The sequence below is a fragment of the Micromonospora sp. NPDC003197 genome, from assembly GCF_053590565.1.
Window position 1 is genome coordinate 53668 of sequence record NZ_JBSFTE010000002.1, and the last position, 111607, is coordinate 165274.

General features: G+C 69.6%; 114 protein-coding genes, 1 tRNA gene and 2 pseudogenes (2 of these 117 running past the window's edge). 64 read left to right on the top strand and 53 right to left on the bottom strand.

The window, feature by feature from the left end; translation table 11 throughout:
- The 4 genes and pseudogenes from ACWDV4_RS02450 to ACWDV4_RS02465 all read right to left on the bottom strand — a co-directional run.
- Nucleotides 1-792, bottom strand: the 5' portion of a protein-coding gene (locus ACWDV4_RS02450) for a hypothetical protein (protein ID WP_449974238.1). Its footprint begins 306 nt before the window's first position; 792 of the gene's 1098 nt are visible here — the first part of the coding sequence; the start codon lies at nucleotides 790-792; the stop codon falls past the left edge of the window.
- Nucleotides 793-902: 110 nt separating this feature from the next.
- A complete protein-coding gene (locus ACWDV4_RS02455; RefSeq protein WP_449974240.1) occupies nucleotides 903-1778 on the bottom strand; it encodes an HAD family hydrolase in 876 nt (291 codons plus the stop codon).
- A gap of 374 nt (nucleotides 1779-2152) precedes the next feature.
- Nucleotides 2153-3052 (bottom strand): annotated as a pseudogene (locus ACWDV4_RS02460) (DUF5667 domain-containing protein); the annotation flags it as partial.
- 330 nt (nucleotides 3053-3382) lie between these two features.
- Entirely contained in the window at nucleotides 3383-4351 is a 969-nt protein-coding gene (locus ACWDV4_RS02465) for an ECF subfamily RNA polymerase sigma factor, BldN family (RefSeq protein ID WP_449974656.1), read from the bottom strand.
- A gap of 763 nt (nucleotides 4352-5114) precedes the next feature.
- On the opposite strand from ACWDV4_RS02465, the gene ACWDV4_RS02470 reads away from it, so the two are divergent.
- Genes ACWDV4_RS02470 through ACWDV4_RS02480 form a run of 3 tightly spaced genes read left to right on the top strand, consistent with a single transcriptional unit; the run spans nucleotide 5115 to nucleotide 7816 of the window.
- A complete protein-coding gene (locus ACWDV4_RS02470; protein WP_449974242.1) occupies nucleotides 5115-6887 on the top strand; it encodes an AMP-binding protein in 1773 nt (590 codons plus the stop codon).
- A complete protein-coding gene (locus ACWDV4_RS02475; protein WP_449974244.1) occupies nucleotides 6880-7143 on the top strand; it encodes a glutaredoxin family protein in 264 nt (87 codons plus the stop codon). Before ACWDV4_RS02470 ends, ACWDV4_RS02475 begins: the two co-directional genes overlap by 8 nt.
- Before the next feature lies 1 nt (nucleotide 7144).
- Nucleotides 7145-7816, top strand: a complete 672-nt coding sequence (locus ACWDV4_RS02480) for an HAD family hydrolase (protein ID WP_449974245.1) — start codon at nucleotides 7145-7147, stop codon at nucleotides 7814-7816.
- 12 nt (nucleotides 7817-7828) lie between these two features.
- Here the strand turns inward: ACWDV4_RS02480 and ACWDV4_RS02485 are convergent, their stop codons facing one another.
- Together ACWDV4_RS02485 and ACWDV4_RS02490 are read right to left on the bottom strand one after the other, a co-directional pair.
- Entirely contained in the window at nucleotides 7829-8494 is a 666-nt protein-coding gene (locus tag ACWDV4_RS02485; RefSeq protein ID WP_449974246.1) for a response regulator transcription factor, read from the bottom strand.
- A gap of 116 nt (nucleotides 8495-8610) precedes the next feature.
- Nucleotides 8611-9903, bottom strand: a complete 1293-nt coding sequence (locus ACWDV4_RS02490) for a sensor histidine kinase (protein ID WP_449974248.1) — start codon at nucleotides 9901-9903, stop codon at nucleotides 8611-8613.
- 449 nt (nucleotides 9904-10352) lie between these two features.
- Between ACWDV4_RS02490 and ACWDV4_RS02495 the strand changes: the two genes are divergently transcribed.
- The 5 genes from ACWDV4_RS02495 to hemB are packed head-to-tail and all read left to right on the top strand — an operon-like array spanning nucleotide 10353 to nucleotide 16094.
- On the top strand, nucleotides 10353-11123 hold the full coding sequence (locus ACWDV4_RS02495; protein WP_449974249.1) for a redox-sensing transcriptional repressor Rex: 771 nt from the start codon (nucleotides 10353-10355) through the stop codon (nucleotides 11121-11123).
- Nucleotides 11120-12538 carry a glutamyl-tRNA reductase gene (locus tag ACWDV4_RS02500; RefSeq protein WP_449974250.1) on the top strand — a complete coding sequence of 473 codons (1419 nt, stop codon included), beginning with the start codon at nucleotides 11120-11122 and terminating at the stop codon, nucleotides 12536-12538. The genes ACWDV4_RS02495 and ACWDV4_RS02500 overlap by 4 nt, the downstream gene beginning before the upstream one ends.
- Nucleotides 12535-13500, top strand: coding sequence for a hydroxymethylbilane synthase (gene hemC, locus ACWDV4_RS02505; protein ID WP_449974252.1), 966 nt, complete (start codon nucleotides 12535-12537; stop codon nucleotides 13498-13500). The genes ACWDV4_RS02500 and hemC overlap by 4 nt, the downstream gene beginning before the upstream one ends.
- The gene (locus tag ACWDV4_RS02510) at nucleotides 13497-15080 is read left to right on the top strand and encodes a uroporphyrinogen-III synthase (protein ID WP_449974254.1); all 1584 of its coding nucleotides are present in this window, start codon (nucleotides 13497-13499) and stop codon (nucleotides 15078-15080) included. Before hemC ends, ACWDV4_RS02510 begins: the two co-directional genes overlap by 4 nt.
- A gap of 30 nt (nucleotides 15081-15110) precedes the next feature.
- A complete protein-coding gene (gene hemB, locus ACWDV4_RS02515) occupies nucleotides 15111-16094 on the top strand; it encodes a porphobilinogen synthase (RefSeq protein WP_449974256.1) in 984 nt (327 codons plus the stop codon).
- A 210-nt stretch (nucleotides 16095-16304) separates the two neighbouring features.
- On the opposite strand, the gene ACWDV4_RS02520 is transcribed toward hemB, so the two are convergent.
- The 3 genes from ACWDV4_RS02520 to ACWDV4_RS02530 all read right to left on the bottom strand — a co-directional run bounded on the left by ACWDV4_RS02520 (nucleotide 16305) and on the right by ACWDV4_RS02530 (nucleotide 22198).
- Nucleotides 16305-19634 carry a lamin tail domain-containing protein gene (locus tag ACWDV4_RS02520; protein WP_449974257.1) on the bottom strand — a complete coding sequence of 1110 codons (3330 nt, stop codon included), beginning with the start codon at nucleotides 19632-19634 and terminating at the stop codon, nucleotides 16305-16307.
- Between the two features lie 173 nt (nucleotides 19635-19807).
- Nucleotides 19808-20830, bottom strand: coding sequence for a GNAT family N-acetyltransferase (locus ACWDV4_RS02525; protein WP_449974657.1), 1023 nt, complete (start codon nucleotides 20828-20830; stop codon nucleotides 19808-19810).
- A gap of 471 nt (nucleotides 20831-21301) precedes the next feature.
- On the bottom strand, nucleotides 21302-22198 hold the full coding sequence (locus tag ACWDV4_RS02530) for a lytic transglycosylase domain-containing protein (protein WP_449974258.1): 897 nt from the start codon (nucleotides 22196-22198) through the stop codon (nucleotides 21302-21304).
- 507 nt (nucleotides 22199-22705) lie between these two features.
- Between ACWDV4_RS02530 and ACWDV4_RS02535 the strand changes: the two genes are divergently transcribed.
- Both ACWDV4_RS02535 and ACWDV4_RS02540 read left to right on the top strand, forming a co-directional pair.
- A complete protein-coding gene (locus tag ACWDV4_RS02535; protein WP_449974260.1) occupies nucleotides 22706-22921 on the top strand; it encodes an FmdB family zinc ribbon protein in 216 nt (71 codons plus the stop codon).
- Between the two features lie 185 nt (nucleotides 22922-23106).
- The gene (locus ACWDV4_RS02540) at nucleotides 23107-25959 is read left to right on the top strand and encodes an ATP-binding protein (protein WP_449974261.1); all 2853 of its coding nucleotides are present in this window, start codon (nucleotides 23107-23109) and stop codon (nucleotides 25957-25959) included.
- Between the two features lie 43 nt (nucleotides 25960-26002).
- Here the strand turns inward: ACWDV4_RS02540 and ACWDV4_RS02545 are convergent, their stop codons facing one another.
- Nucleotides 26003-27658, bottom strand: a complete 1656-nt coding sequence (locus tag ACWDV4_RS02545; RefSeq protein ID WP_449974262.1) for a glycoside hydrolase family 10 protein — start codon at nucleotides 27656-27658, stop codon at nucleotides 26003-26005.
- 274 nt (nucleotides 27659-27932) lie between these two features.
- Here ACWDV4_RS02545 and ACWDV4_RS02550 point away from each other — a divergent pair, with 274 nt between their 5' ends.
- Nucleotides 27933-28946 (top strand): potassium channel family protein, encoded by a 1014-nt coding sequence (locus tag ACWDV4_RS02550; RefSeq protein WP_449974263.1) that lies wholly within the window; start codon nucleotides 27933-27935, stop codon nucleotides 28944-28946.
- An 86-nt stretch (nucleotides 28947-29032) separates the two neighbouring features.
- Here ACWDV4_RS02550 and ACWDV4_RS02555 read toward each other — a convergent pair whose 3' ends face one another.
- Both ACWDV4_RS02555 and ACWDV4_RS02560 read right to left on the bottom strand, forming a co-directional pair.
- Nucleotides 29033-30067, bottom strand: coding sequence for a 2-oxoacid:ferredoxin oxidoreductase subunit beta (locus ACWDV4_RS02555; protein ID WP_449974265.1), 1035 nt, complete (start codon nucleotides 30065-30067; stop codon nucleotides 29033-29035).
- Nucleotides 30060-31907, bottom strand: a complete 1848-nt coding sequence (locus ACWDV4_RS02560) for a 2-oxoacid:acceptor oxidoreductase subunit alpha (RefSeq protein WP_449974267.1) — start codon at nucleotides 31905-31907, stop codon at nucleotides 30060-30062. Before ACWDV4_RS02560 ends, ACWDV4_RS02555 begins: the two co-directional genes overlap by 8 nt.
- Nucleotides 31908-32275: 368 nt before the next feature.
- Here ACWDV4_RS02560 and ndhC point away from each other — a divergent pair, with 368 nt between their 5' ends.
- Nucleotides 32276-32656 carry an NADH-quinone oxidoreductase subunit A gene (gene ndhC, locus ACWDV4_RS02565; protein ID WP_449974268.1) on the top strand — a complete coding sequence of 127 codons (381 nt, stop codon included), beginning with the start codon at nucleotides 32276-32278 and terminating at the stop codon, nucleotides 32654-32656.
- A 92-nt stretch (nucleotides 32657-32748) separates the two neighbouring features.
- Complete coding sequence (locus ACWDV4_RS02570) at nucleotides 32749-33807, top strand: hypothetical protein (RefSeq protein ID WP_449974270.1); 1059 nt, start codon at nucleotides 32749-32751, stop codon at nucleotides 33805-33807.
- Between the two features lie 70 nt (nucleotides 33808-33877).
- Here ACWDV4_RS02570 and ACWDV4_RS02575 read toward each other — a convergent pair whose 3' ends face one another.
- A complete protein-coding gene (locus ACWDV4_RS02575) occupies nucleotides 33878-34663 on the bottom strand; it encodes a S1 family peptidase (protein WP_449974272.1) in 786 nt (261 codons plus the stop codon).
- Between the two features lie 256 nt (nucleotides 34664-34919).
- Between ACWDV4_RS02575 and ACWDV4_RS02580 the strand changes: the two genes are divergently transcribed.
- Entirely contained in the window at nucleotides 34920-36266 is a 1347-nt protein-coding gene (locus tag ACWDV4_RS02580; protein WP_449974274.1) for a uracil-xanthine permease family protein, read from the top strand.
- A gap of 92 nt (nucleotides 36267-36358) precedes the next feature.
- Here the strand turns inward: ACWDV4_RS02580 and folP are convergent, their stop codons facing one another.
- A complete protein-coding gene (folP, locus tag ACWDV4_RS02585) occupies nucleotides 36359-37228 on the bottom strand; it encodes a dihydropteroate synthase (RefSeq protein WP_449974276.1) in 870 nt (289 codons plus the stop codon).
- A gap of 129 nt (nucleotides 37229-37357) precedes the next feature.
- On the opposite strand from folP, the gene ACWDV4_RS02590 reads away from it, so the two are divergent.
- The 4 genes from ACWDV4_RS02590 to ACWDV4_RS02605 all read left to right on the top strand — a co-directional run bounded on the left by ACWDV4_RS02590 (nucleotide 37358) and on the right by ACWDV4_RS02605 (nucleotide 39875).
- Nucleotides 37358-38050, top strand: a complete 693-nt coding sequence (locus ACWDV4_RS02590) for a DivIVA domain-containing protein (RefSeq protein WP_449974278.1) — start codon at nucleotides 37358-37360, stop codon at nucleotides 38048-38050.
- Nucleotides 38051-38151: 101 nt separating this feature from the next.
- Nucleotides 38152-38646, top strand: coding sequence for an SRPBCC family protein (locus ACWDV4_RS02595; RefSeq protein ID WP_449974659.1), 495 nt, complete (start codon nucleotides 38152-38154; stop codon nucleotides 38644-38646).
- A gap of 37 nt (nucleotides 38647-38683) precedes the next feature.
- Entirely contained in the window at nucleotides 38684-39274 is a 591-nt protein-coding gene (locus tag ACWDV4_RS02600; protein WP_449974280.1) for a DNA-3-methyladenine glycosylase I, read from the top strand.
- Nucleotides 39275-39278: 4 nt separating this feature from the next.
- Nucleotides 39279-39875, top strand: a complete 597-nt coding sequence (locus ACWDV4_RS02605; RefSeq protein ID WP_449974282.1) for a hypothetical protein — start codon at nucleotides 39279-39281, stop codon at nucleotides 39873-39875.
- Between the two features lie 61 nt (nucleotides 39876-39936).
- Here ACWDV4_RS02605 and ACWDV4_RS02610 read toward each other — a convergent pair whose 3' ends face one another.
- Entirely contained in the window at nucleotides 39937-40728 is a 792-nt protein-coding gene (locus tag ACWDV4_RS02610) for an enoyl-CoA hydratase/isomerase family protein (protein ID WP_449974283.1), read from the bottom strand.
- Nucleotides 40725-41549: a PaaX family transcriptional regulator gene (locus ACWDV4_RS02615; protein WP_449974285.1), complete on the bottom strand. Its 825-nt coding sequence runs from the start codon at nucleotides 41547-41549 to the stop codon at nucleotides 40725-40727. Before ACWDV4_RS02615 ends, ACWDV4_RS02610 begins: the two co-directional genes overlap by 4 nt.
- Nucleotides 41550-41739: 190 nt before the next feature.
- Between ACWDV4_RS02615 and ACWDV4_RS02620 the strand changes: the two genes are divergently transcribed.
- Nucleotides 41740-41907, top strand: a complete 168-nt coding sequence (locus ACWDV4_RS02620; RefSeq protein WP_449974287.1) for a DUF3117 domain-containing protein — start codon at nucleotides 41740-41742, stop codon at nucleotides 41905-41907.
- A gap of 155 nt (nucleotides 41908-42062) precedes the next feature.
- Entirely contained in the window at nucleotides 42063-43562 is a 1500-nt protein-coding gene (locus ACWDV4_RS02625; RefSeq protein ID WP_449974289.1) for a leucyl aminopeptidase, read from the top strand.
- A gap of 121 nt (nucleotides 43563-43683) precedes the next feature.
- On the opposite strand, the gene ACWDV4_RS02630 is transcribed toward ACWDV4_RS02625, so the two are convergent.
- A complete protein-coding gene (locus ACWDV4_RS02630) occupies nucleotides 43684-44310 on the bottom strand; it encodes an O-methyltransferase (protein ID WP_449974290.1) in 627 nt (208 codons plus the stop codon).
- A 312-nt stretch (nucleotides 44311-44622) separates the two neighbouring features.
- On the opposite strand from ACWDV4_RS02630, the gene ACWDV4_RS02635 reads away from it, so the two are divergent.
- Nucleotides 44623-45906: a S1C family serine protease gene (locus ACWDV4_RS02635; RefSeq protein ID WP_449974661.1), complete on the top strand. Its 1284-nt coding sequence runs from the start codon at nucleotides 44623-44625 to the stop codon at nucleotides 45904-45906.
- 97 nt (nucleotides 45907-46003) lie between these two features.
- On the top strand, nucleotides 46004-46441 hold the full coding sequence (locus ACWDV4_RS02640) for a preprotein translocase subunit TatB (RefSeq protein WP_449974292.1): 438 nt from the start codon (nucleotides 46004-46006) through the stop codon (nucleotides 46439-46441).
- 82 nt (nucleotides 46442-46523) lie between these two features.
- On the opposite strand, the gene ACWDV4_RS02645 is transcribed toward ACWDV4_RS02640, so the two are convergent.
- The 3 genes from ACWDV4_RS02645 to ACWDV4_RS02655 form a co-directional block, all read right to left on the bottom strand.
- Complete coding sequence (locus tag ACWDV4_RS02645) at nucleotides 46524-47672, bottom strand: Mrp/NBP35 family ATP-binding protein (RefSeq protein ID WP_449974293.1); 1149 nt, start codon at nucleotides 47670-47672, stop codon at nucleotides 46524-46526.
- 276 nt (nucleotides 47673-47948) lie between these two features.
- Nucleotides 47949-48551 (bottom strand): DUF1003 domain-containing protein, encoded by a 603-nt coding sequence (locus tag ACWDV4_RS02650; protein ID WP_449974295.1) that lies wholly within the window; start codon nucleotides 48549-48551, stop codon nucleotides 47949-47951.
- Nucleotides 48544-49857 (bottom strand): magnesium transporter MgtE N-terminal domain-containing protein, encoded by a 1314-nt coding sequence (locus ACWDV4_RS02655; protein ID WP_449974296.1) that lies wholly within the window; start codon nucleotides 49855-49857, stop codon nucleotides 48544-48546. Before ACWDV4_RS02655 ends, ACWDV4_RS02650 begins: the two co-directional genes overlap by 8 nt.
- Before the next feature lie 32 nt (nucleotides 49858-49889).
- Between ACWDV4_RS02655 and ACWDV4_RS02660 the strand changes: the two genes are divergently transcribed.
- Complete coding sequence (locus ACWDV4_RS02660; protein ID WP_449974298.1) at nucleotides 49890-50759, top strand: PhzF family phenazine biosynthesis protein; 870 nt, start codon at nucleotides 49890-49892, stop codon at nucleotides 50757-50759.
- Between the two features lie 112 nt (nucleotides 50760-50871).
- On the opposite strand, the gene ACWDV4_RS02665 is transcribed toward ACWDV4_RS02660, so the two are convergent.
- Complete coding sequence (locus tag ACWDV4_RS02665) at nucleotides 50872-51420, bottom strand: hypothetical protein (protein ID WP_449974300.1); 549 nt, start codon at nucleotides 51418-51420, stop codon at nucleotides 50872-50874.
- A 123-nt stretch (nucleotides 51421-51543) separates the two neighbouring features.
- Here ACWDV4_RS02665 and ACWDV4_RS02670 point away from each other — a divergent pair, with 123 nt between their 5' ends.
- Nucleotides 51544-52230: a MerR family transcriptional regulator gene (locus tag ACWDV4_RS02670; RefSeq protein ID WP_449974302.1), complete on the top strand. Its 687-nt coding sequence runs from the start codon at nucleotides 51544-51546 to the stop codon at nucleotides 52228-52230.
- Here ACWDV4_RS02670 and ACWDV4_RS02675 read toward each other — a convergent pair.
- Complete coding sequence (locus ACWDV4_RS02675; protein ID WP_449974303.1) at nucleotides 52212-53006, bottom strand: HAD family hydrolase; 795 nt, start codon at nucleotides 53004-53006, stop codon at nucleotides 52212-52214. The two genes, ACWDV4_RS02670 and ACWDV4_RS02675, sit on opposite strands and share 19 nt — an antisense overlap.
- A 207-nt stretch (nucleotides 53007-53213) precedes the next feature.
- Here ACWDV4_RS02675 and ACWDV4_RS02680 point away from each other — a divergent pair, with 207 nt between their 5' ends.
- Both ACWDV4_RS02680 and ACWDV4_RS02685 read left to right on the top strand, forming a co-directional pair.
- The gene (locus tag ACWDV4_RS02680) at nucleotides 53214-53870 is read left to right on the top strand and encodes a response regulator transcription factor (RefSeq protein WP_449974304.1); all 657 of its coding nucleotides are present in this window, start codon (nucleotides 53214-53216) and stop codon (nucleotides 53868-53870) included.
- An 11-nt stretch (nucleotides 53871-53881) separates the two neighbouring features.
- Complete coding sequence (locus tag ACWDV4_RS02685) at nucleotides 53882-55261, top strand: ATP-binding protein (RefSeq protein WP_449974306.1); 1380 nt, start codon at nucleotides 53882-53884, stop codon at nucleotides 55259-55261.
- A 63-nt stretch (nucleotides 55262-55324) separates the two neighbouring features.
- Here ACWDV4_RS02685 and ACWDV4_RS02690 read toward each other — a convergent pair whose 3' ends face one another.
- The 3 genes from ACWDV4_RS02690 to cutA form a co-directional block, all read right to left on the bottom strand.
- Nucleotides 55325-56227: a TAXI family TRAP transporter solute-binding subunit gene (locus tag ACWDV4_RS02690; RefSeq protein ID WP_449974663.1), complete on the bottom strand. Its 903-nt coding sequence runs from the start codon at nucleotides 56225-56227 to the stop codon at nucleotides 55325-55327.
- Nucleotides 56228-56378: 151 nt separating this feature from the next.
- Entirely contained in the window at nucleotides 56379-57074 is a 696-nt protein-coding gene (locus ACWDV4_RS02695) for a hypothetical protein (RefSeq protein ID WP_449974308.1), read from the bottom strand.
- A 157-nt stretch (nucleotides 57075-57231) separates the two neighbouring features.
- Nucleotides 57232-57555, bottom strand: a complete 324-nt coding sequence (gene cutA, locus ACWDV4_RS02700; RefSeq protein WP_449974310.1) for a divalent-cation tolerance protein CutA — start codon at nucleotides 57553-57555, stop codon at nucleotides 57232-57234.
- A 233-nt stretch (nucleotides 57556-57788) separates the two neighbouring features.
- Here cutA and ACWDV4_RS02705 point away from each other — a divergent pair, with 233 nt between their 5' ends.
- The gene (locus tag ACWDV4_RS02705) at nucleotides 57789-58742 is read left to right on the top strand and encodes an HpcH/HpaI aldolase/citrate lyase family protein (RefSeq protein ID WP_449974312.1); all 954 of its coding nucleotides are present in this window, start codon (nucleotides 57789-57791) and stop codon (nucleotides 58740-58742) included.
- A 69-nt stretch (nucleotides 58743-58811) separates the two neighbouring features.
- Here ACWDV4_RS02705 and ACWDV4_RS02710 read toward each other — a convergent pair whose 3' ends face one another.
- Nucleotides 58812-59219, bottom strand: a complete 408-nt coding sequence (locus ACWDV4_RS02710) for a DUF4190 domain-containing protein (RefSeq protein WP_449974313.1) — start codon at nucleotides 59217-59219, stop codon at nucleotides 58812-58814.
- Nucleotides 59220-59282: 63 nt separating this feature from the next.
- Complete coding sequence (locus tag ACWDV4_RS02715) at nucleotides 59283-59780, bottom strand: DUF4190 domain-containing protein (protein ID WP_449974314.1); 498 nt, start codon at nucleotides 59778-59780, stop codon at nucleotides 59283-59285.
- Nucleotides 59781-59968: 188 nt separating this feature from the next.
- Between ACWDV4_RS02715 and ACWDV4_RS02720 the strand changes: the two genes are divergently transcribed.
- The gene (locus ACWDV4_RS02720) at nucleotides 59969-60808 is read left to right on the top strand and encodes an SDR family NAD(P)-dependent oxidoreductase (RefSeq protein WP_449974664.1); all 840 of its coding nucleotides are present in this window, start codon (nucleotides 59969-59971) and stop codon (nucleotides 60806-60808) included.
- Between the two features lie 64 nt (nucleotides 60809-60872).
- Here the strand turns inward: ACWDV4_RS02720 and ACWDV4_RS02725 are convergent, their stop codons facing one another.
- Nucleotides 60873-61367, bottom strand: coding sequence for a DUF4190 domain-containing protein (locus ACWDV4_RS02725; RefSeq protein ID WP_449974315.1), 495 nt, complete (start codon nucleotides 61365-61367; stop codon nucleotides 60873-60875).
- 176 nt (nucleotides 61368-61543) lie between these two features.
- On the opposite strand from ACWDV4_RS02725, the gene ACWDV4_RS02730 reads away from it, so the two are divergent.
- A complete protein-coding gene (locus tag ACWDV4_RS02730) occupies nucleotides 61544-62743 on the top strand; it encodes an acyl-CoA dehydrogenase family protein (RefSeq protein WP_449974316.1) in 1200 nt (399 codons plus the stop codon).
- Nucleotides 62744-62753: 10 nt separating this feature from the next.
- On the top strand, nucleotides 62754-62945 hold the full coding sequence (locus ACWDV4_RS02735; protein WP_449974317.1) for a hypothetical protein: 192 nt from the start codon (nucleotides 62754-62756) through the stop codon (nucleotides 62943-62945).
- A gap of 6 nt (nucleotides 62946-62951) precedes the next feature.
- On the opposite strand, the gene ACWDV4_RS02740 is transcribed toward ACWDV4_RS02735, so the two are convergent.
- Nucleotides 62952-63359, bottom strand: a complete 408-nt coding sequence (locus tag ACWDV4_RS02740; RefSeq protein WP_449974319.1) for a CoA-binding protein — start codon at nucleotides 63357-63359, stop codon at nucleotides 62952-62954.
- A gap of 34 nt (nucleotides 63360-63393) precedes the next feature.
- Entirely contained in the window at nucleotides 63394-64497 is a 1104-nt protein-coding gene (locus ACWDV4_RS02745) for an Rv2578c family radical SAM protein (RefSeq protein ID WP_449974666.1), read from the bottom strand.
- A 103-nt stretch (nucleotides 64498-64600) separates the two neighbouring features.
- Between ACWDV4_RS02745 and ACWDV4_RS02750 the strand changes: the two genes are divergently transcribed.
- Nucleotides 64601-65002, top strand: a complete 402-nt coding sequence (locus ACWDV4_RS02750; RefSeq protein ID WP_449974320.1) for a thiol-disulfide oxidoreductase DCC family protein — start codon at nucleotides 64601-64603, stop codon at nucleotides 65000-65002.
- Here the strand turns inward: ACWDV4_RS02750 and ACWDV4_RS02755 are convergent.
- The 3 genes from ACWDV4_RS02755 to trxA all read right to left on the bottom strand — a co-directional run bounded on the left by ACWDV4_RS02755 (nucleotide 64981) and on the right by trxA (nucleotide 66740).
- Nucleotides 64981-65781 (bottom strand): HTTM domain-containing protein, encoded by an 801-nt coding sequence (locus ACWDV4_RS02755; RefSeq protein WP_449974322.1) that lies wholly within the window; start codon nucleotides 65779-65781, stop codon nucleotides 64981-64983. The genes ACWDV4_RS02750 and ACWDV4_RS02755 overlap by 22 nt on opposite strands.
- Before the next feature lie 156 nt (nucleotides 65782-65937).
- Complete coding sequence (locus ACWDV4_RS02760) at nucleotides 65938-66252, bottom strand: hypothetical protein (protein WP_449974323.1); 315 nt, start codon at nucleotides 66250-66252, stop codon at nucleotides 65938-65940.
- A 128-nt stretch (nucleotides 66253-66380) separates the two neighbouring features.
- On the bottom strand, nucleotides 66381-66740 hold the full coding sequence (gene trxA, locus ACWDV4_RS02765; protein ID WP_449974325.1) for a thioredoxin: 360 nt from the start codon (nucleotides 66738-66740) through the stop codon (nucleotides 66381-66383).
- A 671-nt stretch (nucleotides 66741-67411) separates the two neighbouring features.
- Here trxA and ACWDV4_RS02770 point away from each other — a divergent pair.
- The 11 genes from ACWDV4_RS02770 (at nucleotide 67412) to ACWDV4_RS02820 (ending at nucleotide 76133) form a co-directional block, all read left to right on the top strand.
- Nucleotides 67412-67927 (top strand): MaoC family dehydratase, encoded by a 516-nt coding sequence (locus ACWDV4_RS02770; protein WP_449974326.1) that lies wholly within the window; start codon nucleotides 67412-67414, stop codon nucleotides 67925-67927.
- Between the two features lie 95 nt (nucleotides 67928-68022).
- A complete protein-coding gene (locus ACWDV4_RS02775; protein WP_449974328.1) occupies nucleotides 68023-68583 on the top strand; it encodes a hypothetical protein in 561 nt (186 codons plus the stop codon).
- 47 nt (nucleotides 68584-68630) lie between these two features.
- Entirely contained in the window at nucleotides 68631-69278 is a 648-nt protein-coding gene (locus ACWDV4_RS02780) for a TrmH family RNA methyltransferase (RefSeq protein ID WP_449974667.1), read from the top strand.
- Nucleotides 69279-69449: 171 nt separating this feature from the next.
- Entirely contained in the window at nucleotides 69450-70193 is a 744-nt protein-coding gene (locus ACWDV4_RS02785; RefSeq protein WP_449974329.1) for a DUF6758 family protein, read from the top strand.
- Nucleotides 70194-70311: 118 nt separating this feature from the next.
- Nucleotides 70312-70470, top strand: a complete 159-nt coding sequence (locus ACWDV4_RS02790; RefSeq protein WP_184535679.1) for a hypothetical protein — start codon at nucleotides 70312-70314, stop codon at nucleotides 70468-70470.
- A gap of 6 nt (nucleotides 70471-70476) precedes the next feature.
- Nucleotides 70477-71358, top strand: a complete 882-nt coding sequence (locus ACWDV4_RS02795) for a PH domain-containing protein (protein ID WP_449974331.1) — start codon at nucleotides 70477-70479, stop codon at nucleotides 71356-71358.
- 63 nt (nucleotides 71359-71421) lie between these two features.
- On the top strand, nucleotides 71422-72210 hold the full coding sequence (locus tag ACWDV4_RS02800; RefSeq protein ID WP_449974333.1) for a SigE family RNA polymerase sigma factor: 789 nt from the start codon (nucleotides 71422-71424) through the stop codon (nucleotides 72208-72210).
- Nucleotides 72211-72254: 44 nt separating this feature from the next.
- Complete coding sequence (locus ACWDV4_RS02805) at nucleotides 72255-73520, top strand: hypothetical protein (RefSeq protein ID WP_449974334.1); 1266 nt, start codon at nucleotides 72255-72257, stop codon at nucleotides 73518-73520.
- A 41-nt stretch (nucleotides 73521-73561) separates the two neighbouring features.
- Nucleotides 73562-74419 carry a PHP domain-containing protein gene (locus ACWDV4_RS02810; RefSeq protein WP_449974336.1) on the top strand — a complete coding sequence of 286 codons (858 nt, stop codon included), beginning with the start codon at nucleotides 73562-73564 and terminating at the stop codon, nucleotides 74417-74419.
- 25 nt (nucleotides 74420-74444) lie between these two features.
- Complete coding sequence (locus ACWDV4_RS02815; protein ID WP_449974338.1) at nucleotides 74445-75059, top strand: MarC family protein; 615 nt, start codon at nucleotides 74445-74447, stop codon at nucleotides 75057-75059.
- A 201-nt stretch (nucleotides 75060-75260) separates the two neighbouring features.
- Nucleotides 75261-76133, top strand: coding sequence for a RecB family exonuclease (locus ACWDV4_RS02820; protein WP_449974668.1), 873 nt, complete (start codon nucleotides 75261-75263; stop codon nucleotides 76131-76133).
- Between the two features lie 48 nt (nucleotides 76134-76181).
- Here ACWDV4_RS02820 and ACWDV4_RS02825 read toward each other — a convergent pair whose 3' ends face one another.
- Together ACWDV4_RS02825 and ACWDV4_RS02830 are read right to left on the bottom strand one after the other, a co-directional pair.
- On the bottom strand, nucleotides 76182-77060 hold the full coding sequence (locus ACWDV4_RS02825) for an oxygenase MpaB family protein (RefSeq protein WP_449974339.1): 879 nt from the start codon (nucleotides 77058-77060) through the stop codon (nucleotides 76182-76184).
- Nucleotides 77061-77214: 154 nt separating this feature from the next.
- The gene (locus tag ACWDV4_RS02830; RefSeq protein WP_449974341.1) at nucleotides 77215-77643 is read right to left on the bottom strand and encodes a Fur family transcriptional regulator; all 429 of its coding nucleotides are present in this window, start codon (nucleotides 77641-77643) and stop codon (nucleotides 77215-77217) included.
- A 237-nt stretch (nucleotides 77644-77880) separates the two neighbouring features.
- On the opposite strand from ACWDV4_RS02830, the gene ACWDV4_RS02835 reads away from it, so the two are divergent.
- The gene (locus tag ACWDV4_RS02835; protein ID WP_449974343.1) at nucleotides 77881-78363 is read left to right on the top strand and encodes a DUF2231 domain-containing protein; all 483 of its coding nucleotides are present in this window, start codon (nucleotides 77881-77883) and stop codon (nucleotides 78361-78363) included.
- 58 nt (nucleotides 78364-78421) lie between these two features.
- On the opposite strand, the gene ACWDV4_RS02840 is transcribed toward ACWDV4_RS02835, so the two are convergent.
- Entirely contained in the window at nucleotides 78422-78745 is a 324-nt protein-coding gene (locus ACWDV4_RS02840; RefSeq protein ID WP_449974344.1) for a translation initiation factor 2, read from the bottom strand.
- 81 nt (nucleotides 78746-78826) lie between these two features.
- Between ACWDV4_RS02840 and ACWDV4_RS02845 the strand changes: the two genes are divergently transcribed.
- Nucleotides 78827-79018, top strand: coding sequence for a hypothetical protein (locus ACWDV4_RS02845; RefSeq protein WP_449974345.1), 192 nt, complete (start codon nucleotides 78827-78829; stop codon nucleotides 79016-79018).
- Nucleotides 79019-79132: 114 nt separating this feature from the next.
- Here ACWDV4_RS02845 and ACWDV4_RS02850 read toward each other — a convergent pair whose 3' ends face one another.
- Nucleotides 79133-79726 (bottom strand): flagellar biosynthesis protein FlgA, encoded by a 594-nt coding sequence (locus tag ACWDV4_RS02850; protein ID WP_449974347.1) that lies wholly within the window; start codon nucleotides 79724-79726, stop codon nucleotides 79133-79135.
- 274 nt (nucleotides 79727-80000) lie between these two features.
- On the opposite strand from ACWDV4_RS02850, the gene ACWDV4_RS02855 reads away from it, so the two are divergent.
- Nucleotides 80001-80165 (top strand): hypothetical protein, encoded by a 165-nt coding sequence (locus ACWDV4_RS02855; RefSeq protein WP_449974692.1) that lies wholly within the window; start codon nucleotides 80001-80003, stop codon nucleotides 80163-80165.
- Nucleotides 80166-80227: 62 nt separating this feature from the next.
- On the opposite strand, the pseudogene ACWDV4_RS02860 reads toward ACWDV4_RS02855, so the two are convergent.
- Nucleotides 80228-80395: pseudogene (locus ACWDV4_RS02860) on the bottom strand (FmdB family zinc ribbon protein); the annotation flags it as partial.
- Nucleotides 80396-80425: 30 nt separating this feature from the next.
- Nucleotides 80426-81046, bottom strand: a complete 621-nt coding sequence (locus ACWDV4_RS02865; protein WP_449974348.1) for a 5-formyltetrahydrofolate cyclo-ligase — start codon at nucleotides 81044-81046, stop codon at nucleotides 80426-80428.
- Between the two features lie 84 nt (nucleotides 81047-81130).
- Between ACWDV4_RS02865 and ACWDV4_RS02870 the strand changes: the two genes are divergently transcribed.
- The 8 genes from ACWDV4_RS02870 (at nucleotide 81131) to ACWDV4_RS02905 (ending at nucleotide 89237) form a co-directional block, all read left to right on the top strand.
- The gene (locus ACWDV4_RS02870) at nucleotides 81131-83434 is read left to right on the top strand and encodes a diguanylate cyclase (protein WP_449974350.1); all 2304 of its coding nucleotides are present in this window, start codon (nucleotides 81131-81133) and stop codon (nucleotides 83432-83434) included.
- A 9-nt stretch (nucleotides 83435-83443) separates the two neighbouring features.
- Nucleotides 83444-84394: a UTP--glucose-1-phosphate uridylyltransferase gene (locus tag ACWDV4_RS02875; protein WP_449974352.1), complete on the top strand. Its 951-nt coding sequence runs from the start codon at nucleotides 83444-83446 to the stop codon at nucleotides 84392-84394.
- A 123-nt stretch (nucleotides 84395-84517) separates the two neighbouring features.
- Nucleotides 84518-85840, top strand: a complete 1323-nt coding sequence (locus ACWDV4_RS02880) for a molybdopterin molybdotransferase MoeA (protein WP_449974353.1) — start codon at nucleotides 84518-84520, stop codon at nucleotides 85838-85840.
- A 100-nt stretch (nucleotides 85841-85940) separates the two neighbouring features.
- The gene (locus ACWDV4_RS02885) at nucleotides 85941-86582 is read left to right on the top strand and encodes a GNAT family N-acetyltransferase (RefSeq protein WP_449974355.1); all 642 of its coding nucleotides are present in this window, start codon (nucleotides 85941-85943) and stop codon (nucleotides 86580-86582) included.
- Nucleotides 86583-86761: 179 nt separating this feature from the next.
- Complete coding sequence (sepX, locus tag ACWDV4_RS02890; protein ID WP_449974357.1) at nucleotides 86762-87667, top strand: divisome protein SepX/GlpR; 906 nt, start codon at nucleotides 86762-86764, stop codon at nucleotides 87665-87667.
- A gap of 202 nt (nucleotides 87668-87869) precedes the next feature.
- Nucleotides 87870-87946, top strand: a tRNA-Ala gene (locus ACWDV4_RS02895).
- Between the two features lie 195 nt (nucleotides 87947-88141).
- Nucleotides 88142-88576: a VOC family protein gene (locus ACWDV4_RS02900; protein ID WP_449974358.1), complete on the top strand. Its 435-nt coding sequence runs from the start codon at nucleotides 88142-88144 to the stop codon at nucleotides 88574-88576.
- 163 nt (nucleotides 88577-88739) lie between these two features.
- Nucleotides 88740-89237, top strand: a complete 498-nt coding sequence (locus ACWDV4_RS02905) for a DinB family protein (protein ID WP_449974360.1) — start codon at nucleotides 88740-88742, stop codon at nucleotides 89235-89237.
- A gap of 13 nt (nucleotides 89238-89250) precedes the next feature.
- Here ACWDV4_RS02905 and ACWDV4_RS02910 read toward each other — a convergent pair whose 3' ends face one another.
- From ACWDV4_RS02910 to ACWDV4_RS02935, 6 genes are all read right to left on the bottom strand, one after another.
- A complete protein-coding gene (locus ACWDV4_RS02910; protein WP_449974361.1) occupies nucleotides 89251-89472 on the bottom strand; it encodes a DUF2945 domain-containing protein in 222 nt (73 codons plus the stop codon).
- A 284-nt stretch (nucleotides 89473-89756) separates the two neighbouring features.
- A complete protein-coding gene (locus ACWDV4_RS02915) occupies nucleotides 89757-90797 on the bottom strand; it encodes a DUF4034 domain-containing protein (RefSeq protein ID WP_449974362.1) in 1041 nt (346 codons plus the stop codon).
- A gap of 178 nt (nucleotides 90798-90975) precedes the next feature.
- Entirely contained in the window at nucleotides 90976-92766 is a 1791-nt protein-coding gene (locus ACWDV4_RS02920; protein ID WP_449974364.1) for an FtsX-like permease family protein, read from the bottom strand.
- Nucleotide 92767: 1 nt separating this feature from the next.
- Nucleotides 92768-93496, bottom strand: a complete 729-nt coding sequence (locus tag ACWDV4_RS02925) for an ABC transporter ATP-binding protein (protein ID WP_449974365.1) — start codon at nucleotides 93494-93496, stop codon at nucleotides 92768-92770.
- Nucleotides 93493-94032 carry a PadR family transcriptional regulator gene (locus ACWDV4_RS02930; protein ID WP_449974367.1) on the bottom strand — a complete coding sequence of 180 codons (540 nt, stop codon included), beginning with the start codon at nucleotides 94030-94032 and terminating at the stop codon, nucleotides 93493-93495. Before ACWDV4_RS02930 ends, ACWDV4_RS02925 begins: the two co-directional genes overlap by 4 nt.
- 164 nt (nucleotides 94033-94196) lie before the next feature.
- Nucleotides 94197-94808 (bottom strand): cadmium resistance transporter, encoded by a 612-nt coding sequence (locus tag ACWDV4_RS02935; RefSeq protein ID WP_449974369.1) that lies wholly within the window; start codon nucleotides 94806-94808, stop codon nucleotides 94197-94199.
- 120 nt (nucleotides 94809-94928) lie between these two features.
- On the opposite strand from ACWDV4_RS02935, the gene ACWDV4_RS02940 reads away from it, so the two are divergent.
- Nucleotides 94929-95093: a hypothetical protein gene (locus ACWDV4_RS02940; RefSeq protein ID WP_449974370.1), complete on the top strand. Its 165-nt coding sequence runs from the start codon at nucleotides 94929-94931 to the stop codon at nucleotides 95091-95093.
- A gap of 84 nt (nucleotides 95094-95177) precedes the next feature.
- Nucleotides 95178-96215: an NAD-dependent epimerase/dehydratase family protein gene (locus tag ACWDV4_RS02945; RefSeq protein ID WP_449974372.1), complete on the top strand. Its 1038-nt coding sequence runs from the start codon at nucleotides 95178-95180 to the stop codon at nucleotides 96213-96215.
- A 235-nt stretch (nucleotides 96216-96450) separates the two neighbouring features.
- On the opposite strand, the gene ACWDV4_RS02950 is transcribed toward ACWDV4_RS02945, so the two are convergent.
- Entirely contained in the window at nucleotides 96451-97158 is a 708-nt protein-coding gene (locus ACWDV4_RS02950; protein ID WP_449974374.1) for a hypothetical protein, read from the bottom strand.
- A gap of 125 nt (nucleotides 97159-97283) precedes the next feature.
- Here ACWDV4_RS02950 and ACWDV4_RS02955 point away from each other — a divergent pair, with 125 nt between their 5' ends.
- The 7 genes from ACWDV4_RS02955 (at nucleotide 97284) to ACWDV4_RS02985 (ending at nucleotide 104696) form a co-directional block, all read left to right on the top strand.
- The gene (locus ACWDV4_RS02955; protein WP_449974375.1) at nucleotides 97284-98459 is read left to right on the top strand and encodes a sensor histidine kinase; all 1176 of its coding nucleotides are present in this window, start codon (nucleotides 97284-97286) and stop codon (nucleotides 98457-98459) included.
- Nucleotides 98456-99127, top strand: coding sequence for a response regulator (locus ACWDV4_RS02960; protein ID WP_449974377.1), 672 nt, complete (start codon nucleotides 98456-98458; stop codon nucleotides 99125-99127). Before ACWDV4_RS02955 ends, ACWDV4_RS02960 begins: the two co-directional genes overlap by 4 nt.
- A gap of 191 nt (nucleotides 99128-99318) precedes the next feature.
- The gene (locus ACWDV4_RS02965) at nucleotides 99319-99480 is read left to right on the top strand and encodes a hypothetical protein (protein ID WP_449974378.1); all 162 of its coding nucleotides are present in this window, start codon (nucleotides 99319-99321) and stop codon (nucleotides 99478-99480) included.
- Nucleotides 99477-100241 carry an ABC transporter ATP-binding protein gene (locus tag ACWDV4_RS02970; RefSeq protein WP_449974380.1) on the top strand — a complete coding sequence of 255 codons (765 nt, stop codon included), beginning with the start codon at nucleotides 99477-99479 and terminating at the stop codon, nucleotides 100239-100241. Before ACWDV4_RS02965 ends, ACWDV4_RS02970 begins: the two co-directional genes overlap by 4 nt.
- Before the next feature lie 3 nt (nucleotides 100242-100244).
- Entirely contained in the window at nucleotides 100245-102779 is a 2535-nt protein-coding gene (locus ACWDV4_RS02975) for an FtsX-like permease family protein (protein ID WP_449974381.1), read from the top strand.
- Between the two features lie 13 nt (nucleotides 102780-102792).
- Nucleotides 102793-104049: a sensor histidine kinase gene (locus ACWDV4_RS02980; protein ID WP_449974382.1), complete on the top strand. Its 1257-nt coding sequence runs from the start codon at nucleotides 102793-102795 to the stop codon at nucleotides 104047-104049.
- Entirely contained in the window at nucleotides 104037-104696 is a 660-nt protein-coding gene (locus tag ACWDV4_RS02985) for a response regulator (RefSeq protein ID WP_449974383.1), read from the top strand. Before ACWDV4_RS02980 ends, ACWDV4_RS02985 begins: the two co-directional genes overlap by 13 nt.
- 80 nt (nucleotides 104697-104776) lie before the next feature.
- Here ACWDV4_RS02985 and ACWDV4_RS02990 read toward each other — a convergent pair whose 3' ends face one another.
- The 4 genes from ACWDV4_RS02990 to ACWDV4_RS03005 all read right to left on the bottom strand — a co-directional run bounded on the left by ACWDV4_RS02990 (nucleotide 104777) and on the right by ACWDV4_RS03005 (nucleotide 108646).
- Nucleotides 104777-107062 (bottom strand): heavy metal translocating P-type ATPase, encoded by a 2286-nt coding sequence (locus ACWDV4_RS02990; RefSeq protein WP_449974384.1) that lies wholly within the window; start codon nucleotides 107060-107062, stop codon nucleotides 104777-104779.
- A gap of 15 nt (nucleotides 107063-107077) precedes the next feature.
- Nucleotides 107078-108046 (bottom strand): hypothetical protein, encoded by a 969-nt coding sequence (locus tag ACWDV4_RS02995; protein WP_449974385.1) that lies wholly within the window; start codon nucleotides 108044-108046, stop codon nucleotides 107078-107080.
- A 37-nt stretch (nucleotides 108047-108083) separates the two neighbouring features.
- A complete protein-coding gene (locus ACWDV4_RS03000) occupies nucleotides 108084-108293 on the bottom strand; it encodes a copper ion binding protein (RefSeq protein WP_449974386.1) in 210 nt (69 codons plus the stop codon).
- 89 nt (nucleotides 108294-108382) lie between these two features.
- Nucleotides 108383-108646, bottom strand: a complete 264-nt coding sequence (locus tag ACWDV4_RS03005) for a heavy-metal-associated domain-containing protein (protein ID WP_449974388.1) — start codon at nucleotides 108644-108646, stop codon at nucleotides 108383-108385.
- 88 nt (nucleotides 108647-108734) lie between these two features.
- Between ACWDV4_RS03005 and ACWDV4_RS03010 the strand changes: the two genes are divergently transcribed.
- The gene (locus ACWDV4_RS03010; protein WP_449974389.1) at nucleotides 108735-109037 is read left to right on the top strand and encodes a metal-sensitive transcriptional regulator; all 303 of its coding nucleotides are present in this window, start codon (nucleotides 108735-108737) and stop codon (nucleotides 109035-109037) included.
- Between the two features lie 157 nt (nucleotides 109038-109194).
- Here ACWDV4_RS03010 and ACWDV4_RS03015 read toward each other — a convergent pair whose 3' ends face one another.
- Nucleotides 109195-110007, bottom strand: coding sequence for a phosphatase PAP2 family protein (locus tag ACWDV4_RS03015; RefSeq protein WP_449974391.1), 813 nt, complete (start codon nucleotides 110005-110007; stop codon nucleotides 109195-109197).
- Nucleotides 110008-110200: 193 nt separating this feature from the next.
- Here ACWDV4_RS03015 and ACWDV4_RS03020 point away from each other — a divergent pair, with 193 nt between their 5' ends.
- The gene (locus tag ACWDV4_RS03020; protein WP_449974393.1) at nucleotides 110201-110608 is read left to right on the top strand and encodes a four-helix bundle copper-binding protein; all 408 of its coding nucleotides are present in this window, start codon (nucleotides 110201-110203) and stop codon (nucleotides 110606-110608) included.
- A gap of 86 nt (nucleotides 110609-110694) precedes the next feature.
- Here the strand turns inward: ACWDV4_RS03020 and ACWDV4_RS03025 are convergent, their stop codons facing one another.
- Nucleotides 110695-111153 (bottom strand): type VII secretion system-associated protein, encoded by a 459-nt coding sequence (locus ACWDV4_RS03025; RefSeq protein WP_449974394.1) that lies wholly within the window; start codon nucleotides 111151-111153, stop codon nucleotides 110695-110697.
- A gap of 18 nt (nucleotides 111154-111171) precedes the next feature.
- On the bottom strand, nucleotides 111172-111607 hold the final stretch of the coding sequence (locus ACWDV4_RS03030; RefSeq protein ID WP_449974395.1) for a DUF6531 domain-containing protein. 4199 nt of this gene lie beyond the right edge of the window; only the last 436 of its 4635 coding nucleotides appear in the window; its start codon lies beyond the right edge, outside the window; the stop codon is at nucleotides 111172-111174.

Genomic DNA, 111607 nt, shown 5'->3' on the forward strand with positions numbered 1-111607 from the left:
CCCGTCGTCCCCGAGTACGAGCACCCGACACCAGGTGGGGCTACAACTGACCAGCTCGGCACCGGCGTCGACGTCGACCACCTCGCGGGCGTCGAGGTTGCGTAGCCGGATCGGGCCACTGGCCCCGCCGCCCGCGGTGACCAGCCACGGCCAGGCCGACATCGCCCAGGCACCCGGTTCCCGGCGTACCTGGACCGGGCCGCCGGTCAGCGCCACCGAACGCACCTCGGTCACCGGCTCCGCTCCGGCGGTCACCGCTGCCGGCGACGCCTCGGGGGGTGCCGCCGCCCAGTAGAGCCGGTCTTCGTGGATCACCATGTCGTACTGCGAGTTGAAGAACAGCACCTCACCGGTGTCGCGGGTGAGCCGCTGGGCTGGGCGGTCAGCGGCCAGGTCGACTGTCCACATCTCGGTCCGGGTCCGGCCGTCCTCGGTCGAGGTGGACTCCGCCCAGGCGAGCCGGCTGCCGGTGACGGCCAGGGCGCTGAACTGGGGCGTACCGGTGAGGGGGAGTCGGCGCAGCTCGCGCAGCGCGCCGTCGGCGGCCCGTACCACCAGGCGCAGGTGGGTGCCGCCGGGATTGGGGGCGGTGCCGACCGAGGTGCGCGCGTCGAGGAAGAGGGCCGGGCTGTACGCCGGCCCGTCCACCAGCCCCACCGGGAAGTCCGCCCGTTGGGCGTCCGGCCAGACCTCGCCGACGCTGGTCGGTTGGGTCTGCTCGGTCGATTCGGGCGTGGCCCGGGGCAGCGCGAGGAGGGCGACCGAGGCGGCCAGGGCAGCCCCGAGCGCCACCAGGCGGCCGAACCGGCGTCGCTGCTCGGGGCGGTCTGGCGCGGGTTGTCCTGGCGCGGAACGGCCTAGATCAGGGCGGCCTAGAGCAGAGCGGCCCGGCTTGCTGACCGTCACCGGATGCGTCGCCGACGACGTACCGCCAGGGCCGTGGTCACCACGCCGGCCAGCAACCCGACGGCGGCCGTCGACGGTACGGCGATTCGGGCGGCCCGCCGGCCGGTACGGAAGTCGCGCACCGCCCAGCCCCGCAGCCGGGCCTCTCGGCGCAGGGCAGCGTCCGGGTTGACCGCGACGGCCCGACCGACGGCCGACAGCATCGGCAGGTCGTTGGCGGAGTCGCTGTAGGCGGCGCAGCGGTCGAGGTCGAGCCCTTCCACCTCGGCGAGCTGGGCGACCGCATCGGCCTTGGCGGGACCGTGCATCAGGTCCCCGACCAGCCGACCGGTGTAGGCGCCGTCGCGGATCTCGGCGACCGTCCCGATCGCGCCGGTCAATCCGAGTCGTGCCGCGATGATCCGCCCGATCTCGACCGGTGCGGCGGTGACCAGCCACACCCGCTCACCCGCATCGAGGTGTGCCTGGGCCAGTGCCCGGGTGCCCGGCCAGATTCGGGGGGCCATCAGCTCGTCGAAGATCTCCGAGGTGAGTCGTTCGATGTCCTCGACCCGCCAGCCTTCCACGAAGGCGAGCGCGGCCTCCTTGGCGTGTGACATGTCGCCGACGTGTTCGGTGGCGAGCAGCCGGAAGCGCAGTTGCTGCCAGGCGAACCGGGCCAGGTCGCTGCTGGTGAAGTACTTGCGGGCGGCCAGGCCACGGGCGAACCAGTAGATGGAGGCGCCCTGCATCATCGTGTTGTCGACGTCGAAGAAGGCAGCGGCGCTGTCGTCCGGTGGTGCGGCTGGTGCGCTTGCCAGCCCGGTATCGGCCCAGCCGGCGGTGTGACCCTCCGCGTCCGTACTGACGGTCACCTTTCGGGTACGGGCCAACGCGCGGACCTCCCTCCACTCGATGAACGCGACGCGTCTCCAGCGAGGGTAGCCGGCCCTGAGGTGCGGTACGCAGGTTGCCGGAGAGCCGGTGGAGGTGAGAGTGGTGGAGGTGCGAGCGGTGGAGTCAAGACCGAGACGGTCAGACCGCTGGGCGAACCTGTTGGGCCGGTCGGTCAGTCGGCCGGCCGGCTGATGATGGGGCCGGTGAGCTTGCTCGGATCGGTCACCACCGGTGGTGGGGTGGTTCCCGGCAGGGTGCGCGACCCGCTCGGCACGTCGGTTACCTGGGAGCCAGGCTGCGGCGAGTGCTGAGTACGGCTACCGGGCCGGGATTCCTCGCTGGAGCCTGCGGGCTGCCCGTTCTGCAACCCTCTGCCGGTTGGGCAACCCGCCGGCACCGGCCCGAGGTCGTCGCTACGCATTGCGGTGACGGAGGCGCAGCGCAGCGCCGTACGCAGGTTGTCGGTCCGCTTCTCGATCGATTCGAGCAGGGTGAGCGACGTGCCGGCGCGGTGGCGCTCGGTGGCGTTCGTCGACTCGTCGAGCAACCGCGACACCTGGCTGCGCTGGCCGGTCAGGAAACTGCCGATGGCGTCGAGGGCTGCCTCGTCCCGGTGCTGAAGCGCCGAGGTGGCGAGCAGTTTGACGCCCTGTCGGGTGTGGGTGTCCATGTCGTCGAGCGCGGCGGTGAAGTCGTCGGGGTTTTTACCCCGTACCGCCTCGGCCTCGGTGAGCCTGGTCCGGGCGAAGTCGAGGAAGAGTTGTCCCCGGCTGAGGTCGGAGTTGGTCAGGGCAAGCTGGGCCCGTTCGGTGGAGCGTTTGACCGCGTAGAGCGGGTCGCCGGGAACGGCGCTGGCCGCCGCCATGCCGGACAACGCGATGGCCCCCACGGCCGCCCCGATCGTGAAGGCACCTCGGGCCCGGGACTGGCGGTTGCCCAGGGCCGGCCGGAGTAGTTCTTGGGCGGGCTGTCGGACTGGCCGGGACGGTTCGGGCGCTGCCGCTACCACCGGCTCGGTGCTGTCGGTGACACCGATCCCGTCCCGTTCGGCGGTGGCGATCAACATCGCCCGCAGCCCGGTACGGAAGTCGGGGTGCGCCTCGACCGGCGGCGCGGCGGATATCTGGTGGCTGAGCGCCACCAATCCGGCGAGTTCCTGGTCGAGGTGGGAACGGACATGGTGGCGACGGCCGCCGTTGGCTTCGTCGAGAAGTTGCGCGAAGCGCTCGGCGCGCCGGCGGTAGAAGACGGTAGTAGTCACCGCCGGCACCTCCTCTCGCTGGTCACGGCCAAGCGGCCGGCGTTTGCCGGCGGCGGATGGGCGGCTCGACCTCCGACCGCGACAGTCGTTGCCGGATGAGCTGCCCGGCTCGCCGGGCCCGGAGGGATGCCGAGGCAATCACCGGTCGCACCGAGAGAAACGGTTAAGGGGGTCAACTGGTTACGGTACGGCAGGCCGCGAAAACTTGAACCATTCGGGTCTTGCCAGACGGCCTACGAGGTTCTCCTGCTCATCCGTCCGGCTGCCGGTCAGCTGTGCCTGCTTATCCGTCTGACGACGGTCTCGCTCTACCTGCTCATCCGTCTGACGATGGTCTGGCTATGCCTTGAAGCCGTCGGGCAGCAGCCGGGCCAGGGCGCGGACAGCGCGATACTGCAGCGCCTTGATCGCGCCCTCGTTCTTGCCCATCGCCCGTGCTGTCTCCGCCACCGAGAAGCCCTGGAGGAACCGGAGCACGATGCACTCCTGTTGCTCGGCGTTCAGTTGCTTGACTGCGGTGAGCAGGGCGACGTTGGTGATGTGCTCGACGACCGCCGCCTCGGGACTGCCTTCCGGACCCCGGTCCTCACGGTCGGCGTCGAGTACGTCCCCGGTGGTGACCTCCAGCCGGTAGCGCCCGGACTTGAAGTGGTCGGCGACGAGGTTTCGGGCGATGGTGACGAGCCACGCGCCGAGGTCTCGGCCCTGCCAGGTGAAGCTACCGATCCGTTTCAGGGCCCGCAGGAAGGTGTCCGAGGTCAGGTCCTCGGCCAGTTGTCGGTTGCCGACCCGGAAGTAGACGAACCGGAAGACGGTGTCGACGTAGCGGTCGTAGATCAGCCCAAACGCTTCCGACTCGCCTGCCTGGGCTCGTTCGACCAGTGTCCACACCTCGGTTGCCGGATCCGACGGGTCGGGCCGGCTCGGGTAGCCGGTCGGCGACCGGTCGGGGCTGGGCGAACTGGGGGCGGGGGCGACCACCGGCAGGATGGCGGTCTCGGTGTTGGCGGCATCCGGCGGGTTCAGCGTGGTCGGCGGCTCGGTGGCGGCTGGCCGGCTCGCGTCGGCTGGTGGGCTCTGCCCCGGGCCAGGCTGCTGGGCCGGCATGGTGGGGCGGGCCGGCACGGCCACCCGGCCGCCGGTTGACTTGCCGTTGCCGTCGGGTGGCGCCGGCCGGGCACCCGTCTCGTTGGTGTGCGGGCGGGTACCGGTCTCGCTGGAATGCGGGTGGGCGCCGGTTTCGTTGGTGTGTGGCCGGCTGCGAGTGTGCCGGTCGCCACCCACTCCGCGTACGGCGACGCTCAGCATGTCGTCCATCGACGACCGGAGCAGCGTCAGCCCGTTCGTGAACGCGACTTGGACGTCCGGTAGGTCGCGATCGGTTGATTCGTCGTAGCCGTAAACAGTCACTGGCCCTCCCCAACCCACATCTGCGCCGGCTGGTCCGCCCCTTGGGACCCAGCGGCGGTAACGGCCCGTGAGTCCAGCCGGGCATGGCCGGCCACGGCTCGGGCGGGGTGCGCCGTTGGACGGCACACACCCTTGAGGTGCTGGTGCAGTGCGCTGACAGGCACTGGCGGCCTCCTCGGGCTGAGGGGTGTCGACTCACAGCAAAAGGGGTGAGCCGACCCGAGTGATGATAGGGCCAACGTCACCCATGCGTGGCGAGTCCATTACAGAGAGCCAAAGTATTTCCCAGATCTGCCCAACCGGGTCGCACAGGTTGTGCGCTGTCGGGGACCCGACAGTCGTTAGGTGATGGTTCTCAAGCAGGGAGAATGCCGCTGACACGCCGAAGTGCGACACGGGCTTGGCGTGTCGTCAATGAGCGTGCTATGGGGCGCTATAAATGGATCGTGTCCATGGTGGGCGTGCGGCGGTCTCAGCCGGCACCACCGGGCAAAAGGTCCTACCTTCGTCCGGACTCGACCGTGGTCCACGGTCGCGCCGAGGATGATCGTGGAAGCTGGACCGAGGCGAGCCCCACGGGGTGAGTCCCGTGCACGGTACCGTGGAAGTTGCGCGGAAGTCGAGGATTCTCGCGGATGGCGGTGCCAGCGTAGGCGGGACCATGCTCACTGTGCCAGACTCAGCGATCGTGCAGGACCACACCAGCACCCCCACCCCCGGTGCCGTCCCGCCCACTACGACCCTGGCGGATCGGGTGCGTCATGCCGCAGCTACCCGCCCCACCCAACCAGCACTGATCTGGCAGGGGCGGTCGATCACGTGGGCCGAGTTGGACGACAGAATCGCCCAGGCCGCCGCCGGCCTGCTGGAACTGGCAGGTCCGGCTGTCGCCGGTCAGTTGGACCCAGCACGTCCGGCTGTCGCCGGTCAGTTGGACCCAGCACGTCCGGCTGTCGCTGGTCAGCTGGACCCGGCACGCCCGGGCAGCGTCGACCATTCGCCCCGGATCGCCATCGCCCTGCCGAACACCCCCGACTTCGTGGTCGCGTACCTGGCGACCCTGCGGGCCGGCCTGGTCGCCGTACCGGTGGATCCGGAGTCCACGGCGCGCGAGTTGCGGCACGTGCTCGCCGATTCCGAAGCGGCGCTGCTCATCGGCACCGAACGGATTCGCGAACTGGTCGCCGGTCTCGTCGACGAGCTGCCGACACTGCTTGCCGTACCCGATGCGGTGCCGACCAGGCCCGGCGGCCGGCCGGCGCCGGACTCCCAGTCCGGTGGCGACAACCTGGCGGTGCTGCTCTACACCTCCGGCACCGAGGGACAGCCGAAGGGTGCGATGCTGTCGCATCGGGCACTACTGGCCAACCACGAACAGATCGGCCAGATCGAGCCAGCCGTGGTCGGATCGGACGACACCGTCCTGCTCGCTCTGCCGCTGTTCCACGCCTACGGCCTCAACACCGGACTGGGCTCGGTCGTCTACCACGGTGCCTGCGGCGTGCTGGTCGACCGGTTCGAGCCGGATGCGACGTTGGAGATCGTCGCTCGGCAGCGGGTCAGCGTGGTGGTCGGCGTACCCACCATGTACCTGGAGTGGTCGACCCGGCCCGAGCTCGAAGCGGCGATGGATACGGTCCGGACCGCAGTGTGTGGTGCCGCGCCACTCGATCCGGCCGTCGGCGAACGCTTCACCGCGGCGAGCCGTCGCCCACTGCACGTGGGGTACGGCCTGACCGAGACCGCGCCGGTGCTGACCGCCACCCTGGCCAGCGGTACGCCGAAGCCCGGGTCGATCGGGGTGCCGCTGCCCGGTGTCGAGGTTCGTCTGGTCAACCGCGTCGGGGAGCTTCTTTGGCAGGGCGACTGGCCGGGCGACGGCACCGCCAGCCCGGTCGAGGAGGACAACGGGGACGATCTCGACTTCGACCTCTCCCTGCCGGGCACCGACCCGGGCGAGATCGTGGTACGCGGGCCGAACCTCTTCTCCGGCTACTGGCCAGACGGGCGGGACGGGCCTGACCCGGCGGGCTGGTGGGCGACCGGCGACGTCGCCTACGCTGACCCGGACGGGGACCTCTTCCTGGTCGACCGGCTGGGCGAGCTGATCCTGGTGCACGGCTTCAACGTCTATCCGCGTGAGGTCGAACTGGTGCTCGACGCCCATCCGGGGGTGGCCGAGTCTGCGGTGCTGGGTCAGCCGCATCCGCGTACCGGCCAGGCCGTCACGGCCTACGTCGTACGGGCTCCGGGCAGCACGGTCACCGATCAGGAACTACGGGCACACTGTGCGCGTAACCTGGCCCGGTTCAAGTGTCCCAGCGTCGTGGAGTTCGTCGAGGAACTACCGCATTCGGTGCTGGGCAGGGTACGTAAGACGTTGCTCCGACCGGTATCGGAGAGCGGTTCGGGAGGAGAAGTGACCGATGGATGAGCCCCGGTTGACCCTGATCACCCGGCCGGGTTGCCACCTCTGTGAGGTCGCGAAGGAGGCCATCGACCGGGTGGTGGCGACCACCGGTGACCAGTGGGTCGAGGTGGACGTCACCGGTGACCTGGAGCTGGAACGGGACTACGGCGACCGGCTGCCGGTCGTACTGCTCGACGGCCGCGAGCATGGCTACTGGCGGGTCGAGGAGGATCGGCTGCTGCGGGACCTGGCGGCCCCCCGGCGTCCGGTGGGGTCCTGACGTGACGACCACCGAAACCCACCTGGTCTGGGACTGGAACGGCACTCTCCTCGACGATCTGAGCCTGGTGGTCGACTCGACCAACCGGGTCTTCGCCAGCGTGGGCGGGGCTGCGGTGACCTTGGCCGAGCATCGGGTTCGGTTCCGCCGGCCGGTCGCCGACTACTACGCCGACGTGTTGGGGCGTCCGGTGACCGTCGAGGAGTTCAGCCAGCTTGACCTGATCTTCCACGATGCCTATCGGCTTGGGCTGACCACCTGTCAACTGGCGGCCGACGCCAACTCCGCGATCCGCGCCTGGGTCGGCACCCAGTCGTTGCTCTCCATGTGGTTCCACGACGAGCTGGTTCCGGCCGTCGAGACGTACGGGTTGACCGGCTCGTTCAACCGGATCGACGGGTTCCGGGGCACCACCGCAGGCGACCGGAAAGCCGCCCACCTGGCCCAGCATCTGGCCGAGTTGGGCCTCGACGGCCGCTCTGTCGTACTGATCGGCGACTCGATCGACGATGCGGACGCCGCTGAGGCGGTGGGTGCCCGCTGCGTCCTCTACACCGGCGGGTTCACCGATCCGGATCGACTGCGCGCCTCCGGCCTCCCGGTGGCCGACACCCTCGCCGAGGCGGTCCGGTTGGCCGATCCGGCGGCGCACCCACTGGGCTCAGCCCTGTAGGTCTCGCTGGGCTCAGCCCTGTAGGTAGGCCAGCACGGCGAGCACCCGCCGGTGCTGCTCCTCGTCCGGGGGGAGCTGCAGCTTGGTGAAGATGTTGCGGACGTGCTTCTCCACCGCGCCGTCGCTGACCACCAGGGCGCGGGCGATGGCGGTGTTGGACCGGCCCTCGGCCATCAGGCCCAGCACCTCCCGTTCCCGGGGAGTCAGCTCGCGCAGCGGATCGTCGCGGCGTCGCCGGACGAGCAGCTGGCCAACCACCTCCGGGTCGAGCACGGTGCCGCCGTTGGCCACCCGGCGCACCGCGTCGAGGAAGTCGTCGATGGCGGCGACCCGGTCCTTGAGCAGGTAACCGATCCCGCCGCCAGCGGTGCCGCCGGAGGGCTTGACGGTGGCCAACAGGTCGTCGGCGTACGACACCTCGACGTACTGGGAGAGGACCAGGATCGGCGTACGGGGTACCAGGCGTCGGGCCTCGACCGCTGCCCGCAGCCCTTCGTCGGTGTGTGAGGGGGGCATCCGGACGTCGACGATCGACACGTCGGGTTGGTGCGCCACCACGGCCTCGACCAGGGCGGTCCCGTCGCCGACCGCGGCGACCACCTCGTGGCCGTTCTCGGTCAGCAGCCGGACGATGCCCTCACGGAGGAGAACCGCGTCGTCGGCGATCACTACGCGCATGGGTCCGGTGTCTACCACCTCGTCGGGCCACATTCCAGCGCCCGAGGGTCGCGTCGGCCGGTGTGGCCCGTCTCCCACCTGGTCGACATCCTGGCTGTCCGGGTGTGCAGGACCGATCAGCACGGCAGCTCGGCTCGGACCTCGGTGGGGCCACCGACCGGGCTGACCACGTTCAGCGTGCCGCCGTTGGCGCGTACCCGGTCGGCGAGGCCGGCCAGGCCGTGGCCCTTGGACACGTGGGCGCCACCCTCGCCGTCATCGGCCACCACGATCACGAGTCGGCCGTCGGTACGGGTGACGGTCAGCCAGCACTCGGTGGCCCGGCTGTGCTTGGCGACGTTGGTCAGCGCCTCCGCCACGACGAAGTACGCGGTGCTCTCCAGCGCCGGGTCCAGGCGGCCACCGGGGGTGCCCAACTGCGGGTCGACGGTGAGGTCGATCGGGATGAGCCCCCGTCCGGCCAGCGCGGCCAGGGCGCTGGGCAGACCTCGGTCGACCAGGATCGGCGGTGCGATTCCCCGAGACAGGGCCCGGAGTTCGGCGAGGGTGTCCCGGGTCTGGACGAGCGCCTCGTCGATGGTCTGCCGGGCCAGGTCCGGGTTGACCGCCAGCTGCTGCTGGGCCCGGCCGAGGTCCATGGCGAGTCGGACCAGTCGCTGCTGTGGGCCGTCGTGGATGTCCCGTTCGAGTTTGCGTAGCGCGGTGGCCTCGGCGGAGGCAGCCGCCCGCTTCTGCTCTTCGAGCACGATGATCCGGTTGCGCATCTCGGCGACGCCGGTGAGCAGCGTCCGGCTGAACCGGGCCCGCAACAGGGCGCAGCCGCGGACCACGATCGGCAGGGTGAGCAGGAAGAAGATGCCGATTGCGCTGTTCAGCACGATTCGAGCGCCGGCCGAGTCGCCGAGACCGAGCAGTTCGGTGAGTTCGACGTCGTTCGGGTCGTACGGGAGCAACCAGTCGTACGCCCAGTAGAGCGTTCCGGCGGCGGCACCGACCCACCAGGCGACGGTGAACACGAAGGCGATGACCGAGGTGATCAGGTTGAGTACGCCGTGGGCCAGGTCGAGCCAGGACTGGGCGTCGGTGATCGGGGTGAAGATCCGTCGCCAGGCGCCGCCCCCCGGCTCGGTGGTGCGGTAGACCGGGCGGATTCGGGGTTGGCGCAGCACCGGGGCCATCCGGAGCCGCTCGATGTCGGCCCAGAACCGGGCCAGTCGGAGCGTGCCGGCGAGGATCGGCAGGCCGATCACCGTTACCGCCAGTCCCACCCCGGCGGCGAAGCCGACGATGAGCATGACGAAGCTGGCCAGCGCCAGGGGAAAGCCGAGAAGTACGTATCCGGAGTCGGTCCCCAACTGGCGAAGGAGCCCTCGGCTGCCCACGTTGGTGGTGGCGGTTGCGGTGGTCATGGCATCGAGCCTAGGTACGTGCGGCTCTCGCTCCCATCCTGGCCGCCAGCCTGTCGGGGGTAGGGCTGTCCCCACCTCCGGATCGGTCCCGCTGTCGGGGCTGTTCCCAGCTCCGGAACGGCCCCGGCCTTGAGAGCGCCACCGCCATTGGGGGTGGTCCAAGGTCACGCCGAAAGCTTTATCGATGCTCGGCGGTTAGTCAGAGAAGTCGGAATTGAGCAATAATCGCCAGACGGTCATCTGCCGTTACGAAAGCGATCTTGTGAATGGAGTTCCTGGTGAAGCCGTGTGGCGGTCTTACAAGATCGCGATTTGTGCACGTCTTCACAAGCGCCTACTCTGATACGCAGACGAGGCCCGTTAACACAGCCGGTTATCGACGCTGTCGGCGGGATTGCCTCAACGACCCGCTTGTCCGGCTGGTCGAGGACCGCACCGCACGGAGTCACATGAGTCAGCACCGCCCGACAGGCGCGGCCGGCCGCGCCAGCGTCGTACCGGCGCTTCCGGATCTACCCGAGGCGACGGTTGCCCGGCTCCCTGAGTATCTCCGTGCCCTGCATCACCTCGCCGAGCGGGGTAACGACACCATCTCCAGCGAGGGCCTGGCCGCGGCGGCCGGCGTCAACTCCGCCAAGCTCCGCAAGGACCTCTCCCACCTTGGCTCCTACGGCACTCGGGGCGTGGGCTACGACGTCGCCCTGTTGATCGAGCAGATCGAGTTCGTGCTCGGACTCACCCAACGTCGGGCGGTTGCGCTCGTCGGCGTGGGTAACCTTGGTCACGCCCTGGCGGGATATGCCGGCTTCGCCAGTCGTGGCTTCCGCATCGTCGCCCTCCTCGACGCCGACCCCGAGCGGGTCGGCGAGGAGATCAACGGCCTGGTCGTCCAACACGTCGACGACCTGTCCCGAATCGCCGCCGAGGAACCGATCGCGATCGGTGTGATCGCCACCCCGGCCGCTGCCGCACAGAGCGTCGCCGACCAGTTGGTCACGGTCGGGGTGACGAGCATCCTCAACTTTGCCCCGTGTGTGCTCTCCGTCCCCGAGGGGGTGGACGTACGCAAGGTCGATCTCGCTATCGAGCTGCAGATTCTCTCCTTTCATGAGCATCGCAAGGCCTCCCTTACCGCCTTGCCTGCCACCCCCGGACCGGGATTGCCGTCGGTGCCGATCGGGCTTACCGGCACCGGGGTGCAGGAAGCGGTCGCCACATGAAGCTGCTCGTCGTTGGCGCCTCCTACCGCGCCACCCCGGTCGCCACGTTGGAGCGGTTGGCGGTATCCCCAGGGGATCTTCCCGACATGTTGCACCGACTGGTCGCCCAGCCGTACGTGGGCGAGGCAGTGGTGGTCTCCACCTGTAACCGGGTGGAGGTCTACGCGGCTGTCTCCGGCTTCCACGGTGGTCTCGGCGACATCTGCGCGGTGCTCGCCGGCCAGGCCGGCTGCGCTCCGGCGGTGCTGGCCAACCACCTCTACGTGCACTACGACGGGGCGGCGGTCGACCACGTCTTCCGGGTCGCCTCCGGGCTCGACTCGATGGTGGTCGGCGAGGCGCAGATCCTCGGTCAACTTCGGGACGCCTACCACGTTGCTACCGCCGCCGACTCGGCCGGTCGTCTGCTGCACGAACTCATGCAACAGGCGCTACGGGTGGGAAAGCGGGCCCATACCGAGACCGACATCGACCGGGCCGGCCAGAGCGTCGTCACCGCCGCGCTCGACGTCGCCGCCACCCATTTCGAAGGCGGGCTCGCCGGTCGTCCGGCGCTGGTGATCGGTGCCGGGGCGATGGGCGCGTTGACCGTCGCCACCCTTTCCCGGCTCGGCGTCGGCCCGCTGACCGTCACCAACCGGGGGGCCGACCGGGCCGCTCGGCTGGCCGAGTCGTACGGGGCGACGGCGATACCGTTCACCGAACTGTCCGGCGCGCTGTCCACTGTAGACATCATAGTGGCGGCCACCGCGTCCACGGAACCGGTGCTCACCCAGGAGTTGATGGCCCAGGTAGTGGGCCGGCGTACCGCCCAGGGCGCCGCCCCGCTGGTCGTCATCGACCTCGCGCTGCCCCGCGACGTCGAGCCTGGAGTGGGCACCCTGCCCGGTATCGCCGTCGTCGACATCGACGGGCTGGCCAGCCAGCTCACCGACAGCCCGGCCACCGCCGACACCAGCGCCGTCGCCCAGATCGTCACCAATGAGGTGGAGACCTTCCTGGCCTGGCTGCGGGGTGCCGACGTCGCGCCGACCGTGGCCGCCCTGCGTAGTCGGGCCGAGGACGTGGTCAGCGCCGAGCTGCGTCGACTCCACCAGCGTCGATCGGACCTGACCGACGACCAGCGGGCCGAGGTGGCGCGCACCGTGCACCGGGTGGTGCAGCGGCTGCTGCACTCGCCGACCGTACGGGTCCGGCAACTTGCCGCCGAACCCGGTGGTGATCAGTACACCGCCCTACTGCGGGAACTGTTCGACCTTGAGGTGCCGCAGAGCGCACCGGCCGACACCGTTCCCGACCTTACGGACGGCACTGCTCCCGACCTCAAGACCGGCACTCTTTCCGACCTTACGGCCGGCACTGTTTTCGACCTTACGGCCGGTACTGCCCCAGACCCATCCGGAGGTGGACGATGAGAGCACTTCGGCTCGGTACCCGAGGCAGCGCACTGGCCCTGGCCCAGTCGCAGCGGGTCGCCGACGCGGTCCAGGCCGCCACCGGCCGGAAGGTCGAACTGGTGACCGTCCTCACTGCCGGTGACCAGTCCAGTGCCCCGGTGCACCGGCTGGGGGTCGGGGTGTTCGTCTCGGCGCTGCGCGACGCGCTGGTCGCCCAGGAGATCGACTTCGCGGTCCACTCGTACAAGGACCTGCCCACCGCCAGTCACCCCGGTCTGCACATCGCCGCCGTACCGCACCGGGAGGACCCGCGCGACGCCCTGGTCGCCCGCGACGGTCGTACCCTGGCCGAACTGCCCCCGGGGGCCACCATCGGCACCGGGGCGCTCCGCCGGATCGCCCAGCTACACGCGCTCGGGTTGCAACTGTCCGTCACCCCGATCCGAGGTAACGTCGATAGTCGGCTCGGCCGGGTCCTCGGCCCGGACGCCGACCTCGACGCGGTGGTACTGGCCCGCGCCGGTCTGACCCGGCTCGGCCGTGCCGACGTGATCACCGAAACGCTCGATCCGATGCTGATGCTGCCCGCGCCGGCCCAAGGCGCGCTCGCGGTGGAGTGCCGGATCGACGAACCAGACCTGGTCGAGCTGCTGGCCGTACTCGACCATGCACCGACCCGGGCCGCGGTCACCGCGGAGCGGGCGTTGCTGGCCACCCTGGAGGCCGGGTGCAGCGCACCGGTCGCCGCATTTGCCGAAGTCGCCGAGGGCGACGACGGTGAGGAGATCTACCTGCGCGGGGCGGTGATCAGCCCGGATGGGGCTCGTGACCTCCGGCTGTCCCGCACCGGAACGCCCGCCGACGCGGCGGAGATCGGCAAGGCACTCGCCGCCGAACTCCTCGACCTCGGCGCCGACTCGATCCTCGGCCCGCACAACGACGCCGGCGCGAGGACCCAGCAGTTTGGGAGCACAGAATGACCCGCACCACCCGTAAGCCCGCAGGCCGCATCGCGTTCGTCGGGGCTGGACCCGGCGACCCGGGCCTGCTGACCCGCCGGGCGCACGACGCTCTGGTCGAAGCGGACCAGGTGGTGTACGACCGGGGCGTACCCGACTCGCTGCTCGACGCCATCCGCGCCCAGGCCAAGGAGGACGCGCAGTTCACGCCAGCCGAGGGCGCCCCCGGTGACGTGGCGAAGGTGCTGCTCTCGGCAGCCCGCTCCGGCCTGTCGGCGGTGCACCTGGTCGCCGGTGACCCGTTCGGCCACGACGCGGTGGTCAAGGAGGTGCAGGCGGTCGCCCGTACCGCCGCACACTTCGAGGTAGTGCCGGGCGTCGGCCAGGCCGAGGGCGTCGCCACGTACGCCGGGGTGCCGCTGCCGGGCGTACGGACGGTGGCCGACGTCGACGACGTCGCCGGACTGGACTTCGAGGCGCTGGCCACGGCGGTTGGCCGGGGCTCGCTCGCCCTGGCGGTGGACGCCGGTGACCTTGCCGCGATCCGGGACGGCCTGCTGGCCGCCGGGGTCGACGGCTCGACCCCGGTCGGCGTGACCGGCGACGGCACCGGCGAGACGCAGTACACCACCACGTCGACCGTGGACAGCTTCGTGGCCGCCGCGCTCGGTTTCACCGGCCGCGTCGTACTCACCCTCGGCGAGGGCGTCACCGAGCGCGACAAGCTGAGCTGGTGGGAGAACCGCCCGCTGTACGGCTGGAAGGTGCTGGTGCCCCGCACCAAGGAGCAGGCCGGCGTGATGAGCGCCCGGCTGCGGGCGTACGGGGCGATCCCGTGCGAGGTGCCGACCATCGCGGTCGAGCCGCCCCGGACCCCGGCCCAGATGGAGCGGGCGGTCAAGGGCCTGGTCGATGGCCGGTACGCCTGGGTGGTCTTCACCTCGGTCAACGCCGTACGCGCCGTGTGGGAGAAGTTCGGCGAGCACGGTCTGGACGCCCGGCACTTCGGCGGCGTCAAGATCGCCTGTATCGGTGAGGCCACCGCCGAGGCAGTCCGCGCCTTCGGCATCCAGCCGGAGCTGATCCCCTCCGGCGAGCAGTCCTCCGAGGGGCTGCTGGCCGAGTTCTCGCCGCACGACGAGATCCTCGATCCGGTCGGCCGGGTGCTGCTGCCGCGCGCCGACATCGCGACCGAGACCCTGGCCGCCGGGCTCACCGAGCGGGGCTGGGAGGTCGATGACGTCACCGCCTACCGGACCGTACGGGCCGCCCCGCCGCCGGCCGAGATCCGCGACGCGATCAAGTCGGGCGGGTTCGACGCGGTGCTGTTCACCTCGTCCTCGACCGTGCGGAACCTGGTCGGCATCGCCGGCAAGCCGCACGCCCGTACCGTGGTCGCGGTGATCGGCCCGAAGACGGCCGAGACGGCGACGGAATTCGGTCTGCGGGTCGACGTCCAGCCGGGGCACGCGTCCGTGCCCGACCTGGTCGAGGCGCTCGCGGCGTACGCGGTGGAACTGCGGGAAAAGCTGGCAGCGATGCCGGCCAAGCAGCGCCGTGGCTCCAAGGTGCAGGGCCCCACCGCCCTGCGGTTCCGGTAGTAAGGACCGGCTACGAGGAGGCGCATCATCATGTCCTACCCGGACATCCGGCCCCGCCGGCTACGCCGTACCCCGGCGCTGCGGCGGCTGGTCGAGGAAACTCGGGTGGCACCGGCCGAGTTGGTGCTGCCGATGTTCGTCAGGGAGGGGCTGACCGACCCTCGGCCGGTCGCCTCCCTGCCCGGGGTGGTGCAACACTCCCGGGACTCGCTGCGCAAGGCGGCCGTCGAGGCGGTGCAGGCCGGCATCGGGGGCATCATGCTCTTCGGCGTACCGGAGAACCGGGACGAGACCGGTTCGGCCGGCTGTAGACCGAACGGCATCCTCAATGTGGCCATCCGGGACGTGGTTGCCGAAGTCGGCGACGCGACCGTGGTGATGAGCGACCTCTGCCTGGACGAGTTCACCTCGCACGGGCACTGCGGGCTGCTCGCCCCGGACGGCAGCGTGGACAACGACGCGACGCTGGCCGCGTACGCCGAGATGGCGGTGGCCCAGGCCGCCGCCGGGGTCCATGTGGTCGGGCCCTCCGGCATGATGGACGGCCAGGTCGGCGTGGTACGCCGGGCGCTGGACGCCGCCGGCCACCAGGACGTCTCGATCCTGGCGTACGCGGTGAAGTACGCCTCGGCGTTCTACGGACCGTTCCGGGACGCGGTCGAGTCGGCGTTGGAGGGCGACCGGCGCAGCTACCAGCAGGACCCGGCCAACCTTCGGGAGTCGCTGCGCGAGGTGCGGTTGGACGTCGCCGAGGGTGCCGACCTGGTCATGGTGAAGCCGGCGCTGCCCTACCTCGACGTGCTCGCCGCAGTGCGGGCCGAGGTGGACGTGCCGGTCGCCGCCTACCAGGTCTCCGGCGAGTACGCGATGGTCGAGGCGGCGGCCGCCAACGGCTGGATAGACCGGGAGCGGGTCATCCTGGAGACGCTGACCTCGATCAAGCGGGCCGGCGCACAGATCATCCTCACCTACTGGGCGACCGAGGCCGCCCGCCTGCTGCGCGAGCGCTCCTGACGGCTCCGGGCGTCCGATAGTCAACGAAATCCGGTCCCCGACCACACCGCCACTGCAATGGCGGGTGGCCAGGGACCGGATCTTTGTTTCACCGACCGGCGTCCGACGGGGCTTCCCCGACCGGCATCCGGCCGATGAGGGCGAGGAGTTCGCCCCCACCGGCCGCACACACCGGCTTGACCCGGCTAGTCGTCGTTCACGCTGCGCTGGCTAGTCGTCGTTGCTGATGGTGCCGATGGCGAGCGGGTCGGCCAGCCGCACCGACGGCTCACCGACGACGGTGAAGAGCAGCTTCTCGTCCGCCTCCCGCTTGCGATCGCCCTGGACCGTCACCGTGAAGGTGACCGAGGTCTGTCCAGCGGCGAGCGTGCGGCACTCGGCGAACCACTTGAAGTCACTGCCGGGCATGGCAGTCACCCCCAGCGCCGTCGCGCAGAGGCGTACCGGCTGGGACAGCGGGCGCGACACCTCGACCGTGAAGACCATCGGGGTGCTGCCCTGGTCGCCCTCGACCACCGAGACGTCGGCCACCGACACCGCCGGCCGGGAGTGGAAGCGGGCCACCTGCGGATCGTGGTCGCTGGAACCCCGGGACCCGTCAGCCTCGTGATCGGCCGGCCAGTCGGCGTTGATGTGCGCCGCCCGCATCTCGATCAGGTCGCCGTACAGGGGACCGTTGACGAACAGGTGGTCCAGCGTCTGCGCGTGCCCGTCGAAGACGTACGAGTAGGCCGAAGCCGGGGCGTCGGCGGCCAGGTCGTCCCAGAGGTTACGCAGGCCCGCGTCGTAGAGCGGGGCGAGCTGGTCGGACGGGGTCGGGTTCGCCGCGGTGGCGATGGGGTCGTCCGGGCGGGGGAAGACGTTCAGGTCCCCGCCGTACACCACCCGGGCGTGCGCGTCCGCCGCCTCGATCGCCTGCACGATCGCCGCGCCGTACGCCGCCTGCTCGCGGCGCTGCCCAACCCGACTGTCCGGCCCGGACGAGTAGTGGTTGCTCACCGCCCACAGGGTGAACCGGTCGGCCGAGCCGGGAGCGGCGGCCACCGAGAACTTGGCCACCTGGGGTGCCCGGGTGAAGACGTTGGAGCCGTCCACCCCGGTCGAGCGGTCCACATCCTCCGGCAGGACTGCGTTGAGGGTCTTCGGGTTCTGCACCTCAGCGTTGCTGGGCAGACCGGCGGACCGGTACTGCACCGTCGGCGTCGCCCCGAGCACCGGGTCGGCCGCGTCGGCCGGGGCCAGCGACAGCCGGTCGGTGCGGTAGAGGAATCCCGAGGTGATACCCCGGGCGTCGGCACCGCTGCGGTCGTACGCCGCCGCGTAGGCCGGACCGCCCGCAGCTGCTACCGCCAGCGCCAACTCCTGGAGGGTGTCCGGCGCACCGTCGGCGTCGTTGGTGTCCCCGCAGACCAGGGTCGCCCCGGAGACCGAGCAGATGTCCTGGTCCTCGGCCTCCTGCACCAGCAGCAGATCCGGCGCGTGCAGGTCCTTGACGATCTGGTCGGCGAGCGCGGCCAACTGTGCGGCGTACTCCTCGGCACTGGCCGGAACGTAGTCGAACGGCGGCCGCACCCCGGGGCATCCGCTGTTGCCGGTGAAGTCACAGCCGTCGAACGGGTCGTCGCGGTAGTCGTACAGGTTCTCCACGTTGTACGTCGCGACGGCCAGCTCACGGTTGCGGTCGGCCGGGCGCGGCGGGTGGTTGGCGGCGGGGTCGGCTCCAGCACCGAAGTTCGCCTGTTCGACCTGTACGCCGTACTTCTCGAACGAGTAGTAGAGCCCGCCCACCGCGTCGGCGGTGAGCTTGTCGAAGGTACGGGCCGACGGGAGCAGCGTCGTGTTGTCCCCGGTACGGCCCTTCACACCCATGCTGCCCAGCATGATCCGCTGACCGTTGCCGTCGTCGAAGAGGCGGCTCGGGTCGTTGTCCAGCGGATGGGTGTCCCGGAAGACCCGGGCGGCGTACGGGTCGGCCCGGTCCAGCAGCGGATCGTCCCGGTCGACCAGCCAGATCTCCGCGTCAGCGGTGGACGCGAAGACGTTCCGGCCGCTGACCGCGCCACTACCGGCGCGGACCCGGAGCCGGGCGCCCTCGTGCCGTTCCCAGAACCGTTCGGCGGCGGCCAGGTCGGCCGGCGGCACCGTATCGGTCACCTCGACCTCGGTGTCCACGTCGAGGCCGGTGGCGAGCCGGTTCACCAACGAGGCACCGGAAAGCTGGGTCATGTTGTAGTACTCGGAAACCCGGGCCCGCAGCACCACCTCGTCGCCGACGGTCGGCACGTAGCCGCCGATCAGGCTGGTGTTGGCGCCCATGAAGACGTAGATGCCGTCCGAGGTGGTCGGGTCGCCGTCCCGGTCGGAGAGCCGGCTCTGCAGGAAGAAGCCGTGCTGGTCGACCCCGGCCGAGGTGCGGGCCAGGGTGCGCTGGGTGATGACGCCCCGGACGTCGTAGCGGTCGCTGCTCGTGCCGTTACCCGAGGCGGGGGCCAGCGGGGAGCGGTCAGCCGGGCCGGACTCGGTGTCCAGGGTCTGCCCCTGCACCTCGCCGACGGTCAGCACGGTCGTGACCTGGACGGTCAGCGGACAGCTGCTGGTCGTACCGTCGGTGTCGGTCGCGGTCACGGTCACCGAGTAGGAGCCGGCGGGCAGGTCGGCGCTTGCGGTGAGCACCGCCCGCGCCGTACCGCCGACCTGGTCGGCGGGGGTGAGCGAGGTACGGGAGATCGAACCGGTGGCGGGTGCCGGGGTCACGGCGGTGATCGCCAGGTCGACGATGGTGTCGTCCGGGTCGGTCGCGGTGACCTCGCGGGTGGCCGCGGTGCCCAGTGACGTGACCAGGGCATCGCCGCAGACCAGGGTGGCCGGCTGGTCGACCGGACCACCGTCGTCGATCGTGTGTGTGCCCAGCCCGTCGAAGGTGTCAGTCGGCAGGCCGGTCCACTGCGTCGCCGGGTCGAAGGCGTCGGTCGGATCGGTGTCGCCGGTGGTGACCGTGGGCTTCCGGCGCAGCGTGTTGTCGGCGGTGCTGGTCAGCCCGCTGCCCCATTCGCTGCCCGGGTCGGTGCCGACCTGGCCGAGCGAGTCCACCAGCCGGTCGCCGGCCCGCAGTACGACCGCGTCGTCCCCGTTGAACAGGCCGGTCCCGGTGGTCTGGTCGGCTTGGGCCAGGATGGCCGCCGCCGAGGCGGAGTGTGCGAAGACGAACACGTCGCCGGCGGCGACCGTGCCGGTGAGTGGAAAGTCGGTCGGGTTGGTGGACCCGTTGAAGTAGAGCTGCAACCGGTAACCAGCGGCGGCGAGGTCGATGGCGGCACCGGTGCCGTTGTAGAGCTCGATGGCCTTGTTGTTGGAAGAGCCTTCGACGTACTCGGAGATGAACAGATCGGTCGGGGCGGCGCTGGCCGCGACCGGGCTCAGTCCCACGACGGTGAGACTGGCGGCGGTGACGGTGGCCAGCGCGGTGAGCGTTCGGCTCGGACGTCTGGATGACGTACGTCGCCCGGACGGCGACGAGTGGGTATGGCGACGCGGGCGCATACGGCCTCCACAGGGTACGGACAAAACCTAGAGCACGTTAAGGCGTGGCTTCCTGCGACGTCCATCCTGGGCAGCCCAGAAGCGCGGCCCAAGGGCCCAGGCGGACTGGAAAGCGGGCCGGAAAGCGGACTGGACGATGGCCCGGGTGGCGTCTAGGACGGTCGATCGGACCGTCAGCGGGTGGCGTCCAGGTGATGCACCAGGACCGCGACATCGGCGGCGTATTCGCACCAGTCCCGATCGGATTGGAAGCCGAGTTCGGCGTTGACCTGGAGCATCGCCTCGTTGGACTGGGCGTTCCACGTTTGTACCTCGGCCAGCTCCGGTTCGGCCGAGCGGAGTTCGAGCAGCATCCGTGCCTTGATCGCCCGGTCGATACCGTGCCCGTGGTGTTGCCGGACGACGATCGTGTCGTACTGGTCGGCACGGGTGGGATGCTGGGCGGGTACGACGACCTCGGTCAGGCCGGCCACCGCACCGCTGCTCTCCTCGATGGCGAGCACGATGTAGGGCTTCATGCCCCGGCGATGTAGGCAGTCGAGGCTGTCCCGTAACCGTTCCGGGTCGACGGAACTCGGGCGGAGGTCGAGGTCGCCGTCATCGACGTCGCGTAGTTCCGCCTTGGCCTGGGCGTACGCCTCGATCAGCGGATGGGGTGGGCCGCCGGGGTAGAACTCGACCCGGTAGCCGTCGCCGATGCCGCCAGCCATCTTCTCCAGCGCCGGCCAGTCCACCTCGGACAGCCGCAGGACGCTGCGGTTCTCCAGGAATTCCCGGTCGAAGCCGAGGGCCTCATAGAAGCCGACGGCCGGAGTGCCACCGACGACCTCCACCCCGAGCGCGGAGAATCCCTCCTGGTAGGTGCGTCGGGCAGCCTTGGTTAGCAGCTGTCGACCCACCCCCTGGCGTCTCACGTCGGGGTGCACCAGCACCTCGATGACTCCGATGTCCCCGAGCAGCAGGACATGGATGTAGCCAAGGATGCGACCCGACGTTGCCTGCGCGTCGGGTCCCTCCTCGGCGATCCAGGCGATCCGCCGGGAACCGGGCATCACCTCGACGAGGTACTCCCGTAGCGAGCTGGCCTGCCAGGGGGGATCGTCTGGTAGGTCCGCCGCCAGCGCCGCGTTGAGAGTGTGCAGCAACGACTCGATCTCGTCCGACGACGCGGTCCGAGGGTCCCACTCGCGCACCATCACCCGTACAGCTTGCCGCTAACCAGAGCCGGGCGGAAGTGCCCAGTTCTCCAAGGTGTGCGAGTCTTCACGCTACCGGTTGTGCGGGCCAGTGCTCCGTCCTTCAGCTTCAGAGCGGGGTGAAGGCCCGTGCTGGAAGGGTCGTCAAGGCCCGAACAGTGCCGTAAACCGGGCGGTTCTGCTGCTTGATGTCCTGTTTCGCGACGTTCAGCGGTGCCCCGCCCACTGAGCCTGCAAAGTACCAGCCCGCCCACAGCTTGTTGGTTCAGTGGTGGTGGCGTACGAGGTCGGGGAACTTCTGCTGCGGGTGGTGCGACGAGACGCCTTTGAGGCTGTTGACCAGCCGGGCCACGGCAACCTTGGACGGATGGTTCGTCCCGGCACCGCGCCGTGAAGCGGTAACCCACCCGGACGCCGCGTGTTCCACGCGCAGCGTGGAGGGAGTCTCCGCCGTTTAGTGCGGAGAGGATGTCAAGTGCGGCTGGTGATGCCGTACCGGTTGGCGGTGTCGAACACCGACTGTGCGTATGCCCGCACGTCGTTGTAGGAGAGGATGGCGTTCCACCAGTCCCGAGCGGTGGAGAGATCCCGGCTGCCGGCGCACAGATAGTTACCGGCCGCAAGTGCCGCATCGTTGATGTTGTGCGGGTTCTTCGCCCCGTCGTTGTCGGCGTCGGCCCCATGAATCTGCCAGGTGCTCGGGATGAACTGCATCGGACCGACCGCCCGGTCGTAGGTGGTGTCGCCGTCCAGGGCACCGCGATCGGTGTCCATGATCCGTTGAGTGCCGCCGGTGCCGGTCAGCGGCGGGCCGAAGATCTTGGGCAGGGCCTGGCCGTCGGGTTGGAGCTGCGCGTTGTTGTGCTGGCCGTGGTTGGACTCGACCGAACCGATCGCGGCCAGTGTGGTCCAGCTCAGCCGGCACGAGGGCTTGGTCTGGGCGAGGACCAGTTCGGCATACCCGTACGCCTGCATGGCGATGGGGGAGACGCTGATCCGGATGCCGGTCTGTTGGGCCCAGTTGGCGAGCATGTCGATGGTACGGCCGCTGGTCCCACCGGTGGGCAGGGCACTGGGCGATCCGGTCGGACCCACCGGCCCCGGGGACAGGTCGGGGTCCAGCGGTACCGGCCACTGGGCACCAGCGTCGGTCGCGGTGGGGCTGGCCGTGACCCGGGGTGCGGAGGCGGTAGCCGGAACGAGGACCGCACCAGCCGTGCCGGTCGCCGCGACGAGCGCGAGCAGCATGAGGGCGGGCAGGGTCAGTCGGCCGCTGGGCCGTCGGGACCAGGCACGTACCGCCCGGCCAGTGGCGACGGCGGCCTGCCGGGGTGGTGGGATCCGGCGTACGGCATGGGCGAAGGGCACCCGAACGCGGCGACGGCGGCCGCCCGTTGCTGAACCTGCGCCGGACACAGCGTCCGGATCCGATGCTGCCGCGGCTGGTTTGCCGTCGTTCGACTCAGTGCCGGCCGGCTCGGCTTCGGCCGGCTTGACTTCGGCTGGCTTTGCGTCGTCCGGCTGGCTGCTGTCCGGCTCTGTCTTGGCTTGCTTTGCGTCGTCCGGCTGGCTGCTGTCCGGCTCTGTCTTGGCTTGCTTTGCGGCGCCTGGCTCTGTTTTGGCCGGCTCTGCATCGCTCGAACTTGAATTGTCCGACTTTACGTCAGTCGGCTTGCTGGCAGCCGACTTTGGGGCCACTGGCTTGGTGTCGCGCTTGGCGGTGTCCGGACCGGAATCCGCCTCGACCGCTGTCGCATCGGCTTCCGGCGCGCCGGGACGCAGGCGCCGAATCTTCGGGGTCTCCTCGCCGTCCGCCACGCGTCGAGTATTACCTATTGCGGCGATGCCGTCAGGTCCGGTCGTACCCTTGTGGGCATGCCCCGGTACGAGTTCCGCTGCCGAGCCTGCGGCGACACCTTTGAAATCGACCGTCCGATGGCGCAGTCATCCGCGCCGGCAACCTGCCCGCAGGGGCATGCCGATACCGTCAAGCTGCTTTCGACGGTCGCCGTGACCGGTCGAGGCGGTGTCGGGCGGGAGCCGGCACCGGGCGGGGGCGGTGGCTGTTGCGGCGGAGGTTGTGGCTGCTGACAGCGCAACGCCGGCCGGTCAATGGCCGTAGCGTTCTGAACACAGTGAGTTGATTCCAATTCGCTCTGTCCGCACGTCGTCACCGGTTGGCACCTTGGGTCGGGCCCGCGCGTCCGTTCTTACGATGCGTAATCGCTTGGTCATGCGGCAGCATGAACGCGACTCCAGGGGCGGAGGTTCCACGCATGTCGGCACGGATCCACCTGCCGAGTGGGCTGGTGACTTTTATGTTCACCGACATCGAGGGCTCCACCAGGCTGGCCCAGATGCTCGGTACGGGTTATCGCCCGGTGCTCAGCGAGCATCGGCGACTGCTCCGTGACACGTTGACCGCGGCCGAGGGCACGGAGCTGCTGACCGAGGGCGACTCCTTCTTCGTTGCGTTCGACACAGCCACCGCCGCGCTCGACGCATGCCTGGCCGCACAGCGGGCACTGTCCAACCACGAGTGGCCGACACCGGAGGCGGCTCCCCGGGTCCGGATGGGGCTACACACCGGCCACGCCGAGCCACTGGCTGGCGAGTACGCCAGTGCCGAGGTGCATCGGGCCGCCCGGGTCGCCGCCGCCGCCCACGGCGGGCAGGTGCTCTGTTCCGGTGCGACCGCCCGGCACGCCACACCATTGCCGGCCGGAGCCACCCTGCTCGACCTCGGCCTGCACCGGCTACGTGGCTTCGACGACCGGGAACGGCTCTTCCAACTGGTCGCCCCCGGCCTGGAACGACAGTTTCCCCGCCCCCGTACCGCCGAATCGGTGCCACACAACCTGCCGATCCAGATCACCTCGTTCGTGGGGTGGCAGGGGGAACGAGCCGAGTTGGGGCGCCTGGTGAACGACCATCGCCTGGTCACCGTGGTCGGGGCGGGTGGGGCCGGCAAGACCCGGATGGCGGTCGAGCTGGCCAGCGGAGTCGTCGACACGTACCCGGATGGGGTCTGGTTCGTCGACATCGCGACGGTGACCGACCCGGGGCTGGTCGCCTTCGCGATCGCCGCCGTGCTCGGTCTGCGTTCGGAACCGGGTCGGCCGATGGCCGACACCCTCGTGGAATATGTAGCGTCCCGGCGGATGCTCATCCTGCTGGACACCTGCGACGCGCAGTCTGCGGCATCGGCCGAGGTTGCCGCGCGGCTGCTCACCGGTGGCAGCGGCGTACGGGTGCTGGCCACCAGCCGGGAGCCACTCGGCCTGCCCGGTGAGGTGGTGTGGCGGATTCCGCCACTGTCGGTGCACCCCGGACCGGGCGGTACGCCGAGCGACGCGATCGCATTGCTGCTGGACCGTACGGCGGCGGCCCGGGGCGGCCGCCGGGCCGGCCCGGCCGAGGCAGTCGACCTGCAACGGGTGGTGGCCCGCCTGGATGGGCTGCCGTTGGCGATCGAACTCGCCGCCGCCCGACTACGGGTGCTCTCCGCCAACCAGCTCGCCGAGCGGCTGGACGACGTGCTGGGCGTGTTGGACGCCGGACGGGAGGAGCCAGAGCCGCCACCGGTCGCCGACAGTCGATGGGTGGCGAACCAGCACGACACGGTCGAGTTGACCGCTGCGGCGTTCGGTGCGGCACCTCCGCCGGAGGCTCGGGCCGCCCATCGGACCGCCACCCAGCGGCACGTCACGATGGAGGCGACCGTCACCTGGTCGTACCGCACGCTGGGGCCGCGTGCCGCTCGGCTGCTGCGCTGGCTGGCGGTCTTCTCCGGGCCGGTCGATCTGGCGACGGTGGAGTGGCTGCTGAACGACGATCCGCTCGACCCGCTCTCGGTGCTGGTGGACAAGTCGATGCTCCAGGCCGAGCCGACCGCCGCCGGCATCACCTACCGGATGCTCGACCCGATCCGGGCCTACGCCGCCCGGCGACTGGTCGACGCCGGTGAGGAGAAGAACGCCCGGGACCGGCACGTGGCCTGGTCGTTGAACGCGGTGCAGCGGGCCTATCTCGGTCCGGACGAGCGTCCGGTGACCCTGTCGTTGTACGCCCTCGACCCGCTCGCCGACGAGTTGCGTGCCGCGTTGCGATGGACGACCACCGGGGGCAGTGCCCGGGGCGGGCTCAAGCTGGCCGGGGCGTTGGATCAGTGGTGGCGGGAACGTGGACTGGCCCGGGAGGGGCGGTTGTGGTTGTTCCGGCTCTACGGGCGGATCGCCGAAACCCGGGAACCGGTTCCCGAGGCAGAGGTGGCGATGGCGTACCACATGCATTCGATGCACGCCGGGGCCGATGGTGAGTTCGCCGAGGAGCTGCGCTTCTCGAAGCAGGCGGAGAGTGCCGCTCGGCAGGCGGATGATGCTGGCCTGCTCGCCCGGGTGCTCGCCGGCCGCGCCTCGCCGTTGATCGACATGGGGCAGCGGACCGAGGCGGAGCGGGTCTGTCGGGAGGCCATCGACTGGGCGCGGCGCAACGACGTCTCCGGTGACGCGCTCTTCGCCGTCTACAGCCTCGCCGAGCTGCTCTGGCAGCGGGGCGCACTGGACGAGGCGGCCGAGTTGCTGGGGGCGGCCCGCCCGGTGGAGGCGGTGCGGCCGGTGGAACGGGCCCGGCGCTCGGTCGACATGCTGCTCGGCATGGTGGCGCTGGCTCGGGGGGATCTGGTGGCTGCGCACGACCATCTGGTGGTCGCGTTGCGCTCCCGAATGAGCAGCGGCTTCCACGGGCGGGCCTGCGACACGATCAACGCGATCGCGGTGCGGTGTGCGGCCGGTGGTGAGCCGGTGACCGCCGCCCGGCTGTTCGGGGCGGCTGCCCGTACCCGGTCGGTGATGCATCGTAGGCCAGGGGTGTTCGGCGCCTACTGGTTGGCGGAGCAGGCCAAACTCCGTACGGAGTTGGGTGACCCCGCCTTCGACGTCGCCTACGCCGAGGGGACGGAGTTGAGCCTGGCCGAGGCGGCGGCTGTCGCGTTGGCGGTGGAACATCCCGACCTGGTCAGCGGCTCTGTCCGGTTCTCCGTGGCGGAGCCACCAGCCCCCCGGTCCCGGCCCCCATCGGATGCCCAGCCCCAGGTTGCTGACCGGCGGGAACACAAGGAACAGCGCTGAGGCCGAGCCTGGCCATGACGGTTCAGCTCGGCCTCAGCGTTGGTCAGCGGACGAAGCGCGGCAGGCTCGGCGTGCTCTCGTTGTAGAGCCGGTCGAGCGTGGTCACCTGGTAGGTGTAGCGCTTGCCCGGTTCGGCGGTGGCGTCCAGGTAGGACTGAACTCCGGTGCCGGTCGCGCGTACCGTGCCGACCAGGTGCGCGGCGTCAGCGAAGCCGCACTTGCCGGGCACGGCGGTGCCGTCGAAGCGGTAGACCGCGTACGAGGTGGCCTTGCCGAACGGTCCGAGCCCGTCGGCCGGCTGCTGCCAGCTCAACCGGACCCCGTCGGCCTGCCGCGTCGCCCCGGTGACCACCGGGAACAGCAGCGGCTTCGCCGGCAGGTGCGACATGGTCGGCACCAGCGCCGGCCGGGAGTAGTGCTCGGCGGCGTAGATGTCGGTCGCGCCCAGCTTGTTCAGCCGGATCTGGGTGGCGTTGAAGTGGACGTTGCCGGCCACCTCCGGGTAGTCCCGGTTGAGGGTCAGGTGCCGGGACATCTCGGCCGGGTCCTGCCAGGCGGCCGGCTGACCGGGCTCACCGATCTTGTAGTCGGCCTGTCCGATGTAGAGCTGGACCTTCGTGCCGCGTACGACCTCAGACCACCACGGCACCAGCTTGGCGTAGTCGGCGACGGCCAGGCCGATGTTCCAGTAGACCTGCGGCACGATGTAGTCGATCCACTCCTCCTTGACCCACTTGCGGGTGTCGGCGAAGTTGGCGTCGTAGGACTGGGTGCCGTTGGTGTCCGAGCCGAGCGGGTCGGTGCCCTTGTTGCGCCAGATGCCGAACGGGCTGACCCCGAACTTCACCCACGGCTTCGCGGCCTTGATCTTCTGGCCCATCTCCTGCACCAGCAGGTCGATGTTGTGCCGCCGCCAGTCCGCCTTGTTGGTGAAGTCGCCACCGTACTGCTCGAAGGTGGCCTGGTCGCCGAAGTCCTGCCCGGCCGCCGGGTACGGGTAGAAGTAGTCGTCGAAGTGCACGCCGTCGATGTCGTACCGGTTGACGGCGTCCATCATCGCGGTCTGCACGAACTGCCGTACCTCGGGAATGCCCGGGTTGTAGTAGAGCCGCGAGCCGGCGGCGTTGACCGGGTAGGCGACCGCCCAGTCCGGGTTCTGCCGGGCCGGGTGGCCGGGGGCGAGCTTGTCCAGGTCGGCGCCGGCACCGTCCGGCATGGAGATCCGGTACGGGTTGAACCAGGCGTGGAACTCCAGGTTGCGCTTGTGCGCCTCGTCGACCAGGTAGGCCAGCGGGTCCCAGCCCGGGTCCTGGCCGCGTACTCCGGTCAGGAACTCCGACCAGGGCTCGTGCGGCGACGGCCAGAACGCGTCGGCGGTGGGGCGGACCTGCACGACCACCGCGTTGTGGTTGAGCTGCTGGGCGAGGTCGAGCCAGCCCTGGTACTCGGCCTTCTGGGTGGCGATCCGGTCCGGTGCGGTGTAGGACGCCTTGGTCGGCCAGTCGATGTTGACTACCGAGGCGATCCACATGGCCCGGAACTGTCGCTTCGGCGTGGCCGGGTCGGGCTGGCAGGTGGTGCTGTTGCTGGTCGGGTCCGATGCCGCGGGCGCGGGGGCGGCGCTCGCGGGTGTGGCGGCGACGAGCGCGCCGAGGAGCGCTACGGCCACCCCGGCGGCTCTGAGCCGATGTGCCTTCATTCGGTGTGTCCCTTCATTGGGGCTCCCGGGTCAGGGTTCAATGCGGCTGGGCCGGCTGTGCCGGGCGGTGGCCCCGAGTCACGACTCGGTACCACCACGCCGAGTCGGCAAGATTCGCCGCTCGACCGCCGCCGCTCAGAAGGAAATTTTCATAGAGTCCCGTGGAACGCAAGCCCTCCTCGGTGTGACCCGACGGGCTGAACGCGGCTTCCGGCGCGGGTACGGACTATGGTGTGCACGTGCAGGCGCAAGCGGGGGCGGAGCGGGACGAGAAGTGATCCACTTTCCGGTCGTACGCAAGAGTCCGTTGCGTGCGTTGAGCCTGCGGCTCTTCGCGGCGCTCGCCCTCGTGTTGATCATCGTTGGGGTCGTCTATTTCGACCGGGACGGCTATCGGGACGTCAACGAAGACGGCTTGACCCTGCTCGACTGCTTCTACTACGCCGTGGTCACGCTCTCGACCACCGGGTACGGCGACATCACCCCGGTGTCGGGCAGCGCCCGATTGGTGAACGTCCTGGTGGTCACCCCCGCCCGGGTGCTCTTCCTGATCATCCTGGTCGGCACCACCCTGGAAGTCCTGACCGAGCAGTACCGCACCAGCCTGCGCACGACGCGGTGGAGGAAGAACGTGAAGGACCACGTCATCGTCTGCGGCTACGGCACCAAGGGCCGCAGCGCCATCTCCGCCCTGCTGGAGACCGGCTTCGACAAGTCGCGCATCGTCGTGGTCGAGCGCAACCCCGCCGTCGTACGCCAGGCCACCTCGGCCGGACTGGTGGCGATCGAAGGATCGGCCACCCGGTCGGCGGTGCTCGACGAGGCACACGTCCGTAACGCCAAAGCGGTGATCATCGCGGCGGACACGGACGACGCGTCCGTACTGGTGACGCTGACCGTACGGCAGCTCACCGTCGGGCAGGTCCGGATCATCGCCGCCGTACGGGAGGCGGAGAACGCGCCACTGCTCAAGCAGAGCGGGGCGCACCACGTCATCGTCTCTTCGGCGACCGCCGGCCGGCTGCTGGGACTGTCGACCTCGGCACCGCCGCTCATCGACGTCGTCGAGGACCTGCTCTCGCCCGGTCAGGGCATGGCGCTGGCCATGCGCTCGGCCAACCGGGACGAGGTCGGCCGTTCCCCCCGCGAGCTGGAGACGCTGGTCATCGCCCTGGTCCGGCGCGGCAAGGTGGTCTCCCTGGCCGATCCGGGCGGCGGAACGATCGAGACCGGCGACATGTTGGTCTACGTCCGGGACGAACGGTCACCCGCCCCGGCGGCCAGCTGACCGCCACCCTTCGCGTCGATCAAGAGGTTTGCGTCAGGTCGTAGCCAGACTCATGACGCAAACCTCTTGATCACATCGCGCTTCGGTCAGTCGATCGTCCAGGTGTCGCCGGAGTGCAGCAGCTCGGTGAGCAGTTCCTCCGGCGTACCGGTGGCCTTCGCCTTGGCGGTCTCCACCTGCTCCTGCACCACCTCGTCGTAGGTGGGACGATCCACCTGCCGGAACACGCCGATCGGAGTGTTCCGCAGGTCGAGGTCGGGCAGCCGGGACAGGGCGAATGCGTACGCCGGGTCGGCCACCGTCGCGTCGTGGGTGAGGATGTCGGCCGGGTCCACCGAGGCGGTCTCCCGGACCGCCAGGCCGAACCCGCCCGGCGGGTGCACCACGCAGAACTGGCCGTCCTTACCGAAGGTAATGGGCTGGCCGTGCTCCAGACGGATCAGGTAGTCGTCCCGGGTCGCCGGCTCCTTGAGCTGGTCGAAGGCACCGTCGTTGAAGATGTTGCAGTTCTGGTAGATCTCCACGAACGCCGAGCCCTGGTGCTCGGCCGCCGCCCGGAGCACCGACTGGAGGTGCTTACGGTCCGAGTCGATGGTCCGGGCCACGAAGGTGGCCTCCGCGCCCAGCGCCAACGACAGCGGGTTGAACGGGGCGTCCGCCGAGCCGACCGGGGTCGACTTGGTGATCTTTCCGACCTCGGAGGTGGGGGAGTACTGGCCCTTGGTCAGCCCGTAGATCCGGTTGTTGAAGAGCAGGATCTTCAGGTTGACGTTGCGGCGCAGCGCGTGGATCAGGTGGTTGCCGCCGATGGACAGCGCGTCGCCGTCACCGGTCACCACCCAGACCGACAGGTCCGGGCGGGACACCGACAGGCCGGTGGCGATGGCCGGCGCGCGGCCGTGGATCGAGTGCATCCCGTACGTGTTCATGTAGTACGGGAAGCGCGACGAGCAGCCGATCCCGGAGACGAACGTGATCCGCTCGCGCGGGATGCCCAGCTCCGGCAGGAACGACTGCACCGCGGCGAGGATCGCGTAGTCGCCGCAGCCGGGGCACCAGCGCACCTCCTGGTCGGACTTGAAGTCCTTGGTGGTGAGCTTGACAGCGACGGGCTCAGGCATTCTTCACGACCTCTTCCAGCATCGTCTCCAGCTCGGTGGCGGTGAACGGCAGACCCCGGACCTGGTTGTAGGCGATCGCGTCGACCAGGTATCGGGCCCGGATCACGTGGGCCAGCTGGCCCAGGTTCATCTCCGGGATCACCACCCGGTCGTACGACTTCAGCACCTCACCGAGGTTGGCCGGCAGCGGCGAAAGGTGCCGCAGGTGGGCCTGGGCGATCGCCAGGCCGCGCTGCCGCAGTGCCCGACAGGCCGCACCGATCGGGCCGTAGGTCGAGCCCCAGCCGAGCACCAGGACGCGGGCGTCGCCGTCCGGGTCCTCCACCTCGACGTCCGGCACCGGAATCGACTCGATTCGGGCCGCTCGGGTCCGCACCATGAAATCGTGGTTGGCCGGGTCGTACGAGATGTCGCCGGTCTTGTCCGCCTTCTCCAGGCCACCGATGCGGTGCTCCAGACCGGGGGTGCCGGGGATGGCCCACGGCCGGGCCAGGGTGGCCGGGTCGCGCAGGTACGGCAGGAACGTCTTGCCGTCCTCGCCGTTGGGCTCGGTGGCGAACTCGACCGTCAGGTCCGGCAGGGACGCCACGTCGGGCAGCAGCCACGGCTCGGAGCCGTTGGCCACGTAGTTGTCCGACAGCAGGATCACCGGCGTGCGGTAGGTCAGCGCGATCTGGGCGGCTTCCAGCGCCGCGTAGAAGCAGTCGGCCGGTGACCTCGGGGCGATGACGGCGATCGGTGCCTCACCGTGTCGGCCGAACAAGGCCATGTTGAGGTCGGCCTGCTCGGTCTTGGTGGGCATGCCGGTCGACGGTCCGGCCCGCTGCACGTCCACGATGACCAGCGGCAGTTCCAGGGCCACCGCCAGGGAGATGGTCTCGCCCTTGAGCGCGACGCCGGGGCCGCTGGTGGTGGTCACGCCGAGCGCGCCACCGTACGACGCACCCAACGCTGCGCCGATCGCGGCGATCTCGTCCTCGGCCTGGACGGTGGTGACGCCGAACCGCTTGTGCTTGCTCAGCTCGTGCAGGATGTCCGAGGCCGGGGTGATCGGGTAGGCACCGAGGAACACCGGCAGCTTCGACCGTACGCCTGCGGCGACCAGACCCAGGGAGAGGGCCGCGTTACCGGTGATGTTGCGGTAGGTGCCGGTCTGCATCCGGGCCGGCTTGACCTCGTAGCGGATCGCGAAGTCCTCGGTGGTCTCACCGAAGTTCCAGCCGGCCTTGAAGGCAGCGATGTTCGCCGCGACCAGTTCTGGCCGCTTGGCGAACTTGCGCTCCAGGAACCGGATCGTGGAGGCGTACGGCCGCGAGTACATCCAGGAGAGCAGGCCGAGGGCGAACATGTTCTTGGCCCGCTCGGCGTCCTTCTTGGAGATCGCGTGTTCGGCCAGCGCGCCCACGGTCATCGAGGTCAACGCGACCGGGTGCACCGCGTAACCGTCGAGTGAGCCGTCCTCCAGCGGGCTGACCTGGTAGCCGACCTTGGACAGGTTGCGCTTGGTGAACTCGTCGGTGTTGACGATGATGTCCGCGCCCCGAGGCAGGTCGACCAGGTTGGCCTTCAACGCCGCCGGGTTCATCGCCACCAGCACGTTGGGCGAGTCGCCCGGGGTGAGGATGTCGTAGTCGGCGAAGTGCACCTGGAAGCTCGACACCCCGGGCAGGGTGCCGGCAGGGGCCCGGATCTCCGCCGGGAAGTTCGGCAGGGTCGAGATGTCGTTGCCGAGTTGGGCGGTTTCCGAGGTGAATCGGTCCCCGGTCAGCTGCATGCCGTCACCGGAGTCGCCTGCGAACCGGATGACCACCCGATCCAATTGCCGGACCTGCTTGGTCACAGTCGCACCTCGCTCCGCTCGGCTCCGCCCCGGTGGGGGAGCCCGACGGTGACCTCGCGTTGCTCGGTCACATGACCTCCTTGAGCACTGGCGGCGGCGGGGTGACGCGCTCGCGGCCCGCTCTGCCCTTCACCCCAGAAGCCTACGTCGAATCCTTAGGTCATCCTTCCCCCAGGTCCGCCGTGTGGGAAGCGGGAATCGACGCATTTGTCCGTTATCTAGCGCTCAATGTCGCTGGTGTCGTAATTCAGATCACCACGGGACGCTGAACGATCGACCGGATACCCGTGGTTGTCGCCATGCGGCCTAGGGTGATCCGGCCCTGCGCGGCGACCCGCAGCCGGGGCCGGGCGGGTAGGCTGCCGGCCATGGATGGGTATCTGGGGTCCTACGCGACGCTCGGGATCCTCCTTCTGGTCAGCGTCGTCTTCTTCGTCGTCGCGTTCGGCGCGAATCGGTTGCTCCAGCCGGCCCGCCCCGCCGAACCACTCGGTAAGCGGGCGGCCTACGAATGCGGGCTCGACCCGGTCGGCGGCGACTGGGCGCAGATGCAGATCCGCTACTACGTCTATGCGTACCTCTATGTGCTCTTCGCCGTGGAGTCCGTTTTCCTCTTCCCCTGGGCGGTGGTCTTCGACCGGCCCGGGTTCGGCCTGGTGACCGTGGCCGAGATGGGGATCTTCGTCGCGGTGCTCGCGCTGGGCATCCTCTACGCCTGGCGCAAGAACATCCTCCGCTGGGCCGACTGACCCACAGCCGTCAAGATCGATGTAGGGTTCGATCGATATATGCGCTGGGTCGGCAAGCTGGCCAGCGCCGCGGCTGCGGATGGGAGCACCCCTTGACCTTCAAGCATCGAGTACGAACGGCCGCCCTCCTCGGGGTCGTGGCCATCACCGCCCTTCCCGCCACCTCTGTCGCAGCCCGGGAGGCGGCACCAGCGTCCCTGGCCGGCGACGCGGCAGCGGAGGTGGTGACCCCCGCTGCCGACCGGGTCCTGCGGGTCTACAACAACAACATCGAGAACCTGGTGACGAACAACTCCGACGGGACGTGCACGCGCATCTCCGGTCCGGACCACCTCACCTCGATGCTGGTGGACGACGCCGGAAAGACCGGGACCGCCGGTGTGGTGGCCCCCGACATCCTGATCGTGCAGCAGGTGCGGGGCACCGGGCAGGCCGAGGCGTACGCGGACCAACTGGCGGCCAAGTTCGGCTACCCGGCGGGCACCTACGGGGCGATCGTGGCGTGGAGCGACCCGGAGCCCTGGGGAAGTACCCACAAGTGCAGTTCCCAGGCGCTCGGTGACCTGAAGAAGAAGCAGACCAACGCGATCATCTACAACACCCGGACGCTCAGCCTGGCCGCCGGCGACATCTCGAAGTACTGGAGTGCTGGCTGGTTGAAGCCCGGGACGGCCTACGACAACGGGGCCGGGTGCACGCTCTACAAGCCGCCGAACAGCGACCCGGACAGCACCGACTACTACAAGTGGAAGCGGACCAGCGCCATCGCGGCACGCTTCACCATCAAGGCGACCGGCACCACGGTGTTCGCCGCGACCATGCACCTGCCGCAGGAAAACCGGCAGAACGCCTGCGCCGGCGACGGTTACACCGGCATCGCCAACACCGGAATCCACATCGGGGCGGACGCCACCAGCCTGATGAACGCCTCGACCATCCGGGTGGTGGGGATCGACGCGAACCGTACCGGGATCGCGGCCAGCACACTGAGCGGCTTCGGCATGACCGGCTACGGCACGGCGGCGACGAGCGGCTCAAGCAAGATCGACTACCTCTTCATCAAGGGTGACGTACAGCCGTCAAGCGTCGGACACACCGTCACCGGCACCAAGTCGAACCACCGGGCCCTGTACGGCTTCATCACCTACTGACGCCACGCCGGTGTGGTCCGGGGTCGGATCTGGACCCGGGCCACACCGGCCGGCGTCGGGGACGCTACGACTACACGGTTGCCATCACGTTCAGAATCCAGTCCCGGCTGTCCGGCACGGTGGCCCAGTAGTCACCGTTGCCCGCGCACGACGAGTCGCCCCAGGAGAGGACGCCCACCTGGTAGCGCAGGCCGTCCACGAGCTTGAACAGCGGTCCACCGGAGTCGCCGAAGCACACGTTGCCGTTCAGGCCCAGCGTGCGGATGGCTCGGCCGCCGTACGCGTCCTCGCGCCCGTTGATGTGGGTCACGTCCTGGGTCGCCCGCCGCACGATGGGGGCCGGTGTGCAGGACAGGCAGGTACGACCCCAGCCGAAGGCGTACGTGGTGGCTCCCACCGTCGTCGTCGCGGTCGGGAGCCGCACCGACTCGGCGTTCGCCGACCGGTTGAGCTTCAGCATGGCGATGTCGTGGTTGGTGCGCACCCGGGAGGTGGCGACCTGGACGACCCCGCCCCCCGTGTACCAGTGGATACTCTTGACCCGGACGCTGATGCGACTGTCGGCGATCCGGGTGCTGCCGGAGTAGAGGCAGTGCCGGGCGGTGAGAATCCAGTAGTTGCTCACAATGGAACCCGTGCACTGGTAGTCGCCATCGATCAGCACGGCGGCGAGACCGTCGGCGTCGGTCTGGTTCTCACCCCCGACGATCGGGGCGGGTGCTGCTGCTGCGGGCGCGCCCGCCAGGGGGATGGTCACCAGGAGCGCGGCGAGTACGGCCGCGAGGCGGGTGATGAGCCCACCCCCGGTACGGCCGCTTCTCGCTGATGTGTCGAATACCGTCGTCAACCAGTTCATCGACCCTCCATCGATCAAATGGATTTCGAAGATTCTCGATTGAACTGATCGTGGTGGACAACCCGGTTTCCGGTGTGATCCCAAAATGATCGATCGGCGCCGAAGGGTCCTGCCGCTACGGCCGCAGCTGATCTTCCATATGCCGGGAAGGCGGCTGACCAGGCGTGGCCGCCGCGCGCCGGAAACCAGCCCCATGCCACAATCGGCTCTCAGGGTCGATCACGCCCCCGTCCGTAGATGACGTAGAGGGCGCTCCATGACCGAGATTCCCCCCAAAACGCGTTCCCGTTGGTCTCCGTGGACCCTGCACGGCGACGGCCGATCCGTCCGCCCCGGTGACGTGGTGCATCCCGACGAGCGGCTCTCCTGGCCCCGTACCCTCGGCATCGGCGTGCAGCACGTCGTGGCGATGTTCGGTGCCACCTTCACCGTGCCGCTGATCACCGGCTTCCCGCCGGCCACCACGCTCTTCTTCTCCGGTATCGGCACCCTGCTGTTCCTGGTGATCACCGGCAACCGGCTGCCGTCGTACCTCGGCTCGTCGTTTGCCTTCATCGCCCCGGTGCTGGCCGCCAAGGCCGGCGGGGACATCGGCCCGGCGCTCGGTGGGATCGTCGTCGCCGGCATCGCGCTGGCCCTCGTCGGGTTGGTGGTGCAGCTCGCCGGGTCACGCTGGATCGACGCGTTGATGCCACCGGTGGTCACCGGCGCGATCGTCGCGCTGATCGGTCTGAACCTCGCCCCGGTGGCCTGGGACGGCGACGGCAGCGGCACCGGGGTCAAGGCCCAGCCGCTGATCGCGGTCGTGACGCTGGCCGCGATCCTGCTCACCACCGTGGTCTTCCGGGGTTTCCTGGCCCGGCTCTCCATCCTGCTCGGGGTGGTCGTCGGCTGGGCGCTCGCCGCCGCCCTCGGCGAACTGGACCCGGACGCGGTCACCGGGCTACGTGAGGCCGCCTGGATCGGGCTGCCCGAGTTCCACACCCCCGAATTCAGCGTGCGCGCCGTCATCCTGGTGATTCCGGTGATCCTGGTGCTGATCGCCGAGAACGCCGGGCACGTCAAGGCGGTGGCCGCGATGACCGGCCGCAACCTGGACCGGGACATGGGTCGGGCGTTCATGGGCGACGGCCTGGCCACCATCATCGCCGGCTCCGGTGGCGGCTCCGGCACCACCACGTACGCGGAGAACATCGGCGTGATGGCGGCGACCCGGGTCTACTCCACCGCCGCGTACTGGGTGGCCGGGTTGGCCGCCGTGCTGCTCGGGTTGAGCCCGAAGTTCGGCGCGCTGATCCTCACCGTGCCAGCCGGGGTGCTCGGCGGTGCCACCACCGCCCTGTACGGCCTGATCGCCATTCTCGGGGCGCGGATCTGGATCGAGAACCGGGTGGACTTCCACGATCCGATCAACCTGATGACCGCCGCCATCGCGGTGATCATCGGCGCGGCCAACTACACCCTCACCGCCGGGGACCTGTCGTTCAACGGCATCGCGCTGGGGACCGCTGGCGCGCTGGTCGCCTACCACGGCATGCGGCTGATCGCGCGGCTGCGCGGCACCACCCCGGTCACCCGCCAGGGGCCCGACGCCGAACTCTGAACCGTTGCCGCTGCTGTCGTTCCCGTTGCCGCTGCTGGCGTTCCCATTGCTGCTGCTGGCGCTCGCTGCCGCTGCGTCGTCGCCGGTTTCGCTCAGGCGAGGGCGCGGCGGGACAGCGCGGGAGGCCGGGCCCCCTGGATCGAGGCGACCATGTCGAGCAACCGGCGGGTCGGTCGTACCTGGTGGGCCCGGAAGACCCGCGCACCGAGCCAGGCCGAGACGGCGGTCGCGGCGAGGGTGCCCTCCAACCGTTGGTCCACCGGCAGGTCGAGGGTCTCGCCGACGAAGTCCTTGTTCGAGAGCGCGACCAGCACCGGCCAACCGGTGGCGGTCAGTTCACCCAACCGACGGGTGATCTCCAGCGAGTGCCGGGTGTTCTTGCCGAAGTCGTGCGCCGGGTCGATCAGGATCCCGTCGGGACGTACGCCGAGCGCCACCGCACGGTCGGCCAGTCCGGTGACCGTCGTGACGACGTCGGCCACGACGTCGTCGAACGCGGTCCGATGCGGTCGGGTACGGGGGGTGAGCCCACCCGCGTGCGAACAGACCAGCCCAGCGCTGGTCTCGGCGGCGACCTGGGCGAGGGTCGGGTCGGCCCCGGCCCAGGTGTCGTTGAGCAGGTCCGCCCCGGCGGCCACCGCCTCGACGGCGACTTCGGCCCGCCAGGTGTCGATGGAGATCACCACGTCCGGGAAGGCGGCCCGTACGGCGGCGATGGTGCCCACCGTCCGACGGATCTCCTCGGCCACGTCCACCTCGGCACCCGGCCCGGCCTTGACCCCGCCGATGTCGACGATGTCGGCCCCCTCGGTGACGGCCTGTTCGACCGCGCGTAACGCGGCGTCCTCGGCGAACGTCGCGCCCCGATCGAAGAACGAATCCGGCGTACGGTTCACGATTGCCATCACCGCCAGCTCACCCGGCGCGAACGTACGTCCACCGAGTCGTAGCGTCCCCGCCATTTGTGCCTCCTCGTCCCGCCGCTTCGCGAGTCGACGCTAACCCCTGCCGTACCGCCGCCTGGACCATGGGCCGGTACGGTCGCGTGGCGGGGTCGCCCGGCACCCGGCCGGCATGCCACGATCGGCCCCATGGATCAGCTACTGCTCCTCCTGGTCGTGGCGTTGACGGTCGCGGCGGTGGTCTTCGGGGTCACAGTATTGGTAACGGGCGGCGATTCGGGGCTGGTGGCGGCCGAGCCGGACGGCCGGTCGGTGCCGCTGCCCGGTGGCCGCCCACTGGTGGAGGACGACGTGTCCGATGTCCGTTTCGATACAGCCTTCCGGGGGTACCGGATGGCGCAGGTCGATCAGGCGTTGCGCCGGGCGGCCTACGACATCGGCTACAAGGACGAGCTGATCGGGGTGTTGGAGGCGGAGGTCATCGCGTTGCGTGAGGGACGTACCGCCGATGCCGACACGCTGCAGCAGGCACGGCAGGCCGCGCTCGCCCCGGCCCGGCGGGTGGACCAGGCAACCGAGTCGGCTCGGCGGGTGGACCAGCCAACCGAGTCGGCCCAGCCGGCAGTGCCCGGTCCGGTCGAGGGCGGACCGTCGGATGCGCCGACGATTACCGGTGGGCAGCCGACGGTTGGACGACTGCCGGAGGTGGGGCAAACCCCGGAGGCTAGCCAGGCTCCAGCAGCGGCGGAAGCCGCGGAGAAGCCGGACGTTGTGGAGAAGCCGGACGTTGTGGAGAAGTCGGATGCCGAGTCGCCGGTTGCGACGGGCACCGAGTCGTCGGTGGAATCGGACACTAGCTCGACCCGGTCGGAGCGGGCGTGAACCGACCAACGGACGGCGACAACCGGCCGGCGGACGACCGAGGCCGGATCGGGCCGGGCGACGAACCGGGCCGTACCGAGGCGGGCGACGATCCGGGCCGGATCGGGTCGGATGGTGCGGAGGGGCTGCGCTCGGCCGCCCAACCTGGGGCCGGTGAGGTCACCGCCACGGTCATCGTCCACGCACCGGCCGAGCGCGTGTTCGCCGCCTTCACCGCCTGGGAACGCCAGTCGGACTGGATCCCCTTCACCCAGGTACGGGTGGTGGAGGGCGACGGTGGCGAGGGCAGCTTGGTGGAGGCGGTCACCGCCGTCGGCCCAATGGCGGTACGCGACGAGATGCGGGTGGTCCGCCTGGATGTCCCGTACGAAATCCGGGTGGTCCACTGTGGAAAGCTGCTGCGCGGGCCGGGCGTACTGCGCTGCACCCAGATGGACCGGAACCGTACCCAGGTGGTGTGGCACGAGTGGTTCCATCTCCCCGGTGGCGCGGCCGGCCGGGTCGCCTGGCCGGTGCTGTGGCCCGGCTCGAAGTTCGGCCTCACCCAGGCGCTGAAGAGGTTCGCCCGACTGGTCGAGCAGGGAGCCCTGCCCTGATGACGTGCCCGTCGGCCGGCCGCCTACCGTTGGGGACGTGACTGACCTGGTGATCGGAGCCGACGGGCTGGCCCGCTGCGGCTGGGGGGCGAGCACGCCGGACTATGCGACCTACCACGACGAGGAGTGGGGCCGGCCGGTACGCGGTGATGACGCCCTCTACGAGCGGCTGACCCTGGAAGCCTTCCAGTCCGGCCTCTCCTGGCTCACCATCCTGCGGAAACGGCCGGCGTTCCGGGCGGCGTTCGACCAGTTCCACATCGCCACCGTCGCCGGGTACGGCCCGGCGGAGGTGACCCGACTCATGGACGACGCCGGTATCGTCCGGAACCGGGCCAAGATCGAGGCAGCGATCGCCAACGCTCGGGCCGCGCTGGCGCTGCCGGACGGCTTGGCCGCCCTGCTCTGGTCGTACGCGCCCGAGTCCCGGACGGCCCGCCCCGGGACCGGTGCCGACGTACCGGCCCTCACCCCCGAGTCGACCGCCCTGGCCAAGGCGCTGAAGAAGCGCGGCTTCCGGTTCGTCGGCCCGACCACCGCGTACGCGTTGATGCAGGCCACCGGCATGGTCGACGACCACCTCGCCGGTTGCCACGTGATCCGTACCGCTGAACCCGTGATGGGATAGAGGAATGACCGAGTCAATCAGCCGGATCGGCACCTGGGCCGTGCTCCTGCCGACCGGACGGTACGAGGCGGAGCGGCTCTTCCACCACGACACGCTGGAGTTGACCGGCGTCGAGGCGGAACACTGCCCGACCCCCGGAGACCAGGTGCTGGTGGTGGTCGAGGCGGAACAGCCGCTCGTGGTGGCCCTGGGACGGGTCATCCAAGCGGGGGGCGGGGCTACCGACCCGGACGATCCACAGGCTGGCGAGGTCGAGGAGACGCCGCTCGTCGTGACGTACACCCAGCGGGCCTTCGACGAGCCGGTGCCGGCCGACCAACTCGTCCTGGTCGGGCCGGTGACCCCGATCGACGCGTCGACCTACCGCGAGTTGGCGGCCCGGATCGGCCCGGCTCCCGACCGCCGGGCCTGGCTGGTCAGCCTGGACCTGCCGATCGAGGCGTCCACCCCTGCCGAGGCGGTCCGCCTGTTCTGGTCGTACGTCATGGAGCTGGGGCCGCGCGAGCTGCCCACGTTCGTCTCGCCGGTCGGTAACGAGCTGGCCATGCAGGCGTTCGTGCTGGGTGTGGAGGCCAACCAGGACCCGGAAGAGGACGACTGAGCAGTGTTAGGAAGGGCCCCTTCTTATGCAGAATGCGATAAGAAGGGGCCCTTCCTAACACTCAACGCCCCTCGAAGACCGCCTGCTGCTTGTTGACGAAGGCGATCGTGGCGGCCCGGTGGTCGGCGGTCCCGCCACAGATCGACTGGGCTCGGGCCTCGGCGGCCAGCGCCTCCGACAGCGTGCCGGCGTCGCCGATCGAGAGCTGCCGCTTGATCGCCCCGTAGGACACCGTCGGACCGGCCGCGAGCCGGGCGGCCAGCTCCTGGGCGGTCGGCAGCACCTGCTCGTCGTCGTCCACCCGCCGGGTGAACAGACCGAGCCGATCGGCCTCGTCGACGTCGACCGGCTCGGCCAGCATCAGCAACTCGACCGCCTTGGCGTGGCCGACGAGCCGGGGCAGCGACCATGAGGCGCCGGTGTCGGCGGCCAGACCAACCCGGGCGAAGGCCATCAGGAAGGTGGTCCGGGGGCCGCCCACCCGGAAGTCGGCCAGGAAGGCCAGCGATGCGCCGGCCCCGGCGGCCATGCCGCGTACCGCTGCGACCACCGGCTTGGGCAGGTTGGCCAGCCGCGCCGCGATCGGGTTGTAGTGGGCGTGCACAGTGCTGAGCGGGTCCTGGCTGCCGGATTCCAGGACCTTGACGTGTTCGCGCAGGTCCTGCCCGGCGCAGAAGTTGTTCCCGGCGCCGGTGAGCACCACCGCCCGACATGACCGGTCGGTCTCCAACTCGGCCAGGGTCTCCCGCAACGCCTCCTTGAGAGTGACGTCCAGCGCGTTCATCGCGGCAGGTCGGTTCAAGGTGAGGGTGACGACGGCGTCGGTACGGTCGACCAGTAGCGGCTCGGTCACGGTTTGCGGCCCTTCTTTCGTCCGGTTCGGTTACCGGTGTCGAGGCAACGCTCGACGTACCGGTCGGCAGCGGGGCGCAGCCGGGCGGCGTGCCGATCGAAGAACGCCGCCGCACTGGTGCCGGGCCATCGTTCGGGAAGCAGTGCCGGTGGTAACTGCGGATCCCGGAAGAGGAACGTACGCCACGCGTGTACCAGCCGGAACCGGGCGGCGTACGCCTCCATGTCCCCGCTGCGGGCGGTCACTGCGGCCAGCAGCGGCCGCTGCTGTGTCACGAAACGCTCGTAGGCATTGCCGATCTCGGCCAGGTCCCAGGCCCGTCGGACCAGCGCCATGGCACCGGGGGTGCCGGCGGCATGGGTCGCGGCGAACCGCTCGTAGCGCACCCCGGTTTCCGTGAGCAGTCCGTCGATGTCCTCGCCTGACCGGGTGGCGACCCAGGTCTGCTCGTCGAGTGTTCCGTAGCCGAGGAAAGCGAGGTGGGAGGCGAGACGCTGCCGTTCCCGACGGGCGGCGGGGGGTTGGAGAACGATCAGGTCGAACCGGCCATCCCAGCCGATGCGGGTCGTACGGTAAATCCGGGCAGCCGCTTCGTCCAATCGACGGGCGGCTTTCGGGGTGATTAGATATCCCGGTCCGGCGGCGAGCCGGAGTGGGTGCAACCAGCCTTGCCGCACCATCCGAGAAACCGCCGTACGCACCGCCGGGGGGGCGATCCCGAGGGGGGAGAGCAGTTTCACCAGGGCGGCGACCGGTGCACGGCCACCCCGGGATCGGAGGTGGTCGCCGTACAGGTCGAAGAGTGCCGACCGTGCCTGCATGACCGCACATTGTGACAGGCCAGTGCAAGATATGCTAGACGCTGTTACAGACGTGCTGGTTCGGTTTGGGTCCGGCGGTGTTTATCAGGGAAAATCGTTGGTCAGCACCGCAGGGCTTGCGCGCGGTGGTGCTGACGAAGTGGCTGTGGGGTAATCCACCGACCCTGCTATAGGTCTGAGGGGAGACAACATGGCGGCGATGAAGCCGCGGACGGGCGACGGTCCGCTGGAAGTCACCAAGGAGGGCCGGGGCATCGTCATGCGGGTTCCGCTGGAGGGTGGTGGCCGACTCGTCGTCGAGATGACTCCCGACGAGGCCAACGCGCTCGGTGACGCGTTGAAGAACGTCGCCGGCTAATTGATTCATGACGGTCCGGGCGCGAACAGCGCCCGGACCGTTTCGTCACCCCTGGGCCACGGCATCGTTGCTGGTCCGGGGCTTACGCAAGGGCTGGGCCGGCCGAATCGCTGCCGGCCCGTCGTTGCCCAACGGAACCTGGAGGTACGGTCGGCGTGCTGGCCATTCGTCTCGTGGTCGATCCGACCGGAATCGACGCGCTTGCCCTGCCGGTTCGCCCCATCGAGGGGGCGGCTACCGGTGAACCATCGGCCGAGGTCGCGTCGACCGCGCTGGCCGTTTCGGCTGATCTTCTCAGCGAGGCCGCCGCACTCCTGCCCGAGGTGGAACACACCGGCGCAGCCGGGGTGTCGCATCGGTCGATTCGGCCACTGAGTAGCCCGAGCCGGCTGCTGCTGATCGGGATCGGTGCCGGCGAGGAGGCCGACTGGCGAGCCGCCGGAGCGGCGATAGCCCGAGTTGGCGTACGTGAGAGTTCAATCACTTTAGCGATACCCGCCGATGCGCCCCCGGCTGTCGTACGGGGCGTGGCCGAAGGGCTGTGGCTGGCGTCGTACCGGTTTCGGATGCCGGACCAGCCGGCGGCGGCCGAGGACGAGGCGCCGAGCCTTGGTGAGGTGCTGCTGGCGGTAGCCGACCCGGAACGCTACGAGGCGGCACTGGCCACGGCCCGAGTCACCGCCGAGGCGACCCGGTTCGCCCGGGACCTGACCAACATGCCCTCCTCGGTGAAGAGCCCGCAGTGGTTCGCCGATCAGGTGGTCGCGGCCGCCGCCGGTCACGACGGGCTGACCGTCCAGGTCCGGGAGCCTGAGCAGCTCGCCGCCGAAGGCTTCGGCGGCATCCTCGCCGTCGGTGGCGGTTCGGGCCAGGGACCGCGCCTCGTGGAGCTCAGCTGGCAGCCGGCCGACGCCCAGACGCACGTGGTGCTGGTCGGCAAGGGCATCACCTTCGACACCGGGGGCATCTCCATCAAGCCCCGGGACGCGATGAAGCTGATGCGTAAGGACATGGGCGGGGCGGCGGCCGTCATCGCCGCCACCATCGGGGCCGCAGCCCTACGCCTGCCGGTACGGGTCACCGCGCTCGCCCCGCTCGCCGAGAACATGCCCAGCGGCTCGGCCTTCCGCCCCGGCGACGTGGTACGCCACTACGGCGGCCTGACCAGCGAGACCACCAACTCCGACGCGGAAGGTCGACTGGTCCTCGCCGACGCGATGGCGTACGCGGTGGAGCAGCTCGCGCCCGACCTGTTGATCGACCTGGCCACCCTGACCGGGGCCAACGCGGTGGCGTTGGGCAAGCGCACCGGGGCCCTCTACAGTGACAGCGACGAGCTGGCCGACGCGATGCTGGCGGCTGTCAGCGAGGCCGGTGAGTCGGCCTGGCGGATGCCGTTGCCGACCGACTACGTCGAATACCTCGGCAGCGAGTTGGCAGACTTCTACAGCACCCCCACCCAGGGGGCGGGTTCGGTGCTCGCCGCGCTCTACCTGCGGGAGTTCGCCGGCAAGCTGCGCGACCGCTGGCTGCACATCGACATGTCCGCGCCGTCCTGGGCGGAGGCCGACTCGGCCGAGCTGACCAAGGGGGCCACCGGCTGGGGCGTCCGTACGCTGCTGCGCTGGCTGGCCACCCCGCCGACGACCAACTGACGAGGGCCGGTGGCGGAGCGGGGCAGCTCGGCTGACCCCGCTCCACGCAGCTCGGCTCAGCCCCGCTTCGTGGTGGCGAGCACTAGGCCCGCTCCCGGGCGCTAGCTCTGCTTGGCGAGCGCTAGCCCCGCTTTACGGCGGCGAGCAGGCCCTCGCCGGTGGGCAGCAGCGCCGGAACCCACTCCTCCGATTCCCGTACGGCCTTGATCAGCTCCCGTACGGTGATCGTCTCCAGGTCCCGCGCCGCCGGGTCGGCGATCCGGCCGCCCACCAGCGTGCCGTTGACCGCGAGCACCCCACCGGGGCGCAGCAGCCGGAGGGCCTCGTCGACACAGGCGGTGCTCTCGGCGGCGTCGGCGTCGATGAAGACGAGGTCGTAGACCCCGTCGGCCAACCGGGGCAGCACGTCCAGCGCCCGACCGGCGATGATCCGGGTACGCCCGGAGGGGAACCCGGCCTCCAGGAAGATTCGTCGGGCGATCCGCTGGTGTTCGGCCTCCAGGTCGATCGTGGTGAGTACGCCGTCGGGGCGCATGCCGCGCAGCAGCCAGACGCCGCTCACCCCGGTGCCGGTGCCGATCTCCACCACCGCCCGGGCACTGCCGGCGGCGGCCAGTAACCGCAGGGCGGCACCGACGCCGGGGGTGACGGCATCGAGGCCCACCTCGTTGGCGAGACTTCGTGCGGTACGGAGGACCAGGTCCTCGGCGACGTACGTCTCGGTGAACTGGAGTGCCTGCGTGGTCATCGAATTGACTGACCGGGCGACCGTGGCGATGGGGCACCTCCGGGCGGCGGGAATAGGTGTGGGACGGGGTTGCGAGTATGAGCCTAAGGGCGGCGCTACGAGATCGGCAGCCTGTCGTAGGGGCATCGGTCCAAAGGCGAGGCAAGCATCGAATGCTTTCCGGGTATCCGTGTAATCCTGGAGTGGAGATCCGGCCGTCCGACCGCCGAGGGAGATGCCCCCGGCGGCGAACGGCGTCCGGTATCTGGGACGGACTGGGAGGCCATTGACGTGACCGACGGCTGGAACTGGCGCCAGCCCGACGGAACCCCGATGCCGGCGTATCCGCCGACCTCGGCTAATCCGTCGGTCGCTCCACCCGCAGCGACTCCGGGTGGTCCGGCCCCCGGGGCCTCGCCCTGGTGGTCCGACGCGCTCAGCGACCCGTGGCGTGATCCACGGACCCCGGCGGCGGTGGTGGTGACTCCGGTGAGACATGCCGGCAGCATCGACCCGGAGCCGGTCACAAACCCGGACGTCGCTCCGCGCCGGGGACTGACGCAGATCTTTTTGGTGCCGTTGATCACTGCCCTGCTGGCCGGTGCCCTGGGCGGCGCGCTGGGGTACGGTTTCTCGGTCCGAAATGGAGCCGGCGGGGGTGCCGTACTCGGCGCGCAGGGCAGTGATGCACCGGCCGCCGCGCAGCGCCGGCCCGACTCGATGGCGGGGGTCGCCGAGCGGCTGCGGCCCAGCGTCGTGACGATCCGGGTCGGGGGACGTGGCGGGTCGAGCCTCGGCTCCGGCTTCGTGGCCAGCGCCGACGGATACGTGATCACCAACGATCACGTGGTCGCCGGGGGATCCGGTTCGGCGACGGTGGTCTTCAGCGACGGTTCGACGTCCCCGGCCAAGTTGGTCGGCCAGGACCCAGAATCGGACATCGCGGTGCTCAAGACCTCCCGGACCGGACTGGCGCCGGTCGAGTTCGGTGACTCGGACGCGATCAAGGTAGGTGACCCGGTGCTGGCTTTCGGGTCACCGCTCTCACTGGCCAACACGGTCACCGCCGGCATCGTCAGTGCGTTGGACCGCACCATCCAGGCCGGGGAGCAGGGTGGGACCACCCGCTACTACGCCGCCATCCAGACCGACGCGGCGGTCAACCAGGGCAACTCGGGTGGGCCGTTGGTCGACGGAGCCGGGCGGGTGATCGGCGTCAACTCCGTGATCAAGTCACTGGCCAGCGACGAGCAGGAGGCGGGCAACATCGGCTTGGCCTTCGCCATCCCGATCAACCAGGCCAAGCGGCTGACGCAGGAGATCATCGACACCGGCAAGGCTCGGCGTACGGTGATCGGTGCTCAGGTCGCCAACGCCGGAGCTGGCACTGCTGTCGGCGTACGTCTCTCCGCCGTCGACCGGGGCGGCCCGGCGGCGGCGGCCGGACTGCGGGCCGGCGACGTGATCCTCAAGTTCGATGGCCGGCCCCTCGCGGAGCCGGGTGACCTGATTGCCCTGGTTCGCAAGTACGCACCCGGTTCGGTGGTGACCGTCGAGTATCGGCGCGGTACCGCGCAGCAGAACGTGTCGGTGACGCTCGCGGCGGATGTCAAATAGCGGTTACGTATCGGATTGGCCGGTGCGCACCCACTCCCATGATCGGCAGTAACGTGCGTACCCTTGCGCAGGGGGACGGCATGAGGAGGGTCGGCAGGTGTTCGAGAACCTGAACATGTGGGAGGTCGGCGCGCTGCTGCTCGTCGCCCTGCTGATCTTCGGTGACCGGTTGCCGAAGGTGATCGCTGACGGGCTGCGGATGCTGCGCAGTCTCCGGAACATGGCCCGGAGCGCGACCACCGACCTGAGTCGGGAGCTGGGCACCGACATCCAGCTGGAGGACCTGCACCCGAAGGCGTTCATTCGCAAGCACCTGCTCAGTGAGGATGAGGAGGAGGCGCTGCGGAAGCCGTTGCAGAGTGTCTACAAGAACGTGCGCTCCGACATCGAGGGGGTGCGGGGCGAGTTGAAGGATGTTGCCTCGGCGATGGACCTGAAGTCCTCGGAGGTTCCCTCGGCCAAGGCCGGCTCGGTGGATGGCGGCGGTACGACCGCACCCGCGCCGCGCGCCGGCTTCGACCTCGACGCCACCTGACCGCGCCTGGATGTTAGGAAGGGCCCCTTCTTATCGCTTTTTGCATAAGAAGGGGCCCTTCCTAACATCAACAGCTAACAGCTCAGCGGCCGGCGGGGCGCAGGCCGAGCGGCTTACCGAGCAGCGACTCCCGCCGCACCGCGAGGCGGTCGGCCACCTGGTTCAACGCGACGGCGGCCGGGGCGGACGGCTCGGCCAACACGATCGGCGTACCGGCGTCGCCGGCCTCGCGTACCCGGGTGTCGAGCGGGATCTGGCCCAGCAGCGGCACCTGGGCGCCAACCACCTGGGTCAGCGACTCGGCGACCGTGGCGCCGCCCCCCGAACCGAAGATTTCCATCCGGGAGCCGTCCGGCATCTCCAGCCACGACATGTTCTCCACCACGCCGACGAGACGCTGATGGGTCTGTAGGGCGATCGCACCGGCCCGCTCAGCGACCTCAGCGGCGGCGGCCTGCGGGGTGGTCACCACCAGGATCTCGGCGTTGGGCAGGAGTTGGGCCAGCGAGATGGCCACGTCACCGGTGCCCGGCGGCAGGTCGAGCAGGAGTACGTCCAGCTCGCCCCAGTAGACGTCGGCGAGGAATTGCTGCAATGCGCGGTGCAGCATCGGACCCCGCCACACGACCGCCGCGTTGCCGGCGGTGAACATGCCGATCGAGATGACCTTCACGCCGTGCGACTGCGGCGGCATGATCATGTCCTCGACCCGGGTGGGGCGGGCCTCGGTACCGAGCATGCGCGGCACCGAGTGACCGTAGATGTCCGCGTCGACCACGCCAACCGACAGTCCCCGGGCGGCCAGGGCGGCGGCCAGGTTGACCGTCACGCTCGACTTGCCGACGCCGCCCTTTCCGCTGGCCACGGCGTAGACCCGGGTCCGTGAACCGGGCTGGGCGAACGGAATGACCGGCTCATCGGTCGCGCCGCCACCGCGCAGTTTCGTCTGGAGGGACTGGCGCTGTTCCGGGCTCATCACGCCAAACTCGATCTCCACCCCGGTCACCCCGGGTACCGCGCCGACGGCGGCGGTGATGTCCGTGCGCAGCTTGTCCTTCAGGGGGCAGCCGGCCACGGTGAGTAGGAGTTCTACCCGTACCACGCCGTCGGGGCCGATCACGGCGGAGCGCACCATGCCCAGATCGGTGATGGGACGGCGGATCTCCGGGTCGTTGACGGTGGCCAGGGCGGCCTGGACCGCTTCCTCGACGGTGCTGGCAGGTGCAGACATGCCCGCAATGTTACGTCGCGGCCTTGGCCGGGCAGCTGCTCACCGGCACCTGGCGGGAGTGACGACCGCGACCCTCCCGGCCCGGCGTGGTGCCCGCCCTGTTGCCGTTGAGTAGGAGGTGGCCCTTCGTGAGTAGTCTGTCCGATCTGTGTAGGCAACTGGAGAATGTCAATTTGAGGCTGGACGCCGTACCCGGCGGGTGCGACGATTCTTCAGGATCGCCGCGCGCCTGGCCCCTTGAGGCGCGCGGCGACCTTGTCTGGGCTGTCGCCAAGGTCACATCGACGGCCGGTCGCCGTCGTCCTCGTCCCGCGGCTCGTCGATCGGATCAGCCCCGGTCTCCGTACGCCCCGGCGCCTGAGCCGCCCGTAGCTTCCGCCGGTCGAGCCGCTGCCGGCGTTGGGCCTGCTCGTCGAGTTCCTCGGCTAGCCGGGACAACTCCGAGCGGACGAAGTCGCGGGTGGCCACCTCGCCGAGCGCGATCCGCAGCGCGGCGATCTCCCGGGTCAAATACTCGGTGTCCGCCTTCTGCAGGGTCGCCCGCCGCCGGTCCTCCTCCGCCGCGACGCGGTCCCGGTCGGCCTGCCGGTTCTGCGCCAGCAGGATCAACGGTGCCGCGTAGGAGGCCTGGAGGGAGAGCATCAGGGTCAGAAAGGTAAAGGTGTACGGGTCGAAGCGCCACTGCGCCGGTGCCAACGTGTTCCACGCCAACCAGGCGAAGATCACGATGCTCATGTAGACGATGAACTTCGCGGTGCCCATGTACCGGGCGATCCCCTCCGACCAGCGGCCAAAGGCCTCCGGGTCGAAGCGGGGCAGGTTGATCCGGCGTGGCTCCCGGGGCTGGTCGAGACGTTCCGTCCGGCGCGGCTCAGCCATCACGGCCGCCCGTCGGTCTGGGGCCGGCGGCCTGCTCCTGGCTCGTCCCCGTACCCACTTGGTCGTCGTCCCCGATCCGGTCCCGCCAGTCTGGCGGCAGCGACTGGTCGAGTACGTCGTCGACGGTGACCGCGCCGACCAGCCGGTTGTTGGTGTCCACGACCGGCATCGCCACCAGGTCGTACATCGCCATCCGGCGGGTGATCTCCGGCAGCGGGGTGCTCGGCTGGAGCGGGTCGAGGTCGTTGACCACCATGCCGCCGAGCAGTTCGGCCGGGGGCTCCCGCAGCAGCCGCTGGAAGTGCACGACGCCGAGGTAGCGCCCGGTGGGGGTGGCCATCGGTGCGCGGACCACGAAGACCTGGGCCGCGACCGCCGGGGAGAGCTGCGGCTCCCGGATCCGGGCCAGCGCCTCGGCGACCGTGGCGTCCGGCGGCAGGATCACCGGTTCGGAGGTCATCACGCTGCCGGCCGTACCGGGCTTGTACTTGAGCAGTTGCCGGACCGGGTCCGCCTCGTCCGGTTGCATCAGGTCGAGCAGCACGTCCCGCTCCGGCAACGGCAGCTCGCTGAGCAGGTCGGCCGCGTCGTCCGGGTCCATCTCCTCCAGTACGTCGGCGGCCCGTTCCCGGCCCAGTGCGGTCAGGATCTCCACCTGGTCGTGTTCGGGTAGCTCGCCGAGGACGTCAGCGAGGCGGGCGTCGTCCAGGGCGGCGGCGACCTCGTTGCGGCGGGTGTCGGTCAGTTCCTGGAGTGCGTTGGCCAGGTCCGCCGGACGCATGTCCTCCAGCACCGCCAGCAGGTTTGCCGTACCCCGGGCCTCGGACACCCCGGTCAGACCGGGAGCCATCTCCCACTCCAGCTGGTGCAGTTGGCCCCGGCGGGTGAGCCGGCCGGTCTGTTCCCGTACGGCCACCCGGGTCAGGGACCATTCGCCGCTACGGCTGGACTCCATCGCCACGTCGACGACGACACCGATGCCGCCGGTCGACTCGATCCGTACCCGCCGGTCGAGTAGCTCTTCGAGGACCAGCAGTTCGTTGGGGCGCTTCTCGAAGCGGCGCAGGTTGAGCATGCCGCTGCCCAGGACCACCGCCTCGGAGTCGATCGAGGTGATCCGGTTGATGGACAGGAAGATCCGTCGACGTAGCGGCATCTCCGCGACCAGTCCGACGACCTGTGGGGATTGTGTCGCGCCGCGTAGCCGGGCCACCGCGTCACGGACCCGGCCCACCTGGTCACCGTTGGGGTCGAACACGGTGAGGCCGGCGAGCCGGGCGATGTAGACCCGGGTCGGCATGGTCACTGGTCAAGCCTAGGTGGCGTAGGTTGATCAGCATGTCGACGTTGGCTTACGAGATTGTGGACGTCTTCACCGACCGGCCGTTCGCAGGTAACCCTCTTGCGGTGGTCTTCGGCGGCGACGGGTTGGCGACCGGGCAGCTGCAGGCGTTGGCTCGGGAGTTCAACCTGTCGGAGACGGTGTTCGTCCTGCCTCCGGTGGCCAGCGGTGCGACGTACCGGGTTCGGATCTTCACACCGGAGCGGGAGCTGCCGTTCGCCGGGCATCCCAGCGTGGGAGCGGCGGTGGCCGCCAGCCGCCGGGGCTTCTTCCCGCCCGGCACGGTCGTCCAGGAGTGTGACGCGGGTCTGCTGCCCATCGAGGTCGCTGGCCAGGCGGCGACCCTGACCGGCGGTACGCCGACCGTCGGTCAGGAGTTGGACCCGGAACTCCTGCTTGCCACCGTCGGGCTGACCATCGACGATCTGGTCGGCCCGACGCCCCGGCTGGCCGGGTGCGGGCTGGAGTTTCCCTATCTGCTGGTCCGCCCGGATGCGGTCGCCCGGGCCCGGCCCGACAGTGCGGTAGCACATCGGTCGGGTGTGGCGCAGGCGAGCGTCTTCGCCTGGCAGCCTGACGAGCGGGTGGCACACGCCCGGGTGTTCGGCTTCGGACTGGGGGTACCGGAGGACCCGGCCACTGGTTCCGCCGCGCTCGGCCTCGGGGTGTGGCTGGTGGCGAGCGGGTTGCTGCCCGGAGAGGGCCGGTCGGCGTACGGCGTACGACAGGGCGTGGAGATGGGCCGCCCGTCCTGGCTGGAGTGCACGGTGACCGCGACCGGCGGGGTGGCGGTCGGGGCGACGGTGGCCGGTGGGGTGCAGCCAATCGCGCACGGCGAGATCGCCGTTCCTCCGTTCATCGGCTGACCAGTCCACGGGTTCCTACTTCCCGATGATCGACTGGCTCAACCCTGCGGGTCGCCGATGACCAGGGGTGAGTCCCGTCTCAGCGGCGCGCACCCACTGGCGGTGGCTCGCCTCAGCGGCGGCGCACCCGGTGTAGCCGGAACGGCTTGCGGGTCGGTCGGGCCGCTGGAGTCGGCCGGGGTGAGGCGGCCAGTGAGCCGTCGGGCAGTGCGTCACCGGCCACCGGCTCACCGGCCGGGGCCAGTCGGCTGAGCACACACTCGGCCGCCCACCGGGCGACCAGATCCGTGGTGCCACCCGAGGCGTTGAGTCGCTTGGCGGCGACCTGGCCGGCAACGGTCGCCCACTGCTCGCTGTCCGGTTGTACCCGGGTCACCTCGGCCGGCCAGGTGACGATCTGTCCGCCGTGGTCACCTCGTAGGGTCACGGTGGCTGTCGAGGTGTCGGCGAGCCCCGGCGCGGACTGCTCGCCGGGGCCACTGACGAAGTGGAGTGCTCCGTCGATCGGTACGCACCAGAGCGCGAGTGCCGGTCCGTCACCGACCGCCACCCAGGCCACCGCGGCCTTCTTGATCGCCTCGTCCACCAGCGGCGGCGTCACCCGCTCGGTCACGTCCTCAGTCACCTCTGCATCCTGCCGCAACCTCGATGCCGGCGACATCCCAGCGGGGCTCCCAAAGCGACTCGGATCTCCTTGCCGAAGACGATGGCCTAGATCAGATCGTTGGATCTTCGCTGTAAGCTTTGGCCGCATTTTCGGCTGTTGCTAAGGACGTACCTTCAAATGCGGTTACGGCCCATCGATCTGGCGCGCGAGCACGGCCTGTCCACGCAGGCGGTGCGCAACTACGAGGAGGCGGGAATCCTGCCGCCGGCCGAGCGCTCGCCGCACGGCTACCGCAGCTACGCACCGCGGCATGCGGCGGCGTTGCGGGCGTTCCTGGCGTTGATCCCCGCACACGGCCACGCGACGGCAGGGGCGATCATGCGGGCCGTGAACGACGGCGCGGTCCGGGACGCATTGCGGCTGATCGACGAGAGTCATGCCCAGCTGGCCGACGACCGACGCACGCTGGAGGCCGTGGAACGGGCGCTGCGCGACCTGGTGCCGCCGCGTGAGCTGGAGCCGGGGGTGACGTCCATCGGGCCGTTGGCGCGGCGGCTCGGCGTCCGGCCGGCGACGTTACGCAAATGGCAACGGGCTGGGCTGATCATGCCCCGCCGCGACCCGCGTACCGGCTATCGCGTCTATACCTCCGCCGACGTACGCGACGTGTTGCTGGCCCACCAGCTGCGCCGGGGCGGGTCCGGGCTGACGCAGATCGCGCAGGTGCTGGAGCAGGTACGGTCGGCGGGCGGACCGGAGCCGCTGCGGGCGACGCTGCGGGAGTGGCACGACCGACTGACGGTGCGAGGGCTGGCGATGCTGGCGGGCGCGGCCGCGCTCGACACCTACCTGGGAAACCCATAGTCCCCCGCCAGGCGGAGACGGCTGTAGGCAGCCAGCCCAGGCCACGGTCCTCCGATGATTCGTCGGAGGAGGGTTCCGCTCTCCGGGAACCGGGGTTGGTCAACCAGTTCGATCACCTCGCCCAGCGAGGTCAGCACCGGACCGTCCCAGCCGGTGTCGGAGTTGAAGGTCAGGTGCCCGCCGAGGTCGGGGGCGGCCAGTCGGACCGCAGCCAGCCCGGCCCGGGTCGCGCCGGTCAGCTCCTGACTGCCGCCGTCGCCGACATACAGGCACTCCCACGGGGGTACGGCCAGCCGGGCACACGCCGCCAGATAGAGAGCCGGGTCAGGTTTGCAGACGCCGAGGCGTACCGAGAGGACCTGGACGTCGAGCAGCGGGGCCACCGGAAGTTGGGGAAGGAAGACCGGCAGCTCGTGCGTACAGTCGCTGATCAGCCCGATCTGTAGGCCCCGCTGGCGGAGCGCGCGCAGCACGGGCATCGCGTCGCTCCGTAGTCGGGTGTCCGCCCGGATCGCCGCGAACCGCGCGTCGACGGCCGTACGCATCGCCGCCGCCGACGGTCGGACGCCGGCCCGTTCGGCGACCCAGCGCAGGGTGGCTTCGGTGTCGCCGATCGCCCCGGTGGCCCGCTGGTAGAAGGACTGGTCGAGTACCTCGACCAGGGTGTCCCGGGAACAGCCGAGGGCCTCGGCGACGGCGGTGTGCCGCCAGCCCCGTTGCACCGGGCAGGTGAGGGTGCCGAAGAAGTCGAACAACACAGCTCGATATCTGGGCACGGTGAACCAGGCCTCCGGAGGGTGAGGGGTGCCGAGGCGTAGATCGCATGATCGTAACGGCATGTCGATCGTCCCATGCCCCCGAGTGACAACCGGGGATCTTGTCTCTGGTTGGCCGGAGGATGGCGATGCCGACGAAGCGGATGATGCCGCCATCGGTGGGTTAACCGGCACAATGACTGCGGTGTACGGGGGAGGGGAGGGCAGGTGCGCATCCTGCTGGTCGAGGATGACACCCGGGTGGCCGCCGCGATGGTTTCCGCGTTGACCCGTCGTGGTTACGACATCGAACACGCGGCGACTGCCGCTGCCGCCCTGGCTGCCGCCCCCTGCGATCTGGTGCTGTTGGACCTGACCCTGCCCGACGGGGACGGCATGGAGGTGTGCCGGAAGCTGCGGGAACGCAGTGCCCAGCTCGGCATCATCGTGGTGACCGCCCGAGGAGAGGAACGCGAGCGCGTGCTCGGCCTGCGGATGGGCGCCGACGACTACGTGGTGAAGCCGTTCTCCATCGTCGAGTTGCAGGCTCGGATCGAAGCGGTACTGCGGCGGGCGGCCATCGCCGCACCCCAGCACACCGTTATCGACCTCGGCCGGGTACGCATCGACGTGCCGGCCCGTATGGTCGCCGTCGACGGGGAGCCGGTGACGTTGACCCGTAAGGAGTTCGACATCCTGGTCTCCCTGGCTCGGCAGCCGGGGCTGGTCGTACCTCGGGATCGGATCCTGTTGGACGTCTGGCAGACCACCTGGGCGGCCCGGCACACCGTGGAGGTGCACGTGGGCTCGCTCCGGGCCAAGCTGGGCGACCCCCGGCTGGTGGAGACCGTGCGCGGGGTCGGCTACCGGCTGCGCGGCGAGTAGCGGGATCCGCGGTGCGCCGACGCTTGGTCACCAGCTACCTGCTGCTGATGGTCCTTGTGCTGCTCGCGTTGGAGACCCCGTTGGCGATCACCCTGGCCAACCGGGAGACCGACCAGGTACGGGCCGACCGGCTCGCCGACGCGACCCGGTTCGCCTCGCTCTCCGGTCCGGCGCTGCGCAGTGGCGCGGTCGGGGCGCTCCGCGCCGAGTTGGACCGTTACGACGAGTTGTACGCCATCGGCGTCTCCGTGGTGGACCGGGAACATCGGACGGTCCTGGTCACGGCGCACTATCCGGGCACGACCGCCCCGGTCGAACCAGCGGCCCGGGCCGCCCTCGCCGGGCAGCAGTTCACCGGGTCCGCAGCGGTCTGGCCGTGGAGTCCCGGACCGCTGGTGGTGGCCGTACCGATAGCCGACGGTGGGGAGGTGCTGGGGGCGGTGATCATCTCCTCGCCGATCACCCGAGTACGCAACACGGTGCGGAACTGGTGGTTGATCCTGGTCGGCGTTGGCGTGCTGGCGGTGCTGGCCTGTGTGTCGACCGCGTTCCGGCTGGCCGGGTGGGTACTGCGGCCGGTCACCGTGCTGGACGCGGTGACCCACGAGATCGCCGGCGGTGACCGGGACGCCCGGGTGCCGCACCAGCTTGGCCCGCCGGAGCTGCGCCGGTTGGCGGCGAGCTTCAACGACATGGCGGACGCGGTCTCCGACGCGATGGAACGGCAGCGGGCCTTCGTCGCGCACGCCAGCCACCAACTGCGCAACCCGCTCACCGCGCTCCGGCTGCGGGTGGAGGAACTCGGGCCGAGCCTGACCGACGAGTACGGCCGCACCGAGCACCAGTTGGCGCTGGAGGAGACCGACCGGCTGGCCGAGGTGTTGGACGGGCTGCTCACGTTGGCCCGGGCCGAGCGGGGGCGGGACCGGTTGGTGGTGGTGGACGCCGCAGCCGTGGCCGTGTCGCGAGCCGCCGCGTGGCAGCCGCTGGCCCGCCATCGGTCCATCACGCTGGAGGTCACCGTGCCGGAGCAGGCGGTACCGGTCCGTGCCGTGCCGACGGCGGTGGACCAGACCCTGGACGCGCTGATCGACAACGCGGTGAAGTTCACCGAGCCGGGCGGTCGGGTCGCGGTGACCGTGGCGCAGGTCGACGGCGGCGTGGCGGTGACCGTACGGGACACCGGGCGGGGAATGACCGCCGACCAGCTCCACCAGGCGACTGAGCGGTTCTGGCGGGCACCGGACGCGCAGAATGTCAGCGGTGCGGGGCTTGGCCTGACCATCGTCGCGGTGCTGGTCGACGTCTCCGGCGGGCGGCTCACCATGCGTCCGGCGAAGCCGCGCGGGCTGGCCGCCACCGTGTGGTTCCAGACCCCCGAGGACGAATGATCGCCACCCGGGACGGGGCTTACCGGAGCAGTCGGGCAGGGCTTACTGAACAGGACGGCCCGGTCAGGGTTTGTTGGATCGGTAGTAGCGGGCCGCGCCGGGGTGCATCGGCAGCGGCTCGGTGGCGATCGCCGACAGTGGGCTCAACCGGGCGGCGGCCGGGTGAGCGGCGGCCAGTTCGTCCCGGCGCTGCATCAGCAGCCGGGTCAACTCGTACACCAGGTTTTCCGGCAGGGTCGGGCCGACGACGAGGAAGTTGGGGTTGGCGATGGTGGTCACCGGATCCAGCCCGTACACCGAGCGGGGGACGTCGCGGGCGACGTACACCTCCCGGTAGGCGTTGCGCAGCGGCTCGATGTACGTGTTGAGGTCGACAAGCCGGATCGGGGTGTCGGCGGCCAGTTCGTGGATGGCGTTCACCGGCAGGCCACCGGAGAAGAAGAAGGCGTCGATCTGTCCGGCGCGCAACGCGGCCACGGAGGCGTCCAGCCCCAACTTCTCGGTACGGATCACCCCGGTCAGCCCGGCGACCGCGAGGAGACGGTTGGCGGTGACCTCGGTGCCGGAACCGGAGGCACCCACCGAGACCCGGCGATCGCGAATGTCGGTCAGCTGGTGGATCGGGCTGTCTGCCCGGGTGACCAGGTGCAGCAGATCGTCGTAGACCCGGGCCATGGACGACACCTGATAGCCGCCGGTCGGCGTGATGGGCAGGACATCGGCCTGGGTGAAACCCAACTCGGCGGTGCCGTTGGCGACCATCGTGACGTTCTGTGCCGAGGCAGCGGTCACCAGCACACTGGCTCGGACGTTGGGTAGCTCCCGGTTGAGGATCGTGGCCAGTGACTGCCCGAAGGCGTAGTAGACCGCAGTGGGACTGCCGGTCGCGATGCGGATATCGATCGGGGTCGGTTCGGTCGGGCGGCAGCCAGCGGCGAGCAGCGTCGTCGCCGTCAGCAGCGCCATCGCGGCGAGCGGAGCGGCGGCGGTGCGCAGCCACGACGAGTTACGGCTCACGTACGGCACACTCCGGCGACGGTCGGGGACGGCGTCGCCAGTCTCGCCTACCCGGCCGATCGCTGCATACCGTGCGAACGGCGGAACAGTCCTCGACGGGTCAGGAGGCGGCGGCCAGTGCGGTCCGGTACGCAGTGCTCTGCATGATTCGCCGCTTGTCCAACCCGGCCGGCACGCTGACCAGGAAACAGCCGGATCGGCGGTCCAGCGAGGCGGTCGCGCCGAGCAGTTGGGCGCTGCGGACGAGCACCCCGGCGAGGTCCTGGTCGTTGACCCGTACCCCGAGGATGTGCTTGTGGATGTGCCGGCCGGCGCCGAGCAGCACCGCACTCCAGGCGGCGGCGGCCAGCCGGGGCCGCCACTGCTGGCGAACGGTTGAGGTGCCGGCGGCGACCGGGCTGTGTAGCGTCTCTCGGGCCTGCCGCCAGGCGAGGTCGATGGTGGCGGTGTACTCCGCCTGACACCGCGCTGGCACCCCAAGTCGGTGCACGGTGTAACGCCGCCGTAGTCCGGCGGTGACGATCTCCTCGTCGACCGGGATCTCCAGGCGACCCATCAGTTGCCGCATCCGCTCGGCGGCGGTCGGCTGGCTGAACTCGACCACGGTTCGGGCGCTGGTCAGCGGCCGGTGATGGGGGCGTTGGCCGTACTGCGTCATGGTCGGTCGGGTGGGCATCGACGCGCAGCGCAGGAGGCAGGCCAGTTCGAAGGCGTCGACCAACGTCGACCAGGCCAGCCGGGTGGGGGGAGTGGTGTTGCCGGGCGGCGCGGTGGCCAGGGTGAGGTGGGCCGACATCGTACGCTCCTAGGGTCGTTCGGGGGTTTCCCAAACGTTGCCGGTTGCATGCGCACGGCGGTACCGGTTCGAGCCAGACTTGAGGGAAACTTGCGGACCGGGGCGGCCCCGCCGCACAGATTACGACGCTGGCCGTGGCTGTTGGCGGCGGGTTCGGCTACCGGTGGCGAGTCTCCTGGTGTATCCAGCTCAGATAGGCCGGATTGCCGGCGGTGATCGGGGTGCAGATCACCTCTGGTACGTCGTACGGGTGGGCGGCGCGCAGGTGCTCGATCAACGCCTCGGCCCGGTCCTCGGTCGTCTTGAACAGCACCAGCCACTCCTCGGCAGCCTGCACCTCGCCGTCCCACCAGTAGGTGCTGGTGATCGGGCCGACGACCTGGCCGCAGGCGGCGAGCCGGGCCTGTACGGCGGATCGGCTGAGCTCGACCGCTGCCGGTTGGGCGTCGACGGTGGTGGAGACCTGCTGGTATCCGGCCATCGGCTGCACTCCTCCCCTGGTCTGACTCGCTCCTGCCGCCGGACGCTAGTCCGCCCCGCTCTGGGCGCAAGTCTGCCCGGTTCCAGGCGTTAGTCTGCCCGCTCCGGGCGGGCAGTGAAATCCTGCACAGGTTGGTTCTCCTGTGTCCCTCGGCACGGTTACCGTGGCGTAACAACCGCCTTTGTGATCGTTAAGTCGAGCCGGGTACGTCCGGCCGGCGAAAGGAGCCCGCGATGGCCAACCTCGGACGCCCCCGCCGGTCCTGTCTGGCCGTACCCGGGTCGAGCGTGAAGATGCTCGGCAAGGCCCAGGGACTCCCGGCCGACCAGGTCTTCCTGGACCTGGAGGACGCGGTGGCCCCGCTGGCCAAGCCGGAGGCACGTAAGAACATCGTCGCGGCGCTCAACGAGGGGGACTGGGCTGGGAAGGCACGGGTGGTACGCGTCAACGACCTGACCACGCCCTGGACCTACCAGGACGTGATCGCGGTGGTCGAGGGTGCCGGCGCCAACCTGGACTGCATCATGCTGCCGAAGGTGCAGACGGCCGCGCACATCGAGTGGCTGGACCTGACCCTCACCCAGTTGGAGAAGACGCTCGGACTGCCGGTGGGTGGGATCGGCATCGAGGCGCAGATCGAGAACGCCGCCGGCCTGGTCAACATGGATGCCATCGCCGCCGCCTCGCCCCGGGTGGAGACGATCATCTTCGGTCCGGCCGACTTCATGGCGTCGATCAACATGAAGTCGCTGGTGGTCGGAGCCCTGATTCCGGACTACCCGGGCGACCCCTACCACTACATTCTGATGCGGATCCTGATGGCCGCCCGGATGCACGACAAGCAGGCCATCGACGGGCCGTTCCTGCAGATCCGCGACGTGGACGGATTCCGGGAGGTGGCGAAGCGCTCGGCCGCCCTCGGGTTCGACGGCAAGTGGGTGCTGCACCCCGGCCAGATCGAGGCGGCGAATGAGGTCTACTCCCCGGCGCAGGACGACTACGACCACGCCGAGTTGATCCTTGACGCCTACGCGCACTACACCTCGGACGCGGGCGGTCGGTTGGGCGCGGTGATGCTCGGCGACGAGATGATCGACGAGGCGTCGCGCAAGATGGCGCTGGTCATCGCGGCCAAGGGGCGGGCCGCCGGAATGACCCGGAAGCGCACCTTCAGCGTCGAGGAATGATCTCGCTTTCGTGGCGGGGCGCGCCGGTCATCATCCCGGCTGCGCCCCGCCACATCGCAGCTGTGTCTGCTAGACAGCGGTCGTGCTGGCGATGAAGCCGCCGATGACCACGAAGTAGACGATCAGGAACAGGATCGTGATCGCGGCCAGCCCGACCCCGATCCAGCCGACGATGATTCCGGCCAGGGCCAAGCCGTCGCCCTCCTCGCCGGTGTTACGGATTTCGGCGCGGCCCCGGTTGCCGAGGTAGACGGCGAGCCCGCCGAGCAGGGTGCAGGTGAAGAGGCTGGCCAGCGCGACGACCAGCGAGGCGATCGCCATGTTGTTCGTCGGACGGCGTACGACGAACTGCGGCCAGGGATAGGGCGGTGGCGGGTACGGCGGTGGGCCAGGAGGCAGGGATGACTCGCCGGGCCCGCCCACAGCGGGTGTCCCGCCAGGTTCGTCGGAACCCTTCGCGACGTCTGGCTGCTCCACCGGACCTCCTCGATGCTGGTCGGATGAGTCCTAATTGCCGTGAGTTCTTGCTGCTGGTCCGGGTCAGTCGGTGGTGCCGTAGCCAGTGGTGCCGTGGGGGGTGGTGGAAGGATCCTGGTTGAACAACCAGACGAACAGCCCGACCCAGGCGAGCGTGGCGATCAGCGCGATGCCGGTCGCGATCCAGCCGACGATGATTCCGGCCAGGGCCATACCGTCGCCGCTTTCCCCCTTCTGCCGGATCTGCCGCCGGGAGACGTGACCGAGGATTGCGCCAATGATGCCGATGAAACCGCCGAGCCCGTAGCCGCAGAGGCCGAAAACGCCGACGATGGACACCACCAGCGCGGCGATCGACATTCCGTTGGTCGGTTGCGCGACGGCGATCATCGGGTAGCCGTACCCGGGATAAGCCCCGACGGGCGTGCCCTCTGCTTTGAACGGCTCTCCACTGACCGGGTATCCACTGACCGGGTATCCACTGGTCGGCTGGTTCGGATCCGGATAGGCGGCAGGCTGCGGGTTGCTTTGGGACGGGTCGTTCCAGTTCGGATAGCTCATTAATGATCTCCGTCTGCAAAGGGTGCGCCGCCAGGGTAGTCGCTCACCGCCAGTGACACTGCCCCCGTTTTTGGGGGGTGTGCGTTGCCCGTACCAGCGGAAGAGGGCAGGATCGCGACATGGCATTCGATGCGCGCGCCGGGGACAGGTCCAGCAGCCGTCTTCGTCGGGATGCGACTCGTCCCGGGCTGGCCCGCCGGCACCGCACCAATCCGTCCGGCGTCGACCCGATGGGGGTCGAGGTTCCGACACCCGAGACGGAGCCGGTCACCATGCGGCTCGATGGCCGGGTGGCGCTGGTCACCGGCGCCGGCAGCCCCGACGGCATCGGGTACGCGACCGCCCGCCGGTTACGTGATCTGGGAGCCAGGGTGGCGATCGTGTCGACCACCCGGCGGATCCACGAGCGGGCCACTGAGCTGGGTGCGACCGGATTCGTCGCCGACCTCACCGACGAGTCGGAGGTGGGGGCACTCGCCGATGCGATCGCCGAGCAGCTCGGCGAGGTGGAGGTGCTGGTCAACAACGCCGGGCTGGCGAGTCGGGCGAGCCCGGAGGTGCTGCGACCGGTCGCGCAGTTGACTTTCGAGGAGTGGCAGGCGGAGATCAACCGCAATCTGACCACGGCGTTCCTGTGCAGCCGGGCGTTCATCGGCGGGATGGCCGAGCGCGGCTGGGGGCGGATCGTGAACCTCGCCGCCACCGCCGGGCCGGTCAACGCGCTACCGACCGAGGCGGCGTACGCGGCGGCCAAGGCCGGGGTGGTCGGGTTGACCCGGGCGCTGGCGATGGAGATGGTCGCCGACGGCGTGACGGTCAACGCGGTGGCCCCGGGCACCATCTACACGGCGGCGTCCACCATGGCCGAGTTGAAGCAGGGCCTCGGCACTCCGGTGGGACGGCCCGGTACGCCGGACGAGGTGGCTGCGGCCATCGTCTTCCTCTGCTCGCCGGCGGCCTCCTACATCACCGGCCAGATGCTGGTGGTGGACGGCGGTAACAGCGTCCGGGAAGCCCAGTTCCGCTAGCCCGACGTCCCTGGTGGGGCCCCGACCTTCCTAGTAGCCCCACGTCCCAAGCAGCCCGACGTGTCTAGTAGGTCGTGCCGCTGTCCGAGCCGGCCCAGAAGATGAGCACTACCCAGGCGCAGCAGGCGATCAGATACAGCCCGGTGAAGATGTAGCTGAGGATCAGGCCCCAGAAGGCGAGCTGGTCGCCCTGCTCGCCGGTCTGCTTGATCTGCTTGCGGGCGATGTGTCCGAGCGCGATGCCGGCCGGAGCGAAGACGAAGGCGAAGACCAGCGACAGGATCGCCAGGACGTTCATGCCTCGGTGTTGCCCCTGGCCAGGTGGGGGATAGCCCGGCTGGCCGTACTGCCCGTACTGGCCGCCGTATTGGCCCGGCTGACCGTATTCGCCGTGCTGACCGCTGGGCTGGCCGGGATGGCCGTATTCGGCGTGCTGGCCGCCGGGCTGGCCAGGTTGCCCGTACGAGGGCTGGGAGCTACCCGACTCGGGCTGTTGCTGCCCGTACGGGTCGGGTGGCCGTTGCGGGTCCTGTGGTTCGTCCGGGTTCGGGTAAGTCATGACAATCGTCCTCCTTGTCCGGACGCTACCGGGAGCGGTGAAGCTTTTCACAGCGGATGCCGGGACACGCCGTCTTGGCTGCGCACTACCCCACGGCGATACTTATCGAGCGTTCAGTTACTCGTCGGTACGTTGTCTGTGTACCTACCGACGCCCGTGAATCCTCGGAGGCTGACATGGCCCGACTCGCCCAGACCCCCGGCCTGACCGATGTGCAACGGTCGATCCTGGAGACCGTACGGGACTTCGCCGACCGGGAGATCATTCCGAACGCGCAGCGGCTGGAACGAGCCGACGAGTATCCCGCGGAGATCGTCGACGGTATGCGGGAGATGGGGCTCTTCGGGCTCACCATCGACGAGGAGTACGGCGGCCTCGGCGAGTCGCTGCTGACCTACGCCCTGGTCGTCGAGGAACTCTCCCGGGCCTGGATGTCGATCTCCGGGATCGTCAACACCCACTTCATCGTGGCGTACCTGATCTCCCGGCACGGCTCGGCAGAGCAGAAGCGCTCGCTGCTGCCCCGGATGGCCACCGGCGAGGTACGCGGCGCGTTCTCCATGTCCGAGCCGGGCTGCGGCTCCGACGTCTCCGCCATCCGGTCCAAGGCGGTACGCGACGGCGACAACTTCGTGCTCAACGGGCAGAAGATGTGGCTGACCAACGGGGCGTACTCGTCGGTGGTGGCCACGCTGGTGCGTACCGACGTCGGTGCCGACTCGGTCTACGGCAACATGACGACCTTCCTGGTGGAGAAGGAGCCCGGCTTCGGCGAGACCGCCCCCGGGCTGACCATCCCCGGCAAGATCGAAAAGATGGGCTACAAGGGCGTCGAGACCACCGAGATGATCCTCGACGGCGTGACCGTGCCGGCATCGGCCGTACTCGGTGGAGTCGAGGCCGGCCTCGGCCGGGGCTTCTACCAGATGATGGACGGCATCGAGGTGGGCCGGGTCAACGTGGCCGCCCGGGCCTGCGGCATCTCCATCCGCGCCTTCGAACTCGCCGTTGCGTACGCCCAGCAGCGGCAGACCTTCGGCGCCCAGTTGACCAGGCACCAGGCCATCGCCTTCAAGCTCGCCGAGATGGGTACGAAGATCGAGGCCGCCCACGCGCTGATGGTCAACGCGGCCCGGCTCAAGGACTCGGGTGCCCGTAACGACGTCGAGGCCGGCATGGCCAAACTCCTCGCCTCCGAGTACTGCGCCGAGGTGGTGCAGGAGTCGTTCCGCATCCACGGCGGCTACGGCTACTCGAAGGAGTACGAGATCGAGCGGCTGATGCGCGAGGCGCCGTTCCTGCTCATCGGCGAGGGCACCTCGGAGATCCAGAAGACGATCATCTCCCGGGGCCTGCTCAAGGAGTACAAGTTCTGACCGGGCGGTGGTGGGCGACGGGCCGGGTGACGTGGAACCGATCGACGAGAAAAGCTGCCGACTACGCAGCCACACCGACACCCTGGAATGGCTGGCGTTTCGGCTGGTCATGCTCGGCTGCGAATTCGAGGTGCACGAGCCACCGGAACTAGCCGACTACCTGCGGGCGATGGGTGCCCGGGCCATCCGGGCAGCAGGCTGACCTGGGTCAGTCGAGGTGGGACAGGTTGCCGGCGGCCCGCTCGATCACCAGACACCGGTCCTCGACATAGTCGATTCCGGCCTCCGTGGCGATACGCCGCGCCTCGGGCGAGACGATGCCCAGTTGCAGCCACACCGCCGGTGCGCCGATCGCAACCGCGTCCCGGACCACCGCCACGGCGTCCGCCGCCGGCCGGAACACGTCGACCAGGTCTACCGGGTGCGGGATGTCGGCCAGCGAGCGGTAGACCTGCTCGCCGAACAGCTCGTCGGCCTCCGGGTTGACCGGAATGATCCGCCAGCCGTACCGCTGCATCTGTTGCGGCACGGTGTAGGCCGCCTTCGCTGGGTTGCGGGACGCGCCGACGACGGCGATCACCCGAGCATCGGCCAGGATCTGCTGAGGAGTACGCACCCGGCGACTGTAGCGCCGTCGGCGGACTGGTGACCTACAGCAGGGTCAGCTGCTCGCCCCCGGCCACCGGGTCAGGTCGCCGAGTTGCCCGACGCGCTGGGGTGGCCCCGAGCGCCCGGGACTCCGCTGGCGAGGTCGGGATCTGGCGGGGAGACCCCGACTCGGGGCGGTTCAGCCCGTGCCGGCGGGCGGCGATCCGGACCCGAGCGACGATCTCCCGCTGGTAGGGCTGGGGCAGGTAGCTGCCCTGCCCGAAAAGTTCCCGGTAGCGGGGCAACAGGGCGGGAAACTCGCGGCCGAGCCAGGCTGCGTACCACTGGCGGGCACCGGGTCGCAGGTGCAGCGGCAGCGGGGTCACGCGGGTCGCCCCGGCGGCGGCGATCGCCGCGACGGTGGCCTCGATCGACTCGTCGGTGTCGGTGAGTCCAGGCAGGATCGGTGCCATCAGCACACCGACCTGGAGGCCGGCGTCGGTGAGCGCGCGTACCGCGTCCAGCCGGCGACGTGGGCTGGGTGTGCCCGGCTCGACCGAGCGCCACAACGCCTCGTCGAGGAAACCGACCGAGAACGAGGCACCAACCTGGGTCACCTCGGCGGCCGTACGCAGCAGCGGCAGGTCGCGCAGGATCAGGGTGCCCTTGGTCAGGATGGAGAACGGGTTGGCGAAGTCGGTCAGCGCAGAGATGATCTCGGGCATGAGCTGGTAACGACCTTCGGCCCGCTGATAGCAGTCGACGTTGGTGCCCATCGCGATGTGATCGCCCTGCCACTTCGGTGACCCCAACTCGCGACGGAGCAACTCGCCTGCGTTGACCTTGACGACCACCTGGCTGTCGAAGTCCCGTCCGACGTCGAGGTCCAGGTAGGTGTGCGTGTTACGCGCGAAGCAGTAGACACACGCATGGCTACAGCCTCGGTAGGGGTTGATCGTCCACTGGAACGGGACTCGTGAGGTGCCCGGCACCCGGTTGATGATCGACTTTGCGCGTATTTCGTAGAAGGTCATGCCGGCGAAGCCGGGGGTGTCGAAGGTGCGGGCCACCGCGCCGGGCAGCGCCAGCGGCAAGGGTGGAGCCGCTGGCGCTGCCTCTTCGGGGACTCCCTGGTCGTGGGGAGCCGACAGGTTGTCCCAGCGCATGACAGTCATTCGAACACATGTGCTAATCCGGGGGCAAGTCGCCGCACGATCGCATGGGCACCTCACTGATATGCCCGTTCGCCTGGCAGGGGAGGATGGGGGCATGGAGCGGCCCATATTCGTCTACGACGGCGACTGCGCGTTCTGCACCTCGTGCGCCAGGTTCGCCGAGCGCTGGGTGCCGACCCGGGCACGACTGGTGCCCTGGCAGTTCACCGACCTCGACGCGTTGGGGCTCACCGCCGATCAGTGCGAGGAGGCGGTCCAGTGGGTGGGTGTCGACGGCGTACGGGCGGCCGGGCCGGATGCCATCGCCCGTCTACTCGGCGACAGCAAGCCGTGGTGGCGCCTGCTGGGCGCGGTACTCCGGCTGCCACCCGTACGCGCTCTGGCCTGGCCGGCGTACCGCTGGGTGGCCCGCAACCGGCACCGGATGCCGGGCGGTACGGCGGCCTGCTCCCTGCCCCAGGCGGCGCGTGAGGGCTACGCCCCGGCCGACGGCTGAACCGCCACGGGGCCTGGCACCTCCGCTGGTGGTTCAGCCGGCGCTGGTTCCGGTACGTCCGGCGCTGGTTCGGCCGCGTCCGTTGGCGGTTGCCGGCGGGCGATTCGGCGCAGCCAGTGGATCGGGCGGACCCGTTCCAGTGACAGGAAGCTCGCCATCGCCACCAGGTGCGGCGCGAACGAGATGGTGATGGTGGAGATGGTCACCACGTGGAACGAGTAGAAGAAGGCCACGATCGCCCGGCGCCACCGTTCGGAAACCAGGAACACCACCGGGCTCAACAGCTCGAACGCGATGATGCCGAACTGGGCGACGATCAGTAGATAGGGCACCTGCGCGAGCAGGTCGGCGAACTCGGTGCCGCGCCGGATGATCGCCCGGGCGAGCACCGAGCCGGTCATCCACTCCAGACCGCCGAAGCGGAACTTGGCCCACGCGGCGAGGAAGTAGGTGCAGATCACGGAGATCTGAGTGATCCGCAGCGCCCAGCCACCAGCCTCGGTCCGGGTCGCGTCGCCGTGCCGGGCCCGCCCGGCGGTGGGTAGCACCGCGAGCGCGACCAGCAAGGCGAACCGGTCGTGGTCCACCTTGCCGTAGCTCATGGCGATGATCATCCACTCGAAGTAGAGCAGGAAGATCGGCCAGCCCAGGGCCCGTGGTGCCCGACCACTGGCGGCCACCAGGGAGAGCGCCAGCAGTGCCCAGAAGATGCCGTAGTAGTGGGGTCGGGGTCGGCAGCGGCAGCAACCGCCCGATGAACAGTGGCTGGTACAGATCACCCGAGATGCTGCCGTGGGTGCGTATCCAGGGCGTGAAGATCACCAGGTCGGCGGCGACGAAGAGATAGACCAGGGTACGGAAGGCAGCGATCCGACCCCGAGGGACCGGCGTGGTCAACCACCGTCTGGCTGCGGTCGACCAGCGTCCTGCCACGCTCACGATGCTTGCCACGACACCACCGTCTCGTCGGTGAACTTGCCGGTCGGCCGACCGTCCGTGATGCCGTACCAGCGGATCACGATGCGCACCTCGACCAGGGCCGGCGCCCCGGGGTGGCGTTCGGCGTACGCGTCGGCCACCTGCCGTAGCAGGGCCGGGTCGGCGGCGTACCGGGCCTGTTGGCCCTCGATCTCCGCCCGTCGGATGCCGGTGCTCTGCTGATCCAGGTGGATCAGCGCACCGCTGCTGTCGACCCCCTCGACGCGGGTGTCCGGCGCCGGGGCGTTCGGTGGGTTCGAAGTGGAGTACATCCGGAACGGGCCGAACGGGAAGTGGTCGTCCTGTCCCCAGAAGGTGCCGACGAGCAGGACAGCGGTCAGATGAACCGGCCGGACCCGATGGGTCCGGCCGGGGTGGTGCGGGCAGGAGTGGAGGGCGGTCAGCTCTGGCCGGCGAGCTGCCGGCGGACGTCGTCCATGTCCAGGGCCTGGACCTGCTCGATCAGGGACTCCAGGGCGGACTCGGGCAGGGCTCCCGGCTGGGCGAAGACGATGATGCCGTCCCGGACCGCCATGATCGTCGGAATGGACCGGACGTCGAACTTGGCGGCGAGTTCCTGCTGTGCTTCGGTGTCCACCTTGCCGAAGACGATGTCCTGATGTTTCTCCGAGGAGCGTTCGTAGATCGGGGCGAACCGAACACACGGGCCGCACCAGCTTGCCCAGAAGTCGACCAGCACGATGCCGTCCTGGCCGGTTACCTCGTCGAAGTTGGCCGTGGTCAGTTCAACGGAAGCCATTGATCTCTCTCCGATCACCGGAAGTGCCTACGCCTGGGAGAACCTCTGCGTCGGTCGTGGAATTCCCGGCGATCCAGCACCGAAACGCCCAGCCTGAGCCCTTCAGCGTCATCCGACAGCGCCGATGCGCGCCGGTGATCCTGGGTGCTCCGAGGTTGCGGGCGCTGTGTCGTCTGCTCACCGTTGGTGACGAGAGCGTTCCCATGGGGTGTTGGGCGGCCAACTGGTGGCTGCCGAGAATCGCGCGGGCGACTAGGGAGAATCGCTCTAGTGACAATCGGTTACGACGAGATCAGCTCTTACCTTAAGTAACGTTACAAAGGGGTAACGCTGATGAGTTTTTGCTTGGCGACCCCTTCCTGTGTGCGCTTCTGGTCGGGCAGAATCTCTGGATATCAGAGCGTGGGCGGCGGGTGCCGGGGAGGGCCCCGCCGTTCATTGCGTCCAGGCTCGTTTCGACCTGCCGGCTCGGCTTCGGCCGCCATTCCGCCCGAGCGGTCCGAACCTCTGTGACCTGCTGTGCTGCCGAGGTGGCCGGGGTGTCGAGTGCCCTTATCTATCCTGAGTCAAGCAATGTGACAAACCTGGGTTGTGCTCGCCCTTTGTATTGCCTTAACGGCCCATAAGGCATCCTGGGTGTACTCCATCGCCATCTGTCGAAGGGCACCAGGATGCAGTTTGGGCGTTACTACGAGGAGTTCGAGGTCGGTGCGGTCTACCGGCACTGGCCGGGCAAGACGGTCACCGAGTACGACGACCACCTTTTCTGCCTGCTGACCATGAATCACCATCCGCTGCACATGGACGCCCACTACGCGGAGACGTCGAGTCACTTCAAGCGCAACGTGGTGGTCGGCAACTACATCTACTCCCTGCTGCTCGGCATGTCCGTGCCGGACGTCAGCGGCAAGGCGATCGCCAACCTGGAGGTCGAGTCGCTGCGGCACGTGGCCCCCACCTTCCACGGGGACACGATCTACGGCGAGACCACCGTGTTGGACAAGCGGGAGTCCAGCTCGAAGCCGGACCGGGGGGTGGTGTCCGTGGAGACCCGGGGCTACAAGCAGGACGGCACCCTGGTCTGCGTCTTCCGTCGCCGGGTGATGGTCCCGACCCGCGCGTACGCCGCCGACGCGGTGCCGGACGGAGTCGACCCGGAACGCCCCAGCTTCCCCAACCCGAAGTAAGGAAGGGCCCCTTCCTATCGTTTTCTGTATAGGAAGGGGCCCTTCCTAACCCCTGGGCTGCCGCTGGGCACATATGCTGGCGGCCGGGAGGTCCGATGAGCCACTCCGCCTCCGGCGAGCCGCCCACCACCGGCCACCGCCTCGGTGCACTGGACACGGCGACATTTCCGGCCACCGAATGGCGGCTGCTCACCCGACTCCCCGGTCGGGTCATCGCCGCCGCGCTTTCGACCGAGATCGACCGTCCGGGGCGTACCGTGCGGGAGGGGCTGGCCGGCCTGGAGGGCATCGCCGCCGGCCGGGCCTTCGACAGCGAACTCGTACGGGCAGTGGTGGCCGAGATCTACGCCGAATCGGACGACGATCGGGGCGGTCCCCTGGGGAGGACTGCGGGACCACCGGGTGAGCCGAGTTACCCGGGTTCGGCCACCAGCATCAGCGAACTCTTCGAGGCCTGCCGGGCGGCGGTGCGGATCCTGGCCAGACGCGCCGATCCGGCCGACTCCGCGGCGTACCGGCAGTGGGTGCAGTCCGTCGCGGCCCGGGTCTGCCAGGCGACCGGCCTCGCCAGGCCAGCGTCGCCGACCACGGATCTGGTCGACCCGGCGGATCGGCGGTTCCTCGACGATCTGGGAACGGCCCTGGGCCTGGGCTGAGTCGTCCCAGTACCGGGCCGTACGCTCTGCAGACCGTGGAGGCGTCGATGGTCCGGGACAACCCTGAAGCTGGCGAAGAGGTCGGGGTCGGGCCGTGGCCGGGCGATCCGCCGACCGACCCGCGCTACGACCCGGAACTGCTCGCCAACGGAGATCGGCGCAACGTGGTCGACCGCTACCGGTACTGGCGCCGGGAGGCGGTCGTCGACGACCTTGATCAGCGGCGGCACACGTTCCACGTGGCGATCGAGAACTGGCAGCACGATTTCAACATCGGCACCGTCGTACGCAACGCCAACGCCTTTCTCGCCGCCGAGGTGCACGTCGTCGGTCGGCGTCGGTGGAATCGGCGGGGCGCGATGGTGACCGATCGCTACCAGCACGTACGGCACCACGAAACGATCGAGGCGTTCCTGGACTGGGCGCGTACCCATGACTTGCCGATCGTGGGGATCGACAACCTGCCCGGTTCCCGCCCGCTGGAGACGGTAACCCTGCCCAGGCGGTGCGTGCTGCTCTTCGGCCAGGAGGGGCCGGGCCTGTCCGAGCCGGCCCGCGCCGCCTGTGACCAGCTCTTCTCCATCGCCCAGTACGGCTCGACTCGATCGATCAACGCCGGGGTGGCCAGCGGCATCGCGATGCACGCCTGGATCCGGGCGCACGCAGGTCCACCCCCGACCGAAGACGGGAAATAGCCCCGGAAGCAGCCACTCGGCCTGTCAAGGGCGAAAAGGCTCTGAAGGGGAAATATGTCGGATATCCGGTCAATGGCTGGGAATCCGATGTTCAGGACAATCCCGTAAAGAGGTGACCGAAAAGGCCGGTTCGCTGGACAGTGCGGCGGTAGTCCGGGAAGTCTGGTTCTCGTGGGGATCACGGCGAGTTGCCCGCAGTGCGGTGGCCCGGTACGGGCACCGGACCTGATGCACACCGACTGGCGATGCGATGCCTGCGGCTCGGTGTCGCCGTTGTACGCGCCGGATCACATCAGCCCCGAGATTATGGCGACCGCCATCGCCCGTACGAGCACCACCACCTCCCGTACGAGCACCACCACCACTCGTACAGGTAGCGCCTCGCCCGCTGCCGCACAGCGGCCGGCCGTACCGCTCTGGTGCCCCTGGCCGCTGCCGCCGGGCTGGACGACGACCGGGGTGGCCTGGGTCGGCGACGACCGTACGGGCGTACGGGCGACCGCGGTGGCCTGTAGCGGCCCGGCCCCGCTGAGCGGTGGCCCGGCCGACTTCGTTTTCGTCGCCGAGGAGCCGGGTGTCGGCCTCGGCACCCGGTACGCCGGTATCCCCGGTCCCGACCCGGGAGTGCTCCTGACCGACGTGATGACCCGTCCCATGCCTGGTCGTGGCGAGCAGCCGCCGCACGCGAAGATCCGGGTCAGCGGCCATCCCACTCCACTTTGGGCAGTAAAATCTCCGACAGATCGAAGTGCGTACGCCGGCGAGGCTCGGGGAATGTGGCTCTATGCGATAGCCTGGCCTGCGAGCGCGGGTTACCTCCTCTTGGCGGAGGTCGTCCTACACGACCTGACCGAGTGGTTGCCGCCTGAGCTCGTGTACGGCGCGCCCTCTCCGTACCTCCACGGAAAGGTCTGACCCCCGGCCCGTGACGGCAGAGAGCGCGAAGCAGTTGATTCACCAAACGACATCTGACTGATACTCTGGGTACTGCTGCGGTACGGGACCCGGCGCCGCACGGAGAGGATGGCCCGCAATGGTCAAGAAGGTCCTCACCTGGGGCGGAATCGCCTTCCTAATTTTCTTCATCGCGTTCCGGCCCAACTCCGCCGCTGACGTGTTCAAGTCGCTGGGTGGCGGCATCGTGGACATCGCGCAGGGCTTCGGCGAGTTCGTCACCAACCTCGTCGCCTAGCGTCCCATGGGTAATCCGTCAGGCGAACCCCCCGAGCCCGACGACGAAGCCGAACGCCGGCGCCGGGAACGCGATACCGAACCCATCCCACGTACCCGTCCCGATTTGGGGCCGGACTTCGACGATGGACTCTCCTACACCGACGGTCCGTCCTATGCCGGTCCCTCCTATCCGGACGACGACATCTACGGGCGTGAAGAGCGCCGCTCCGGGACCCGGGCCTGGGTCCGAGACCCGGACGACGACATCCCTCCGCAGATCTCCGAGGACGAGCTGGCTGGCCTCCGGGTGGATGCCTCGGGCATGCCGACCGGTACCCGTCGAGTGCTCCCCTTGGAGGACGAACCGACCTCCCTGGTGGCCCGCTACCTCTTCCCGACTGAACGCTACCGGGGTGAGTGGAAGCGGCACTGGGTTCACCTGACCACCCCCCTGTTGGTCGGCATTGCCGCCACCTTCGTGCTGGGCTACCTGTCCGGGTTCCTGGCCGGTACGGACGCGAGCGCCCTGACCTCGATCTCGGTGATCATCTGGTTCGGTGTGATGGGCTGGGTGGCCTGGCGGGTGGCGGACTGGTACTACGACCGGTTCATCCTCACCAACAAACGCGTGATGGTGGTCAACGGCATCATCACCCGGCGCGTCGCGATGATGCCGTTGGCCCGGGTTACCGACATGAAGTACGAACAGTCTCCCCTGGGGCGGACCCTCAACTACGGCACGTTCGTGCTGGAATCAGCCGGTCAGGAACAGGCGTTGCGGGAGATCAAGCACCTCCCGAACCCCAACGAGCTCTACCTCCGGGTCGTCGAAGAGATGTACGAGCCGCAGGCGGTCGAGGCCCGGCTGGGCAAGGAAGCCGACGAGGCCAACGACGACGGGGCGTGAGAACTCTGTCCGAACATCGGATGAGGCTCGCCACCGTTCTGGCATAGACCTTGTATCTCCACCATGACAGCCTTCCAGGGACACGGAGGGCAGGGGGAGGCGACCGGGGTGGCGGCAAGGCACGCCATGGAGGAGGAGTTCCACGACTTCGTCGTGGCCCGATCCGCTGCCCTGTTGCGTACCGCCTATCTGCTCGCGGGTGACTGGGCGACCGCCGAGGACCTGCTCCAGACCGCCCTGACCAAGACCTACCTGGCCTGGAAGCGGCTCGGTGAGATCGAGGCGGTCGAGCCGTACGCCCGGCGAGTCCTGGTCAACACGGCGACCAGTTGGTGGCGGCGGCGATGGCACGGTGAACGCCCCACCGAGAGGTTGCCCGAGTCCGCCGGCCCGGACCGGATCGAGGAACAGCTCGAACGCGACGCCCTGTGGCGACACGTCCGGGCACTGCCGGTACGGCAACGTGCTGTTCTGGTACTGCGCTTCTACGAGGATCTGTCCGAGGCGCAGACCGCCGCCATGCTCAACATCTCGGTCGGCACCGTGAAGAGCCAGACCGCGCGGGCCCTCAAGACCCTCCGGCAGCGGATCGGGGACGGTTCAACCGACGGGATCATCTCGTCTGGCGGCATCCGCCAAGCGGCCAGCGCCGATTCGTCGCCGACCAGCCGTCCGGCGTTGTCATCGACTGGCCGGGCAGCCACTCCCACACCGGCCCCGCAGCCAGCGAGTGGGGAGCGCCCGCTGACCGCCGGCGGGCGACTGCCGTCGGCCCGTACCCCGATGCGGCCGCGACCGGCGAACCCGGCACCGGCACCTGCGCTGCCCGCCGCAGGACTGGAAACCCGGTGATCAGGCCGATGGAAGACAACTTGCGACCGGGGCTCGGGCGTTCAATGACTGTGAGCCCCGACGAGCTGGAGCAGGCACTGCGGGACAGCCTGTCCCGACAGGTTGCCACGCCGCCCGGCACCACCGACCTGGCCGGTGCAGCGATCCGCCGGGCGAACCGGACCCGTCGACGTCGGTCCTTCGCGGGTGCGGCGTTGGCAATACTGGCGACGGTGGCCGGCAGCGCGGGCATGGCCCAGGTCGGCGGCGGTGGCTCGGCCGATCGGTTGGAGCCGATCGTCGTACTGGGAGATCCGCCCACGGCGACCGAGTCGGCGGTTCCGACCCGATCCACCCCTTCGACACCGGGCCCCGACGGTCGGCGAGGGACGATATCCACCGAAGCGCCGCTGGTCGACATCGTGGTCGCCACGGATCTGAGCACCGCTGGCGGTGAGGCGCTCGACCTGTCCGCGATCGGTGAGGTCGTCCGGGCCCAGCGGGTGCCGGGCGGCTGGCTGGTGGTTGGTGCCGCCTCCGGGACCGCACGGACGCTCTGGTTCGTCACTCGGTCGGGACCACCCGAGGTGATCGTTGCCGACGTCGACGCGGTGGTGCTGTCCTCGGACGGGCAGCGAATCGCCTGGCGGAAGCAGGCCCAGCTCTACGCGGCGACCGTCGCCAACGGGCAAATGATCACCTGGGTCGGGATTTCGGCACCGGACGAGGCGACACCGGTCGGGTTCGTTGGTGTCGCGGTCCTGCTGCGGCGCGACGGCGACGCCGGTGTCGCCGGATACGACCTGTGGCGGCCGACCAGCTCGGAGCCGCACCAGGCGGCGTGGAAAACCAGGATGGTTGGCTATTACGGCGTACTGCAAGACGGCCATACCGTGGTCGGGCAGGTATCGGTGGCCGGGGCTACCGAGCCCTGTCTGGGGCTGCTCGACGCTGCCCGGGACCTGGCACTGGTCCGGACGACGTGTGCCCTGCCGCTGAACCCCGATGGCCGGGGCACGATGTCACCGGATGGGCGCTGGTTGCTGGTCAACCGGAAACCCACGTCAGGCACTCAGAGCACGGCACTGGCCGTCGACCTCCGTACTGCTTTCGAGCGGACGCCGACGGTTCGGCCCGCCGGTCCGCCAGTCGCGGACGCCACGGTCTGGAGCGACGCCCAGACCGTGGTCCACTTCGGGGAGCAGGGCGAACTGGTGCGGGTGGCGCTGGACTGGGCCGCCGCCGGTCTCGACGGTGCGGTGCAACGGTTCCCCGGCCCGAGCGTGCCCTCCGGGAGTCGCCCGATCCTGGTCACCGGCCCGGTCCACTGACTAAGCGGGCCACCGGCCCGGTGGCCGGTAGCCTCGGGTCGGTGATCGATCTGCACACGCATTCGACGGCGAGCGACGGGACACTGACCCCGGCGGAACTCGTTCGGGCTGCCGCAGCCGCCGGCCTCGCCGTGGTGGCCATCACCGACCACGACACCACCGCCGGCTGGGCTCCGGCCGCCGCGGCGCTGCCACCCGGCCTCACCCTGGTACGCGGTGCTGAGCTGTCCTGTCGTTGGTACGGCACGCAGCCGTCGATTCCGCTGCACCTGCTCGCCTACCTGTTCGATCCGACGGAACCCGAACTGGTCGCCGAGTTGACCCGGATCCGTCTCGCCCGGGAACTCCGGGGTGAGCGCATCGTCGAGCGGCTCCGGGCCGACGGTATCGACGTGACCTGGACGGAGATCCGGGACAGCGCCCAGGGCGGTACGGTCGGCCGTCCGCACATCGCCCAGGCGCTGATCCGGGCCGGTCTGGTGGCGACCACCAACGAGGCATTCGCGCCCGAGTGGCTGGGCGAACGTTACCGGCTGCCCAAGGACGACATCGACGTCTTCACGGCGGTGCGGCTGGTGCGGCAGGCTGGCGGCGTACCGGTCTTCGCTCATCCTCGGGCCAGTCGACGCGGCCGGATCGTGCCGGACGAGTTGATCGTGGAGTTGGCGGCGGCGGGGTTGGTCGGCTTGGAGGCCGACCATGAGGACCACTCCCCGACGGAACGGGAACACGTCCGGCGGCTCGCCGCCGAACTGGGTCTGCTGATCACCGGCTCCTCGGATTTCCACGGCACGCACAAGACTGTCCGGTTGGGGGCGTTCACTACCTCGCGCGAGTCGTATGAGGGAATCGTGGCGGCCGCGACCGGCGTGACTCCGATCGCTTCGGAGCGTGCCTGACCAGTGGCGCGGCTACCGTGACCGAGTGGATCTAAAGCTGTTCGGGGAGGTCTTCGTAACCCTGCTGGTCATTACCGACCCGCCGGGGATGATGCCGATCTTCCTTGCCCTGACCGGGCCGCTAGCGGCCCGGGAACGTCACCGTGCCGCATGGCAGGCGGTGGCGCTCGCGCTCGGGGTGATCGTGGTGTTCGCGGTGGCCGGTCAGACCCTGCTCGACTACCTGCACGTCGACCTGCCGGCCCTTCAGGCGGCGGGTGGGCTGCTGCTGGTGCTGGTCGCGCTGGAGTTGCTGACCGGCAAGTCGGATGATCCCCAGCAGCAGACGACCTCCAACATCGCCCTTGTCCCACTGGGTACGCCGTTGCTGGCCGGACCTGGCGCGATCGTTGCCACCATGCTTTTCGTGCAGCAGGCCGACGGGATGGCTGATTACGTATCGATCGCCACCGCCATCATCGCCGTGATGGCCGCCGTCTGGATCGTGTTGCGGTTCTCCGGGGGCATCGTGAAGGTGCTCCGGCCCGGCGGCATCGAGGTGCTGACCCGGATCGCCGGGCTGCTGCTGGCGGCGATCGCGGTGCAGCTCATCGCCGACGCGGTGGCGGCGTTCGTCACGGCGTACATCCATCCGTCCTGACCCGTCCCCGGCGGTGACTGCCGGATGCCGGGATGGCGGCCGATGTCCGTCGTACCGGAGAGCAGGGTTGTCGGGGTGGCGGCCCCGGGATCGTCGTACCGGGATGGCAGGATCTGGGCCGTGCGAAGGCCGACCTCTTCCGGCAACCGGACCCCACGGTCCCGTGCCGCCAGCCAGCCAGAGCAGTTGGGGTTCGAGGGCATGCCGGAGCGGCTGTTCGTGTGTACCCCCAGCAAGCTCGGGGCCTACGCGGACTGCCCGCGCCGCTACCGCTACACCTACGTCGACCGGCCGACGCCCCCGAAGGGCCCGGCCTGGGCGCACAACTCGCTCGGCGCCAGCGTGCACACCGCACTGCGCAACTGGTACGGCATGGCCGCCGACCGTCGCCGCCCCGAGGCGCTGCCGATGCTACTCAAGGGCACCTGGGTGCGCGACGGTTACCGCGACGACGAGCAGGAACGGGCCGCCTACCGGCGGGCCCTGGACTGGCTCGAAACCTATGTGGACAGCCTGGATCCGGCCGACGAGCCGATGGGGGTGGAACGGGTCGTCGCGGCCAAGACCTCGGTGCTGGCGTTCAACGGCCGGGCCGACCGGATCGACTCCCGGCCCGGGCCGGACGGGCCGCAGCTCGTGATCGTCGACTACAAGACCGGCCGTACCGGACTGGACAGCGACGACGCCCGGGGGTCGCAGGCGCTCGCCCTCTACGCGTACGCCGCCGAGCGGGTGTTCCGCCGGCCCTGTCGCCGGGTCGAGCTGCACCATCTGCCGACCGCCACCGTGGCGGCGTACGACCACACTCCCGAGTCGATCGATCGGCAGGTGAGTCGCGCCGAGGACACCGCTCGGGACATCATCGCTGCCGAGAAGGCGGTGGCCGCCGGCGGTGACCCGGACGAGGCGTTTCCTACGACTCCGGGCACGCTCTGCGGCTGGTGCGATTTTCGGGCGTCATGTCCTGCGGGTGCGCAGACCTCGGCGAAGGAGCCCTGGGCGGCGGTCGAGCGTACGCTGCTTCCGCCTCCGGCCCTCGGTGGGCAGGGCCCGGCCTCGGGCGAGGGCCGGTAAGCGGGATGCCCGGCCGGTAACCGGGATGCCCGGGGCTGGCCGTATCGGTCAGTTGGCTGGAGCGAGCCGGGCGGCTCGGGCTTTGGCCGCCTGGTAGAGCGGGCCTTCGAGGTATCGGCGGGGGACCGTGGCCAGGGCGAGCCGCAGGGCCCGGATGCTCAACTGCGCCGACAGTGCGGTGGTCGGCAGGCCCAGGGTGCCGTACATCCGGCGAGCCCACGCGGGGAGCAGCCCGAACGCGGTGCCGGCGACACCGAAGTAGGCCAGCCGAGCGGGGCCGAGGTCGAGACTCAGTCGCACCGGCAGGCTCAGCTTCCCGGGCGCTGGCGGTGCGGTCAGGAACAGCGCCGTCTCGGCGGCGTCCCGGGTCATCCGTAGTTCACTGCGGATCTCCCGGTAGTAGTTGGCCACCTCGGCTGCCGTACCCGGAACGGTCGACGGGTCGAGGCCGACCAGGGCGGCGGCTTGCCGCTGCTCGGTGTAGTAGGTGTCGACCTCGGCGGCGGTGAGGGCCAGCCCGGCCCGCCGAGCGGTGTCGACGAACGACTCCACCTCGGTGATATGCACCCAACGCAGCAGGTCCGGTTCGTCGATTCGGAACCGTTCCCCGGTGATCGGATCGGTGGCGCTCAGCCGGGCGTGCCGCGCGGTGAGTCGGCGACCGGCCGCCTCAGCCTGCCGGGTGGTTCCGTAGATCGTGGTGGCCACGTAGGTCGCGGTACGCGCCAACCGGCCCCAGGGGTCGGTCTGGTAGTTGCTGTTCTGCGCGACACCGGCCATCGCCCGGGGATGAAGGGCCTGGAGATAGAGCGAGCGCAGGCCGGCGACGATCAGGATCGGTTCCTCGTGCACCTTCCAGGTGACCGAGTCGGGGCCGAATAGGCCGAGATCGTTATCGTTGGAGTCCATTGCCTCGTCGGAGTCCATTGCCCAAGGGTGCCACGGGCCGCAGGCCAGCCAACCACCCGTCGGCAGCCGATCACACTCTGGCAGCCGATCACACGCTGGCGTCAGCCGGTCACTAGATCGACGGCAGTGATTGGGCAGGAGTGATCACACAGCAGCGATTGGGCCGGAGTGATCACACGTCGGCGGTGCGCCGGACCTGGCAGGCCGGACACAGCCCCCAGAAAGTCACTTCGGCCTCATCGACATCGAAGCCGTGGGCGATGTTCGGGTCGAGGCAGGGGGCGCTGCCCACCGCACAGTCGATGTCGGCAATCTCGCCACAGCCACGGCAGACGACGTGGTGGTGGTTGTCCCCGACCCGGGACTCGTAGCGGGCGGGGCTGCCGGCCGGCTCGATCCGGCGGGACAACCCGGCCCGGGACAGGGCACCGAGCACGTCGTAGATCGCCTGGGTGGAGACCGAGTCGAGGCGCTGCCGGACCTGCCGGGTGATCTCGTCGACCTCCAGGTGCCCGCCACTGGCCAGGACTTCCAGCACGGCGAGGCGCGGCCGGGTGACCCGCAGGCCCCTCGACCGGAGCAGCTCCTCACCCCTGGACATGACGTAATAACAGCACGGGTCCCACCAGCCAACAAGTCGGCGACTCGATGCCGTGGCCCGGACCACAGCGACAATCTGTCCCAGGCGGGGGCGAATCATCACTGGGAAACCGGATTGAACCTTGTCGGCCGGGTCTTCGTGTAGGGGATCAGGGATCCGTGGCGATCGCGATCCTGTACCGCCCATGAGCAATGTCCGTACGCTGGCATTTGTCGCCAGCTGTGACAGGAGGTGTCGGTGTTCAAGGAGATAATGGGCATCCCCGCGCACGCCTTGCTGGTGCACGCGGCCGTGGTGTTCGTGCCGCTGCTGGTGCTGTTCGCGATCGGCTACGCGGTCCTGCCCCGGTTGCGGGCCCGGATCGGCTGGGTGGCGGCGATTCTCGCCGTGGTCGCCCCGATATCGGCGCTGGTGGCCAAGATTTCCGGCGGGGAACTGCAGCAGGCGCTCGTGGAGAAGGGCTACCCGCCGTCGATCTTGGACCAGGTGACCGAACACCAGGAGTACGGCGACCTGATGTTCTGGTACGCGTTGGGCCTTGCTGTGGCGACCGGTCTGCTGATCTTCGTTGCCAGTGGGCATTCCCGGGCTCGCGCCCTGCCGACCTGGGTGAGCCTGGTGCTGGCGGGCATCGTCGTGGTGCTTGGCGTGCTCACCGCTGTCTACGTCTACCTGACCGGGGACAGCGGGGCACAGGCGGTATGGCAGGGCGTCCTCTGACGTAAGCCGGGGACGGCGGCACACCGCCCCGTCCCCGGACCGGGAGCAGAGTCGGGGATCAGAACAGCAACCGCGAACAGAGCAGGCAGACCACCACGACCAGCGCCGCCCCGGCGATCAGGCCGACGCCGTACGTCACCGTGCGCGCGCCGCGTTCCGCCTCGTCCAGTGCCGACAGGTCCTGGGCCGGCAGTTGACGTGGTGGCGGCGGCTGGAGGTGGACCGGCGGGCGCCAGCCCGGTGGCGGCGGGGCGGCCTGAGGCGGCCCCGGATAGCTGGGCGGTGGCGGTACGGGGGCCGCTGGCGGGGGTGCCTCAGCCGCCGGGTCGGCTGGTCGGCGCCAGAGGCTGTCGTCGGGGGTCGCACCGCTGGGCGTCGTCACGCCGTCCGACGCTACCAACCAAGCTCGGCGCGGACTCCGACTGGCGCGCCCAGATCGTCGAGTCGGCTAGGCTGGTCTGCTGTGAGCAGGGTAGACAAGCCGCAGGATCAGGATGCGGGACCGGGCCGGGTTGCCGGCCGACGGGTCAGCCCTGCCGACGACAGGTTCGTGCTGCCCGAGCAGTCTCGGGACGACACCGACCAGGGTTGGGGCGAACGCCCGTACTCCAACGACGAACGGCTGCTGGCCGATCGTCCGCCGCACTGGGACTGAGGCAGCAACGACGACAGCCCCGCGCGGCCGAGGCAACGGTGGTCCTGCCGCCGCAGCGGTGATCGCCTCAGGGTTGTAGCGGTGGGCGTCGTCAGGGCTGAACGATAATGGCCGTCAGGGCCGCACGATGATCGAGAAGCGGACGCCCTCCGGCATTCCTACCACCCGGTTCGCCTGATCCGGCGGAAGTGCCAGATAGAGGGCGCTCGTCCCGTCGGCGGCCGATGCCGAGCCGATCACGCCGAGCACCAACGCCCGGGCGGCCAGCAAAGTCGGCTCGGACGATCGGGCAGCTGACCCGGTGCCGTCCGGTACGGCCAGCAGGTCCACCCGAGCCCCGGGGCGTACGACCGCGAGGGCGGCGGGCTCGGCGAGCCGAACCGGCACCCCGACCGTGCCCGTGGGCACGGCGAGCCGGTCCGGAGCCGACGTCGGGTCAAGTTCGAGGCCGGGATCGCTGTTCGTCGGGCTTACCCGGGTAGCGGAGCTGCTGGTCGACGGGGATACCTCGGGGTCGGAACCGCCCGTCGCCGGGATGGCAGCGGGACATGACTGCCGGGGCTCCTGGGTGTAGAGGATGCCGGCTGCCAGCGCGAGCAGACCCGCGACCAGCGTCGCCCGTAGGAAGGTCGCTCGGCGGGGCAGGGGCGGCCAGCGGCTCGGCCGCAGCGTCGGCTCGCGCCGTCGCGCCCTGCGCTCGATGGTCATGGCCAGCCTCCTCGCGGGCCGGCGACGCCGTGGTGGCTCGGGGCGTCGTCCGGTGCGTCGGAGGCTAGCTGGCCGAGGATCGCTGACGCAGCCGCCAGCGACCCGCCTGTGGATAACTCGGCGGCCTGTGGAAAACCAGCGGCTGGGTGCGCTGGGCTGGAAAACCAGCGGCTGGGTGCGCTGGGCCGCCTCGCTGTTACGCCGTTAGGCCGCGCTGCTGGCCGAGGAGGAAGAGGACGACGAAGACGCGGAGGAGCCCGAGCCGCTTGTGCCGGTGGATGCCTTCTCCTTCGTACCGGATCCGTTGGTGCTGCCCGTACCGCTGCTGGTCGTGGCGGCCGAGTCGGTGCTGCCCGTGGTGGACGACCCCGACTTGACCGAGTTGCTCTTCCCGCCGGTGCTGGATTCCGACCCGGAGGACCGGGAGTCGGTCCGGTAGAAGCCGGACCCCTTGAAGACGATGCCGACGGAGTTGAACACCTTCCGCAGCCGGCCCTCGCACGACGGGCACACGGTCAGCGGCTCGTCGGTGAAGGACTGCACCGCCTCCAGCTGGTGTCCGCACTCGGTGCATGCGTACTGGTACGTGGGCACGCTCTCCTCCGGATCTTGCAAGCCTGGTTGGCACTCGACGTATCCGAGTGCCAATGGTGCGTCATCGTCGCCCATTTCGTCCAGCCGGACCCGTCATCCGGGCCGTCAGTCGGCGGTCAACAGCCGCAGGCCGGCCGTCGGGGTGATCACCGCTTGTACGCGCTGGTCGTGGGGGAGGGCAGGAATCTCCTCGATCAACTCGCCGTCGTGCAACAGCGCCACGGTCAGCGTACCCACGTCGGCCCGGGCCAGCGCACGGTCGTACGAGCCCCCGCCTCGGCCCAGGCGGACGCCCCGGAGGTCCACCCCCACCGCCGGCACCACGATCAGGTCGGCGGCACCGACGGCGGTCACCCCGAGGCGTGGGCCGCTCGGCTCCCGCAGCCCGCGACCGGCCGGCACGAGCGATCCTGGCCCCGTATAGGCGGCCCAGTCCAGGTCCAGGTCGGGGCGCAGCACCGGCAACAGCAGTCGCCCGGCCGGTTCGAGCACCCCGCGGAGGGCATCCGGCAGGTCCTCCCCACCGGGCTCGGAGCCCACCGGAACGTAGCTGGCGGCCAGGCGCGGACGCAGCCGGCGTACCAGGTCGATGAGCTGAGCCTGGACGAGCCCGGCGGCCTCGGCCCGGGTTTCCGCGGGCAGCGATCGGCGGCGGGCGAGCAGTACGGCGCGAAGTTCGGTCTTGGCCACCACGACCGCTTCCGCTTCATCCGAAAAATCCGGCACGCAACACTCCTGGAACAAATCCTGGCTAATCGATGGAGCTGTGTCAGCATCGCAGCATCCGATGCGGAACCTCCGGGGGGACGAGTGACGCTGCGTGGACGGCTGACCATCGCCTTCCTCGTGGTCGTACTCGGCCCGGTCCTGCTCGGGGCCATCTTCGTCGGCGGCACCATCGCCACGGTCAGCCGCAACCGTTCCGAGGAGCAGCTCAGGCTCGCCACAGCAGCGGTCCGCACCTCGATCAGCGCACTCTGCCGACAACTACACGCCGCCGCCGACACGGTTGCGGCGGTGACCGACCCGACGACGCGGACCGGCATCGCCAACCAGGTGGTCGCCCGAGGACTGGCGACCTCCGTCTCGGTGACCGACGTCACCGGGACGATCATCCAGCAGACACTCCACGCGCCGCCCGGGCCATGGGTGGACTGTGCCAGCCCCGCCCCCGCCGACCAGCGGGTACGCGCCCTCGCCGCGCGGATCGAACTGCGCGACGCCGCCGGGGCCGGCACCGGTTCGGTGATCGCGACCCAACTCATCGACGCCGCGTTCGTGTCCCGGCTCGCGGGGGCCGTCGGGGCTGCCGTGACCCTGCTCGGCGGCCCCGACCCGGCCGACGGGGTGGATGCCAGCACCGAGACACCGGGAAACCGGGACGCCGTGGTCGCCGCCGCCCGGCGGATCCGGGGCGACCGGATCGTCGCCGCCGAGGGGGACCGGTACGTCCGGCGGGTCACCCCAGCACCGGGCCAACCCTTGTCGCTGGTGCTGTCGGTGCCGTACGACCAGCCACAGGGCCGGTACGCCGTCCTCGTCATGGCCGTCCTGCTCGCCGGCCTGCTGGCGGTGCTTGCCGCGTGGCGACTGGCCCGGAGCACCACCCGGCCACTGGCCGAACTTGCCCGCGCGGTGACCCGGGTCGCCAGCGGGGACCTGACCGTCCGGGTGCCGGTCCGGACCCAGGACGAGATCGGTCGGCTGGCCAGCACCTTCAACCGGATGACCCGGGAGACCCAGGCGTACGTGCAGGCCCTCACCACCAGTCGAGACCAGTTGCGCGGTCACCTGGCCGTGCTCGGTGACACCCTCTCCAGCACCCACGACCTGCACCGGATCCTTCAGGTGATCCTGCAGACCGCACTCGCCGCGACCGGGGCCCGGGCCGGCGTGGTGCTGTTGTTGGACCAGGCCACGGGCACCCTGATCGGTCAGTGCGCCGAAGGGCTCGAAGAACGCTGGCCGGCCCGGGTCGAGCCAGCTGGTGGTGGGGCGGCTGCTGCCGGGTCGATCACCGGCTCGCCACCCGCTGACGATGCGATCGGGTCGGCGGCCGGCGATCCGACCGCGTTGCGGATCCCGATCGGGGTCGGCCTGCTCGGGATGGTCGCCGCGACTGGCGAGCCGCAACGGGGACGGGTCGGCCGGGACAGCAGCCCACTGTCCGGATTCGAGCCCCGCTGCGAGACCTATGTGGCCGTACCCTTCTCGGCCCCGGCCGCCACCATGGCCGAGGCGGTGCCCGTACCGCAGCCCCGCTCCGGTGGCGGGCAGCCGGGGGCGGCCACCCCGATCGTCGCGCTCGGCGTCCTGGCGCTCTACGACCGACTTGGCTCCGACGAGTTCGACGACGCCGATCTGGTCACCCTCCGCACCTTCGCCGGGCACGCAGCGGTGGCGGTGGACAACGTACGGGTGCACGAGGAGGCCCAACGACTCTCGTTGACCGATCCGCTGACCGGGCTGTGGAACTACCGCTACCTGAAGGAGTCGATTCGGCGGGAGGTGGAACGGGCCAGCCGCTTCGGCCGCATGCTCAGCGTGCTCGCCCTCGACCTGGACCGGTTCAAGGAGGTCAACGACACGTACGGGCACCCGGCCGGGGACGCCGTGCTGGCCGAGTTCGCCCGTCGCGTACGCGGTGCGTTGCGCGAGGTCGACCTTGCCTTCCGGCAGGGCGGCGAGGAGTTCGTGGTGCTGCTGCCGGAAACCGATGCCCGAGGTGCCGCCACCGTTGCCGAACGCCTCGGAGCCGCCATCCGGGACAGCCCGATCGCCGTCGACCCGCATCCCGGCCCGGGCATGACCGCCGCCCGCTGTCTTATTTCGGTCACCGTCTCCATCGGTATCGCCGTCTTTCCCGACCATGCGACCACCGGGGCGCAGGTGCTCGACGCCGCCGACGACGCGTTGTACGCCGCGAAGGCGGCTGGTCGGGACACGTACCGGGTGGCGGTTGCCGCCGAACGTCCGGTGGGTGAGGAGATCCCGGTCCGGGCGGGTGCCGCCACGCCCGAGGACGGCCTGCCGTGGGCGGGCAAACCGCCAGGTGGCCCCCGGGGCGGCGCGTCTTCCGGGCCACACCCGCCACGACAGAGCCGTGGCCGATAGTCTCGCGACATGTCGGATGCCTCAACGACCCAAGCCACGTCCACCGCAGCGGCTGGACAGCGGGCGGTGAAGGCGGTCATCCCGGCCGCTGGCCTCGCCACCCGGTTCCTGCCGGCTACCAAGGCCGTGCCCAAAGAGCTGTTGCCCGTGGTCGATCGACCGGTGTTGCAGTACATCGTCGAGGAGGCCGCCGCGGCGGGCATCGGCGACGTCCTGCTCGTCACCGGCCGGGGTAAGACCTCCATGATCGACCACTTCGACCGGCAGCCCTACCTGGAAGCCAGACTGGAGGAGAAGGGCGACACCGAACGGTTGGCCGCCATCCGTCGCCCCAGCGAACTGGCCGAGATCTACACCTGTCGGCAGGGCGAGCCGCTTGGCCTCGGGCACGCGGTGTCGTACGCCGAGTCGCACGTCGGCGACGAGCCGTTCGCCGTACTGCTGGGTGACGAGTTCGTCGACCTCGCCGAGCCGTTGCTGCCGGCCATGCTCGACATCCAGGCCCGGACCGGCGGCATCGTGCTCGCCTTCCTGGAGGTCGCGCCCGAGGAAACCAAGCGGTACGGCATCGCCTCCGTCGAGCCGGCCGACGGCAACCTGTCCGACCTCGGTGAAGTGGTCAAGGTGACCGGGCTGGTGGAGAAGCCGGACCCCGCAGAATCGCCGAGCAACCTCGCCGTACTCGGCCGGTACGTCCTGCCCAGCCGCATCTTCGATGCGATCAAGCGGACCGGGCCGGGCAGCGGCGGGGAGATCCAGTTGACCGATGCGATGGGACTGCTGCTCAAGGAAGGGGTGCCGGTGCACGGCATCGTCTACCGGGGCACCCGCTACGACACCGGCATGCCGCTGGGCTACCTCCAGGCGGTCGTACAGATCGCCTGCCAGCGCGACGACCTGGGTCCGGAGTTCCGGCAGTGGCTCGGCGAGTTCGTCGGCACTTTCGGGCGGGGTACATGACCGGCCGAAGAACCGGCCCCCGGACACCGGCCGCGACAGGTACATCGATCGCGCCGGGCACACCGTCCGCGCCGGGCACACCGATCGTGCTCACCACGACACCGGATCGGGTGAGGTGACGGTGTGACCGCGACGGCCGATGCCGAGGCGGCCGCCAACGAGCTGACGCCGCTCGCCGACTACCTGGGCAGTGTGCTGCGCAGGTTACGCGCGCTGCCACCGCTCGACCTCGACCTGACCCAGGCGTACGGCAACGTGCTCGCCGAGGACATCGTCGCGCCGAACTCCTATCCGGCCTTCGACCAGGCCGCGATCGACGGGTACGCGGCCCGTTGGGAGGACATCGGCGGTGCCGGCCGGGGCGACTACGCCTCGGCCGGCGCCTACCGGCCGGTTCGGCGGGATGGCTCTCGCCCGGTCCAGCTCAACGTGGTCGGCGACCTCGGTGCGGCGAGCTGGCGGCCGGTCCGGCTGACCCAGGGCTGCTGCTTCTCGGTGGCTGCCGGGGCACCACTGCCGCTCGCCGCCGACGTGGTGGTACCAGTGGAGTGGACCGACCAGGGCATGGCAACGGTGGAGATCTTCCGTGCGCCCAAGCGCGGGTACGGCGTACGCCGGGCCGGTGAGGAACTGCCGGCGGGCACCCTGCTCGCGCGCTCCGGCACGTACGTCTCACCCGCCCTGGTCGCCGTCTTCGCCTCGACCGGGATCGGGCACGTCGTGGTCCGGCCCAGTCCTCGGGTGGTGATTGTGGCCACCGGCGACGAACTGGTCGACGTCGGGCGGGCCAGCCAGCCCGGCCAGGTGGTCGACGCGAACTCGCACGCCCTCACCGCCGCCGCCGCCGAGGTGGGGGCGGTCGCCTATCGGATCGGCATCTGCGATGACGACCCGGAGGGGCTGCGCGGGCTGCTTGAGGACCAGACCCTGCGGGCCGACCTGATCATCACCACCGGGGGCACCGGTACCGGACCCGGCGACATGGTGCGACGCATCCTGTCCCGGCGCGACGGTAACCGGGCCGGACCGGTGGCCTTCACCAAGGTCGCCCTCTACCCGGGTGCCGCGCTCGGCTTCGGTACGGTCGGCGCGGAGGAGGTGCCGGTCATCTGCCTGCCCGGTGAGCCCGGTGCCGCGTTGATCGGCTTCGAGGTGCTGGCCCGGCCGGCGATCCAGTTGCTCGCAGGTGCCGAACCGGTGTTCCGGCCCAGCGTCCGGGCACATCTACTGGAGACGGTGCCGTCCCCGGCGGGACTGCGCGAGTTTCGCCCCGCACACGTCGCCGAGCGGCGTGGCGGTGGCTACACCGTGCAGCCGCTCAGCGGTGGCCCGTACACGTTGTCCGGGCTGGCGGAGGCGAACGGGCTGCTGGTCCTCGGTGAACGGGTGACCACCGCGACAGCCGGCTCCACCGTGGACGTCCTCCTACTGGACCGTCGTCGATGAACCGGTACGGTGATCGGTCCGGCTCGACTGCCATGGGGCAGGCGGGGCCGCAGTGTATGCGGCAGCTGGTCCGGCCGGATCGATAGCTGGAGGCGGTGTCATGAGACTCAGAGCAGCGGTGGGTTGGCCGGTGATGCTCGCCGACGGGCCGGTGCTGCTGCGCCCGTACCGGCGGTCGGACGCGGCGGCCTGGTCCGAGGTCCGGCGCGCCAACCAGGCGTGGCTGGCACCCTGGGAGTCGTCGCCGGTCGGCAACTGGGCCGAGCTGAACTCCCCGGCCGCATTCCGTTACGTCTACCGTGACCAGCGCCAGTCGGCCCGCCGGGGCGAGGGCATGCCGTTCGCGGTGTGCCTGGTCGAGGAGGGCCGGGAACGGCTGGTCGGCCATCTCAACCTGGGCAACATCGTGCGGCGGGCGTTCTGTTCGGCGTACGTCGGCTACTGGGTCGACTCCCGGGTGGCCGGCCGGGGCATCATTCCGACCGCCTTGGCGCTCGTTGTCGACTACGCGTTCGGTCCGGGCGGCTTGCATCGCATCGAAGTGAACATCAGGCCAGAAAACGGACCTTCACGGCGCGTCGTGGAGAAGCTGGGCTTCCGGGAGGAGGCCTACCACCCTCGATACATGCACATCGACGGTGCCTGGCGCGATCACATTGGATACGCGATGACCAGCGAGGAGATCGTGCCCGAAGGTGGGCTGTTGGCCCGCTGGCACCGGCTCCGCGCCCTCGCTACTTGATCTTCTTCCTGCCCCGATGGTCGGCGCGGCGCACGATTTTCCTGGTCCAGGGCCCGTAACCTCAAGTAACTGGAACGTGCGGTAACCACACCGGACCTGCCGATCTGCGTGCTGAGCGAAACTGTGCGGAGGTCTGCCGAGCCGGTGGGCTACCCGATGTGGTGACGGGAGGGGTGAGGGTGCCGACCTCGGTGCTCCTCGCCGTCCTCGCCGCAGCCGGTCTGCTCGCCCTCGCGCCGGCGCTGGTTCGCCGGTACGACGCCACCGAGCGGCTGGTGGCGGAGCGGGCGCAGTCGACGGCGCGGGTGCTACAGCGCCGCCGGCGACGTCGTACTGTTCCCGGCCGGGCCCCGGTCAATCCCAGCCCGGTACGGGTGGTGACCCGCCGCGGCGATGGAACCGTGGCGGAACCCGGAGCCGCCGCCTCTGGTGCGTCTGGCGCATCGGTTGCTGGCGGGTCTGTTTCTGGCGCATCGGTTGCTGGCGCGCGAGCGGCCGGCGGGTCCGTCTCCGCCAGACCTGTCTCCGGCGCACCGACGGCCGGCCGACGTGCTGGTCGACTCCGCTCGGTGCCCCGAACCGCGTCGAGGGGGCGTCGGCGACCCAACGCGTACCGGCACACCCCGGTGGTCTACCGGCGGCGACGGGTCTTCGCCGCGCTGCTGCTGCTCAACGTGGTCGAGCTGATCGGTGTCGCGGTGGTCGGTCCCGGCTTCTGGGTCGGGTTCCTGGTCACCGGGACGCTGCTGGTCGCCTACGTCGTACACCTGCGGCGGCGGGCGATCGCCGAGCGCCGTCGGCGGCGGGCACAGGCCCGGGAGGCGGCCTGGTTGGCCGTGCGGCAGGCCGAGGTACGCCGAGAGCAGGCCCGCCGGGCGGCGGCCCGCCGGGAGGCGCAGCGGCGGCTGGCGGCTCAGCGCGAGGTGGTACGTCGGGCGGCCATGGGCCTGGACGGGGCCGGCGACCTTCCGTCGGCCGCCTCGGGTGGCGGCGGCAGACGGGCAGGCGGCTCGGTGTCGTACCGCCGCTCCGGTGGCCTGCGGGGTCGACCGTACGAGGCCGGTCGCGGCTCCCACTCCGCCTGACCCTTTCCATGGCCCCACCTTCGACCCTCCCTCGTTGATCATGAAGTTGTGACAATGGCATGCCCCTTTTGTCTACTTTAAGTCCATGATCAACGGGGAGGGATGGGGAGTCGCGGGCGGGGTGGCGGGGTGGATTCGCCCTGGCGGTCCCCGACCTGTTAGCCTTGTCGCCGGCCCGCAACGAGTTCTGGTGGCGGGTCGAGGGGCTGTGGCGCAGACCGGTAGCGCACCTCGTTCGCATCGAGGGGGTCAGGGGTTCAAATCCCCTCAGCTCCACCAGTAACACCGTTGACCAGCAAAAACGCCGGGCTTTGATCATCTGGCACAGATCCGGCACAAATCAGTGCGGATCTTGATTGTTTGCGACCTGTTGCCGCCCAGTGCACCTCGGGTCTCCCGCGTGCCGCATGCGCCATAACCCTCGCCAGGCGGACCCGTGGAGACGACGGAAGACCCCGCCTCTATGGTGGACCGATGTCATCGGTCAAGCAGATCCAAATCACCTTCGACTGCGCAGAACCTGAGCGCGTTGCTCGTTTCTGGTGTGAGGTGTTGGGGTACGTCGTACCGCCGCCACCGGAGGGGTTTGCTACTTGGGACGACTACAACGGTTCGCTGCCGCCTGAGGATCAGGGTTCGGCGTTCGTGTGCAGTGATCCCTCGGGTGTGGGCCCGCGCATGTACTTCCAGCGCGTTCCCGAAGGCAAGGTCGTCAAGAATCGGTTGCATCTTGACGTGCGGGTCGCCACCGGGCTCGTGGGTGAGGAGCGCGTGGCCGTGCTTGAGGCCGAATGCGCGCGACTGGTCGCGCTCGGCGCGGTGCGCGTGCGACTGCTGCTCGCCGATGAGGACAACGAGTCGTGCCTCGTGATGCAGGACATCGAGGGCAACGAGTTCTGCCTCGACTGAGTGACCGCGAACGTGGACTTCACGGGTCGACTGGTGTAGTTGGCTATCACGAGGGTCGCTGTCCCGTAGCTCGCCAGCGGTCCTGATCCGGAACCAACGCTTGGCGTCCGCTCGTGTCGATGTCCGCTACTTGCCCATGGCTACGGTCTGGAATGCTTCGTTCATGCCTTCCTATCCGCCTACCTTCGCCGACCAGGTCGTCGCACAGTCAGCCCACGCCCAGTTCGAGGCGTTCCTTGACGAGCACCGCGACGCGCTCAATGGCTGCTTGGGCGGGCTGACAGAGGAACAGGTGCGCCGATCGTTGGTGGCCTCCGGGACCACGCTGCTGGGTCTTGTGAAGCACGCAACTTTCGTCGAGAAGGTCTGGTTCGACGAAGCCGTCACGTGCCGGTCGCGCGCTGAGATCGGCATCCCTGCGAGGTCGGACGAGTCGTTCATCCTCGATGACGAAGACACGATCGCCACCGTCCAGCACGCACACCGCGAAGCCTGCGAAGCATCACGCCACGCGACGTCATCCCTGGGTTTGGACGACATCCTTCACGGGCACCGGCGGGGCCCGCTGCCGCTGCGGTGGGTGTATCTCCACGTGCTGCGCGAGCTTGCCCAGCACTGTGGGCACGCAGACATTCTTCGAGAGCAGCTCATCAACGAGTAGTGCGCCGCCGTCTTCACTCTTGTTCGCGGCGTAGCGCCTCCGGCCGGTGCGCGACATCCCTCCCGGAATCGTCGTTGCGGATCCGGTACTGCGGGTGCTCCAGTGACGCGTTGACTGGGTGCCCCCGGACCTTCACGCGTTCGGTAATTTCCTCCTGGACGGTCCCGTATGCCCGACCGGAGTGGCTGGCCCACGAGACGTGGTCACCCTTGCGGAATTTGTCACCCTTAGCCATGTTGCTGGGTTACCCTCGGCCCGCACCTCGAAACGAACGGTGGATGGGCTGGCCCACGATCTCCTCCGGCCGCGCCCATCCCCGGATGATGACGCCTGAAATGTCAGCCGCGCGTGTCTCGAAGTCTGTGCCTTATGCCCGGAGCATCCCCGCGACCACCGGTTTGACTGCTCCTAACCGGACAGGAATCACCGACGGTAGCGGAAGTATTGGCCAGTTCTGCCGCAGTGCACGCGTGCCGCCCCCGAAGGGTGAACTTGAAGGTAGTCAGGTGTCGTCGGCAGTCAGGCAGCGCGGCGGGCGCGGCGGCGGGCTCGGATGAAGGCTGTATCGCCACGCGTGCGGTCCCACCAGGACCACGGAACGCTGGTCATGTACCGGCCGATCGATGCGAAGACCGGCGCGGCGTCGGCGTCGCGGCCCGTGCGCGCCAGCCCGTACGCCAAGAAGTTCGCGTCGTTGAGCCAGTTGGCGTGCCGGGTGGCCGGCTGGTGGAACCACCGGGACAGCGCGTTGTCGAGATCGGACTGCATGACCGGATCCTGCCGCCACCGTTGGCTGATTTCATCGGCGGCGTTGCCTGGGGATGCGCGCTCCTGCTCCCACAGCGCCCACTCGGCGGCGGCCTGTACTGGCAGCACGTGTAGCGGCGAGCCCGCGGGCGCTGCGGCGGCAACCGACCGGGCGAAGTCGAACATCGCCTCGTGCGAGCCCCTCCACTTCCTACAGTGGTAGGTCAGCTTGAGTCCGTGCCCCTCCCGATGCCAGGAGTCCCGCCGGGTCAGCTCACGCCACGTCTCCTCGACGTCCTCCCGTGGTGCGCTCTGGTCGATCATGAGGTCCAGCTGGTTCACCCACGGCGTGGGGTCCTCAGGGGCGAGCCGCATTGCCAGGTCGTTCACCTGTCGGGCCAGGTGCAGCAGCCGGTTGAACTCGGTCCACTGTTCTGGGCGAACGGTTGCGGCCCAGCCCCCGCCGCGCACTTCCCAGGCTCGTGCCATCAGGGAACGAGCACGTACGAGCTGAGCATCCGCATTGGTGGGCGTATGCGCCGCCCAGCGATCGGTCCAGGCGGCCGCGGTGTCGACCCGGCCGGTCGTACGGTCGACTCGGGATCCCAGCCCACCAGCGGTCGACTCGGCCAGCACGCGGACGTACCGCGCCCGACGGTCGTAGTCGCCTCGGGTGGCAGCCAAAGCCTTCTGGGCCGGTCCGGTGTCGGAGCCGTACCGCGCCTGCGTACACGCCTCGCGCAGCACGGCGTCGTCCTGCGCCTGGTTCGTATCGATCTGGCGGGTGAGCAGCCGCCACACGGTCGAGATCACAGTCAGAGATGGTAAGCGCCGGCTGGGACTCACGGCGGAGCCGGCAGGTCCATCTGCGCGAACTGGGTCGCGTCGATCACGACCGTGATCTCGGTGATCCGGATGTCGACGACGGTGCACGCGAGCACCGACAGCGGAGTGCCATCCTCGCGCCAGGAGATGATCCCGGGCAGGCCGTTCAGGCCGGTGCGGCCTGGAGGGCGTCTGCGACTGGGTGGCGTGCGGCGGCCATTGCGGGGAGGGCGGTGAGCACGGCGATGGCGAGCAGGACTCCGAGTGCCATGGCGAGCAGCCAGGAGGCGGGCGCATACCGAAGATCGCCGTTGCTGAAGAGTATGAATAGTCCGATGCCTACGGGGATTCCGGCGGCGATGCCGGGTATGGCGGGTAGTAGCTGTGCTATCGCCAGGCCCGTGCCGGCCTGTCCGGGCGTGGCGCCGAGCGCTCGGGCGACGGCCAGCGGTTGTCGGGCGTCGAGGACTGCGGTCCAGGTGCTCACGATGGTGTTGAGGAGCGCGAGGGCGCACGCCACGACGGCGACGAGGAAAATGGCCTGGATGATTCGCTCGTCGCGGCGGTCGGGAAGCGTCGAGTAGCCGAGTGGTACTGGGGTGTGATCCTGCGCCTGTGCCATGAGCACGGCGGCGAGTGTGGCTGTGCTGACCAGGGTGTTCACCGTGACGAGCCGGGCACGGCGTGGCCGGCGTGCGTTGATGCGTACCCCGATCAGCAGGGCGGTGGGCAGCCGGCGGGACAGCCAGATGACCCACCCCCGGCGGCGCGGTGGCGTGGCGGCGTCGGCCAGCGCGTGGATAGTGCTGGTGGCGGCGGCGCGTACCACCGGTGCCAGGGTCGCCGCGACGGCGATACCGAGGGCGAGCGCGATGGCGGCGGCCACCATGCGCATCGGTGGCTGGACGCCGACGGACCCGATGAGTCCGGCGGTCGGGCGGAACAGCGGTGGCGCGGCGAGCCAGCCGACAGCCAGGCCGATGCCGGCGGCGGCGAGCCCGATCACGAGGTACTCGGCGAGGTGAACGGCGGCGATCATGGCGGGCCCGGCACCGACGGCCTTGAGTAGCCCTACCCTGCGTCGCTGGCCGATGATTCGGCCCGCGACGATGCCGACGACGCCGGCCAGCGCGAGGACGGTCAGCATCCAGCTGCCGACCAGCAGGGTCTCCTGCGCCTTTTTGTTCAGACGGCCGTTGACGTCTGCGATCTGCGGTGAGGTTTTGATGTGCCAGCCTCGGAATTCGGGGTTCTTGTGCGACGGGCCGAAGATCGAGATGCCGGCCTGCGGGTCGGCCAGTTTCAGGTTCAGGGTGTACGTCAGCGGTTGAGTGCCGGCGAGTGTGGCGATGTCGCTGCGGTCGACCCAGACCAGGCCGCCCGCCTCGTGCAGGATGGTGCTCGGCAGGTGCCATCCGACGTACGGGTACGCGGGCCGGGCGGCGGTCACCGCGGTTCCGGTCACCTGTAGCGGATGGCCGTCGATGCTGACCGTGTCGCCGGCGTGTACGCCGAGGGCGTCGGCGAAGGCGCGCTCGATGACCACGCCGCCGGGGCGGACCCAGGTGCCATCGGTGACCGCCGGACGGTCGACCGCAGCCGGGCCGACGTCCCGGCCCTCGACGACGACTCGGACGGTCAGGTCGCGGGCGGTCAGCGTCTTGAAAAGGAGGGGATAGGGCCCACTGTGGCTGGTTACGCCGGGGGCGCTTGCCAGCGGTGCGAGCGCGGCCAGGGCCTCCGGGCCGGTGCTTCCCGGCTCCATGACCAGGTCCGGGCCTGCGGTGGCGGCCCGGGTCTGCTGGTACGGGCGGCTGATGAGCTCGTTGAGGGCGAGGCCGAGGGTCAGCGTCGCGGTCGCGGTGGCGATGGCGACCAGCAGCAGTACGGTTTCGGTCCGGCGTCGGCGCAGGTCCCGGACCAGCAGTCGGCAGACGAGCAGCAGGCGGCCGTTCACGTCAGCGCCGCCCGTCGTAGACGGTGCCGGTGGTGGCGCCGGCGAGCAGGTTGTCGTCAGCGAACGCCCCATCGCGCATGGCGATCACCCGGTCGGCGATCGCCGCGATGCGGGCGTCGTGGGTAACCACCACCAGCGTCTGTCCCGTGGTGCGTAGATCCTCGAACAGCCGCAGCACATCCAGGGTGGCGGCGCTGTCCAGGTTCCCGGTGGGCTCGTCGGCCAGTACGACCAGCGGCTCGTTGCTCAGCGCGCGGGCGATGGCGACGCGTTGGCGCTGGCCGCCGGATAGCGCCGAGGGCAGGTGCGCGGTGCGGTCGGCCAGCCCTACCCGCTCCAGCAGGTGCATGGCGCGCCGGCGCGCCCGGCCGGGCGGCTGACCGGCCAGCAGCGCGGCCATCTCGACGTTCTCCACGGCGGTGAGTTCGTCCATGAGATGGAAGGACTGGAAGACGAGGCCGATGTGCTGGCGCCGCAGTCGGGCCAGGGCCCGTTCGCTCATCGTGTCGACCCGGTGGTCGGCCAGCCACACCTGCCCGTCGGTCGGGCGTTGCAGCCCGCCGAGCAGGTGCAGCAGGGTGGACTTGCCGCAGCCGCTGGGGCCCATGATCGCCAACGTCTGCCCGTTGGGCACGTCGAGATCGACCTCGTCGACGGCGCGTACCAGCGTGTTGTTCCAGCCGTACCGCTTGGTCAGCCCGCGTGTCCGTAACGCCATCGATCCGGTCATGCCTCCGCCTTCCGTCCAGTTCGATCACACTCGGCCCACATGCGCTCGCATGCCTCCAGCCACTCCAGGTCGGCCCGCAGTCGCAACACCACGCCCTCCAGCAGCAGCCCGGCAACCGGATCCACCGACCGGTCCAGCGCCGCGCGCTGGTTGTCGCGCAGTCGGCGCAGTACCTCGCGCCGCTGCGCGTCGATCAGCGCCACGGGATCAGCAAGCCGGCCAGCCGCAGCGGCCACTAGCTTCAGGTGAAACTCCGTAAGGTCCGGTTTCGGCCAGCTCACCTCCGTCAGCCAGCCGGCGACCCGCTGCTGTCCGGCCGGGGTCAACGCGTAGACCCGGCGGTCAGGCCGGTCCGGCAGGCCATCGGCCCGCTCCGAGGTCACCAGCCCAGCCTTTGTCAGCCGGGCCAGCACCACGTAGATCTGCCCGGCGTTCATCGCGTCGCCGACTGGGCCGAGCGCGTCACGCATCCGGCTGCGCAGCTCGTACCCATGCGCCGGCTCCTTCGCCAGCATGGCCAGCACCACATCCTGCACCCGGACACACCCCTTTGGACAGACAGGTTGCTATTAGATAACCGGTAGCTATAGCGCTGTCAAATCCATCAGCGGGCGTGGCGGACTTGGCCTGACTCCGCTTGGTGTAAGTCGATGGGCGCTGGCCCCCGTTACTCCGTGGCTCTACCGACGATGTCGCGGAGTCAGTGGCCGGAACCTGTGGTGAGAACGCCCGACTCGATGACGATGACGGCACCGATGAGCAGAAAAGCGCTGGGCACAATCCAGTGTCCGAACCGCTGGGCGACCTCGATGACCTTCTTGTGGGAGCCGAGCCAGGCGGCAGCGAGGCACCAGGCGGCGACCCCGATGGCGAACACGCCGACCATGATGAGGCTGCTGGTCAGGCCCATGCTGCGGAACAACGGGGTGTAGACGGAGATGTTGTCCGCGCCGTTGGCTACGGTCACGCCCATCACCGAGGCCAGTCCGGTGGCCACGGCCGGGTTGGGCGGCTCATCGGTGCCCCTGGCGCGGACCGCTGCGATGAGTCCCCTGACCCCGAGCGCGAACGGTATGAGCCCCAGCAGTCCCACCCACCGGTCCGGCACGATGGTCAGGCCGAGTGCCGCCAGAGCGGAGGCCGCGACCAGCAGACCGATTCCGGCGTACTGCCCGGTCCAGATCTGCCAAGGCCGAGGCCTGCCGGTCGCACGGCTGGATAGGAACAGCACGGTCAGCACGATGATGTCGTCGACATTCGTGGCGGCGAACACGCCGACCGCTGCCCCGATGATGCCGACGAACTCACTCATGGTTGAGCACTGTAGGGGAGCAGATCAGTCGTGCGACGGGCTACAGGGGCATTCTCCGAGGTCGAGCCGGGCCGCCGCGACGCAGGCCACCGCCACGGCGGTGGGCGTTAGGCTCACGTCATGGCCGACCAGCAACAGCGACCGTCCGCGCCGAACCTCTGCACCACCTGCTTCGGGGCCCGCAAGGTGTGGGGATACGCCCTGGTCGACGGTCGTACCCAGGCGGTCTGGGTGACCTGCCCGGGGTGCAACGCACCGACCCGACCGGTGGCCGGCCCCAAGTGATCCGCTTCTACGGATAGCGCCGTCCGCTTCCGCTCTCCGTGAACAACACACCACTAGTCGTTTATCCGGATCTACCGTTGCCCGATGACGAGAACCGCACTGGTGATCGGCGCTTCTGGACAGACCGGCTGTGCCGCCGTACGCGCCCTGGTCGAGGACGGCTGGCAGGTCCGAGCCGGGGCCCGGGGCGTACGGGCCAGTGCCCCCTGGCCGGCCGACTGGGGTGTCGAGTCGGTCCGGCTCGACCGGAACGACGACGCTCAGCTAGCCGACGCACTCGGTGACGGGGTCGACGTGGTCGTCGACACCGTGGCGATGAATGCCTCGCACGCCGGCCAGCTGCTTCGGATGGCCGATCGGATCGGCTCGGCGGTGGTGATCTCCACCGCCGCCGTCTACCTGGACGACCAGGGCCGCGGCTTCGGCCAGGAAGGGGTCCGGTTCCCCGTACCCATTGTCGAGAGTCAGCCGACCGTCGAGCCGGCCGATGGTAGCTATCCCACCGAGAAGTCCGCGGTGGAGCGAGAACTGTTGACTGCCGGAGCCGTCCTACCGACGACCCTGCTCCGGGCGGGCGCGATTCACGGTCCACACACCACAGATCCTCGGGAGTGGTACTTCGTCAAGCGAGCGCTCGACGATCGGCCGGTCCGGATCATGGCCTACCGTGGCCAGAGCCGGTTCCATCCGGTGTCGACCGCCAACCTGGCAGAGCTGATCCGGCTTGCCGCTGCTCAGCCCGGAGCCCGGGTGCTCAATGCCGCCGATCCGCAGGTGCCGACCGTACGGGAGATCGGTGCGGCCGTGCATGCGGTACTCGACCACGACGCCGACGAGATCCTGATCGACGGGCCGTCGCCGGTATCACCGGTCGGCATCACACCGTGGACGACGCCAGAGCCGGTGGTGTTGGACATGACGGCGGCCGAGCGCGAACTCGGCTATCAGCCGGTCAACAGCTATCTGGACTCGCTACCGGAAACGGTGGCCTGGCTGGTGGCCGCTGCCCGGGACCGGGACTGGAGAGAGGTCTTCCCCGATCTGGCCCGCAACTATTCGATGGACCTCTTCGACTACCCCGCCGAGGACACCTGGCTCGCCGACCACCGCCACAGGATGTAGGACCGGTCCGTGACGTTGACGGGTCTAGGTGGGCTCGAAGTGGATCCCGATTCCGATGTGCGGTTCACCCGCACCGAGACTGAGCCAGCCCGTCAGATCCCGGTGCGGCCCCGATAGCGATCGCTACGTTCCAACAGCAGCAGGCAACAGATCTCGTGCCGGTGTTGATTTCCGTCGGCATCAGCCGGCCCGTAGCCGGGCTCCCGGCACGGGAGATCGCGCCGTACGCCCCGGGTTAGCCAACCGTGCCGAGCAGCACCATGACGCCGAGCGCGGTGGGAAGCAGAACTGCCCAGCGGGCCACCGCTGCGGCTGACGGTGCCGGTCCGTCCCGGAGCACGCGTACGCCCAACGGCATCAGGGCGGCGGCGAGGCCAAGGACCGCGACGACGGACAGTGGTGTCGTGCCCTTGAGTACACCGAGCGGCAGGGCGCTCATCGCGGCCAGGGCGATCGCGCGTAACGGACCAAAGACCCGAGCCCGCCAGGCTCCGACCGCGAGCACCACCCAACCTGCCATGATCGCAACGGACAGCGCGCTGAGCACGTAGTACGCGCCGTAGGCGGCGGACACCGTACTGGTCGCCATGTCCACTCCCTGGAGCCGCACCAGTTGGAAGGAGAGGTGGTCGACGCCGGCGTGGAACGTGCGTTGGAACAGTCCGAACGTGGCGAGCGCCCCACCACCCAACGCCCAGCCGGGGTGGGTGACGCCAATGCGCTGGGCGAGGGTGGCGACGGCAGGCCAGAGCATGACGTTGCCCACCACAAAGGCGCTGTAGGCAGCGAACATCAGCGTCGGCTGCCGGTCGTAGGCGGCGAGTTGGTCGGGGAAGAAGAAGTGGTGTCCGGAGCGGAGCAGCACGCCGGTGAGCATGAGCATCGGCCCGAGAATCAGAGCACAGCCGCCGAGCCAGCGACCCGGGAAGCGATTGTCGGTCATGCTGACAACGATCATCCAGAGCGGGTGGCCTGCCATCGGACTGCGGACCGGACCTCGCGGTCAGACTCAGGTATGACGGGCCGTGGTGTGACGCCGACCGTGGCCGGTACGGATACCGTCGTGCCGTGCTCCCGATCAACCTGCGTCGCGCCGGTCTGCTCCTTGTCGACCTGGTGGCCGGGGTATTGATCACAGCGGCGTACCTGACCTTCGCCGAGTTCGACGGGACTGACGGGTTGCCGCTCTTCACCGGTCCGTCCTGGCTTGGATGGCTGCTGGCCGCCGCCGTCGGCCTGCCGGTGGCGGTCCGACGGTTCCGGCCCCGGATGGTGCTGGGTGTGGTGGTGACCGCCTCGACCACCGCCACCCTGCTCGATCTCACCCGAGAGCCGTACGTCGCCGTCGCGCTCGCGCTCTACCTCGTCGCACTGCGGGAACCGCCGCGCCGGTCGATGCTGGTGCTGGGTGCCACCCTGCTGGTGAGCACCGTGGGGGTGTACCTGGGCGAGGCGGTGATCACGCCCAGCGGAAGCGTCGCCGACGCGATGCTGCTGATCGGCCTGGTCTGGCTCGTGGTCGCTGTCGGCGGGGCGGCCGGTGCTGTCGTACGCCATCGGCGGGCCCGGGCCGATCAGGCCGCACAACGGGAGCGTGAGCGGGACAAGCAACAGATCCAGGCGGCGGAGCGGCTACGTATCGCACGGGAGATGCACGACATCGTGTCGCATCACCTGAGCCTCATCGCGGTACGGGCCGGCATCGCCAATCATGTCGCCGAGGAGCATCCGGCCGAGGCGCGCGAGGCGCTCCGAGTCATCGAGACGACAAGTCGCGGCGCGCTCACCGAGATGCGCGGCATGCTTGGGGTGCTCCGGGTCGATCCGGTGGAGTCGGCCGCTGTACGCGATCCCGCCCCCGGGCTAGCCGGACTGCCCGAACTCGCAGACCGGGCCACCGCCGCCGGAGTCACCGTCGATTTGAACGTCACCACCATCGGCACGCCGCCGCCCGGAGCGCAGTTGGCGATGTACCGGATCGTGCAGGAGGCCCTCACCAATGTCGTCACGCACGCGGCACCGGCCCACTGCACGGTACGGGTGGTTGCTGACCACCAGGCGATGACCGTGAATGTGACCGACGATGGGGTACGACCGGCCAGGACCAGTTCCGGCGGGCACGGCCTGATCGGCATGCGCGAGCGGGTGACGATGTACGGCGGCGATTTCACCGCCGGACCACGTCCGGGCAATGGCTTTACCGTGTCCGCCCGTATTCCCTATCTGAGCAGGGAGAACGCGTGACCATCCGGGTACTGGTCGCCGAAGATCAGGCGCTGGTCCGTAGTGGCTTCCGACTGTTGGTGGAAACCGCACCCGACCTGACCGGGGTGGGCGAGGCAAGCACCGGCACCGAGGCTGTGGAACTGGCCCGTCGGGTACGGCCCGACGTGATCCTCATGGACATCCGGATGCCCGAGCTGGACGGTATTGAGGCCACCCGGCAGATCTGCGACGATTCCGCGACGGCCGGCGTACGGGTTTTGATCCTGACGACGTTCGACCTGGACGAGTACGTCCACGCGGCGCTGCGTGCCGGTGCCAGCGGCTTCCTGCTGAAGGACACTCCGCCGACCGAACTGCTGTCGGCGATCCGGATCGTGGCGCAGGGGGAAGCGTTGCTCGCCCCGTCCGTGACGCGACGCCTCATCGCCGAGTTCACCCGGCGGCCCGAACCCGCCCAGTCGCCCGCTTCCCAGCTGAACGGGTTGACCGAACGCGAACGCGAGGTACTCACCCTCATCGCACACGGGCTGTCGAACCACGAGCTCGCCGCTCACCTGCACCTCAGCGTCGCCACCGTGAAGACCCACATCGGCCGGCTACTGGCGAAGCTGCACGCCCGGGACCGCGCACAGTTGGTGATCAGCGCGTACGAGACCGGTCTGGTCACAGCAGCGACCAGGGGCTGATCCGCACGTACAGCCTGCTATACCTCGAACTGGCCGGGTGGCTGGATCGTCTACCCCGGTCATCGCTCCTAGCGTGGAAGACACCACAAGGTCGATCGCGTAAGGAGTACATCGTGTCGGATCCGTACCGACTTTCTGAGGCGTCCGAGTCGTCAGGCGCCCGTCCACCAGCGGAATCCCGAGGCAAGGTCTTGCGCCCACTGTTGTGGTTGGTGCTGGTGGTCAGCGTCGCCGCCAACGTGGTCAGCTCGGCCATCGGCGTCAACGTCTTCATCGGGTCCGGCTTCGGGCTGATCGCGTTGGCGAGCGGCGTGAGCCTGGTCGTCCACCACTATCGGCAACGGCGTCGATGAGCACCGCGAGCATCGCGCAACGGCCCGGCCCGGCGACCCGGCAGGCATCCGCTGTGTCGCTGCAGCAGGTCACCAAGCTCTATCCTGGTGGGGTACGGGCGCTGGACGAGGTCTCCCTCACCGTGGCACCCGGCTCGTTCGTCGCGGTGATGGGTCCGTCCGGGTCGGGGAAGAGCACACTGATGCACTGTGCCGCCGGCCTCGACACCCCGACCAGCGGAAGTGCCTTCATTGGCGAGACCGAGGTCGGCCGGCTGAACGAGACGCGTCGCGCCGAACTACGGCGGGAGCGGGTCGGTTTCGTGTTCCAGTCCTACAACCTGGTGCCGTCGCTCAGCATCGCGGACAACATCACGCTTCCGCTGCGGCTGGCCGGCAAGGCACCGGACCGGGACTGGCTGGGAATGCTGATCGAGCGGGTCGGGTTGACCGGCCGACTGGGCCGCCGTCCGGCCGAACTCTCCGGCGGCCAGCAGCAACGGGCCGCGATCGCCCGGGCACTGGCGGCCAAACCGGCGGTCGTCTTCGGCGACGAGCCGACCGGCGCGTTGGATCTGCGTACCGCACGTGAGGTGCTCGACCTGCTTCGTGACCTGGTCGACGGCCTCGGCCAGACGGTGGTGATGGTCACCCACGATCCAGGCGCTGCCGCACGGGCCGACCGGACGCTGGTCATGGCCGACGGTCGGATCGTCGACACGCTGGAGGCACCCACCGCAGCCGAGTTGGCGCACCGTATCGCCACGCTCGAAACGGAGTAGACGATGCTGTACCTGGCGCTGCGTATGGCCCGCCATCGGATCGCCGCGCTGCTGGCCATAGCGTGCGCCACGCTGGGCGGTGCCGCGTTCGTCACCGGTATCGGCGTGTTGGCCGAGTCCGGCTGGCGCTCACACGCACCGGTCGACCGGCTCGCCGCAGCCGACGTCGTCGTCTCAGCGAGTCAGACGTACCGGCCGGCGGGGGACCTGCCGATCGCGCTGCCGGAACGGGTGAAGGTGCCGGGCGACCTGGTCGACCGGATGGCGAAGTTGCCGGGTGTCACCGCCGCCATCGGTGACGTGAGTTTTCCCGCCGCCGTCCTCGACGCGCAGGGCGGGGTCGTCCCGGCGAAGGACCCGGATAGCGCCGGCCACGGCTGGTCCTCGACCGCGCTGCTGGACCAGGCACAGGTGGCCGGTGCGGCACCGGCTGGTCCGGACGAGGTCGCCCTGGACCAGGCCACCGCAGCCGCCACCGGTGTGGCACCAGGCGACCAGGTTTCGGTGATCGCCGCAGGCCACCGGAGCACGTACCGGGTGTCGGCAGTGGTCTCCGCAGGCGGGATCTTCTTCACCGACTCCACGGCGCTGCGGTTGACCGGCCGGGACCAGGGGCCGACAGCCGGCAGCGTCGACCTGGTCGCGGTCCGTACCACCCCGGGATCCGGCGACTCGGTCGCCGCCGAGATCCGCAAACTGGTACGCGACACCGGCCTCGTCGTCTCCACCGGAGCGGCCCGGGGCGACGTGGAGGCCCCGGAGACGGTCGCCGCCCGTGGACTCCTGCCGCTGCTGGCCGGCTCGCTCGCCGGGGTCACCCTGCTCGTCGTTGGGTTCATCGTGGCCGGCGCGTTGGCCGTGTCGATCGGCGCCCAGCGGCGGGACCTCGCCCTCCTGCGGGCCGTCGGGGCGACCCCACGGCAGGTACGCCGGCTCACCGCAGCCCAGGCCATGATTGTCGCCGGAATCGCGCTGCCGCCCGGTCTCGCCCTCGGATACCTGCTGGCCGACCAGTTTCGGCAGCTGCTGGTATCGGTCGGAATGCTCCCGTCCGTACTGCCGCTGACGGTGAGCCCGCTGCCCGCGTTGGCGGCGACGCTGTTACTGGTCGGCGTCGTACTCGTCTCGGCCTGGAGCGCGTCCTGGCGGGCCTCCCGGATGCCGGCCACCGAGGCGGTCGCCGAGTCGCAGAGCGAACCGCGTACCCCCTCGAAGGGTCGGGGTTTCGCCGGCGTACTGGTGCTCGTCGGGGCGAACGTCGTCTCGGTCGCGCCGCTGCTGACCCGGTCGCAGGCCGGGGTGGCGGTGACGGCCCTCGCCGGCATCCTCGCCGCGATCGGCCTCGCACTCGTCGGCCCAACCCTGATCAGCTGGCTCAGCCGAGTGCTGGCCCGTCGCCTGCCGGGGCGGGCCTCGGCGCCGACCTGGCTCGCCGTGGCCAACAGCCACGGCTACGCACTGCGGGTCGCCGGTGCGGTCACCACCCTCGCCATGGCCGTGGTCTTCACCCTCACCTACACCCTGACCCAGACCACGATGCTGGCGGCCACCACCGGAGACCTGCGCGACGGCACCCTCGCCCAGCTGCGCCTGAGCGCCCCCGAACTCGGCGGACTCCCCGCCGACCTGCCCGCGACGATCCAGACCACCCCCGGGGTACGGGCCGCCGCCCCGGTCACCTCGACCACGGTGCTGTGGCCGTACCGGATGCTCGGTGAGACGGAGGTCGAAGCCAGCACCGCGTTCGTGCTGACCGCGGACGCCCCGGCCGTGCTCGACCTCGACGTGCAGACCGGCAACCTCGCCGACCTCAGCGGCAACACCGTCGCGGTCTCCGCCGACGTCGCCCGGTCCCGGGACGCCTCGGTGGGCCGGGAGATCGAGCTGATCCTCGGCGACGGTGCCGAGGTGACCGCCCGGGTCGTGGCCGTCTACGGACGCGGTCTCGGGTTCGGCCCGGTGGTGCTCTCCCGCGACCTGGTGGTCGGGCACCTCACCACGGGACTCGACCAGAGCATCCTGGTCCGTGCGGACGACACCGACACCGCCCGGCGCAACCTTGCCACGCTCGTCGCCGCCCGCCCGGGGTTGGTCCTCGACGACAACGACGCGGGATCGGGGCCGGGCGGGGTGGGCGCGATCCCGCCTGAGCTGTGGATCAACATCGTGGTGCTCGGGGTGTTGCTGGGCTATCTCCTGTTGGGGATCGCCAACAAGCTGATCGCGACCACGGCCCAACGCCGTAACGAGATCGCCATGCTCCAGTTGGTCGGTGCCACGCCCGGCCAGGTCCGCGCGATGATGCGCCGGGAGGCAGCGCTGATCTGCGCGGTAGCGCTCGGTGCCGGTGTGTTGCTCGCCGTCGTACCGCTGGTCTTGCTCGCCATCGGCCTCCTGGGTCAGCCCTGGCCGGCCGGCCCCTACTGGCTGTTGCCTGCCGTCGCGATCGTGGTGGCCGCGATCGCCTTCCTCACCATCGAGCTGCCCACCCGGCAGGCGCTGCGGACCGCTCCCGCCGCCGCCCTGAACCGAGGCTGACGATCGGGAACTGATGAGCTCTGATAGCCATAAGCCAGCCCGCCGGTGGGGGGTAGCCGACCGCGCCCGGGTCGCCCTGGACGCACTCGAACACCTCGTTGGCGGGCTGGGCACGGCGATTCTCGCGCTGATGGCACTGGTCTTTCTCGTGCTCGCGGCACTGGCATGTCTGGTCGGCGTGGGTCTGCTCCTGATGCCGGTCGCGTTACGGGTACTCCGCGTCATCGCCGATCGGGAACGCGCCCGGCTGTCCCGATGGGGGCCGGAGATCATTGGCCCGGAGCCGGTACCGGCTCGGCTGGGAGATGCCCTGCGAGACCGTACGGTGCAGCGAGAGCTGGGCTGGGTGGCGTGGCATGCGACCGACGGGCTGTTCCTCGGCCTGTTCGGAGCGACGCTGCCCCTGTACGTGGCGATAAACGGTAGCTTCCCGCTGTGGTGGTACCTGGTGCCGCCAATCGAAGCCACCGACACGTTGGGGATCGTGACGGTGCACGATGCGCAGGGCGCTCTACTGGTATCCCTGATGGGCCTGGGCTGGCTCGTCGTCGGTGTCGTTATCGCGCCGGGCATGGCCTGGCTACAGGCGTGGCCGGGGCGCCGCCTGCTGTCACCAGCCCCTGGTGCCGATCTCACCCTGCGGGTCGCCCAACTGACCGCGACCCGGGCGGCCGTGTTGGACGCGCACGCCACCGAGCTGCGGCGGATCGAACGAGCCCTGCACGACGGCACCCAGAACCGGATCGTCGCTGTCAACGTCCTGCTCGGCGCGGCCCGGCGGGCGGTGGGCCGTGACCCGGCCCAAGCCGAGGCCATCATCGACCGCGCTCAGGACGCCGCCGAGCAGGCGCTGGCCGAGCTGCGGGCCGTCGTACGCAGCATCCTGCCCCCGGTGTTGACCGATCGCAGTCTGGCCGACGCCCTTACCGCCCTGGCCGCAGGTTCGCCGGTGCCCTGCCGGATCGACGCCGATGCGTCCGACCGGTGTGCCGCGTCCGTCGAGGCGACCGCCTACTTCGTCGTAGCCGAGGCGTTGACCAACATTGCCCGCCACAGTCGCGCCACGCAGGCCGCCGTTATGCTTCGTCGTCGTGGGGATCAACTGTTCGTGGAGATCACCGACGATGGCCAAGGTGGAGCGGGCGAGCACAGTGGGTCAGGGTTGGCCGGTATCCGCCGCCGGGTCGAAGCGCACGATGGAACGTTCACGCTGGCCAGTCCGGCCGGCGGGCCCACCACCCTCACCGTGAGCCTGCCATGCGGATTGTGATCGCCGAGGACGACCCACTGCTGCGGGAAGGGCTTGCGCTGCTGCTGCGGGCGGAGTCCCTGGATGTGGTGGCTACCGCAGGTAACCCCGAGGACTTCCTGGTCGCCGTGGACGCGTACCGGCCAGATGTGGCCATCGTGGACGTACGGATGCCGCCGACCCACACCGACGAGGGGATCGTCGCAGCGGTCGAGGCCCGGCGGCGGCATCCCGAGCTGGCCGTACTCGTGCTGTCGGCGTACGTCGAGCAGGCGTTCGCCACCGAACTGCTCGCCGATGGCGGCTCCCGCCTCGGCTATCTGCTGAAGGAACGGGTGGGGCGGGTCGAGGAGTTCCTGGACGCGTTGCACCGGGTGGTGGGCGGCGGCACCGTCATCGACCCGGAGATCGTCGCTCAGTTGCTGACCCGGCACCGGCCGGGCCATCGCCTGGAACGGTTGAGCCCTCGGGAACGTGACGTGCTGGCGCTGATGGCTGAGGGGCTGGGAAACAGTGCCATCGCCGAACGGCTCTTCGTCACCGATGGTGCGGTGCACAAGCACATCCGGAGCATCTTCGCCAAGCTGGACCTCGCGCCCACCGACCGCGCCGACCGTCGGGTCACCGCCGTCCTGCAGTACCTCGAAGACACCAACCGGCGGGGCTGATCCGCCTTCCGTTATGCCGGTGCTACACACGTCGGCCGGCCACCCGGGTGTGGGTGGCCGGCCGACGGTGGGCCGAGTGCTCAGCGCGCGGTGCCGGCGTACGGCTTGAACCGGCGCAGCCGCAGCGAGTTGCTGACCACGAAGACCGACGAGAACGCCATGGCAGCCCCGGCGATCATCGGGTTGAGCAGGCCGGTCGCGGCCAACGGCAGGGCGGCCACGTTGTAGGCGAACGCCCAGAACAGGTTGCCCTTGATGGTGCCCAGGGTGGCTCGGGACAGCCGGATGGCGTCGACGGCGGCCATCAGGTCGCCCCGGACCAGGGTGAGGTCGCTGGCCTCGATGGCCACGTCGGTGCCCGTGCCCATCGCCAGGCCCAGGTCGGCCTGGGCGAGTGCGGCGGCGTCGTTGACCCCGTCGCCGATCATCGCCACCACCTTGCCCTCGCCCTGGAGCCGCTTCACCACGTCGACCTTGTCGGCCGGCATGACCTCGGCGATCACCTCGTCGATGCCGACCTCGGCCGCCACGGTCCTGGCGACGGTGGTGTTGTCGCCGGTGAGCAGCACCGGGGTCAGGCCGAGGGCCCGCAGCCCGGCGATGGCCGCCCGGCTGGTCGGCTTGACCACGTCAGCCACCACGAACGCGCCCCGGGCCGTGCCGTCCCAGCCGGCGTAGACCACCGTACGACCGGCAGCTTCGGCGGCGGCAGCGGCGCGTTCCACCTCGACGGGCAGGGTGAGCCCACGTTCGGTCAGCAGCCGGGCCCGGCCGACGGTGATGGCGTGACCGTCGACGGTGCCGGTGACGCCGAGTCCCTCGACGTTGGCGAACCCGGTGACGGTGGGCAGTTGCCCGACCCGCTCGGCGGCACCGGTGGCGACGGCCTGGGCGATGGGGTGCTCGGAGGCGGCCTCCAGCGCTCCGGCCAGTCGCAGCAGCTCGTCGGTCTCCTGGCCATCGGCGGTGATGGTGTCGACCAGGGTCATCTTGCCGGTGGTGACGGTGCCGGTCTTGTCCAGCACGACAGTGTCGATCTTCTTGGTGGACTCCAGGGTTTCCGGCCCCTTGATCAGGATGCCGAGCTGGGCGCCCCGACCGGTCCCGACCAGCAGCGCGGTGGGCGTGGCCAGGCCCAGCGCGCAGGGGCAGGCGATGATGAGTACGGCCACCGCAGCGGTGAACGCGGCGGTGATGCCGTTGCCGGTGCCGATCCAGTAGCCGAGGGTCGCCACGGCGAGGGCGATGACGATCGGTACGAACACTCCGGAGATCCGGTCGGCCAGCCGCTGCACCTGCGCCTTGCCGGTCTGGGCCTGCTCGACCAGGGTCGCCATCTGGGCGAGTTGGGTGTCCGCGCCGACCCGGGTGGCCCGTACGACGAGCCGCCCGCCGGCGTTGACGGTGGCGCCGACGACCTGGTCACCGAGGCCGACCTCGACCGGTACCGACTCACCGGTGAGCATGCTGGCGTCGACCGCCGAGGATCCGTCCTCGACGATCCCGTCGGTGGCGATCTTCTCCCCGGGCCGTACGACGAACCGGTCGCCGACGGCGAGTTCCGCCACCGGGATGCGGGTCTCGACCCCGTTGCGGAGTACCGCGACGTCCTTCGCGCCGAGTTCCAGCAGGGCGCGCAGGGCGGCGCCGGCCCGGCGCTTGGAGCGGGCCTCGAAGTAGCGACCGGCGAGGATGAACAGGGTCACCCCGGCGGCGGCTTCGAGGTAGATGTTGCCGGCACCGTCGGTACGGGTGATGTCGAAGCTGAACGGGTGGGTCATGCCGGGGGTGCCGGCGGTGCCGAAGAACAGTGCCCACAGCGACCAGCCGAAGGCGGCGATGGTGCCCACCGAGACCAGCGTGTCCATGGTGGCGGCGCCGTGTCGCAGGTTGACCCAGGCGGCCCGGTGGAACGGTAGGCCGCCGTAGACCACGACCGGTGCGGCCAGGGTCAGGGAGAGCCACTGCCAGTATTCGAACTGCCAGGCAGGCACCATGGCCAGGGCGATCACCGGTACGGTCAGCACCAGCGACACCCACAGTCGGGTACGCAGTCCGCGCAGCTCGTCGACGGGTTCGGCGGCTTGCGTATCGGCACCCGCAGCGGTGCCCGAGGGCGCGGGTGGTGGCGGCAGTTTCGCGGTGTAGCCGGTCTTCTCCACCGTGGTGATCAGGTCCTCGGTGGTGACCGTTTCGTCGAAGCTGACCGTCGCCTTCTCGGTGGCGTAGTTGACCGTGGCGGTGACTCCGTCGAGCCGGTTGAGCTTCTTTTCGATCCGTGAGGCGCAGGAGGCGCAGGTCATGCCACCGATCGCCAACTCGATCTGGTTCGGTGCCGTTTGCAACGGCCGGGTGACTGATGACATGGCTCTTTCTCCTGATCAGTTGTGCGAGTGGCCAGAGGGGGCCGGCGTGGTCGGGCCCGCCGGGCTTGGAACCGTGCCGGTCGGGCTGGGCGGCAGTGCGCTGGCCGGCCCGGCGGTCAGGGTGAATTCGGCGGTACGCACGACACCGCCGTGTTGGAAGTCCAGGAACAGCCGGTAGGTGCCGGCCGATGGCACCTCGGCGTGGAAGGTGATGGCCGGTCCGGGCTGGGTCTTTCCGTCGCCGGGCGTGCCGTCCGGGTGGACGTGCAGGTAGGCCAGGTCACCGTCGCGCAGGGCGACCAGGTGCCCGTACGCACCGAGGTAGGGCTGGAGGTCGGTGACCGGTACGCCGTCCCGGCTGACGTTCAGGGTCAGTTTGCTGGTGCTGCCCGGGGTCAGCGTGCCGTCGAGGGCGACTGTGTAGCCGTCCACGGTGGTGGTGGTCTCGGGGGTGGGCAGGGGCTTCGGGGTGAACGCGCCGGGTACGGCGACGTCGACGCCGAGGGTCAACGCTTCGCCACCGGTCGGCTTGAAGTCGGCGAACGCCCGCCAACTGCCCGGCTCGCCGAGCGGGGAGGCGACCCGCCAGACCCCGTCGGTGGTCAGCTCGGGGTGGACGTGCCGGAAGCCGGACAGGTCCCGTCGGGCCACGATCAGGTGCATCCGCTTCTCGTGTTCGACGTCGTACGCGGTGACGGGCCGGCCGTCCGGTCCGGTGATCCGGAAGGCGAATTCGCCCTCGGTGGCGGCGACCGGGGTGAGGCTGTAACCACGGTCGGACACCAGCAGCCCGCCGGGCAGGATGTCCCTGGTCGGACCCGGCTCGGTCGGGTTGGTGTGGTCGGTGCTGTGTCCGCCGGAGTCGTTGTCGGGTTTGGGGTCGACGGTGGCACCGGGGCCGACCAGCTGGCCAGCCCCGTACGCGCCGCCGAACACCACCACTAGGCCGAGTGCGAAGGCACTCAGTTTCGTCGCCGTGTTCATCGCGGTTACCTCGGCTTGTCGTTGATGTGACTGTTTGTCAGGCCGTGACGAGTTCGTAGCCGGCCTCGTCCACGGCTGCGGCGACCGCCGCCGGGTCGAGTGCCGCAGCGCTGGTGACGGTGACCTCGCCGGAGGCCAGGTCGACCTTTACTTCGCTGACACCGGAGATGGCACCCACCTCCGCGCTGACCGCGCTCACGCAGTGCCCGCAGGTCATTCCCTTGACCTGGTACTTCTCGGTGACCATGACCGACTCCCTTCGTTCTTCCGCTTCACTATATACCCCCTAGGGGTATCCGCAAGGTGGATGTGTGCTGGATTGCTCTTGCTTGTGGGCTATGAGTTGGTGATCTGGTAGCCGGCGTCGGTGACGGCGGCCTGGATCTCGGCGTCGCTGGCGGTGCCCTCGACAGTGATACGGCCGGCGGCGAGGTCGACCGTGACGCCGGTGACGCCGGGGACGGCCGTCACTGCGGTGCTCACCCGAGTAGCGCAAGGTTGGCAGGTCATGCCGGCGACGAGGTAGTCGCGACCGTCGGTGGCCGGGGTCTCGATGGTCTGGGTGGTGCCGCAACCGCAACCACAACCGCAACCGCTCACGAGAGGCTCCTTAATACTCTTACCCTGTAGGGGTATCGGACGTCGAGGACCATACCATACCCCCGGGGGGTTGGGTATGATTGCTGGCATGACGACACCTACGGACAAGCCGACCCGGGGCTACACAGCCACCAAGGATCAGCTGCTCGCCCGGCTGCGGCGCGTCGAGGGGCAGGTCCGCGGGATCGAGCGGATGGTCGACGACGACCGGTACTGCATCGACGTACTCACCCAGATCTCAGCGATCCAGGCCGCCCTGGACAAGGTGGCACTCGGCCTGCTCGACGGCCACGCCCGGCACTGTATGCACGAGGCTGCCGTCGAAGGACGCGCCGACGAGGTGGCCACCGAGATGATGGCCGCCGTCGGGCGGTTGATGAAGCGCGGCTGACGCCGGTCGGTAAGCCAGAGGGCGGCCCCTGACCAGGGGCCGCCCTCTTTGCGTACCCGAGTGGTCCGCAGGCAGCCTGAAGGTCGCCCGCTGAGCTGCGACGGCTTGGTGGGCTCAGCGTTCGGGCTCAGCGTTCGGGTGCGACGGCCCGGTGGGCTCAGCGGTTCGTCGTCGGTTTACCGGTCGTCCGAGGCGCTTTGGCCAGCACCAGGAACCGGAAGGCCGGGATCGAGCCCATCCAGCGGATCACGTAGGTCGCCAGCGGGGTCAGGGCGATCACGGTGGCTGCGGTCATTGCACCGCCGAGGACGAAACCGGCGAGTACGTCGTGCGGGTAGTGCACCCCGGCGAGGACCCGCAGTGCCGCTGCCAGGGCAGCCAGGGGAAGGGTCAACGCCGCGAGTCGGGGGGCCACCACCGCCAGTCCGACGGCGAGCCCGGCGGCGATGGTGGTGTGGTTGCTCGGAAACGACCAGTCCCCGATGCCCGGACAGGCGACCACGGTCTCGATCCCGGAGAGGGCGCGACACGGTCGCTGCTCGTCCACGATCAGTTTGAACACCTCGCTGATCAGGTAGGCGGAGGTCATGCCGAGGCCGACCAGCACCGTGCCACCGACGACCTGCGCACCCCGCCGCCGGCCCGTCCACCAGGTCCAGACCAGGGTGAAGACGAGGAGCAGCACGCTGCCCTCGGTGGCCAACTCCACGAAGGTGTGCAGCCAGTCTGGCCCTTCCCCCACCAGATCGGTGATCAGGCGGTAGGTCGCAGCCGAGGCGCCGTTCGTGACCTCCACCGGGCGGGGACCGGTCCACCCGGCCGGGGTCAGCCAAAATAGGACGCCGGCACCCACCGCCAACACCGCCAGGGCCGCCAGGAGGCGCCCCGGGACCAGCAGCCGCTGCTGCGCAGGGTGCTCGCTCACCACATTGCTGTTCCGCATCGAACCAAATTCAACACGCTTCGCCATTCGACGACGGTACGGGGGGTGCCCGTACAAACCATGACACGAAAGGCAAGTCTTAAACATAACGATTGTCAGGGTTGGCGAGCCGGATCCGTCGCCCACACGTTAGCCCGCTGCCCTCGGGGGTACCAGCACGAGAACGAGCAATCGTGACGAACTGTCCGAGTCGAGTCGAGCCGGCAGCGGGAGGACGATCATGGGAAACGTGGGCGCGATGCTGGAGACCTACCCGGCCGATCTGGGCCACGTGGACCGGGCCAAGCTGACCCGGTGCATCGAGGCCTGCTTCGAATGTGCGCAGACCTGCACCGCCTGCGCTGACGCCTGTCTGAGCGATACCGGTGTGGTCGAGCTGATCAAGTGCGTGCGGTCGAACCTGGACTGCGCCGACATTTGCGAGACCACCGGGCGGGTGTTGTCCCGGCACACCGGCTACGACGCCAACCTCACCCGGGCGATGCTCCAGGCGTGCATCACGGCCTGCAAGGTGTGTGGAGACGAGTGCGCCAAGCATGCCGACATGCACGAGCACTGCCGGGTGTGCGCCGATGCGTGTCGGGCCTGCGAGCAGGCCTGCAAGGAACTGCTGGCCGCCCTGGGCTGACGCCGTACCGTGCCTTTCCCTGGCTGCCCGCCCGAAATGATCGTGGTGGCGTGCCTGAGCGCCACCGGGTGGTTGTTCGGCGATGTTCAGGCGAGTGCTGCGGCGGGCAGGCGCACCTCCAGGTCGGTGCCGGGATTGAGTAGCAGCGCCCGGCCACCGAGCCCGGCTGCCAGCTGGGCCATCGGCAGCCGCCGCCAGTCGCGGCCCTCGTCTGCGGCCGGAAGGTAGCGGTCCGAGGTCCAGGCGCGTACGTCCAAGCCGTCGTCGGGATTGGCGGGATCGACGAAGACCGTGCCGGCCAGCAGGGCGGCGCGGACCGCAGCGTCGTCGCCGTGACCGGTGGCCGCGTTCTGGATAGCCGCCTCGATGGCGTTCGCCGGGTCCGGCAGGCCGAGTACGCGCGGCGACGGCCGGTAGTCCGGGTTCGGGATCATTTCTTCGGCGACCGTGCCGTCCGCGCCGACAGGATAGGCCCCAGCGATGGCGTACGGCGGCACATTCTCGATGCCCTCGTAGGCCGGGTCAACCGCGTACATCCAACGCATATCCGGACTCCTCACTTCTCAGTTATTCGGCACGTAGTTCGGGTTCGGGATCGTCTCCTTTATGGGGACACCCTGTGGGAAGTTGAACGCCTGCTTGCCGTCCTTCACCCCGACGCTGTACGGCCCGTCAATCAGCCAAGCCTCTTTGATGTTGCGACTCGGGATGTGGTCCAGCGCCGCCCACTCAAACTGCGACGCCTTGGTGATGTCGGAGGTGAGCTGGCTGTTCAGGTCGACGAAGGGCTGGCTGTTGCCTCGCACCACGTACACGTAGCCGTAGTGGATCTTGTGTGTCTGGTCGCCGATCTTGACCGAGGTCTCGACGCCGTCGAGCGACTTTTCCGCGAGCTGGAACGCGATGTCCTTCTCCCGGACGAAGTAGAGCGCCGTGTTGAGGTCCTTGGTCGTGGAGATGAAACCGCTGTACGTGTCCCCGTCCCGTATCACCGAGCTG

Bases quoted from the DNA above. Each gene is read 5' to 3' on its own strand.
- ACWDV4_RS02730 (WP_449974316.1), top strand. From the start codon at position 61,544: ATGGCCCGACTCGCCCAGACCCCCGGCCTGACCGATGTGCAACGGTCG.
- ACWDV4_RS02620 (WP_449974287.1), top strand. From the start codon at position 41,740: ATGGCGGCGATGAAGCCGCGGACGGGCGACGGTCCGCTGGAAGTCACC.
- ACWDV4_RS02510 (WP_449974254.1), top strand. From the start codon at position 13,497: ATGACCCGCACCACCCGTAAGCCCGCAGGCCGCATCGCGTTCGTCGGG.
- ACWDV4_RS02990 (WP_449974384.1), bottom strand. From the start codon at position 107,062: ATGTCATCAGTCACCCGGCCGTTGCAAACGGCACCGAACCAGATCGAG.
- ACWDV4_RS02470 (WP_449974242.1), top strand. From the start codon at position 5,115: ATGCTCACTGTGCCAGACTCAGCGATCGTGCAGGACCACACCAGCACC.
- ACWDV4_RS02850 (WP_449974347.1), bottom strand. From the start codon at position 79,726: ATGACCATCGAGCGCAGGGCGCGACGGCGCGAGCCGACGCTGCGGCCG.
- ACWDV4_RS02745 (WP_449974666.1), bottom strand. From the start codon at position 64,497: ATGCGCTGGGACAACCTGTCGGCTCCCCACGACCAGGGAGTCCCCGAA.
- ACWDV4_RS03020 (WP_449974393.1), top strand. From the start codon at position 110,201: ATGGGAAACGTGGGCGCGATGCTGGAGACCTACCCGGCCGATCTGGGC.
- ACWDV4_RS02940 (WP_449974370.1), top strand. From the start codon at position 94,929: ATGGCCGACCAGCAACAGCGACCGTCCGCGCCGAACCTCTGCACCACC.
- ACWDV4_RS02475 (WP_449974244.1), top strand. From the start codon at position 6,880: ATGGATGAGCCCCGGTTGACCCTGATCACCCGGCCGGGTTGCCACCTC.
- ACWDV4_RS02645 (WP_449974293.1), bottom strand. From the start codon at position 47,672: ATGTCTGCACCTGCCAGCACCGTCGAGGAAGCGGTCCAGGCCGCCCTG.
- ACWDV4_RS02490 (WP_449974248.1), bottom strand. From the start codon at position 9,903: ATGACCACCGCAACCGCCACCACCAACGTGGGCAGCCGAGGGCTCCTT.
- ACWDV4_RS02665 (WP_449974300.1), bottom strand. From the start codon at position 51,420: ATGTCGCCGGCATCGAGGTTGCGGCAGGATGCAGAGGTGACTGAGGAC.
- ACWDV4_RS02660 (WP_449974298.1), top strand. From the start codon at position 49,890: ATGTCGACGTTGGCTTACGAGATTGTGGACGTCTTCACCGACCGGCCG.
- ACWDV4_RS03010 (WP_449974389.1), top strand. From the start codon at position 108,735: ATGACGACACCTACGGACAAGCCGACCCGGGGCTACACAGCCACCAAG.
- ACWDV4_RS02945 (WP_449974372.1), top strand. From the start codon at position 95,178: ATGACGAGAACCGCACTGGTGATCGGCGCTTCTGGACAGACCGGCTGT.
- ACWDV4_RS02910 (WP_449974361.1), bottom strand. From the start codon at position 89,472: ATGGCTAAGGGTGACAAATTCCGCAAGGGTGACCACGTCTCGTGGGCC.
- ACWDV4_RS02760 (WP_449974323.1), bottom strand. From the start codon at position 66,252: ATGTACTCCACTTCGAACCCACCGAACGCCCCGGCGCCGGACACCCGC.
- ACWDV4_RS02525 (WP_449974657.1), bottom strand. From the start codon at position 20,830: ATGGTGCGCGAGTGGGACCCTCGGACCGCGTCGTCGGACGAGATCGAG.
- ACWDV4_RS02995 (WP_449974385.1), bottom strand. From the start codon at position 108,046: ATGAACACGGCGACGAAACTGAGTGCCTTCGCACTCGGCCTAGTGGTG.
- ACWDV4_RS03015 (WP_449974391.1), bottom strand. From the start codon at position 110,007: ATGGCGAAGCGTGTTGAATTTGGTTCGATGCGGAACAGCAATGTGGTG.
- ACWDV4_RS02545 (WP_449974262.1), bottom strand. From the start codon at position 27,658: ATGAAGGCACATCGGCTCAGAGCCGCCGGGGTGGCCGTAGCGCTCCTC.
- ACWDV4_RS02750 (WP_449974320.1), top strand. From the start codon at position 64,601: ATGGAGCGGCCCATATTCGTCTACGACGGCGACTGCGCGTTCTGCACC.
- ACWDV4_RS02650 (WP_449974295.1), bottom strand. From the start codon at position 48,551: ATGGCTGAGCCGCGCCGGACGGAACGTCTCGACCAGCCCCGGGAGCCA.
- ACWDV4_RS02605 (WP_449974282.1), top strand. From the start codon at position 39,279: ATGACCGAGTCAATCAGCCGGATCGGCACCTGGGCCGTGCTCCTGCCG.
- ACWDV4_RS02950 (WP_449974374.1), bottom strand. From the start codon at position 97,158: ATGACCGACAATCGCTTCCCGGGTCGCTGGCTCGGCGGCTGTGCTCTG.
- ACWDV4_RS02635 (WP_449974661.1), top strand. From the start codon at position 44,623: ATGCCGGCGTATCCGCCGACCTCGGCTAATCCGTCGGTCGCTCCACCC.
- ACWDV4_RS02825 (WP_449974339.1), bottom strand. From the start codon at position 77,060: ATGGACTCCGACGAGGCAATGGACTCCAACGATAACGATCTCGGCCTA.
- ACWDV4_RS02795 (WP_449974331.1), top strand. From the start codon at position 70,477: ATGGGTAATCCGTCAGGCGAACCCCCCGAGCCCGACGACGAAGCCGAA.
- ACWDV4_RS02615 (WP_449974285.1), bottom strand. From the start codon at position 41,549: ATGCAGGCACGGTCGGCACTCTTCGACCTGTACGGCGACCACCTCCGA.
- ACWDV4_RS02905 (WP_449974360.1), top strand. From the start codon at position 88,740: ATGCCTTCCTATCCGCCTACCTTCGCCGACCAGGTCGTCGCACAGTCA.
- ACWDV4_RS02780 (WP_449974667.1), top strand. From the start codon at position 68,631: ATGGTCCGGGACAACCCTGAAGCTGGCGAAGAGGTCGGGGTCGGGCCG.
- ACWDV4_RS02555 (WP_449974265.1), bottom strand. From the start codon at position 30,067: ATGCCTGAGCCCGTCGCTGTCAAGCTCACCACCAAGGACTTCAAGTCC.
- ACWDV4_RS02715 (WP_449974314.1), bottom strand. From the start codon at position 59,780: ATGAGCTATCCGAACTGGAACGACCCGTCCCAAAGCAACCCGCAGCCT.
- ACWDV4_RS02820 (WP_449974668.1), top strand. From the start codon at position 75,261: ATGCCGGAGCGGCTGTTCGTGTGTACCCCCAGCAAGCTCGGGGCCTAC.
- ACWDV4_RS02590 (WP_449974278.1), top strand. From the start codon at position 37,358: ATGGATCAGCTACTGCTCCTCCTGGTCGTGGCGTTGACGGTCGCGGCG.
- folP (WP_449974276.1), bottom strand. From the start codon at position 37,228: ATGGCGGGGACGCTACGACTCGGTGGACGTACGTTCGCGCCGGGTGAG.
- ACWDV4_RS02985 (WP_449974383.1), top strand. From the start codon at position 104,037: ATGCGGATTGTGATCGCCGAGGACGACCCACTGCTGCGGGAAGGGCTT.
- ACWDV4_RS03025 (WP_449974394.1), bottom strand. From the start codon at position 111,153: ATGCGTTGGATGTACGCGGTTGACCCGGCCTACGAGGGCATCGAGAAT.
- ACWDV4_RS02975 (WP_449974381.1), top strand. From the start codon at position 100,245: ATGCTGTACCTGGCGCTGCGTATGGCCCGCCATCGGATCGCCGCGCTG.
- ACWDV4_RS02970 (WP_449974380.1), top strand. From the start codon at position 99,477: ATGAGCACCGCGAGCATCGCGCAACGGCCCGGCCCGGCGACCCGGCAG.
- ACWDV4_RS02630 (WP_449974290.1), bottom strand. From the start codon at position 44,310: ATGACCACGCAGGCACTCCAGTTCACCGAGACGTACGTCGCCGAGGAC.
- ACWDV4_RS02935 (WP_449974369.1), bottom strand. From the start codon at position 94,808: ATGAGTGAGTTCGTCGGCATCATCGGGGCAGCGGTCGGCGTGTTCGCC.
- ACWDV4_RS02520 (WP_449974257.1), bottom strand. From the start codon at position 19,634: ATGCGCCCGCGTCGCCATACCCACTCGTCGCCGTCCGGGCGACGTACG.
- ACWDV4_RS02495 (WP_449974249.1), top strand. From the start codon at position 10,353: ATGAGTCAGCACCGCCCGACAGGCGCGGCCGGCCGCGCCAGCGTCGTA.
- ACWDV4_RS02875 (WP_449974352.1), top strand. From the start codon at position 83,444: ATGTCGGATGCCTCAACGACCCAAGCCACGTCCACCGCAGCGGCTGGA.
- ACWDV4_RS02925 (WP_449974365.1), bottom strand. From the start codon at position 93,496: ATGACCGGATCGATGGCGTTACGGACACGCGGGCTGACCAAGCGGTAC.
- ACWDV4_RS02485 (WP_449974246.1), bottom strand. From the start codon at position 8,494: ATGCGCGTAGTGATCGCCGACGACGCGGTTCTCCTCCGTGAGGGCATC.
- ACWDV4_RS02805 (WP_449974334.1), top strand. From the start codon at position 72,255: ATGACTGTGAGCCCCGACGAGCTGGAGCAGGCACTGCGGGACAGCCTG.
- ACWDV4_RS02535 (WP_449974260.1), top strand. From the start codon at position 22,706: ATGCCCCGGTACGAGTTCCGCTGCCGAGCCTGCGGCGACACCTTTGAA.
- ACWDV4_RS02900 (WP_449974358.1), top strand. From the start codon at position 88,142: ATGTCATCGGTCAAGCAGATCCAAATCACCTTCGACTGCGCAGAACCT.
- ACWDV4_RS02725 (WP_449974315.1), bottom strand. From the start codon at position 61,367: ATGACTTACCCGAACCCGGACGAACCACAGGACCCGCAACGGCCACCC.
- hemC (WP_449974252.1), top strand. From the start codon at position 12,535: ATGAGAGCACTTCGGCTCGGTACCCGAGGCAGCGCACTGGCCCTGGCC.
- ACWDV4_RS02670 (WP_449974302.1), top strand. From the start codon at position 51,544: ATGCGGTTACGGCCCATCGATCTGGCGCGCGAGCACGGCCTGTCCACG.
- trxA (WP_449974325.1), bottom strand. From the start codon at position 66,740: ATGGCTTCCGTTGAACTGACCACGGCCAACTTCGACGAGGTAACCGGC.
- ACWDV4_RS02690 (WP_449974663.1), bottom strand. From the start codon at position 56,227: ATGGCGCTGCTGACGGCGACGACGCTGCTCGCCGCTGGCTGCCGCCCG.
- ACWDV4_RS02695 (WP_449974308.1), bottom strand. From the start codon at position 57,074: ATGTCGGCCCACCTCACCCTGGCCACCGCGCCGCCCGGCAACACCACT.
- ndhC (WP_449974268.1), top strand. From the start codon at position 32,276: ATGGATGGGTATCTGGGGTCCTACGCGACGCTCGGGATCCTCCTTCTG.
- ACWDV4_RS02775 (WP_449974328.1), top strand. From the start codon at position 68,023: ATGAGCCACTCCGCCTCCGGCGAGCCGCCCACCACCGGCCACCGCCTC.
- ACWDV4_RS02885 (WP_449974355.1), top strand. From the start codon at position 85,941: ATGAGACTCAGAGCAGCGGTGGGTTGGCCGGTGATGCTCGCCGACGGG.
- cutA (WP_449974310.1), bottom strand. From the start codon at position 57,555: ATGGCCGGATACCAGCAGGTCTCCACCACCGTCGACGCCCAACCGGCA.
- ACWDV4_RS02705 (WP_449974312.1), top strand. From the start codon at position 57,789: ATGGCCAACCTCGGACGCCCCCGCCGGTCCTGTCTGGCCGTACCCGGG.
- ACWDV4_RS02465 (WP_449974656.1), bottom strand. From the start codon at position 4,351: ATGCTGAGCGTCGCCGTACGCGGAGTGGGTGGCGACCGGCACACTCGC.
- ACWDV4_RS02800 (WP_449974333.1), top strand. From the start codon at position 71,422: ATGACAGCCTTCCAGGGACACGGAGGGCAGGGGGAGGCGACCGGGGTG.
- ACWDV4_RS03000 (WP_449974386.1), bottom strand. From the start codon at position 108,293: ATGGTCACCGAGAAGTACCAGGTCAAGGGAATGACCTGCGGGCACTGC.
- ACWDV4_RS02790 (WP_184535679.1), top strand. From the start codon at position 70,312: ATGGTCAAGAAGGTCCTCACCTGGGGCGGAATCGCCTTCCTAATTTTC.
- hemB (WP_449974256.1), top strand. From the start codon at position 15,111: ATGTCCTACCCGGACATCCGGCCCCGCCGGCTACGCCGTACCCCGGCG.
- ACWDV4_RS02770 (WP_449974326.1), top strand. From the start codon at position 67,412: ATGCAGTTTGGGCGTTACTACGAGGAGTTCGAGGTCGGTGCGGTCTAC.
- ACWDV4_RS02980 (WP_449974382.1), top strand. From the start codon at position 102,793: ATGAGCTCTGATAGCCATAAGCCAGCCCGCCGGTGGGGGGTAGCCGAC.
- ACWDV4_RS02580 (WP_449974274.1), top strand. From the start codon at position 34,920: ATGACCGAGATTCCCCCCAAAACGCGTTCCCGTTGGTCTCCGTGGACC.
- ACWDV4_RS02830 (WP_449974341.1), bottom strand. From the start codon at position 77,643: ATGTCCAGGGGTGAGGAGCTGCTCCGGTCGAGGGGCCTGCGGGTCACC.
- ACWDV4_RS02575 (WP_449974272.1), bottom strand. From the start codon at position 34,663: ATGAACTGGTTGACGACGGTATTCGACACATCAGCGAGAAGCGGCCGT.
- ACWDV4_RS02540 (WP_449974261.1), top strand. From the start codon at position 23,107: ATGTCGGCACGGATCCACCTGCCGAGTGGGCTGGTGACTTTTATGTTC.
- ACWDV4_RS02500 (WP_449974250.1), top strand. From the start codon at position 11,120: ATGAAGCTGCTCGTCGTTGGCGCCTCCTACCGCGCCACCCCGGTCGCC.